This is a genomic window from Stenotrophomonas sp. TWI273 (assembly GCF_039674765.1).
GTDB lineage: Bacteria > Pseudomonadota > Gammaproteobacteria > Xanthomonadales > Xanthomonadaceae > Stenotrophomonas.
Genome location: NZ_JBDJOA010000002.1, coordinates 227,305 through 342,112, shown reverse-complemented (window position 1 = coordinate 342,112; position 114,808 = coordinate 227,305). Strand labels below are relative to the sequence as shown.

The following is a 114,808-nucleotide window of genomic DNA, read 5'->3' as shown; positions in this document are numbered from 1 at the left end:
CGCCGATGACGCGCCGGGTGAAGTTGGCGCTGCCGGCCGGCACGATCAATGCCAAGGCCGATGAGGTCGCGCAGAAGACCGAGGTCATCGCGCCCCTGCCCAATCGCGATAAACGGGCACAGGCCCGCGGTGATGCCGGCACCGGCAGCCAGCCGATGCTGATCCGCCCGAACGAACCCGCGCTGGCCGTGCCGGGCGACACCGCCGCCACCCCGGATGCCAGCGCCGACAACGCGCAGCGCACCCCGCCGCCGGTCGCCCCGGCCGCCGCACCGGGCAACCTGCTGGTGCTGCTGCTGTTCGCCGTGGCCGGTGGCCTGATCCTCAATCTGATGCCCTGCGTGCTGCCGATCCTGTCGCTGAAGGTGCTGGGCGTGGCGCAGAGCGGCGAGAGCCGTCAGCGCGCGCGCAGCCATGCGCTCTGGTACACCGCCGGCGTGCTGGTCGCCTTCGCCGCCATCGGTGCACTGGTGATCGCGCTGCGTGCGGCGGGCCAGGCCGCGGGCTGGGGCTTCCAGCTGCAGCACCCGTGGTTCATCGCCGCGTTGGTGTATCTGATGTTCGCCGTTGGCCTGAGCCTGTCGGGTGTGTTCACCCTGGGCGGCAGCATGGGCGGTGTCGGCCAGTCGCTGGCCTCGCGCAGCGGCCCGGTCGGCGATTTCTTCACCGGCGTGCTCGCCTGCGTAGTGGCCAGCCCGTGCGTGGCCCCGTTCATGGGCCCGGCCCTGGCCTACGCCTTCGCTGCCCCCGGCCTGCAGGCGATGCTGGTATTCCTGGCGCTCGGCCTGGGCCTGGCCCTGCCGTTCCTGCTGATCGGTTTCGTGCCCTCGCTGGCCCGCCGCCTGCCGCGCCCCGGCGCGTGGATGGAAACGCTCAAGCTGGTGCTGGCCTTCCCGATGTACGGCACCGCGATCTGGCTGCTGTGGGTACTGGGCAAGCAGCGCGGCGTGGACGCGATGGCGCTGGTGCTGGGTGGCCTGGTGATCCTGTCGCTGGCGCTGTGGTGGTTCGAGCGCAGCCGCTGGCGCAGTCAGCGTGTGGGCGGCCTGTTGGCCCTGCTGTTGGTCCTCGGCGCGCTGTACCCGATCTGGGGCGTGACCCGCATGGCGCCGCCGGCCAAAGCCGCGCAGGCGGCCAGCGACAACGTGGTGGAGTACTCGCCGCAGATGCTGGACCGGCTGCGCCAGGACAACCGCGTCGTGTTCGTCAACATGACGGCCGACTGGTGCGTGACCTGCAAGGCCAACGAGCGCGCCGTGCTGGGCACCAACGCGTTCCAGGACACCCTGCGCCGGACCAACGCGGTGTACATGCGCGGCGACTACACCAATGTCGACCCGCAGATCACCGCGTTCCTGGATGAGCACAAGGCCGTCGGTGTGCCGCTGTATGTGGTCTATGGCCCGGGCGCACCGCCGACAGTGCTGCCGACGGTACTGACCCAGGCGCTGGTGGAAGAAGCGCTGCTGCGGACCGCGCGATGAGCCTGCGGCCACCACGCCGGACGGTCGTGGTGGTCGTGATCGCGGCCGTGCTCGGGATCGGCGCCGGCGTCTGGTTCGCCGGGCATGACGAGCGCCCGGCCAAGGCCCCGCCACCGCCCCGGCCGGTGGTGGTCGCCGCCCAACCGGGTGATCCGATGCCGGCGATCACCCTGCCGGACCTCCAAGGGGAACCGCAGGACCTGGCCAGCTTCCACGGGCGTCCGCTGCTGATCAACGTCTGGGCCAGCTGGTGCGGCCCGTGCGTGGAGGAAATGCCCGCGCTGACCGCCTTTGCCGATGCCCAGGGCGCGACCGGCGTGCAGGTGCTCGGGCTGGCGCTGGATACGCCCGAGGGCGTGCGCGATTTCCTGACCCGCATCCCGGTCGCCTACCCGATCGTGCTCGATACCCCCGGCCCAGCCGACGCCAGCGTGCGGCTGGGCAATGCACAGGGCCTGCTGCCGTATTCAGTGATGGTGGATGCGCAGGGGCGCATCGTGAAACAGAAGCTGGGGCCGTTTGCGGCCGGTGAGATCGAGGCCTGGGCACGGCACTGACGCAGGGGGATCGGTAACGGTTTGATCGGGATGCCGCGCTGGCCCGCCTTGGGCTATTGACCGCCCCTGGCCTGCACCCAACAATGACGAGATCCATTCTCATCTACAGCCGGGCCTGCTTCGCCTTGCCGCCGGAACCGCCCGCATGTTGAAGACCGTTGTTTTCCAGCTGCACTGGCTGTTGGGCATCACTGCCGGCACCGTGCTGGCGGTGATGGGCCTGAGCGGGGCCACGCTGGCCTTTGAAGACGAGATCATGCGCGCGGCCAATCCTGCGCTTGCGCAGGTCGTGCAACGCCATGCGGCCGGCGAGCAGCCGCTGGCGCTCACCGCGCTGTTGCCGCGGTTGCAGCAGGACATGCCACAGCCGTTGCAGCGGCTGCGCGTGGATGCCACCGGGCAGCGCCTGTCGGTCGCGCGTTTCGACGGCGGCCAGGCGAACTGGCGCTACTTCGATCCGTACACGGGTACCGTGCTGACCGAGCTGAAGGGGCTGGATTTCTTCGCCTTCGTCGAAGACCTGCACCGCCACCTGGTCAGTGGCGAACGCGGCAGCCTGATCACCGGCAGCTGCGCGATCGCGCTGGTGTTCTTCTGTCTATCCGGTCTGTATCTGCGCTGGCCGCGACGCTGGTGGCACTGGCGCACCTGGCTGGCGGTGGAGTGGTCGCGCAACGGGCGCAGTTTCCTGTGGAGCCTGCACTCGGTGGTCGGCACCTGGGTGCTGCTGGTCTACCTGATGATCGCGCTGACCGGGCTGTGGTGGTCGTTCGACTGGTACCGCAAGGGCGCCACCACGCTGCTCGGCGGGGCAGACGCAGAGCAAAGCGAGCGGCGCGCCAGCCGCGGCCCGCTGGATCTGGGCAAGGTGCAGGCGACGCTGTACGGCCTGGAGGGTGTGCGCCGCGGCTACATCGATCTGCGCTTCCCGGCCACACCGGGCCGCCCGCTGACCAGCCGCGTGCAGGGCGGCGATGCCGCCCATGACCGCGCGCAGGATATCGTCCAGCTGGATCCGGCCACCGGTGCCCTGCTCGCCTACGCACCGTACCGCGCCAGGAATGCCGGCGGCAAGATCATCGTCAGTGTGTTCGCATTGCACTCGGGCAGCTTCTTCGGGCTGCCGGGGCGGGTCATCGTGATGCTGTCCAGCCTGGGCATGCTGGTGTTCTTCATCACCGGCTGGATGCTGTATCTGGACCGCCGCCGCAAGAAGCGCGAGGTGCGTGCCTCACGGTTGCCTCTCGCGGCGGCCGTCGGCACCGGGCAGCCGTGGCTGGTGGCGTTTGCCAGCCAGAGTGGTTTTGCCGAACAGCTGGCCTGGCGTACGGCGGCGCAGTTGCAGGCGGCTGGCCTGCCGGTGCACGTCCGGCCGCTCGCGCAGGTGGATACGGCGTTGCTCGCGGACACGGACAAGGCCTTGTTCGTCATCAGTACGTTCGGCGATGGCGAAGCGCCGGATGCGGCGCGTGCGTTCGAGCGACGGGTAGTGGCGCAGTCCACCTCGCTGCAGGGCCTGGCGTACGCCGTGCTCGGGCTCGGCGACCGCGAATACCCACGCTTCTGCGGTTTCTCGCGACAGGTGGACAGCTGGCTGGTGGCGCAGGGTGCGCAACGACTGTTCGCCAGCATCGAGGTGGACCGCACCGATGCCGTGCCGCTGGCGAACTGGCAGCAGCAGCTGGGTGTGCTGACCGGGGTGGAGGATCACACCCCGCTGCCGGCACCGGTTGAACTGCACCCCTGGGCGCTGGATGCGCGCGCGCAGCTCAATCCGGGCAGCGCCGCCGGGGCGATCTGGCAGGTGTCCCTGCGGCCGCCGGCGCACGCGCACTGGCAGGCCGGCGACATCCTGGAGATGGCGCCGCGCCACGCGCGTGCGCATGTGCTGTCGGTGCTGGCTCGCAACGGTCTGGATCCGCAGGCGCCGGTGACGGTCGATGGACGCATCACGGCATTGGTCGAGGCCGCTGCCGCGCGTGTGCTGCCTGAGACAGCGGAGGCAGTGGACGCCGCTGCAGCACCCGATGCTGCCCGCTGGCTGGCACGACTGCCTGCGCTGCCGCATCGCGAATACTCGATCGCCTCGGTGCCCGGCGATGGTGCCGTGCAGTTGGTGATCCGCCTGACCGATCTGCCCGACGGCCGCCACGGACTGGGCTCGGGCTGGTTGTGCGTGCATGCCAGGGAGGCAGACAACATTCATGCCCGCGTGCGTCGCAACACCGGCTTCCATCGCCATCCCGAGCACGCCCCGATGCTGCTGATCGGCAACGGCACCGGCATCGCGGGTCTGCGCAGCCTGCTGCGTGAAGCCGACGCGCAGGGCGATCGCGGGCATTGGCTGGTGTTCGGCGAGCGCACCCGCGCGCACGATTTCCTGTACCGCGAGGAGATCGAGGCGTGGCGGGCGCAGGGTCACCTCAGCCGTGTGGACCTGGCGTTCTCGCGCGATCCGGACGGCGGCGGCTATGTGCAGGACCGCCTGCGCGCCGCACCGGAGGCACTGCGGGCGTGGGTGGACCTGGGCGGCAGCCTCTACGTATGCGGCTCGTTGCACGGCATGGCCGAAGGCGTCGATGCCGTGCTGCGCGAGGTGCTCGGCAACGATGCCGTGGATGCCCTGCTCGACGACGGACGCTACCGCCGCGACGTGTACTGAGGTGCACGGCGCCGCTCAGGGAAACCAGCGGCGCAGATAGCGCGCGGTGGCGCCCTGCCTGGCGCGACTGACCTGGGCCGGCGTGCCTTCGGCGACGATCCTGCCGCCCTCCTCGCCCGCGCCCGGCCCCACATCGATCACCCAGTCCGCGTCGGCGACGACACGCAGGTCGTGCTCGACCACCACCACCGTGTTGCCGGCGTCGACCAGGCCGTGCAGCTGCGTCATCAGCTTGTCCACATCGGCCGGATGCAGGCCGGTGGTCGGCTCGTCCAGCACATACAGGCTGTTGCCGTGCTGGCTGCGCTGCAGCTCGGTGGCCAGCTTGATCCGCTGCGCCTCCCCACCGGACAATTCCGTGGCCGGCTGGCCCAGACGCAGATAGCCCAGGCCGATATCCCGCAGCAGTTGCAGCGGCCGCTGCACGGGCGGCTCGTCGGCGAAGAACGCCAACGCCTCCTCCACCGTCATCGCCAGCACCTGTGCGATGTTGCGACCGTTCCACTGCACCTCCAGGGTCTTGGCGTTGTAGCGCTGACCATGGCAGGTCGGGCACGGCGCATAGACGCTGGGCATGAACAACAACTCGACGTGGACGAAGCCCTCGCCCTCGCAGGTTTCACAGCGGCCTGCCGCGACGTTGAAGGAGAAGCGGCCGACGGTGTAGCGGCGCGCCTTGGCCGCGCGCGTGCCGGCGAACAGACGGCGCACATGATCGAACAGCCCCGTATACGTGGCCAGGTTGGAGCGCGGCGTGCGCCCGATCGGCTTCTGGTCGACGTTGACCAGGCGCTTGATCGCCTTGGCCCCGTTCAACCGGCCACGGGTCCGTTCGATGCGGCTGGGCTGCGGCAGCTCGCTGTCGAGCTCTTCGATCACCGGCTCCTGCCCCAGGTGCTCGCCGACCAGCTCGACCAGCGCCTGGCTGACCAGACTCGACTTGCCCGAGCCGGAGACACCGGTCACCGCCGTGAACGCCCCAAGCGGAAAACGTGTATCCACGCCATGCAGGTTGTTGCGGTGAACGCCCTGCAGGCCCAGCCAGCCGGACGGCGCGCGCGGCGTGCGGCGCGGGCCGGCACCGCTCTGGAACAGATACGGCGCGGTGACCGAGGCCTTGATCGTGCGCAGGCCCTCGGGTGGTCCGCTGTAGAGCACCTGGCCACCGTGCTGACCGGCACCCGGGCCGACATCCACCAGCCAGTCCGCGCGGCGCAGCATCTCCAGATCATGCTCCACCACGAACAGCGTGTTGCCGCCAGCCTTGAGCTGGGCCAGTGCGTCGTACAGGGCCTCGCCATCGGCCGGATGCAGGCCGGCGGTGGGCTCATCGAGCACGTAGACGACGCCGAACAGGCTCGAGCGGATCTGTGTCGCCAGGCGCAGGCGCTGCAGTTCGCCCGGCGACAGCGTCGGGGTCGCGCGGTCCATCGACAGATAGCCCAGCCCCAGCGACTGCAGCGTGCCGATCCGTTCGACCAGATCGTGCGCGATGCGCTGGGCCGCGATGCGCTTCTCCTCCGACAGATCCGGCGTGCGGCGCACATCGCTGCCACCCGCATGCGCGTTGCCACCGGCGGCCACCCGCTTGGCCGTGGCCTGGCGACCGGCGCTACGGCTGCGTGTGGCGGTTGCGGCCGCTACCTCGAAATGCCCCTGCGCCGCCGGACGCAACGCCTGCGCCATGGCACTGAGCGGCAGCCGCGACAACGTGCCGATATCCATGCCGGCGAACGTCACCGACAGCGCTTCGCGCTTCAACCGGCGGCCATCGCAGACCGGACACTCGGCGCCGATCATGTAGCGCGCCACGCGCTTTTTCATCATCGCGCTCTGCGTGGTGGCAAAGGTATGCAGTACGTAACGGCGTGCTCCGCTGAAGGTGCCCATGTAACTGGGCTCCTCCTTGCGACGCACGGCGGCGCGGGTTTCGGCCGGGGTGAAGCCGGCATACACCGGCACCACCGGTTGTTCGTCGGTAAACAGGATCCACTCGCGCTGCTTCTTGGGCAGATCCCGCCAGGGGATATCCACGTCGTAGCCCAGCGTGACCAGGATGTCGCGCTGGTTCTGCCCGTGCCACGCCGGCGGCCATGCGGCGATGGCGCGCTCGCGGATACTCAGCGACGGATCGGGCACCATCGATTGTTCAGTCACCTCATACACGTAGCCCAGGCCGTGGCAGTTCGGGCAGGCGCCCTGCGGCGTGTTCGGCGAGAAGTCTTCGGCGTACAGCATGGGTTGCTTGGCCGGATAGGTACCGGCGCGCGAGTACAGCATCCGAAGCAGACTCGACAGCGTGGTCACGCTGCCGACGCTGGAGCGCACACTGGCGGTGCCGCGCTGCTGCTGCAGGGCCACCGCCGGTGGCAGCCCTTCGATCGCATCCACATCCGGCACGCCGACCTGGTCGATCAGCCGCCGCGCATAGGGCGACAACGACTCCAGGTAGCGCCGCTGTGCTTCGGCATACAGCGTACCGAACGCCAGCGAGGATTTGCCCGAGCCGGAGATGCCGGAGAACACCACCAGCGCATCGCGCGGGATGTCGACATCCACGTTCTTGAGGTTGTGTTCGCGTGCGCCCCGGACGCGCACGAAGGTATCCGGGGCAGTAGAGGGCGACGGCCGGCGCGTGGAGGTCTTCATGGATGAACAATAGCGAACCACAGCGCCGGCTCACTGCCGGTGAAGACCCGTGAGTGCGGTGTTGACGCCGGCCTCAGGCCGTCGCCCGCACGCGCGCGCACGGCGGTGCAGTCATGACGAAGGCATCCACCGCCTCGCCCAGCAGGGAGGCCTGGCGATCCAGCGCGCGCGCCGAGGCCGAGGCCTCCTCCACCAGCGCCGCATTCTGCTGGGTGCTGCCATCCATCTGCAGCAACGTCTGGCTCACCTGCTCGATGCCCGCGGTCTGCTGCTGCGACGCGGCCGAAATGCTGGCCATGATCGATGTCACCCGCTGCACGCTGCCGACGATCTCGCCCATGGTCGCGCCTGCGCTGTCGACCTGCCGGGTACCCGCATCAACGCGCTCGACCGAGGCTTCGATCAGCTGCTTGATCTGGCGCGCGGCGTCGGCACTGCGTTGTGCCAGCAAACGCACTTCGTTGGCTACCACCGCGAAGCTGCGCCCCTGCTCCCCTGCCCGCGCCGCTTCCACGGCGGCGTTCAGGGCCAGGATGTTGGTCTGGAACGCGATTCCGTCGATCACCCCGGTGATCTCCCCGATCCGCCGCGAGGACAGGGCGATATCGGCCATGGTGGTCACCACCTGCGCCACCGATTCGCCGCCGCGGGCCGCAACCTCGGCCGCACGTATCGCCAGCTGGTTGGCCTGCTGCGCCGAATCCGCGTTCTGCCGCACCGTGGCCGCGAGCTCCTCCATCGAGGAAGCGGTTTCTTCCAGATGCGCCGCCTGGCGCTCGGTGCGATCGGAGAGGTCGTGGTTGCCGGCGACGATCTCGCCGGCGGCATGGTTGATCGCCACCGAGGCCTGCTGGATGCGCGCGACGATGTCGGTCAGCTGCATCACCGTGGCATTGGCATCGTCACGCAGGCGCGCGAACACACCGTGGAAATCGCCCTGCATGCGTACGCGCAGATCGCCCTGCGACAACGCCGAGAGCAGCCCCTGCAATCCGGACAGGTTGCTCTGGAAGGTATCGAGCAGGTGGTTGATGCTCAGCGCCAGCGTCTTTACGAAGCCCTGCTTGTCCTCGACCGCGATCCGCCCATGCAGTTCGCCCCGCGCGGCCGCATCGACCAGCGCGGCCACCTCGTTCTCCACGGTGGTTTCCAGCGCGCGGCTGCGCCACTCAACCGCCGCCCCCAGCAGCTGGTCGTGCTCCACGATCGGGGTGATCACCAGCTGGTAGCGGACGCCTGCGTGCTCGATCTCCCGGCTGGCACGCTGGCCGCGCTGCAGCCTCGGCAACAGGCTGGCGAAGGCCGGATGCAGGGCGGCCGCCGGTTGGCCGCTCCAGTCCGCGTGCGTGAGCTGCAGTTCGGTGAGCAGCGCCTGGTTGAGGAAGCCGATCCGCCCCTCGCCGTCGAGCACCATCACGCCGGTCTGCGCACTGTCCAACGCCTGGCGGGCGCGGGTGTTGTCGCGCGCGACGGCGCGCTCGGCCTCGATCCGCTCGCGCAGCCGTTGCTGCATGTGGCGCAGGCGCGCGGCCAGCTGGCCGATCTCATCGTGCGGATTGTGGATGGTCAGCACGGTGTCGAGCCGGTCATCGGCGATGTCCTCGGCAAAGCGCAGCGTGTCGCGGATCGGTTGACGGACCGCGCGCAGCACCAGCAGCAAGGTGGCGATCAGCACCACCGCCACCAGCAGCAGGGTAAACGCGAATACGACCCCCATGGTGCTGGCCCGCGCGGCCTGTCGCTCGCGTGCCGCGGCCAAGGCCCGCGTCTGCGCCTGTTGCAGCGCCTGCAGCCCGGGCCCGATCTGGGCCGCGGTCTCGGCCAGTGACTGCGCCTCCACATCCAGCCCGATGCGGGCGGCGGTGTAGGCCAGCAGCGCCCCTTGATACGCCTCCATCTGCCTTCGCAGCGCTTCCTGCGTTTCTGCATCCAGGCGCGCCTGCGCCAGGGACAGATCGAACGGCAGCTTCTGTTCGCTGGCACGATCGGTGTGCGCCGCATCACCGGTGAGCAGCAGCAGGCTTTCCTCGCGCCGCATCTTCTGCAGCTGGGCGATCACCACCGGGCGCGCGCTGGCCTCGACGCTGGCCTCCAGCGTGGCAGCCGCCGCCTCCAACTGCGCACGCAGGCCAGCATCGCCGCGCCCCATCTCATCCACCCGGGCATTCAATGCGCTGATGCCCTCGGCGAAGTCACCCGCGCGGGCAGCCAGCTCGCGCAGCGCGCCGGCACTTCCGGCATCGTGGGGATCGCGCTGCAGCTGGCCCAGGGTCGCCTGCAGGCGCTGCTGCGCGGCCTGCAACGCCTCGCGATCGCCGTCATCGAAGGTGCTGGCATACCGTGTCTGCAGGCGCCGCGCATCGGCGATCTCGGTCGCCAGCGTGGCCGCCAGTGCGGCCTCCTGCTGGTGCGCGGCGAAGGTTTCGGCTGCACGCTCGGTATCATGGCGCGTCCAGCCGTAGACGACGGCGACCGCAAACAGGCCCAGACCGCAGATCAGCAGGCTGGCCCTGAGTTTCTGTGCCACGCTGAGGCGGCCGAGCGCGGCCAGCCGGGTCGGCTGGGCGAGACGGAAGCGGAACCGATCGCCCAGACGGGCGACGAACAACGACAGGCGACGGGGGACGACCGACATCACGCACTCCAGGCGGAAGGACGCACCGGTATCGGCGGGACCGCGCTGAACTTGAGGGCCGATCTCACTGAGCGCCCCTGGCGTCGCCAGTGGCTCCCGTTGTAAGGGCGCCAGACGACGAAGTGATGACGGTCAGGCGACGAGCGCCGGGCGGCTCGGGGTATCCCTCGCAGGGCGGTGGCATGCGTCGTCTTGAACGGGCGGGTTGCAGCAACACCGGGATCACACCCGCTGAACGTGCGACAGTGAAAGAAGGGACAGCGCCTTCACGGCGATTGCGCTGAACTAGCGCTGGGATCGCGGCCGGGGCCGCTGCAGGGTCCGGTGCGCGCCACCGCACCTTGGGCCGATCACGACGCACCAACGCCATACCGCACGGAGAGAGACCGCCATGAATGCCGCCTTCAAGATCTTTCTGCTCGCCGGTGCACTGCTGTACGGCCTGCCGGGGCTGGTGTGGTGGGTGAACCATCGGCGCGCCAAGCGGGCGCGGCTGGCCCAGGGCGTGGTCAGCGTCGAGGCCCGCGCGCCATGAGCGGCGGCACCGGGACGAGCGCGGCAACGCACCTGACCGACGAACAGCGGCAGATCCTGCGCGATATCAACGCCACGCGTCCGGTCAGCGATGAAGCCGCCAACTGGGCGGTCAAGGCCGGCTACGCGGCCCAGGCGGAAGACGGCGACATCGATTTGACCCAGGCTGGCCGCCAGCGGGTGGATTCCAGCACGCTGTAACACGCTGGGGCCATGTGCGTTCTGCCGTGCCCACAGGTCATCGTTCCGAATGACACTTGAAGGACGCCCCGGCCCATGCGAAACCTGGCGCCCGCTCTGGTCCGATTGAAGCAGGCACCCCCGATGACACACTGCCCCACCGCTTTCGCCGCCCTGCTCGTGGCTGCCGGCATGCTCGCGCCCCTGTCAGCGTCCGCTGGCGAGGAGGCCGTGGAGGCAGCCACCCTCACGCGCACCATCACCGCGTTGGATGACCAGGTCTTCGACGCGTACAACCGCTGCGACCTGGAGACCTTTGCCCGCTACTTTTCGCCGACCGTCGAGTTCTATCACGACAGCGGCGGGGCCAGCTTCGATCGCGACACGGTGGTCTCCAACACGCGCAAGTACATTTGCCACAAGGTCCGCCGCGAACGGGTTCCAGGGACGCTCAAGGTCTACCCGATCAAGGACTTCGGCGCGATCGAGGAAGGCGAGCACCGCTTCTGCGAGGTGGCGACCGGCCACTGCGAAGGCAGTGCGAAGTTCGTGATGGTCTGGCAGCACAAGGACGGGCAATGGCAGATGACCCGGGTGCTGAGCTACGGCCATCGCGCGTTGACCGAGGCTGAAAAGGCGGCGCTGCAGACGACGGAAACCAGATAGCGCCGGGGAGGATTCGGGCCACCCTGTCACGGTGCGCGCGAAGGCATGCCGGTGCCCCGCTCCGTCCATTCCATCCGGCGGCCAGCAAGGCACACCACCCCTGCCGCGACCGCGAAGCCACCGGTGAGCCAGAGATTGGCGGTCAGACCGAGCCGATCCAGTGCTTGGCCGCCCACCCACGCCCCGGATGCGATCCCGACATTGAAGGCACCGACATAGAGTGCGGAGGCGATTTCCATCGCCCTGGGCACGGCCTTCATCATCCACGTCATCAAGCCCACCGATACCCCGCCGTAGGCCAGCCCCCACGCCAGCAGCGCCACGGCACCGCCCAGGCGCGACTCCCCGAGGGTCAGGAACAGCGAGGGCGCCAGCACCAGACCCGCCGCGATCAGCGACACCGTCAGCCTGGTACGTCGTGCTGCCGCGATGCCGGCAAGGAAGTTGCCGGCCATGCCCGCGGCGCCGTAGCCGAACAACAACAGCCCCACCCAGCGCGCGTCGAATCCCGAGACCGACATCAGCAGCGGCCGAACGAACGTAAAGGCGATGAAGTGCCCGGCGACCAGCAGGAAGGTCAGCATCAACCCAAGCTGCAGCCCGCGGTTGCCCAGTTGCTGACCGAACTGGCGCACGCTGGTCGTGCCGGACGGCGGCAGCCCGGGCATCACGGCCAGGTGCAGGGCAAGGACGGCGGCCCCCAGCAGCGCCATGCTGCCGAACGCCCAACGCCATCCCAGCAGCTCCCCGATCAGCGCGCCAAGCGGAACGCCCAGCACGGAAGCAGCCGCCACGCCGCCAAAGATGAGCGATGTGGCCAGGCCGACCGATCGCGTTGCCACCAGCCGCACCGCCAGCCCGCCGGCAATGGCCCAGATGCCGCCCATGCACAGCCCGACCAGCACGCGGGCCGCCAGCATCCAGCCCAGCGTGGGGGCGAAAGCCGTACCCAGGTTGGCGATCACCAGCAGACCCAGCAGCCCGCACAGCAGCGAGCGTCGATCCACGCTGCCGGCGCTGATCACCACCAGCGGTGCGAACAGCGCTGCCAGCAGTGCGGGCAACGAGATCATCAGGCCCGCAGTGCCGGTGGTGGTGTCCAACGCTTCGGCGATCGGGGTCAGCAGGCCGACCGGCAGCATCTCCGTGGTGACGACCGAGAAGGTGGCCAGACTGACCGCGGTGACCGCCCACCACGGGTGGCGCGGTGTGGATTGCGCCTGCATCAGCAGATCCCCAGGTGGCGTGGCTCACGCGGACGCAACACGCCGTGCGCGAACGCCGCCGCCAGCAGCACCGCTCCTCCCGCACACAAGGCAACCAGGTACCCGGCGCGTGGCCCGTGTGCATCCACCCCATAGCCGGCGATCGCCGCGCCCAGCGCCACGCCCACGTTCAGCGCCGCCAGCAGCCAGGTCATGCCCTCGGTGAGCTGGCGCGGCGGGACCTGTTGCTCGATCAACGACATCGCCACGATCATCGTCGGGGCGAAGAACACACCCGCCGCGAAGACCGTCACGGCGAGTGCGGCGATGCTTCCCACCAGCAGCAGCGGCAAGGTGGTCAATGCGGTCGCGATCCCGCCCAGCAGCAACAGGCGGCGCAGTGGCGTCTGCAGCTTGAGCGCACCGAACAGTACCCCGGACAGGCAGGAGCCGGCGGCATACGCACACAGCACGACGCTGGCGGCCGCGGGCTGCCCCACGTGCGCGGCGAAGGCGACGCTGACGATATCGACGGTGCCCACGATCACGCCCATCGCGACCATCAACACGGCCAGCCACCGCACGCCCGGCAGATGGATGACGGACGCAGCAGGTGCGGCATGGGGTAGTACGGCCTCGATCGGGGGCTCGGTTCGGCGCTGCGCGATCAACGCAAGCGCGCCGATCGGCAGCAGCACGGTAGCGGCGAGAACACCCGCCTGCGGAAACAGCGAGACCGCCAGGCCGATCGATAACGGTGGCCCGACGATGAAGGTGACCTCATCGAACACGGTTTCCAGCGCGTACGCGGTCTGCAGGCGCGACTGTCCGCGATAGATCGCGGTCCAGCGCGCGCGCACCATGGCCGACATGCTGGGCATCGCCCCGGCCAGCAGTGCCCCGAGGAACAGCACGGCCGCCGGCGCTTCCCACCACGAGGCCGCCAGCAGCATCAGCAGGCCGATCACGCTGACGCCGGTGGCCATCGGCACGACACGGCGCTGTCCATGCCGGTCCACCAGACGGGATACCTGCGGCGACAGCAACGCATAGGTCAGCACGAACGTCGCGGCTACCGCGCCGGCCAATGCATAGCTGCCGCGCACCTGGGCCAGCAGCGTGATGAGGCCGATGCCGGTCATCGGCAACGGCAGCCGCGCCAGCAGCCCCGCCAGCGCAAACCCGGTGGTACCGGGCGCAGCGAACAACTCTCGATAGGGACGGGTCACAGCGCGTTTCACTGGCTTTCCACCTTTTACATACACAACGTATGTTTAAAATCCTATATACATACGCTCCGGATGTAAACAGCGGTCCGCCCCGCAAGCAAGGAGATATCGATGGCCCGTCGCACCCGCGCCGACATGGAGCAGACCCGCGCCACGCTGCTGGCGACGGCCCGCGTGGTCTTCAGCGAGCGTGGCTACGCCGAGACCTCGATGGACGACCTCACCGCGCAGGCCGGGCTCACCCGTGGCGCGCTGTATCACCACTTCGGTGACAAGCAGGGCCTGCTCGCGGCCGTCGTCGATGAGATCGACGCTGAGATGGACGACCGCCTCAAGGCGATCTCCGACGCCGCCGAGGATCCCTGGACGGGCTTTCGTCTTCGCTGCATGGGGTATCTGGAGATGGCCCTGGAGCCGACCATCCAGCGCATCGTCCTGCGCGATGCGCGGGCGGTGCTCGGCGGCGCCTCGCCGGAATCGCAGCGCCACTGCATCGATTCCATGCAGCGCCTGCTCGCGCACCTGATCGATCAGGGCGTGGTCGCCGAGGCCCATCCGCAGGCCCTGGCCTCCCTGGTGTACGGCAGCCTGGCCGAGGCCGCGTTCTGGATCGCCGATGGCGATGATGGCGATGCGCGGCTGGCACAGAGCGTGGCGGCGCTCGACCTGCTGCTGCGTGGGCTGCGGGTCAGCACCCCGCACTGACCGCTCATCCGGTCAGGCCGCCATTGGATCCGGTCCCTGACCGCAGGTCATATATCGCTCCCTGTGGCCGCGAGGCCGACGCGTTCTTCAAAGGCGCGTCCGGCACCGACGCTTTACTCGGTCGCGCAAGGAAGGCGATCAGCGCGAACAGCGTCCAACCCAGCACGTTCAGGAGCCAGAACCTGAGGGTCACCGCATCGATGCGCTGGAGGGGAGCCGTACGCCACCCGATCCGGCTGGCACGTCCCGCTCAGCGCCGACGTGACGTCGCGCGCGGCTGCAGCGCATCCAGGGCGCCGGCATTGCGGCGCGCCCAGTCGTAGATCAGTTCGATCGGTTCGACCAGTTGCCGCCCCAGTGGGGTCAATGTGTACTCCACCGAGGGCGGCACGGTGGGGTACTCGGTGCGCAGCACGATCCCCGCATGCTCCATGTCACGCAGCGTCTGGATCAGCATCTTCTTGGAGACGGCCGGCAGGCTGCGGTGCAGCGCGTTGCTGCGGGCAATGCCGTCATGGCGCACGGCCAGGGTGTGCAGCACCATCGAGGTCCACTTGGTGCTGAACAGCTCCAGCACCCGCCGGGGGGCGCAATCCTCTCGCCAATGCGCTTCGGGAGTACCCGTTTTCATGTGTGGTTACCGTTTGGTGCCTTCTTTCGAGGCGTACCTCGATATCCTAAGGTGTGCGCCTGTAAAGCAATGAAAGAGGCGACATCGTGAAGCAGAAAGCGTTGGTGGTCGGTGCAACGGGCATCGTGGGCAGTGCACTGATACAACGACTGCTGCAGGAGGGCTGGGACGTCCATGGCCTGGCCCGTCGGCCCGATTCGCTGCCCGCCGGCGCCCACGGCGTCTGCGCCGACCTGCGCGATGCGCAGGCCACGCGCGCCGCGCTGTCCGGACTGGCCCCCACGCACGTGTTCATCACCACCTGGTCCCGGCAGGCCAACGAGGCCGAAAACATCCGGGTCAACAGCGCGATGGTGCGCCATCTGCTGGATGCACTGCAGCCAGCCGGCAGCGTGCAGCATGTGGCACTGGTCACGGGCCTGAAGCATTACCTGGGACCGTTCGAGGCGTACGCGCAGGGCAACCTGCCGCAGACGCCCTTCCGTGAAGAACAACCGCGCCTGCCCGTGGACAACTTCTACTACGCACAGGAAGACGAGGTGTTTGCCGCCGCCGCCCGCGATGGCTTCCACTGGAGCGTGCATCGCCCGCATACCGTGATCGGCGCAGCGGTGGGCAATGCCATGAACATGGGCACCACGCTGGCCGTGCATGCCACCCTGTGCCGCCACACCGGGCGCCCGTTCCAGTTCCCCGGCTCCCTCGCGCAGTGGGACGGGCTGACCGACATGACCGATGCCGGACAGCTGGCACGGCACCTGTTGTGGGCGACGCAGACCCCGGCCGCCGCCAACCAGGCCTTCAACGTGGTCAATGGCGATGTGTTCCGCTGGCGCTGGATGTGGGGCCGGATCGCCGCGTGGTTCGATATCGAGGCCGTGCCGTTCAGTGGTCAGGTCCGTCCGCTCGCCGAGCAGATGGCCGATGATGCCGCGCTGTGGTCGTCGCTGGCCGCCACCCACGGCCTGGCCGAGTCTGACATTCACCAGCTGATCTCGCCCTGGCACACCGATGCCGATCTCGGGCGCCCGCTGGAAGTGGTGACGGACATGTCCAAGAGCCGCCGGATGGGGTTCCTGGATTACCAGCCCAGTGACGATGCGTTCTTCGCGCTGTTCACGCGGCTGCGGGCGGCGCGGTTGATTCCCTGAGGCGCTGCCGCGCAGCGCTGGGAGGGTTCCACAGCGACACCCCGCAGCGATACGCTAGGGCGGCCGCCCCCCGCTGATCGCAGGTACCGCTTGAGCTCTTCACCTACCACGGGTTCCCACGGCGAACGGGATACCGAGCGCGTCAAACTGGCGCTGGCCGCCGGCGCAATCATCGGCACCTGGTTCTGGGATGTCGCCCAGGACAGCCTCACTGTCGACGATGCCCTCGCCCAAGCGCATGGCCTGGACCCCGCACTCGCGCGCAGTGAACTGCGCCTGGAGCAGGTGGTGTCCGCCGTTCACCCCGAGGACCGCCCGGGTCTGGCGGAGGCGATCGCCGACGCCGTGCGCCGTGGCGGTCGCTATGCCCACCAGTACCGCACCCGCGGCGCGGACGGTGCCTATCGCTGGATCGAGGCCATCGGCCGGGTCGATCTGGATGCCAGCGGAAACGCGGTCGGGTTTCCCGGCGTGCTGATCGACATCGATGACCGCAGGCGGGTGGAGGCCGAGCGTGACCAGGCGCAGACCCTGCTGCGTTCGTTCGTGGAGGCCGCGCCGGGTGTGGTGTACGCCAAGGACCGCCAGGGCCGGATCCTGATCGGCAACCGTGGCACCACCGATCTGATCGGTCTGCCACCCGAGGTGTATGTGGGGCGCACCGATGCCGAACTGCTCAGCGACCCGGCCCAGGCCGCCACGGTGATGGCCACCGACGAGCGGGTCATGGCCAGCGGCCAGACCGAGCAGCTCGAAGAAGACGTGAGCTTTGCCGATGGCCGGCGCGCCTGCTGGCTGTCCACCAAATCGCCGTTGCGTGATGCCGACGGTACCGTGGTGGGCTTGGTCGGCACCTCGCTGGACATCACCGACCGCAAGGCGGCCGAAGCCCGTCATGCTGAAGTGGAGGAGCGCTATCGGCTGGCCGCGCACGCCACCAACGATGCGATCTGGGACTGGCGCATCTCCGATGGTCACGTGATCTGGAACGAGGCACTGACCACGCTGTTCGGCCATGCGCTGAGCGAAACCAGCGCGCAGTGGTGGCTGGACCATATCCACCCCGACGACCGGGCGCGCGTCGATGCGGATATCCATGCCGTGATCGAGGGCGACGGTACCGCGTGGAACAACGAATACCGGTTCCGCCGCGCCGACGGCAGTTTCGCCTCCGTGCTCGACCGCGGCACCGTCCTGCGTGGTGCGGTGGGCGAGCCGCTGCGGATGATCGGCGCGATGCTGGATCTGACCGTGCGTGAAGCCGCCGAGGCCGCCCTGGCCAAAAGCGAGGAGCGCCTGCGGTTTGCCACCGAGGCAGGCGACATGGGCTTCTGGGATGTCGACCTGGTGGCGGACGCCTTGATCTGGCCGCCCCGGACCAAGGCGATGTTCGGCATCTCCGCCGATGTTCCGGTGTCGCTGCGTGATTTCAACGAAGGCATCCACCCCGACGACCGTGCAGCGACCCTCGCCGCCTTTGCCGCCGCGGCTGATCCGGCCCAGCGCGCGCTCTATGACGTGGAGTACCGCACGGTCGGCAAGGAAGACGGGATCGTGCGCTGGGTCGCGGCCAAGGGCCGGGGTCACTTCGAGGGCGACCGCTGCGTCCGCGTGGTTGGGGTAGTGATCGAGATCACCGCGCGCAAGATCGCCGATGCCCGCTTGAAGGAATTGAACGAGCAGCTGGAAAGCCGCGTGCTCGAAGAGGTCGCCGAGCGCACCCGCGTGGAAGATGCGCTTCGGCAGAGTCAGAAGATGGAGGCCGTCGGCCAGCTCACCGGCGGTATCGCCCACGACTTCAACAACATGCTGGCGACCGTGATCGGCCCGCTGGATCTGCTGGCGATGCGGCTCGGCGACAACGACCCGCGCACCAAGCGCTACATCGACATGGCCATCGATGGCGCCACCCGGGCGGCACAGCTCACCCAGCGGTTGCTGGCGTTCTCGCGCCAGCAGCCATTGCAGCCGGTGCCACTGGATGTGAACCAGCTGGTGGCGGGCATGTCCGACCTGCTGGTGCATTCGCTGGGCAGCAGCATCCGCCTGCAGACCGTACTGGCCGCCGACCTGTGGCGGACGTTCGCCGATGCCAATCAGCTGGAGAACGTGATTCTCAACCTGGCCGTCAATGCGCGCGATGCGCTGCCTGGCGGTGGGCGCCTCACGGTGGAAACCGCCAACGGCGAGATCACCGCGGGCGCTGGCTCCGCCCCGGCGGAGGTTCCCGATGGCGAATACGTTCTGATCACCGTGGCCGACAACGGCAGCGGCATGCCGCCGGAGGTGGTCGCCAAGGCATTCGATCCGTTCTTCACCACGAAAAAGGTGGGACAAGGCACGGGGCTTGGCCTGTCGCAGGTGTATGGCTTCGTCAAACAGTCGGCCGGTCACGTGAAAATCCGCTCTGCCGTCGGGCAGGGAACAACGGTGACCCTGTATCTGCCGCGCCTCATGGCCGACATCGCCGCCACGCCCTCGCCGACAACCAGCGGTACCGCTCCGCTGAGCGGGGGCCGCGAGCGGGTGCTGATCGTGGAGGACGAGCCCGGCGTCCGCCAGTTCTCCATCGATGCGTTGAGCGAGCTGGGCTACCCGGTGCTCGCCGCCGAAGGGGCCGCCACCGCGCTTGCCCTGCTCGACAGCCATCCCGATATCGCCCTGCTGTTCACCGATGTGGTGATGCCCGAGGTCAACGGGCGACAGCTGGCCGATGAGGCCCTGAAGCGGCGCCCGGATCTGAAAGTGCTGTTCACCACCGGCTACAGTCGCAATGCGCTGGAGCACGACGGCGTACTGGACCCCAGCGTCCACCTGATCGGCAAACCGTTCACGCTGGAGGAGTTGGCCCTGCGGGTGCGCGCGGTGCTTGCCGAAGTGCGCTGACGGGAGAACTCCGGGAAGCGAATCCCGGAGTCCTGGAACGTACTGCACGCCGTTGATGCGACACGGATCAGGCAGCCTGCTGGCTGCTGCCTACCTGGGTCCACCATGAAACGTTCACTGCTCTGCGCCCTCTTCTCCGCCGCGCTGCTGTTCTCCCCCACCACCGTTCTGGCACAGACCAGCGACCATGACGCCGTAGACCAGGTCATGCAGAAGATGCTGCGTGGCTTCGAGGCAGGTGACCCGGCGCTGGTATTCGAGGTGCTCAGGAAAGATGGCGTGGTGGTGGGCTACTCCCCCGCCGCTGGCCGCATGGTCACCCAGACCACAGAAGAATGGGCCAAAGGCTTCACTGGCGAGCCGGCCGCGGATGAGGCGCAGCGCAAACGCAGTTACCGGATCCTGGACGTCACCCCACACGCTGCGCAGGTGAAGCTGACGCTGGATTACCCTGGTTGGGATGGCGAAGACTACCTTGCCCTGCTGAAAATCGATGGCAAGTGGATGATCGTGAGCAAATCATGGAGCGGCCAACGCAAGTCGCCGGCGTCATGAGTCTTCATCCTTCACGCTCACGTACAGCGTAGGCACGGCCTTCATGAAATCCCCCAGTCGTCCCATCTGGATCTGCAGATCATCGGGGAGGACGTCGGCCGCAGCGTCGAGCAGTGCCTGGCAGTGCTGCTCGAACGGTGCGACCACGCGACGGCGTGGCTCGAGCATGAAGGAGTAACAGGCCTGGCTCGACCACGGCGGGGGCGCCAGCGCGTAGTGCGAGCTGCCCAAGGCAAACAGCGGCGCGTGGCGCTCGCCTGGCAGCGACAGCGTGATGTCGTTGGCGTTCACCTCGGCCCGGGTGTGGGTGCGCTGGATCGCCCACGCATCGAGTGTGTTGCGGCCCGGCACCGGGCTTACGGTGCCGTCCACGGCGCCGGCCAGCAGGGACAGTGCGGCATCCGTGCTCACGCCGTAGTGGTCCAGCATGTGCGGTTCCAGCGCCATCCACAGCTGTATCGCGCCGGCCACCGGACCATACGCGTGCAGGATGTCTGCAGGTGCCAACGCCGGCAGCAGCGTGGACTGCACCAGCTGCGCGAGTTCCTCCACGCTGCGTGTGGCGCTGGTGACGGTCAGGAACAGATACGGCGCCATCCCCGCCCGCTCGGACGCCAGCATCGGCACGGCCACCGCCCCCTCAACCGCATTGCCACGCGCGCACGAGGGCAACACTGCGGCGCCCGCAAGCGCGGCCAACAGCCGGCGCCGCCGCGCCAGAAAATGAGTGTCATCCATGCGCAGAGAATACACGGGGGTAAAAGCGACCCGCTTGACGGGCCGCGTATTTTCTCAATACTGCGCCAATGCTCAGCCAACACTTTCTCTTCTTCTTCGCGATGCTGGGCGCCTTCAATGGCATCGTCGCGGCGTCGGTATTGTGGTGGCGCGCCAAGGGCGAGCCCACGCAGCGTTGGCTGTCGCTGCTGATCCTGATGGTGGGTGTGCGAACGGGAAAATCCGTGGCCTTCCACTTCTGGCCGGATATTCCGCTGGTCGTTCTCCAGCTCGGGCTGACCGCCTGTTTCCTGATCGGCCCCTGCCTCTACTTTCTGGTGCGCTCCAGCCAACGGGAGACTGCCGGGACGGACACGAACGGCCGGTGGCACCTCGCCGCGCTGCTGGTGCTTGCCGTGGCAGTGAATGTCCTGCTGCCGTACACCCGCAATATCGAGCTGTGGCGGTACGTCATCACGCCGGGCATCAACTATGCCTGGCTGGGCTATCTGCTGCTCACCACCGTGCAGGTGTATCGCCACCGCGCCCGGCTGCTGTCCTCGCCGTCCGCCCCGCTGCTGCTCGGCGCGCTGGCGGGCATCTGGATCATCTGGATCGCGTACTACACGGCCGGTTACACGTCCTATATCGTCGGCGCGCTGTCCTTCACCTTCGTTCTGGCGGTGAGCGTTCTGGTCGGGCTCCGGCTGCGCTCGGGCCGGGCGCCGATCGAGCCCTATCAGGACCGTCGAATTCCCGCGTCCGACGCCGCCGTTCAACTCCGGGCCCTGGCCGAGCTGATGGCGCGCGAGCGGTTGCATCTGGACCCCGCCCTGACCCTGCCCCGCCTCGCCCGCCGGCTTGGCATGCCCCAGACCCGGCTGTCGCAGCTGCTCAACGACAACAACCAGACCTCGTTCAAGCAGTACCTGACCCAGCTGCGGGTGATCGAAGCCAAGGCCATCCTGCAACAGCAGCCTCCCAAGCCGCTGGATATCGTGGCGCAGGAAGCGGGCTTCCAGTCCATGTCGACCTTCTACAGCGCGTTCAAGAAGTGCGAGGGCGTCACCCCGGCGGCCTACCGCACGGCCGCCACACACTCCTAGAATCGATTCCCGCACTCCGGGAAGGCGCTGCAATACATTGATTTGAAAGCGATTGGATAGGGTGCTGGCTCCTTACTGCGAGTCAGTGCCATGCAGACGTTACGTACCATCGCCACCTTCGTATTGCTCCTGCTCAGCGTCTGGCTGGGCGGTACCTGCACCACCGACGCTGCGCCGCGGAGCACCGTCCCCGCGGCCGTGGGGCAGCCCGCTGGCGGCCAGCAGGACCGCATCCTGTTCATCCTCGCCAGCGCCACGGTGCATGGAACCTCCACGCTCCCGGCCAGCGTCAGCTTTGGCGAGGTCGTGCATGCCTGGGATGTCTTCCATGCCGCCGGCTATGCGGTGGACTTCGTATCGCCCGACGGCGGCGCCGTACCGATTCTGGATGACTACGTCAGCGACGACGTGGCGCACCGTCTGGACGATGCCCGGATCATGCGCGGGCTGCGCGGCACCGTCACCCCGGCACAGATCGATCCCACGCAGTACCGGGCGGTGTACTACGTGGGCGGCAGCAATGCCATGTACGGGGTCGCCGAGAACGTGGCGCTGCAGCGCATTGCCATGCAGGTCTACGAGGGCAACGGCGGGGTCATCTCGGCGGTCTGCCACGGGACGGCCGGCATCGTGAATCTCCAGCTTGCCGGCGGCCAGTACCTGGTCTCGGGCAAGCGCATCAGCGGCTACCCCGAAGAGCACGAACGCCAGGATGCGCCGTACTTCCACCAGTTCCCGTTCCTGATCCGCCAGACCGTCGTGTCCCGCGGCGGTGCCTTCCGGACGGTGGAAAGCGATGACCCGCATGTCGAAGTCGATGGCCGGCTGGTGACCGGGCAGAACTATGCCTCTGCCACGCCGGTGGCGCAGGCCGTGGTCGAGGCGCTTCGCGTCCACACCGTGCAGGCGTCCAACCAGGCAGCCGCTCAACCCTGATCTCCCACACACCACACCCCTGAGGAAACACCATGAAAGTATCGATTCGATCCGTTGGCCTTGCCGCCAGCCTGTTCCTGCTGCTCCCCACCTCGGCCATGGCGCAGAGCACCGATCGTGAGGCGGTGGACAAGGTCATGCAGACCTTCATGCGCGCCTACATCACTGCCGACAACACGTTGGCCAAGGACGTCTTCCGGGCAGACGGCGTGATGATCGGCTACTCCGAAGCCCGTGGCAGCGCGCTGCAGATGCGGACCGGGGAACAGTTCGCAGAAGGCTTCAACGGCACGCCGGCGGCCAACGAGGCCCAGCGCAAGCGCCGCTATGAAATCGTGGACATGGCCACCAATCTGGCCGCCGTCCGCGTGATGCTGGATTACCCCGGCTGGGACGGCGTGGACTACGTGGTCCTGCTCAAGACCGATGGCCAGTGGAAGATCATGAGCAAGTCCTGGACCGGCCAGATCAAGCCCTGAGCCGGACCTGGCGGACGTGAAACCATCGCGTCCGGGTGCAGCCCGGACGCGATGGCCGCCCCGCACCCTGCGCCGGTGTCAGTCGGCGCTCAGGTTGCTCCTGAAGAACCGCGTCAGTGTCTCGAACGGAATCAGGTCGGCGCGATCATAAAGATCCACGTGTCCAGCACCGGGAACGATATGCAGCGCTTTGGGCTGCCCGGCCAGCGCGTAGGCCTTCTGGCTGAACTCCAGCGAGTGGGCCTCGCTGCCGGCGATGAACAGCATCGGGCGTGGCGAGATCGTCTCGATGTCATTGAACGGATAGAAGTTCACGAAGCGGACTTCGCTGGTCAGCATGCGGTTCTGGGTGGTCTCCAGCGTGCGGCCCTTGGGAATGGCGATGCCACGCGGGGTACGGTAGAACGCCCAGAACTCGCGGGTCACGGGATCGGCATCGGCGGGCAGCTGGATGGGAAGATAGTCGAGGAAGATTCCCTTGCCGGTGGTGAACTCGGTGTAGCGCTGCTCGGCCGCCTTGGCCAACATCGCCTTGCGCTGTTCCAGCGACACCGACTGGCCCAGACCGTTGCGCGTCACGTCGCCCATGTCATACATGCTGACCGTGGCAATGGCCCGCAGCCGCGGATCCATCTTGGCCGCGCTGATGGCGAAACTGCCGCTGCCACAGATGCCGAGCACACCGATACGCGCGCGGTCGATGAAGTCGCGGGTCCCCAGGTAGTCCACTGCGGCACTGAAAGCTTCGCTGTACATCTCGGGCGCGACCAGATTGCGCGGCTCGCCTTCGCTCTCTCCCCAGAAGGGCAGATCGATCGCCAGGGTGACGAAGCCCTGCTCGGCCAGCTTCTGCGCATACAGCATGGAGCTCTGCTCTTTGACCGCCCCCATCGGGTGGCCGACGATCACCGCGGCCGACGCGGTGGCGTTCGATGTCGCCTTGGGCCGGACGAGATTCCCCACCACCTCCATGTGGTACTGGTTCTTGAAGGTCACCCGTTCAACGGTGACCGTGTCACTTTTGTAGAAATTGTCTGCACCGGTAGGCATCGTGGCTCCCAGGGTCGTGAAGGAACTGGCGGCCAGCGCCAGCAGCAGGGCAAGTCGTTTCATGAGAGGTACTCAGTGAGAAATGCAGGGCGTTGGTAGGCCGGACCCACGGTAGCCCTCCGCAACCACCGTGATTAGCCGGGGGAATGTGGAAGGCGTGCTGAGCTCTGCTCACAAATCGTGGTGTTACTGTGGGCATCGCGCCCGACTCCTGATGCGGAATCAGCAATGGCTGTCCTGAAAACCAACGATCTGCAGGCGTTTCTGGCCGTCGCCAGGGAGCAGAGCTTCACCAAGGCCGCGGCACGGCTCGGGGTCTCTGCGTCGGCGCTGAGCCACACCCTGAAACAGCTCGAGGCGCGCCTGGGGGTCCGGCTGCTGGCACGGACCACGCGCAATGTCGCGCCCACCGAAGCGGGCGAGCGGCTGATGCGCTCGATCGGCCCGCATTTCGACGCCATCGGCGAGAGCGTGGATGCGCTCGGCGATCTCCGTGACCGCCCCGCCGGCACTCTTCGCATCACCTGCAGCGACGATGCCATCGAGATGGTGATCCGGCCCAGGCTGGCGACCTTCCTGGCCGCGTACCCGGACATCACGCTGGAGTTCTACGTGGACTACGGATTCACCAACGTGGTCGAGGAACGCTTCGACGCGGGCATCCGCCTGGGCGAGGCGCTGAGCAACGACATGATCGCCGTCCGCATTGGTCCGGACTGGCGGCTGGTGGTAGTGGGCTCGCCTGCGTACTTCCAGCGCCATCCCAAACCCCGTACGCCGTACGAGATCACGGGGTTGCCCTGCGTCAACATCCGTCACCGGCCCGCAGGCAGCATCTATGCATGGGAGTTCGAAAAGGACGGCAAGGAATTCAGCGTCAAGGGAGAGGGGCAGCTGGTGTTCAACAGCATGTTCCATGTCATCAATGCCGCCGTGGATGGCATTGGACTGGCGTATGTGACCGAGGATCTTGCCGCGCCCTACCTCGCCAGCGGCCAGCTGGTGCAGGTACTGGACGAGTGGTGTCCGCTGTTTTCCGGCTACCACCTCTACTACCCCAACCGCCGGCAGGGATCGCCTGCGTTTGCCGCCCTCATCAACGCGCTGCGCCATCCCGCACTATGACGTGCGGGTGCGCGCGGTAAGTGCCGCCAGCAGCGAACCGGCAAGCAGCACCGCCGCGCTGACGATGAAAGTCGCGCGGTAGCCACTGCCGTCGAAAAGCAACCCGCCCACCGTGGAACCCAGCGCGATGGAGAGCTGCACGACCGCCACCATCAGCCCGCCACCGGCCTCGGCATCATCGGGCATGGACCGGGCCAGCCATGCCCACCAGGCGACCGGTGCAGCCGTCGCCACCAGGCCCCAGGCAGCGAGAAGCACGAAGGCCATGCGGCTGGAGTGACCGAAGACGGTAAGCCCCAGCGCGATGACGGCCATGACCAGCGGGATGATCATCAGCGGCAGGTAGACGCTCTTCCGGATGCATCCCCCGATGAGCACGGTGCCGATGAAGCCGGCCACCCCCAGCGCGAGCAGCAGCATCGACAGCATGCCCACGCTCACATGCGTCACCGTTTCAAGGAACGGGCGCAGGTAGGTGAACAGCATGAACTGACCGCTGAAGAACACCCCGACGGCGGCCATCCCGCGCAGCACGAGCGGGCGCCGGAGAACAGCGAAGATGCTGCCGGTCGCCTGGCGAGGCGCCGGCTTCAGGGCAGGAAGACTGATCCATTGCCACACCAGTGCGATCACGGCGATCGGCAACAGGCACAGAAAGGCGCCGCGCCAGCCGATGATGCCGCCGAGGTAGCTGCCCAGCGGGGCTGCCACGACCGTCGCCAGCGCATTGCCGCCATTGAAGACGGCGAGCGCCTTGGGCACGCTCGCGGCCGGTACCACCCGTATCGCGATCGCGGCCGACATCGACCAGAAGCCGCCGATGACCACACCGATCAGCGCGCGCCCGATCATGTAGACCGGATAGCTGGGGGCGAGGCTGACGATGACACCGGAGATGCCCATCACCACGGTGAGCAGCAGAAGCAGTGTCTTGCGGTCGAGATCACCTGCGATGCGGGCGATGAACAGGCTGGTGATGACGGCGAAGGCACCGGAGATGGCAATCCCATAGCCGGCCCACCCTTCGGTAACGCCGAGCGAGGTGGCGATGGGCGTCAACAGACTGACCGGCATGAATTCCGAGGCGACCAGGCAGAACACGCACAGGGTCATGGCGAAGATGCCGGCCCAGTGCGCCGGCGCGGCGGCAGCGTGATGCGCGTCGCTCTGCGCGGGGAGGGAGGTGGCGACAGGGGGCATGGGGAGCACTCTCTGGAACAGGAATGGCGTTGCCGCCCTGCACAGTGCGCAGGGACGAGACAGGGACGTGGCGTTGGGCAGCGCGGACGACGCGCGACAGAACCCGGACGTGTTTTCAGTGGGCGCCATGGTGGCCCACGCCGCGGGGACTGATAAGCAGCCCCCGGGTTCATGGACTACTGAGGTTTTCTCAGTAGTGCGTCATCACCACCCCATCGAAGCGCTTCGACCAGCAGCGCGAACGCCGGCGAGTTCTGGCGGCGGCTTGGGTAGTAGAGATGGAAACCGGGAAAGGGCGGGCACCAATCCTGCATCGCCCGCATCAGCCGCTTGTCCGCCAATGCATCGGCCACGATCAGGTCCGGCACGCAGGCCAGGCCGCGGCCCTCCAGTGCCGCCTGGACGATCAGGCGCACACTGCTCAACGTCAGCCGCCCCTCCACCTGCACGTTCACGCTGCGGCCGTCCTTTTCGAACTCCCACGCATACAGCCCACCCTGGGTCAGCAGTCGCATGTTGATGCAGTCATGCACGGTCAGGTCCTGGGGCGTACGCGGCACTCCGCACCGCTTGAAGTAATCCGGGGCACCGACAACGGCCATCCTGAGCGGCGGCGTGACCGGGACCGCGATCATGCCCTTGGCCACCTGCTCGCCCAGGCGTATGCCCGCATCGAACCCCTCCGCGACGATGTCGGCCAGATTGGACTGGTCGGTGATCTCCACCCGGATGTCCGCGTAGGTATCCAGCAGAGGCTGCAGCTTGGGCCAGACCACCTGTTCGCTGGCCGGATCGCTGCTGTTGATGCGCAAGGTGCCACTGGGCCGATCGCGCAGTTCACTCAGGTCGTCGATAGCGCTGTCGATGCTGGCGAAGTGCGGCCCGATCTGCGCCAGCAGCCGTTCACCGGCTTCGGTCGGTGTCACGCTGCGCGTGGTGCGGGTCAGCAAGCGGATCCCCAGCCGCTGCTCCAGCACCCGCACGGTATAGCTCAGCGCAGCCTGCGACACCCCCATCCGCGCGGCGGCGCGGGTGAAGCTGCGCTCCTGGGCCACCGCCATGAGGGCGCGCAGGTCGTTGTAGTGTTCGCGCCGCATGGCCGCCCCATTGATAAGCCGCTTTTATAACTCTATTCGTGGCCTGCAGGTTTATCCACATAAAACGGTGCGGCACCATGGGTGCGCCCCACCTTGGGCCATCCCAGCAGGAGCACGCGATGATCACCCCGCCTTTCCCCACCCTCGCTGTCGCTGCCCGATCGCATCATCGGATGCACGGCCGACACAGCCACCGCCCCACCGTGCGAGCCGCCGCTGCGGCCCGCCCACACCACGGATATCCACATGAACACCCAGTCGGCTCTCTCCGCACGCCAACAGGCCATCCTGCCAATCGCCGCTTTCACGGCGGCCGGCGATCTTCACCGCCTCGAACCGGCCCTGCGCGCCGCGCTGGATGCTGGGCTGACAATCAATGAGATCAAGGAAATCCTGGGTCAGCTCTACGCCTATGCAGGCTTTCCGCGCGCGTTGAATGCACTGGGCACCTTCATGACGGTGGTGGAGGACCGCAAGGCACAGGGCGTCCACGATGCACAGGGCAAGGCACCGGCCACACTGCCCGCGCCGGACCAGATGCTGGCCGTAGGCACCGCCAACCAGACCCGGTTGTCGGGTCAACCCGTCGCAGGCCCGTTGTTCGCGTTCTCCCCTCAAATCGACCGCTACCTCAAGGAACATCTGTTCGGCGCGATCTTTGCGCGCGACAACCTCGACTGGGGTGATCGCGAGCTCGCCACCGTGGCCGCGCTGTCGGCCATGACAGGGACCGAGTCGCAGGTGCAGGCGCACATGCGCATCAGCCGGAACGTGGCGCTCAGCGAGGCGCAGCTGCAACATGTCGTGGCGGTGCTGCGCGACGTGGTCAGTGCCGAGGCCGCCGATCGCGCGGACCAGGCGCGGCGCGGCACGCTCGCCCACTGAACCCTGCGCAGGAGGAGACCATGACCGGCTGGATAGCATTGATGCTGACGTCCCTGATACTGGGAAGCACCGACGTCGCCGCACAGCCCATCGTGCGCATGTTCGAGCTGCACACCGACCCGGGCCGACAGGAGGCGTTCGACGCGGCCGGCCGGCGCAACATGGACGCCTCCCTGCAGACCGAGCCCGGTGTTCTGGCGATGCACGCCGTCACCGATCGCCAGCGGCCGGGCGTGGCGTACGTCTTCGAAATCTACGCGGATGCGGACGCCTTGAAGACGCATCTTGCGTCCGCGCACTACGCCGATTTTCTACGCGCCACGCAGCCGCTCATCGCCGACAAGACGTTGACAGAAACAACGCCCGTGTTCCTTGCCGAAAAGTCGGACCCTCTCTCGGTCATGCAGCGCGGCGACACGCCGGAGGTCCGGATAGTCGATGTGACGGTCAAACCCGCGGATATACCGGCATTCACCCGGATCGTCACGGCGGAGATGCGCGAGTCCATGCGGATCGAACCGGGCGTCCTGGCGATGTATGCCGTTACACGGCAGGAGCATCCGGAGCAGTGGATCTTCTTTGAGATCTACGCCGATGCCGCTGCCTATGACACCCACCGGCAAACGCCCCACTTCAAGGACTATCTGCAGCGGACCGCAGAGATGCTGGTGGACAAGGGGCACAGCGAGGTGAGCACCATCGCATTGAAGAGCCGTGGCGGGATGTCGTTCGATGCGACCCGCGTGCCCTGAGAGGAGGGCTTGGTTGTCCTGCCATGCGATGAACAGGCGCCACAGGCTGCAACCGCCGTGCCGCCGACGCCAGGCGGCCAACATCCATCTGCCACAACGGTCCCGCACAATTTTCAAACAACCGCTTGAAACACGCGTAACTTCGTCGAACTGGACACGATCCACCAGTTCCGCCAGACTCCGCCCTTTCCTGTTGTTCGGCACCCATGGCGAAACTGCTGGTCCTGCATGGCCCCAACCTCAACCTGCTCGGCACGCGCGAGCCGGGGGTCTATGGGCACACCACGCTGGCGCAGATCGACCAGGCCCTGCTGGCCCAGGCGCAGGCCGCCGGCCATGCCCTGCAGAGCCTGCAGTCCAATGCCGAGCACGTGCTGGTCGATCGGGTGCAGGCCGCCCGCGATGACGGCACCGCCTTCATCCTGATCAATCCGGCCGCGTTCACTCACACGTCCGTGGCCCTGCGCGATGCGCTGGCCGCGGTGGACCTGCCCTTCATCGAGATCCACCTGTCCAATCCGCACGCGCGCGAGCCCTTCCGCCAGCACAGCTATTTCAGCGACAAGGCGGTCGGGGTGATCTGTGGGTTCGGGGCGGACAGCTATCGCTATGCGATGGATGCAGCGCTGACCCGGTTGGCGGCTGCTTCGGCGTGATGACCCTGCCGCGTGTCCTGGCCAGCGTCGCGCTGTGGGGCTGCCTGTGTGGCGCCGCCAGTGCCGCTGATCGCAGCGCGGAAGGCATCGACTGCGCGCAGCCGAGCGGCACCATGGAATCGGATCTGTGCGCCTCGGATGGGGCCAGCGAGGCCGATACCGAATTGAACGCGGTGTACGCCCAGGCGCGCCAGCAGTTGCGCCGCCAGGCGGCCGAAGGCGCCTGCACGCACTGCGCCGATGCCGAAAAGCAGCTGATCCTGGCCCAGCGCGCGTGGATGCAGCTGCGCGACCACGATTGCGACGCGGTCTACGCCTTCAACGCCGATGGCACCTCGCGCAATGGCGCGCAGATGCACTGCCTGACCACCCTCGCGCGCGACCGTACGCGGCAGCTGCGCGATTTCTACGAATTGCTTTGACCCGAGCGCGCCGCGCTTCCCACCACTGACACCACGAGCCAAAGAGGCCCCTATGGATCTCCGCAAAATCAAGAAACTGATCGACCTGCTGGAAGAGTCGAACCTCGCCGAAATCGAAATCAAGGAAGGCGAAGAGTCCGTGCGTCTGTCGCGCGCGCCCGTCTCCGGCTACGGCATGGTCCAGGCCCAGCCGCAGATGATGATGGCGCCCGCACCGGCCCAGGCCGCTGCCCCGGCGATGCCGATGCAGTCGCCGACCGAAGCCTCCACCGGTGGCACCGCCAAGGCCGGCAACGCCCTGCCGGATGGCCACGTGCTGCGCGCGCCGATGGTCGGCACCTTCTATTCGTCGTCCTCGCCGGACAAGCCGGCCTTCGTGTCGGTCGGCCAGGCCGTCAAGGCCGGTGAAACGCTGGCGATCATCGAAGCGATGAAGATGTTCAACCCGATCGAAGCCGATGTTTCCGGCACCATCGTCGCCATCCTGGGCGAAAACGGCCAGCCGGTCGAATTCGACCAGCCGCTGTTCGTGATCGGCTAAGGATTAGTCCATGCTCGACAAAGTCGTTATTGCCAACCGAGGGGAGATCGCGCTGCGCATCCTGCGCGCGTGCCATACCCTGGGCATCCGCACGGTGGCTGTGCATTCCACGGTCGACCGCAACCTCAAGCACGTGGCCATGGCCGACGAGTCGGTCTGCATCGGTCCGGCACCGTCCTCGGAGAGCTACCTCAACATCCCGGCCCTGATCGCCGCGGCGGAAGTCACCGACGCCCAGGCCATCCACCCGGGCTACGGCTTCCTGTCGGAGAACGCCGACTTCGCCGAGCGCGTGGAAGAGTCCGGTTTCATCTTCATCGGCCCCAAGGCCGACACCATCCGCCTGATGGGCGACAAGGTGGAAGCGATCCGCGCGATGAAGGCCGCCGGCGTGCCGTGCGTGCCCGGCTCGGGCGGCCCGCTGACCGACGACATCGTGGCCAACACCAAGATCGCCCGTGAGATCGGCTACCCGGTCATCATCAAGGCCTCCGGTGGCGGTGGCGGCCGTGGCATGCGCGTGGTGCATGCCGAAGCCTCGTTGAAGGCGGCGATCGAGACCACCAAGTCCGAAGCCAAGGCCGCTTTCAGCAACGATCAGGTCTACATGGAGAAGTTCCTGGAGAATCCGCGTCACGTGGAAATCCAGGTGCTTGCCGATGGCCAGGGCAATGCCATCCACCTCGGTGAGCGCGACTGCTCCATGCAGCGCCGCCACCAGAAAGTGGTGGAAGAAGCGCCGGCACCGGGCATCACCGCCGAGCTGCGCGATGAGATCGGCAAGGTGTGCGTGGAAGCCTGCATCCGCATCGGCTACCGCGGCGCGGGTACCTTCGAGTTCCTGTTCGAAGACGGCCGCTTCTACTTCATCGAAATGAACACCCGCGTGCAGGTGGAACATCCGGTGACGGAGATGGTGACCGGCATCGACCTGGTCTGCGAGCAGCTGCGCATCGCCGCCGGCCAGAAGCTGACCATCAAGCAGAGCGACGTGGTGCTGACCGGCCACGCGATCGAGTGCCGCATCAACGCCGAAGACGCTGAAACCTTCGTGCCGAGCCCGGGCCAGATCACCGCGTTCCATCCGCCGGGTGGCCCCGGTGTGCGTGTGGATACCCACATCTACAGTGGTTACCGCGTGCCGCCGAACTATGACTCGATGATCGGCAAGCTGATCGTGCACGGCCCGGATCGCGAGACCGCGATCGCGCGCATGCGCGTGGCACTGAGCGAGCTGGTCGTGGACGGCATCAAGACCAACGTCGCGCTGCAGCAGCGCATCATGCGCGACAAGGGCTTCCAGGCCGGTGGGCAGAACATCCACTACCTGGAAAAGCGCCTGGCCGAACGCAAGAACAAGTCGATCGCGTTGACCTGATCGGTTGATTCACGCGTCACGTTGGACAGCAGAAAGGCGGGGATCTCCCCGCCTTTTTGTTTGCGCGAACCGGGCTGCCGGAGGGCACAAACCCGGTAGAGCCAACCCATGGTTGGCTGACGTGCTTACGGCTTGGCGGTATCAGCCGCGGTGACCTGCGAATGCTTCACCGGCTCCACGCCCAGCGACGAGGTCGGATCCACGATCACCATCGTCTCGGTGGACCCGTCCGGCCACACCACCTGGAAGGTACTGCCGGTGGGCAGCGAAGCGAACGGCATGCCACTCTGCGCGCGATACACCGCAGCGACCTGACTGGCACCGGCACGACGCACTTCGGCATCGGCCTTGACCGAGGTCAACTGCACTTTGGACAGGCTTCGGTAACGATCGTCATAGGTGTCGATCATCACCAGACCCACTGCCCCGGCCGAGTAAGCGACAAACAACGCCACCCAGAACCAGAATTTCGCACCGTGCAGGATTCGACGGTAATTCATCGCCCATTCCTCTGCTTGACCAGCTCTTCAACCAACACGTTCATTTTCCCCGCACCTTGCCGCGATACCGCGGCGTCATACACAAAAGTGGCAAAGTCCTGCCCACCGTCCTGCGAACAGATCCCTCCGTTCGCGCAGAAATTATTCATCAGCACACTGTCGGGCCCGCACGCCATGCCCAACTCGCAGGCCGCCAGCCGCCAGGCGAGTTCGCTGAACTGATCGCCGGCCACCATGCCGCTCATCGCACTGTCGCCGCTGGCGCGCTGGCCCATGCCCGGCGCCAGTGCCATGAAGGCTTCCGGATCCCGCGACTCCATCACCCGCTCGACCAGCCCGCGACGATAGGCCGGAGCGGTTTCCAGTGGATGACCTTCGGCGAACAGCGAGGCCTCGGCCGCCAGGTTGCCGGCCTTGGCGGCCTGCAGGCGCTGGGTCAGGATCAAGGACCGGCCCAGATTGTCGCTGCTGACGAAGCCGGCGCAGCGGCGCGAAACACGCTCGCGCGCGGTCACCATCGACACGGACGCTTTCATGCCCAGCCCGGTCAACACGTCGTTGTCGAGCTGGTAGCCACCCGGGTCCATGGCGTAGGTGGCGCAGTAGTCGTACACACGGCTGACCATCCACCCGGCCTCCGCATTGCCGTTGGCGGCCTGCAGCTGCAGGCGCTGCGCATACGCAAACAGATCGGTATCGCCTTCGATATCGGCGCGAAGGTCCAACGGCAGGCCGGAGGCCACGGCCGTGCCGCGCTCGCTGCCCAGCAGGCGCCGGGCGAGCTGCCGCGCTTCGGCCGGGACCGCGCTCGGCGCGCTGGCCGCCGTCGGTTCATCGCCCGGCGAGGCCACGTGCTCGGCATGCAGCACCCGATCGCCCGCGCGATAGCCCACCACCCCGAGCAACGCCAGGGCTGGCACGACCAGCAACCAGGTTTTGAGGGTGGGCACGAGCGCCATGGGCGGGACGTCAGAGGCTGTCAGCGATAGACAGCAGAAATGTAAGTTTAGCAAGCAGCCGCAACGCTGTCTGAACCGGTCGTCCGGCCGATCTTACCGGCCGGCGAGACGACCTCCCCACGGTACGCCGGGACCCGCGGGCCGCACTGGTCTAACATGCACGGTTTTCCGCCGGTCCCTGCCCCCATGCCCTTCCTGGAACTCACCCTGCACTGCACCGAAGCCACCCAGCCGCGCTATGAGAATGCGCTGGACGACGTGGGCGCGCTGGCGGTGACCCTGCTCGATGCCGATGCCGACACCAGCAACGAGCGCGCGATCCTGGAACCGGGCGTGGGCGAGACCCCGCTGTGGAACGATCTGGTGCTGACCGCGCTGTTCCCGGGCGATACCAATGCGCTGGCCCTGCTGGCCGCGCTGGATGCCTTCGATCCCGGCCTGGACTGGGCCAATGCCAGCTTCCGCGCCGTGGCCGACGAAGACTGGGAACGCGCCTGGATCGACCAGTTCCAGCCAATGGCCTTCGGTGACCGCACCTGGATCGTGCCGTGGAACCATGAACTTCCAGAAGCTGCGCAGGCCGAGGATGCCGCCGTGGTCCGCCTGGATCCGGGCCTGGCGTTCGGTTCGGGCACCCACCCGACCACGGCCCTGTGCCTGCGTTGGCTGGACGGCCTGGCCGCCGAGGGTGCGCTGGCCGGCAACACCGTGCTCGATTTCGGCTGCGGCTCGGGCATCCTCGCCCTGGCGGCGCTGAAGCTGGGGGCCGCGCGCGCGGTCGGCGTGGACAACGACCCGCAGGCGGTGCTCGCCACCGGTGACAACGCCGAGCGCAATGGGCTGCAGGACCGTGTGCAGGTCTACCTGCCGGACGACGAGCCGCAGGCGACGTATCCCGTCGTGGTCGCCAACATCCTCGCCTCGGCGCTGGATGCACTGGCCGATGTGCTGGCCGCGCGTGTCGCCCCGGGCGGCCGCATCGCGCTGTCGGGCATCCTGCATGGGCAGGAAGGCGAACTGCTGGAGCGCTATGCCCCGGCCTTCGAACAGCTGGCGGTGGCGCAGGACGGCGACTGGATGCGCATCACCGGCGTCCGCCGTGCTTGAATAGCCCGTCTCCTGCCCGGTCCCGTGCCCATGTCCGAGCCTCCGATGCCGCCGCGCCGCCCGATCGCCACGTTCCTGCGTCCGTCGCCGGAGGCGCCGGCCGATCCGGCTGACCGCCCGGCCGCGCCGTCTGACGCAGCACCTGCGCCGTCGGCCACGCCTGTGGACGATCGCATCGCACCGCTGGCGGTCGAACAGGTGATCGATGCACAGCCGGTGCACGCGCCGGAACCCTTCACGCCGGCACCCGAAGTCGAATTCGAACGCGTGCCCGAACCCGCGCAGGTGTTCACCGGTGAAGCCGCGCCAGCGGCTGCGCCGCTCGCTACGACGGCGGCCCTGCCGCCAGCCGACGCCATCACCACACCGAGCTTCCTCCGCCTGCCCGGTGCGCGCCTGCGAACGCCGCGCTGGCAGTGGGGCATGGTCGCCGGGCTGGCCGCCCTGCTGCTGGTCCAGATCGCCGTGGCCGACCGCGCCCGGCTTGCCGCCGATGCCGGCACCCGCCCGTGGATTGCCGGGCTGTGCGGCGTGCTGCGCTGTTCATTGCCAGCCTGGCGCGAGCCGACGGCCTTCAGCATGCTCAGCCGCGATGTGCGCCCGATGCCGGGCCAGGCCGGCGCGCTGCAGGTTCAGGCCAGCATCCGCAACGACGCGCGCTGGGCCCAGGCCTGGCCGTCGCTGCGGCTGTCGCTGTCTGATGCCGATGGCCGCGTGATCGGCACCAATGTGTTCGCGCCGGCCGACTATCTGGACCGCGCCACGGACCCGGCCGCGACGCTGGAACCGGGGCAAAGCGCGCAGATCGCCTTCCGCGTGCGCGAGCCTGCGGCGTCTACCGTCGCATTCACCTTTGAGTTCCTCTGAGGCGTCGCCGGGGCCGCCGCAGCGTGGCAGGCGGCCGACGCACGCGCTAGACTGACCCCATCACCCTTCCGCCGTGGGCTGTTGTCCGCCCCGGCTCTTGCACCGGGAAACTCCTTGAACGCTGTCCTTTCTCGTCCTGACAACAGTCGTGGCGCGCCAAAGCCACCCCTGCGCGAACACGTGGCCCAGTCGGTCAGGCGCTACCTGCGGGACCTGGATGGCTGCGATGCGGACGATGTCTACGAGATCGTATTGCGCGAGATGGAAATCCCGCTGTTCGTGGAGGTGCTCAACCACTGCGAAGGCAACCAGAGCCGCGCCGCGGCGATGCTGGGCATCCACCGCGCCACCCTGCGCAAGAAGCTGAAGGAATACGGCATCACCACCTGATGCCGGTGGGCAGGCGCTTAGTGCCTGGCGGAAAGCAGGCCGGATCGAGCAGCGCTCGGTGCCGGCCTTCGTCGTTTCTGGGGCCATGCCAGCGCCACTGGCCTACAATATGCCCCCGCTCCGCTTCGATCTCCTGCCCCCATGAGTTCCGATCTGCTGCCCGTGCGCCGGGCCCTGCTGTCTGTTTCCGACAAAACCGGTCTGATCGACCTGGCCCGCGCCCTGGCGGCGCGCAACGTGGAGCTGCTTTCCACCGGCGGTACCGCCAAGGCGATCCGCGAGGCCGGCCTGGCAGTGAAGGACGTCGCCGACGTCACCGGGTTCCCGGAAATGATGGACGGCCGGGTCAAGACCCTGCACCCGATGGTGCACGGCGGCCTGCTCGGCCGCGCCGGGCTGGATGACGCGGTGATGGCCGAACACGGCATCGGCGCGATCGACCTGCTGGTGCTGAACCTGTATCCGTTCGAGTCGGTCACCGCCAAGGCGGACTGCGCGCTTGAAGACGCCGTGGAGAACATCGACATCGGTGGCCCGGCGATGCTGCGTTCGGCGGCCAAGAACTTCGCCCGCGTGGCCGTGGCGACCGACCCGTCGCAGTACGCCGAGCTGCTGGCCGAACTGGACGCCAACGACGGCAAGCTCTCGGCCGCCAAGCGCTTCGCCTTCTCGGTGGCCGCGTTCAACCGCGTGGCCCAGTACGACGCGGCGATCAGCAACTACCTTTCTGCGGTGACCACCACCGACACCGCCGTGCCGGTGCGTGCGGAGTTCCCGGCGCAGATGAATTCGAACTTCGTGAAGGTGATGGATCTGCGCTACGGCGAGAACCCGCACCAGAGCGGCGCGTTCTATCGCGACCTGTACCCGGTGCCGGGCACGCTGGCCACGTTCCAGCAGCTGCAGGGCAAGGAACTGAGCTACAACAACCTGGCCGATGCTGATGCGGCGTGGGAATGCGTGCGTCAGTTCGACGTACCGGCCTGCGTGATCGTCAAGCACGCCAACCCGTGCGGCGTGGCCGTGGGTGCCGGCAACGGCGATGCCTACGAGCTGGCCTACGCGACCGACCCGACCAGCGCCTTCGGCGGCATCATCGCCTTCAACCAGCCGCTGGACCTGGCCACCACGCAGGTGATCCTGGACCGTCAGTTCGTTGAAGTGCTGATCGCCCCGGACTACGCGCCGGCGGCACTGGAGTACGCGACCAAGAAGGCCAACGTGCGCGTGCTGCGCATTCCGCACGGACAGGGCCGCAACAACTACGACACCAAGCGGATCGGCTCGGGCCTGCTGATGCAGAGCGCCGACAACCGCGGCATGAGCCGCGACGAACTGACCGTGGTGAGCAAGCTGGCGCCGACCGACAAGCAGTTCGCAGATCTGCTGTTCGCCTGGAAGGTCGCCAAGTTCGTCAAATCCAACGCCATCGTGTACGCCAAGGACAACCGCACCATCGGTGTCGGCGCCGGCCAGATGAGCCGCGTCTACTCGGCGCGCATCGCGGGCATCAAGGCCGCCGATGCGAACCTGGTGGTGGAAGGCTCGGTGATGGCCTCCGATGCGTTCTTCCCGTTCCGCGATGGCATCGATGCCGCCGCTGCGGCCGGTATCAAGGCGGTGATCCAGCCGGGTGGCTCGATGCGCGACAACGAAGTGATCGCCGCGGCCGACGAACATGGCCTGGCGATGGTCTTCACCGGCGTGCGTCACTTCCGCCACTGATGGGGGGATCGACACGGATGTCGTCCTCGCTCCGCAATCGCCTCGCAGCGGTGGTCATCGCCACTGCTGCGGGGGTGCTGGGCTGCACGCCTGCCAGTGAACCGGGGGCGTCTTCCGAACCGGCCAAACCACACCGCGTGCTCGACACCACGGCGCAGCCGGAAGACACCGTCCGGGTCCGGGGCGATCACACCCAGCGCCTGCTGGCCTTCCTTCGCACGCGCTATGGCGACAAGGCCGTCCTGGATGCGCCGTGGAAGGATGCGTGGGAGGACACCGAGGTCGAGGCACTACGCCCGGTCACCCGCAGCGTGTGCGCGCGTGACACGGTCACGGCCGACGGTCATGAGCAGACCCTGCTGGCGGTGTGCCAGACCCTGGACGACGCAGCCACGGTCGAGCCGGGCCGGGTCGATCTGTATGTGCTGCGCGTGGGCACGGACGACGAAGAGGCCAACCGCGGCGGCATGTTCGCCCCACTGCCTGCCAAGGATCCGCTGCTGGTGATGGCCCAGCGCCTGCAGGGCCCATACGGGCGCCACGGCGCACCCGGTACGGTCCAGATCGCGCAGCTTGGCCCGCAGCGCCATGCCTTCCAGATCACCCACGAAGAACACCGGCGCGGCCATCGGCGCGTCTGGCGCAGTTACATCGCCGAACACAATCATCGTCTGCGCGATGTCGCCCGGTACCGCGATCACCTCGACAATCTTGCCCTGCACCGCTGTGACGGCCATCCGGCCGACTGCGGCGAGGGCGTGTTCTCGGTCGACTTCAGCACGACGGTGGGCGACAGCAACGCCGTGGATGGCTACTGGCCGCTGACGGTGCGTGCCAGCGGCCACGACTGCACGGGCCCGGCGACCGCGTTCTACCACCTCATCTTCGATGCCCGGCAGCGCGCGTATCCGGTGCCGGACGACCTCCAGCGCGACGGCTGCGCCGACAGCTGAGGCCGTGGGTTGCCACGGCCACCGACCGCCCGAATGCACCCGCCGCCCGCACCGCGTAAAATCACGTTCCTGCCCTCTTACGCGAGAACTGCATTGAAGATCCTGGTCATCGGCGCTGGCGGCCGCGAACACGCCCTGGCCTGGAAGCTGGCCCAGTCCGCGAAGGTCCGTGAGGTCATCGTCGCCCCCGGCAATGCAGGCACCGCCACCGAGCCCAAGTGCCGCAACGTGGACGTCAAGGTCACCGATCTGGACGGTCTGTTGGCGCTGGTCGGCACCGAAGGCATCGGCCTGACCGTGGTCGGCCCGGAAGTGCCGCTGGTGGCTGGTGTGGTCGATCGCTTCCGCGCCGCCGGGCACCGCATCTTCGGGCCCACCGCCGCCGCCGCGCAGTTGGAAGGCAGCAAGGCGTACGCGAAGGATTTCCTGGCCCGCCACGGGATCCCGACCGCGTTCTATGCCGTGCATACCGACATCGAACCGGCGCTGGCCTACCTGCGTGAGAAAGGCGCACCGATCGTGGTCAAGGCCGATGGTCTGGCCGCCGGCAAGGGCGTGATCGTGGCGATGACCCTGGCCGAGGCCGAGGACGCGGTGCGCGACATGCTCTCCGGCAATGCCTTCGGCGATGCTGGCGCACGCGTGGTGATCGAAGAATTCCTGGACGGCGAAGAAGCCAGCTTCATCTCGATGGTGGACGGTAAGACGGCGCTGCCGATGGCGACCTCGCAGGACCACAAGCGCGTGGGCGACGGTGACACCGGCCCGAACACCGGCGGCATGGGCGCGTACTCGCCGGCCCCGGTGGTGACCGATGAAGTGCATGCGCGCGTGATGCGCGAGGTGGTCAACCCGACCGTGCAGGGCATGATCGCCGACGGCATTCCGTTCACCGGCTTCCTCTATGCCGGCCTGATGATCGATGCCAGCGGCGCGCCGAAGGTGATCGAGTTCAACGTGCGCTTTGGCGACCCGGAAACCCAGCCGGTGATGCTGCGCCTGCAGTCGGACCTGGTGGATCTGGTCGAAGCGGCGATCGACGAGCGCCTGGACACCGTGGAGGCGCAGTGGGATCCGCGCCCGTCGCTGGGTGTGGTGATGGCGGCCTCGCCCTATCCGGAGACCCCGATCACCGGTGACGTGATCCACGGCCTGGACGCTGTGGCGGCGACGGCCAAGGTATTCCATGCCGGCACCACGCTGGACGCGCAGGGCCAGGTGCTCAGCGCCGGCGGCCGTGTGCTGTGCGTGGCTGCACTGGGCGGCACGGTGGGCGAGGCACAGCGCAACGCCTACGCCGGCGTCGGTGCCATCCACTGGGCCCATGAGTTCCACCGCGGCGATATCGGCTGGCGGGCGATTGCGCGCGAGCAGGGCTGACCTGGCACGGTCGCGGCCACGACCGATCGAAGCACTGCCCTGAACGCCAGAAAGCAAAAAGGCCCGGCATCAGCCGGGCCTTTTTGCGTAACCACGCCAGTCACCGCATCACGCAGTAAACAGCGCCTTCATCTTCTTCAGCGCGTTCGCCTCGACCTGGCGGATGCGTTCGGCCGACACGCCGTACTCATCGGCCAGCTCCTGCAGCGTCACCTTGCTGTCCGCGTCCAACCAGCGACGGCGGATGATGTCGCGCGACCGCGCATCCAGTTCGGCCATGCCTTCGCGCAGCAGCTGCAGCTGATTGTCTTCGCTGTCCATCCGCTCGTACGCCATCGAAGGATCTTCTTCGTTGGCGCGCAGATAGGCAGCCGGCGACGGCGGCGCATGATCGTCATCGTCATCGCTGGAGAGATCGAAACCGATATCGCGACCCGACAGGCGCGACTCCATCTCGAGCACTTCGCGCTCGGATACGTTCAAGTCCTTGGCCACCGCGCTGACTTCGGCCGCGTTCATCCAGCCCAGACGGGTCTTGGACTTGCGCAGGTTGAAGAACAGCTTGCGCTGCGCCTTGGTCGTGGCGACCTTGACGATGCGCCAGTTCTTGAGGATGAACTCGTGCATTTCCGCACGGATCCAATGCACCGCGAACGACACCAGGCGAACGCCCATGTCCGGGTCGAAGCGCTTCACCGCCTTCATCAGGCCGATGTTGCCTTCCTGGATCAGGTCGCCCAGCGCCAGGCCATAGCCGTTGTAGCCACGGGCGACGTGCACCACGAAGCGCAGGTGGGAATGGACCAGCTCGCGCGCGGCGTCCAGATCCAGCTCGTCGCGGAAGCGGCGGGCCAGATCCTGCTCGTCATCGACCGACAGCACCGGGATCTGGTGCACGGCACCGATGTAGGCGTCCAGCGAACCGAGCGCACTGGGAATCGGGAGATTGTTTGCCACAAGGGCAGTAGAGGTGTTCTGGCTCATAGCACTCATCTTAGCAGTCCCGGAATTGGACTGCTAAAGGGGAAAGAAGTTCCAGCGTTCTGTTCATGGGACGCTGGCACCGAAGACACCCCTAACGTACCGCGAAATGATGACAGTGGCGAGAGGCTGGAAACAAACCATCAAACTCCATGAAATCAACAAGATAGACGGATGAATTGGGCGCTGGCGCGTGTTTTCTGGCTGAACAGGCTGCCGGATGCGCCCATTCAGCCCGGAAAGGTTGTCGGCAGTTCAGCCAGGCATGGCCTGGCTCTACCCCTGCGCCACCGCTACGCGTGGCAGGCCCAAACCCACCGACGCCTGGTAATAGCCCGCCATGTTCAACCCGCAAGCGGCAGGTGGCGCACTCCATCATCGCGATGCTGGCCGTCCAGATGACGACCGCCAGTGATTACGCCGCCGGCTCCAGCGCGGCACGCGGCGGCAGCGACCAGTCGATGCGCGCGTTGCCGCGGCGCTGCAGGTAGTCATTGGCCATCGAAAAATGACGGCAGCCCAGGAAGCCGCGATGCGCCGACAACGGCGAAGGATGCGGTGCCTTGAGCACGCGGTGCCGGCCGGTATCGATGACCTTGCCCTTCTGCTGGGCGTAACTGCCCCACAACAGGAACACCAGGCCCTCGCGCTCGCGGTTGAGCGTGTCCACCACATGGTCGGTGAAGCCCTCCCAGCCACGCCGCTGGTGAGAGCCGGCGTTGCCCGCCTCCACGGTCAGCACCGCATTGAGCAGCAGCACCCCACGGTGCGCCCACGGCAGCAGGCAGCCGTGGTCCGGGCGCGGGATGCCCAGATCGGCTTCGATCTCCTTGTAGATGTTCAGCAGCGATGGCGGCACCGGTACGCCCGGCATGACCGAGAAACTCAGGCCGTGGGCCTGGCCATGCCCGTGATACGGATCCTGGCCGAGGATGACCACCTTGACCTGGTCGAAGGGCGTGGCGTCGAACGCGGCGAAGATCTGCGGGCCAGGGGGAAACACCTGGGCACCGGCCGCCTTGCGCTGGCGCAGGAACGCGGAGAGTTCGCGCATGTCCGGGCGCAGCAGGTAATCACCGATACGCGTCTTCCAGCTCGGTTCGAGCTGGATGCTGGGCACTACATCGTCATTCATCGCACTACAGGCTTTTCGTTGAGGCGGGACAGGCGCAGCTGGAACAGCACCTTGGTGATGAGCAGGCGCTCTTCGATCGGCTTCTGGACCAGATCGTTGGCACCGGCCTGGAGCAGGCCGGACTGGTTGTGCGGGTTGCCGTCGCCGGTCATGACCAGCACCGGCAGGCGGCGCTTGCCGTAGCCGAAGTCCACGCGCACGCGCTGCACCACATCACGGCCACTGAGCTCGCCCTTGAGCGTGACATCGGTGAGCACCAGATCGATGCGGTGGCTGCTGCGGCCGAGCGACTCGGCGGTGAGCAGCGCGAAGGCATCTTCGGCAGTGAGCACGTGCAGCACGTTCAGGCCCTGCCGTTCGAGCATGCGCTTGGTCGCCTCGGCGACGACGCGGCTGTCTTCGACATACAGGATCGTGGCGCCCGGAATGGTCTCTGGCTGCACATAGCCACGGATGAAGGTGGCCAGGGCTTCGTGACCGAGCGCCTTGTCGAAATAATCGGTGACGTACTCGGTGAAGCGGCGCTGTTCCAGATGCTGCTGCGCGTCGCCGGAGACCACGATGACCGGCACGTAGGCCTGGCCCGCCGCGTCGCGCACGATGCGCGCCAGGTCCAGCCCGTCGCCATCGCTCAGGGTGAGCGAGGTGGTGACCAGACTGACCGGCCCGGCATCCAGCGCCGCACGCGCCTCGGCGATGCTCGCACAGCCCACCACCTCCACGGCCGGCAGTTCGCGCTGCAGCACATCGGCAATCAACTTGCGGACCAGCCTGGAGCCGTCGACGACCATCACGCGCGGGGCGTCGTCGGCGAGGTGCTTGAGGGCTTGCGGACGCATGCGGGCCTCAGGTTTCGGTCGGACGGGTCTGGCGCAGGAAATGCCCCGTCACCAGCCAGGCGCCCAGCCAGCCCAGCACCACGGTGCCGAGCAGCACGAACGAGGAATGCAGCAGGTCCAGACCATGCAGCACGAAGGGGCTGCCATAACTCTGCGAGAGCGCCGCCAGCGGCGGACGCAGGGCCAGCCCGGCCGCACCGATCAGCGCGAGGGCGACCGCGCCGGCGCCCAGGCCGTACCACGCGCCCAGATACAGGAACGGGCGGCGGATGAAGCCATCGCTGGCGCCGAGCAGCTGCAGCACGCCGATCTCATCGCGGCGCGCCTGGATGTCCAGGCGTACGGTGTTACCGACCACCAGTGCGGCACCGAGGCCGAGCAGCACCGACAGCACCTGCACCAGGCGCGTACCAAAGCCCAGCCAGCCATCCAGGCGTTTGCGCCACAACGCATCGTGCTGGACCAGATCGGCCTGCGGCAGGCCTTCCAGCGACTGCGCCAGGCGCGCATCGTCGGCGCCCTCGCCCGGGGTCACGATCAGCAGGGTCGGCAGCGGATTGTCATGCAGTGCATCGATGGCCTCACCGAGCCCGGCCCTCTCGCGCAGCTCGGCCAGGCCCTGCTCCGGGGTCTGCACGGTGACGTTGGCCACGTCGGCGCGACCGCGCAGGGTCTCGGCCACCTGGCGGGCCGCATCGGCACCGGCGTCGGTCTTCAGAAAGAGGTTGATGTCGCGCGACTGCTGCACGCTGCCGGCGAAGTGCTTGAGGTTGTCCAGCGCGATCGACAGGCCCAGCGGCAGGGCCAGCGCGAGCGCCATGACCATCACCGTGAGCAGCGTCGCCCACGGCTTGCGCCACGCACGGCCGAGGCTGAAGACCACGCTGTGGCCGTGATGGTGCAGCCACACGCCCAAGCGCGAGGGCGCGGCGGTTTCCTTGGTCACCGGAGTATTCATTCGGCCAGGTCCTGCGGCGAGATGTCATCGACCAGGCGGCCGTGATCCAGGATCAGCACGCGCTTGCGCATGCGTCGCAGCAGGGCCAGATCGTGGCTGACCACCAGCACGCTGGTGCCGCGATCGGGCAACTCGGCAAACAACGCCATGATTTCCGCCGCCAACGTGGGATCGAGATTGCCGGTGGGCTCATCGGCGACCAGCAGCGTGGGCTCGCCGACAATCGCACGGGCGATACCGACGCGCTGCTGTTCACCGGCCGACAGCTGCGAGGGCAGGGCTTTTTCGCGGTGGCCCAGGCCCATGCGTTCGAGTACCGAGCGCACGCGCTTGCCGATCTCGTTGCGGCGGGTGCCGCGCAGGATCAACGGCAGGGCAACGTTCTCGGCGATGCTGCGGTCCATCAGCAGCCGATGGTCCTGGTACACCGCACCGACCTCGCGCCGATGCCGCGGAATACTTCCGCCGCGCACCTTCAGCAGGTTGCGCTCATTGAAGATCACCGCGCCGCGGCTGGGCCGCTCGTCGAGATGGATCAACTTGAGCAGGGTGCTCTTGCCCGCACCGGAATGGCCGGTGACGAACAGCATTTCCCCGGGGGCGACATCGAAGCTGACGTCCACCAGTGCCTGGTGGCCGCCCGCATATTGTTTGCTGACATTGTCAAAACGCAGGACGCTCATCCCCTGATTATGCAGGACGAGGGTGGCGGCGTGGAGGTCGGGCGTCAGACGGTAGGTGCCGACCGTTGGTCGGGGGAAGCGCCATCGCATTCGCGCTGTCGCCCCACGGTTCGCTGCGCAAACCGTGGGCCCCTCTCATCAGCACCCGATCCCCCGTCGCTTCGCGACCGCCCCCTTACCAAGGGGGCTATACCCCCCAGGCATCGCGGGTCGCGCGTCCGGTCTTACGAACCGGACAGCATCCGGCGGATCTTGCGGCCCAGGCGGGTCAGGAACGAGGCGCCCGGATCGGCGGCAGGCTTGCCGCGCATCGGCTTGGCGGTCACCTGCACCGGGGTCACCGGGCCGGTCGCTGCGGCGCCCTCGGCACCTTCGACCGGACGGCCGTGGCGACGACGACGACGCTTGCGCGGCGCACGCTCACCTTCCACGGCCGGGCTGCCTTCGGCAGCCGGCGCGGCGGTCGGGGCCAGCTGCGGGGTGGCAGCGGCATCGGCGGCCACGGCCGGCGGCTCGCCTTCCACGCGCGGCTTTCGCTCACGGCGGGGTTTGCCATCGGCACTGCGCTCGCCCGGTGCGCGGCGCTCGCCACGGCCACCGGCCGGCTTGCCGCCACGGCTGCTGCCACCGCCACGACGCTGCTCTTCGGCGGCACGCGCTTCGCGTGCTTCGCGGAAGATCTGGCCGACGCTTTCGTTCTCGTCACCCTCGGCATCACCCTCGCCTTCCGGCGACGGTGCACGCGGCGCGCGCGGGATCGGGGTCAGGATTTCGCTGGTGACCGGCTCGACCGGGATCTTCTGTTCGATGTACGCCTCGATGTCCGGCAGGCCCATCGCGTAGCGCTCGCAGGCGAAGCTGATCGCATCGCCTTCTTCGCCCAGGCGCGCGGTACGGCCGATGCGGTGCACGTAGTCTTCGGCGTCGAACGGCAGGTCGTAGTTGTAGACGTACTTGATGCCGTCGATGTGCAGGCCGCGGGCGGCGACATCGGTGGCCACCAGGATTTCCAGCTGGCCCTTCTGGAAGCGGTTGAGCAGGCTCTCGCGCTTCTTCTGCGGCACGTCGCCGGACAGCACGCCGACGCGGTAGCCGGCCTTTTCCAGCGAACGGGCCACGCGCTCGACGAACACCTTGGTGTTGACGAAGACCATGGTGCGGGCGCCTTCGCTGCGCGAGAGCAGGCCCAGCAGCAGCGGGATCTTTTCTTCGTCGGCCGGGAAGTAGATGCGCTGGCGCACGCGGGCGGCGGTGATCGACTCGCTCTCCACCACCAGCTTCTGCGGCTCGTTCATGTGCTCGTAGGCCAGCTCCAGCACGCGGTGGCTGAGCGTGGCGCTGAACAGCAGCGTCTGGCGCGTGCTGCGCTCGGGCATGCGGCGCAGCAGGAAGCGGATGTCCTTGATGAAGCCCAGGTCGAACATGCGGTCGGCTTCGTCGAGCACGCAGATTTCGCAGGCGTGCAGCGAGACCACCTTGTGCTGCTTGACGTAGTCGATCAGGCGGCCGGGGGTGGCGATGATCACGTCCACGCCCTGCTGCAGGATTTCGCGCTGCTTGTCGTAATCCACACCGCCGTAGACCAGTGCGAAGCGCAGGCCGAGGTCGGAGCCGAACTTCACGGCATCCTTGTGGATCTGGATGGCCAGCTCGCGGGTCGGGGCCAGGATCAGCGCGCGCGGGTCTTCCGGCTTGCGATCGGCCAGTGCCGGGCGGGTCAGCAGGCGGTTCACCACCGCGACCAGGAAGGCCAGGGTCTTGCCGGTGCCGGTCTGGGCCTGGCCGGCGACGTCGCCGCCGGGCAGCGCGACCGGCAGGGTCAGCGCCTGGATGGGCGTGCAACGGGTGAATCCGGCTCCTTCAAGGCCGGCCTGCAGGGCCGGATGCAGCTCGAAGGAGGAGAAGGTCAAATCGGTCAGCGGTTTGTCGCTCATGAGTCCGTCTTGGTAAGGCCAGCCGGCAGAGGTGCGGGTGGCTTGCATCATCTTGGGGGGCACCGTCGCAAACGGCCCCTGCGCCGGGATTGGCGGGGCCGGACTCGGGTCCAGGGCGCCGCGCAATGCCCCAGTTTAGCGCAATGTCGGCGGCAAACCGGGATCCCCCGTCGCTCGACCCCATGAGAATGCCCGCCCAGCGCGCCATTACAGCGCGTTGGCAGGGCTGGCGTTCGCTCTGCACCTCGTATTCACCCGCCCTGCCGCCGGTTGAACGGCGCGGCGGGCGGGGCTGGAACCGGCCTCCCGGCCCCCGCATATCAACCGGGATCGTCGCGATAACGCAGGTGGGCGATCACGGGACGCTTCTTTCCAACCAGCGTCTGTCCGGTCACGGCGATAGCGGTACACTGCGCCCCGTGAGCGTCCAGGCATCCGCCGAACGCACCGCTGGCCGCCCGCGGCCACGAGGCACCAGACGAGGGTGACGCCCGGTCGGCGTTGCCCAAATTCAACTTCCTCCGGCCCTGCCGGGTGCATTACCAGACGAGAAACCAAGATGAGCGACAAGGTTGTACATGTCGGCGACGCCGACTTTGATAGCGCAGTGCTGAATTCCAAGGAACCGGTGCTGGTCGATTTCTGGGCCGAATGGTGTGGTCCCTGCAAGATGATCGCCCCGGCGCTGGATGAACTGGCCGACGCCTACAACGGTCGCGCCAAGATCGCCAAGGTCAACGTGGATCAGAACCGCGCCCTGGCTGCCAAGTACCACGTGCGCTCGATCCCGATGCTGCTGGTGTTCAAGGACGGCGAAGTCCAGGCCCAGCAGATCGGTGCCGTCGGCAAGGCCCAGCTGGCCGGCATGCTCGACAAGGCCCTGGCCTGATCGCAGCAGGCAGCCGGCCCGTCCGGCTGCCACGCGGGCCCGTCGCCCGCATGAATGACCCTGCCCCACCCGGCTTGCGCGCCGCCGCGAGCCGGTGTTAGTGTCGGCATATCCGGCCGCATTCGCGCGCCGCATCTTCTGGACGCAGTTTCCTTCCAGATCCTTTCCCAACGTTCGCCGCCCTGCCGGGCGCTCGCACCTTCTAGCGAGGAATCCAGCACTTGTCCGATATCACTACTTCCGAACCCGGGAGCGCCGACGCGCCCGCCGAGAAGCGCGTGCGCAAGCCGCGCGTCGCCAAGGCCGCCGCCAACACCGCTGCCGACGCAGGTTCTCCCCCCTCACAACCCGCTCTGCCTCTGGCTGCCGCGTCTGACGCGCCGGCGCCGGCTGCTGCTCCTTCGGCAGCCCCGCAGGCATCGGCACCGGCAGCCCCTGCCGGTGGCGACGCATCGCCCTCGCAGGGCGGTGGTCAGCAGGACACCGGCGACGGTGGCCAGCGCAACCAGAACGGCCGCAACCAGAACCCGCAGGGCGGGCAGAACCCGTACCAGCAGGGTCAGGGCCAGAACCAGAACCAGGGCCAAGGCCAGGGTCAGGGCCAAGGCAACCGCCGCGACCGTTTCCGCAATCGCCGTGACCGCAACCGCGGTGGCGATCGCTACAACGACGACGGCATGCCGCAGGACAACGGCGAACAGCAGCCGTTCGTGCGCAGCCAGCAGGCCAACGTGCCCGAAGGCTTCCCGGTCTATTCGCTGAGTGACCTCAAGCGCATGCCGGCACAGAAGCTGCTGGAAATCGCCGAACAGCTGCATATCTCCGAAGGCGTGGCCCGTGCCCGCAAGCAGGACGTGATCTTCGCCCTGCTCAAGGTGCTGACCCGTCATGGCGACGGCGTTGCCGCCGACGGCGTGCTGGAAATCCTGCCGGACGGCTTCGGCTTCCTGCGCGCGGCCGAAGCCAGCTACCTGGCCGGCCCGGACGATACCTACATTTCGCCCAGCCAGATCCGCCGCTTCAACCTGCGCACCGGCGACCACCTGTCCGGCCGCATCCGCTTCCCGAAGGACGGCGAGCGCTACTTCGCGCTGTCGATCGTGGACACCATCAACGGTGAGCCGCTGGAAGCGTCCAAGAACAAGGTGCTGTTCGAGAACCTGACCCCGCTGTTCCCGCGCAAGCGCTTCACCCTGGAACGCGGCAACGGTTCGTCCGAAGACATCACCGGCCGCATCCTCGATCTGATGGCACCGCAGGGCAAGGGTCAGCGTTCGCTGATCGTCTCCCAGCCCAAAGCCGGCAAGACGATGATGATGCAGCAGGTGGCCACGGCGATCACCACCAATCATCCGGACGTGCACCTGATCGTGCTGCTGATCGATGAGCGCCCGGAAGAAGTGACGGAAATGCAGCGCACCGTGCGCGGCGAAGTCATCAGCTCCACCTTCGACGAACCGGCTGCGCGCCACGTGCAGGTCGCCGAAATGGTGATCGAGCGGGCCAAGCGCCTGGTCGAGCACAAGAAGGACGTGGTGATCCTGCTCGACTCGATCACCCGCCTGGCGCGTGCCTACAACAACGTGGTGCCCAGCTCCGGCAAGGTGCTCACCGGTGGTGTGGACGCCAACGCCCTGCACCGTCCGAAGCGCTTCTTCGGCGCGGCGCGTAACGTGGAGGAAGGCGGCAGCCTGACCATCATCGCTACCGCGCTGGTCGATACCGGCAGCAAGATGGACGAGGTGATCTACGAAGAGTTCAAGGGCACCGGCAACAGCGAAGTGCACCTGAGCCGTCGCATCTCCGAAAAGCGCGTGTTCCCGGCGATCGACATCAACCGCTCGGGTACCCGCCGCGAAGATCTGCTGATCGAACCGGAACTGCTGCAGAAGATCTGGATCCTGCGCAAGCTGCTGCATCCGATGGATGAAATGGCCGCAATGGAATTCCTGCTCGACAAGATGAAGAACACCAAGTCCAACGACGAGTTCTTCGGTTCGATGAAGCGCTGATCGGCGCAGCATCCGGACAGAAAGAGGCCCCGCACTGCGGGGCCTTTTTCGTTGAGAGGGTGCCCGGGTAGTGCCGGCCGCTGGCCGGCTCCACACATCCTCCGCCGAACGCCGGCCGGGCAGAGCCCGGCTCTACGGGCAGCGCACCACGCCCGGCGCCTTGTCTGCATTCACCGACACGCGCACCTGGGTAAACGCCGCCGCAAACGGCGTGTCGGCGCTCACCACGAACGGCGCTTCCACCGCGCCCAGGTCCACGCCGCGTTTGGCAAAGCACGCCAGCGGCACGGTCACGGCCTGCTTCTGGCCCGGCGCCAGCGTGGTCAGCAGCGGCGCGATATCCACGCCGCCGTCGCAGCCGGTGCCGCACTGCATGCTCACCGTCACCGGCGATGTCGGGCGCTGCACCAGCTGCAGGTCGAACTGCAGCGCGCCGTGGTTGCGCGCCAGCGCGCCCAGGTTGCGCCGCGAGGTGCTGCGCGCGATCAACTGCGCCGGTGCCAGCCACGTGACTTCCTTCGCGTCCTGCTGGGTGTTGACCTGCACGGTGCGCACCTGCACTACCGGCGCGGCGGCCGGCCAGCGCAGCGTGGCGTTGAGGTCGTTGCCCAGCGGCTGGGTCGCGCCGCCGGCCGCCACATGCAGCGCGAACGGTGGCGTGTCAGCCCGGTTGAAGATCGGCAGGGTGGTCACCTCGCCGCAGTTGTCCGGATTGGCTTCGGGAAGGCGCGTCAGCGTGCCGGGCGAGCTGTAGGCCAGGCCGTGACCCAGCGCGAACAGCGGCGGACGCTTCGGGTCCGGCCGGTCGATCGGCGCCGGGCAGGGAACGCCCGGCCACGGGAAGCTCAGGCGCCCGCGGAAATCATGCACGGGCTTGCCATCCTTGCCGGCCACCAGCACATCGGTGATGCCCTTGCCCTCGGTGCCCGGCAGCCACGCCGCCACGAAGGCCTGCGATTGGTTGAGCAGGTCGTTGGTGTACATCGGACGCCCGGAGAAGTACACGGTCACCACCGGCTTGCCACTGGCCTGGGCCGCGCGCAGCACCGCCAGATCCTGCGGATAGGCGCGGCTGTGGCTGACCGAATCAGAGGCCAGGATGTCGCCGTTGGTCTCGGCGTACGGCGTCTCGCCAATCACCGCCACCACCACATCGAACCGGGTGGGATCCAGCGCGGTGGCATCAGCGCTGTAGGCAACGTTCTGTGTGCCCAGCTCGGCACGCAACGCCCCCAGCACCGAATCAGCGTGGGGGAAATCGGCATTGCGGTTCTCGGTGCCCTGCCAGGTCAGCGACCAGCCGCCGGACTGATCGGACAGGTTGTCGGCACTCTTGCCGACCACCATGACGCGTGCATCGCGGCGCAGCGGCAGAACCTTCGCATCGTTCTTGAGCAGCACCAGCGACTCGCGCACCGCCTGGCGCGCCAGCTCACGGTGCTGCACGGCAGCGACATCACCGGCGTAGCGGCTGTCCGACGGCTTGTGATCGAACAGGCCTGCACGCAGCTTCACGCGCAGGATGCGGGTGACCGCATCATCGATGCGCGCCATCGGGATCTCCCCGCGCTCCACCTGGGCCATGGTGTTGGCGATGAAGGCCTTCCAGTCGTCGGGCACCATCACCATGTCGATGCCGGCGTTGATCGCCTGCGCGCAGCTGTCGTTGCGGCAGCCCGGCACCTGGGCGATGCCGTTCCAGTCGGACACGACGAAACCGTCGAAGCCCATCTTCTCTTTCAGCGCACCGGTCAGCAGGGCTTTGTTGCCGTGCATCTTGCCGTAGTCGACCCCGCCACTGCGGTCGTTCCAGCTGTTGAACGACGCCATCACCGTCTGCACGCCTTCGCCGAGCGCGCCGTAGTAGCCCTGCCCGTGCACGTTGATCATCGTGGCCTTGTCGACCAGCGCCTCACCCTGGTCGCGGCCGTTGTCGGTCGCGCCATCGCCGATGTAGTGCTTGGCCGTGGCGACCACGTTGCCGTCATCGCCGAAACGTCCCTGCGCGCCCTTGACGTAGGCCTGTGCGAAGGCGCGGATCACATGTGGATCGGAGGAATAGCTTTCGTAGGTACGGCCCCAGCGCGGATCGTGCGCCACCGCCAGGGTCGGCGCGAACACCCAGTCGATGCCGGTCGCGCGCACCGCGTGTGCGGTGGCCTGGCCGATCCGCTCGATCAGGGCAGCATCGCCCGCCGCGCCCAGGCCGATGTTGTGCGGGAACAGCGTGGCGCCGTAGACGTTGTTGTGACCGTGCACCGCATCGGTGCCCCAGATCACCGGGATCGGCGTGCGTGCATCGGTGGCCAGCGAGGCCGCGCGATAGGCATCGGCCAGTTGCAGCCACTGCGCCACCGTGGCGTGCTTGTCCATGCCCGGCCAGGAGCCGCCACCATTGAGAACCGAGCCGATGTAGTACTGGCGGACCTCATCGGGCGTGATCATCTTGATCTCGGGCTGGGTCATCTGGCCCACCTTCTGCGCCAGCGTCATCTCCGCCACGATTTCCCGCACCCGCGCCTCAAGCGCGGCATCCGGCGCGATCGCGCTGGCCACGTGGGGCCAGTCCTGCAGGCGTTCACCGGTGGCCGGTGCGGCACCCGCCGTCGAGGCCAGCGCGGCCAGCAGGCAGGTGGCGAGAATCGTCTTGTTGGAGCTGGTCACTGGACATCTTCCTCTGATGAAATACGCGCGAACGGGACGGGCGCGACCGCAGCCGGGCACCGCTCGCGCTGCGATGTCGATGGCCGGCGGGGTAGCGATACTGCGTCGGTCAGCGCCCCTGTCTGACAGCGCTGTCATATAAGCCCATGGCAACGCTGTCAACCGCGGTCGGGCAGGGTTGCGGCCGAAGTCCCGCTGCAGCAGGGATCGCCGGCGCAGCGTGTGTCCGCCCCTCCCGTGAACTGCTGCATCGCGGCATGGAAAAACACGAACCCGCCACGCACGTCGCCGACATGGCAACATCCGCCTGCATCGGCAACATCGATGTGACACACCCGCACTACCATCGGCAGCTGCCCGCCCGCCCCTCCAAGAGGAACCCCCGCACCATGCGTAGTCGTATCGAGGATGTCGCCGCCGTTGCGGGTGTATCGATCAAGACGGTGTCCCGCGTGCTCAACAACGAGCCCAACGTGCGCGTGGAAACCCGCGATCGCGTACTGGCCGCGGTGGCCCGCCTCGGCTACAAACCCAATCTCTCGGCGCGCAGCCTGGCCGGTCAGCGCTCGTATGCGCTGGCGCTGGTCTACAACAACCCCTCGCGCAATTACCTGATGGAAATCCAGAACGGGATGCTGGAGGCGTGCCACGCCAACCACTACAACCTGATCCTGGGCCCGGTCGGCACGGCGCGCCGCACCTTGCCCGATCTGGCCGCGCTGTTCGAGAATTCGCGCCCCGACGGGGTGGTGCTGATCCCGCCACTGACCGACGACGCAGTGGTGCTGGCCTATCTGGAAGAACACGAAATTCCGTATGCGTCCATTGCGCCGCGGCACCCCGAAGGCTGCATCGGCGTGCGCATGGACGAGACCACGGCGGTGGTCGAACTGATCGGCCACCTGGTCGCGCAGGGCCACCGCCGCATCGGCCACATCAAGGGCCCGCGCGCGCATGGCGCCTGCCAGTGGCGCCACGCCGGCTATCGCCAGGCGCTGCGCCAGTACGGGATCGAGTACGACCCGGCGCTGGTGGTCAACGGCCAGTTCTCGTTCGAATCCGGCATCGACGCGGCCAACGCCCTGTTGGATCTGGCAGAGCCACCCACGGCGATCTTCGCCGCCAACGACGACATGGCCGCCGCAGTGTTCCGCGTCGCCGGCCAACGCGGCCTGCGCATCCCCCGGGACCTGTCGGTCTGCGGCTTCGATGACACCCCGATCGCCGGGCATATCTACCCGGCGCTGACCACGGTGCGGCAGCCGACCGCCGCCATGGGGCGGCTGGCCACCGAGCAGTTGATCGATCACATCCGCTCGCCGGACGCCGGCACCATGATCACCGTCGATCACGCGGTGCTGGTGCGCGAATCCACGCACCCACCGCGTCGCCGCTGATCGCCTGCCTCAGCCGCTGTGGCGCGAACCGCGCCACGCGTAGAACGCAATGAACAGGTAGCACAGCATCGGCAGCAGGAAGGACACCTGCAGCCCATGATGGTCGGCCAGCCAACCCATCGCCAGCGGGATCACCGCCCCACCGACGATCGCCATCACCAGCAGGCTCGATGCCTGGCCGGTCAGCCTACCGAGGCGGGCAATCGCCAACGCGAAGATGGTCGGGAACATGATCGAATTGAACAGGCCGATGCTGACCACACTCCACTTGGCCAGGTTGCCGCTGCCCAGCATCGTCACCGCCAGCAGGGCCATGACGATCAACGCGAAGACCCCCAGCATGCGGCGCGGATCCAGACGGGTCAGCAATGCCGCACCGAGCAGACGCCCGACCAGCGCGCCGCCCCAATACAACGACACGTAGCGCGTGGCTTCCTGCTCGGTCAGCCCCTCACCGATACCCGGCATCGAAAGGAAGTTGACCAGCACGCTGCCGATCGAGACTTCCGCACCCACATAGAAGAAGATCGCCAGCACGCCATAGCGCAGGTGGCGGTGGCGCAGCGCATCGCGCAGGCGGCCCCTGCCGGTGGCAGCCTCGCCTTCCACGCCGGGAATGGTCGGCAGGCGGAACATCCAGATCGCCACCGCCAGCACGAACAGCGCCACTGCCAGGCCGAAGTAAGGCACCTGCACCGATTGCGCTTCAGCAGCGCGATACGCGAGCGCTTCAGCGTGCGGCAGCAGCGCCAGCTCATCGGCCGTGCGCGGCGCGGCCGAGAGGATCAGCAGGCCACCGAACAGCGGCGCGATGGTGGTGCCCAGCGCATTCATCGATTGCGCCAACGTCAGCCGGCTGGAACTGGTCTGTTCCGGCCCGAGCAGCGCAACGTAGGGATTGGCGGCCACCTGCAGCACGGTGATGCCGGTGGCCAGCACGAACAGCGCGCCGAGGAACAGGCCGTACACATGCGCCTGCGCGGCCGGCCAGAACAGCAACGCGCCCACACCGGCAATGGCCAGCCCGGCCACGATGCCGCGCTTGTAACCCACCGCCGCGACCAGGCGCCCGGCGGGGAGCGACATCAGGAAGTACGCACCGAAGAAGGTGAACTGGACCAGCATCGCCTGCACCCAGGTCAGGGCGAACGCCGCCTTGAGGTGCGGGATCAGGATGTCGTTGAGGCAGGTGAGGAAGCCCCACATGAAAAAGATGGCGGTGACCACGGCCAGTGCAACGCCATTGCTTTGCACATGTTGTCCGCGGACGGCAGCAGGAGTGTCCATTGCATGTCCTTCCAGATTGGGAGTGCCGGCCAGTCGGCGGCCAGACATGGAACCTGCTTGGACCGCGATTGTCCAGCGCTGTCAGCAATCGGATCCGAGGGTCGGCCGATGCTGCAGTGCACGCGCCCGAATGCCTTCGCGCAGTTTCGTTCTGCACTGCACAACAGATCAGCATCGCCATTCCGGCGGCCCACGTTCCCGCAGAATCGAGCTACAACGCCCGTGCTGCAGTGTTTCCGCCGCGCGCGCAGCCGTCCCGACTGCAACGCACGACACAGCTCGGCGTCGGCCGCAAGCGCATCGCCACGTGCGTTTGTTGACAACGCTGTCAACCATGGCTCCAATCCGGGCCGTGCGCACTGGACCCCGCGCCGACACAACGCAGAACCGCCACGATCGAATTCCCTGGGGAGGGATCATCATGAAGACGTACAAGGCCGTACCCCGCAAGGCGATGCTCACCTCCGCACTTCTCGCTGTCCTGGCCGGCCCGGCCTGGGCGCAGGATCCTGCGGCCCGAGAGAACACCACGACGGCCCCCGATGGCGTCGATCCCACCACGCTGGATGCGGTGCAGGTCACCGGCATCCGTGGCAGCCTCACCTCGTCGATGAACCTCAAGCGCGACAGCCAGGGGGTGGTCGACGGCATCATTGCCGAGGACATCGGCAAGTTCCCGGATACCAACCTGGCCGAATCGCTGCAGCGCATCAGCGGCGTGTCGATCGACCGCACCTCCAGCGGCGAGGGCTCCAAAGTCACCGTGCGCGGCATCGGCCCGGACTACAACCTGGTGCTCCTGAACGGCCGGCAGATGCCGGCGTCCAACCTCGGCAACGGCGGTGCTGGCCTGAACGGTTCGCGATCGTTCGACTTTGCGAATATCGCCTCCGAATCGATTTCGGCCGTCGAGGTCTACAAGACCACCCGCGCCGACAATCCGACGGGCGGCATCGGCGCCACCATCAACATAAAGACGCTGCGTCCATTGGAGGCGGCGCCGGTCGTCAGCCTGGGCCTGAAGGCGGTGCACGACACCTCCAACGACAACGTGCCGCGCACGCTGCAAGGGTCCAACATCACCGGTGAGCTATCGGGCATCTTCAGCCAGACCTACGCCGACGGACGCTTCGGTGTTGCACTCAGTGCCAGCCATCAGGAACGCGACTCGGGCTTCAACCAGGCGACCGTGGCCGAAGGCTGGGCGACCCTTCGTGGCAGCGACACCACCGACTGGCGGGCGTTGCCACAACCAGGCACGGGCTATGCCGACCGGATCACCAACCGCCCGGGCGCCGATGATATCTATGGCCGCCCGCAGAACTCGGCCTACAACGTCAATGCGGTGCAGCGGCAGCGCACCAACGGGCAGGCCACGTTCCAGTGGAAGCCGCTGGACAACGTGACCACCACGCTGGACTACACCTATGTGGAAAACAAGGTCCAGCAGCAGCGCAGCGAACTGTCGGTGTGGTTCAACTATGGCCCTGGCGACAGCACCTGGACCAACGGCCCGGTTGCCGCGCCTATCGTCTACAGCGAAGACGTGGTCAACGGCGACGTGGCCATGGGCGGCATGAAGCTGGCGACCAAGAACAACATGGAAGCGGTGGGCTTCAACGTCGAGTGGGAGGTCAACGACGCGCTGGACCTGTCCTTCGACTACAACCGCGCCAGTGCCGAATCGCAGCCCGATGGCCCCTACGGCTCGGCGGGCGTGCTGGGCGTCGCCGCTTACGTGCGTGGCAAGACCACGGTGGATTACAGCGGCGACCTCCCCATCATCAACATCGCACTGCCTCCTGGCGGCATCCAGGCGTCGGATGCCCTGGTGACCGGCTCGGTCTTCCAGAACAGCTACAACAAGTCTGAAGTGGAGCAGCTGCAGGCCAAGGGCGTGTTCCGCTTTGCCGACTACTCCGCGCTGGATTTCGGCGTGGGCCACACCAAGGTGGACAATCGCTCGGCCGCGGCCATCATGCAGCGAGACAGCTGGGGTGGCGTCGGTACGCCTGCGGACTACGATGACAGCATCTGGTACGCCGATGACATGGGCAAGTACTTCAAGGCGTTCTCCGGCCACAACGATCCGCGCCTGACGGGCCAGTTCCTGGTCTTCGATTTCGACCGCCTGCGCGATCGTGCCGCCCAGGTGGCCAATGGCGTGGAGCCTGCCTGCCCCACCTGCTATGTCGCCCCGACGGAATACTCCGAGGACATCCGTACCACGGAAACGTCCAAGAGCGCTTACCTGCAATACCGCACTACCTTTGACTGGAACATGCCGCTGCATATCGCCGCGGGTGTGCGCTACGAACAAACCGAGGTGGAATCGCAGGCGCTGGTGCGCGTACCCACCTCCATCAGCTGGAATTCGCTCAACGAATTCAACATCACCTACGCCGAGGAAGGCGCCTTCGTGGGTGGCAAGGGCAAGTACGACTACATCCTGCCCAATCTCGACCTGAAGCTGGACCTGAGCGAATCGTTGGCGCTGCGCGGCAGCTACAGCCGCAGCCTCGGCCGTCCGGGCTGGACGCAGATCGAAAGCGGGCAGCGTCTGGACAACATCGTGCGCACCCAGGGCGGCACCGGCTCGCGTGGCAACCCGGCACTGGAGCCGTTGCTCTCGGACAACGTCGATCTCTCGCTGGAGTGGTACTACGGAGAGGCCAGCTACGCCTCGGTCGGCTTCTTCCGCAAGAACATCAAGAACTTCATCAGCAATACGATCGCGCGTGAGGATGCAGGCAGTCTGCACACCCCGGTGGGCGGCGCCTACTGGAACGAGGCACTGGCATCGGGCTGCGTGGCTACCGATACGGTGTGCCTCCGCAACTACATCTTCACCAACCATGCCGGCGACCCGGGCGTGACCTCCACCGGTGTCAACTCCGCCGGTCAGCTGACCGGCAGCATCGTCGGCCAGCCGGGTGATCCGATCGCCGGGTTTGATGTCACCCTGCCGGCCAACCAGCGTTCGGACCACCTCCAGGGTTGGGAAGTGGCCGTGCAGCACCTGTTCGGCCAGTCCGGCTTTGGCGTGGCGGCGAACTACACCAAGGTGAAATCCGGCCTGACCTTCGACAACCTCAGCCTGGGCGACCAGTATCCGATGATCGGCCTCAGCGATTCTGCCAACGCGGTGCTGTTCTACGACAAGAACGCCTGGCAGGTCCGTGCGGCCTACAACTGGCGCGACAAGTTCCTCAACGGCATCGGCGGCCAGGGGCCCAACCCGAACTACACCGAAGCCTACGGCCAGCTCGATCTCAACATCAGCTACGCGGTCAGCGACCAGCTGACGCTGAGTGTGGAGGCGATCAACCTGACCGACGAGACCATGCGCACCTACGCGCGCCATTCCAACATGCTGCGCTACGCCACCCAGACCGGGCCGCGTTACATGTTCGGCGTTCGCTACAAGTTCTGAGTCGGCTGTACCGACCCGCAGCACCGGAAGGCCGCGCTCACCCCGCGGCCTTTCGCTTCCGCCACCCCCGCGCTACCGTGGGCGCCACCCGCCTCTGCCATCAGGACGCCGATGTCTGCCATGCCCGGCCCGATCGAGGAACTGCATGATCTGGATCCGGCGCAGCTGCACGCGCAGTTGCCCGGCTGGACGACACCGAAAGTGATCCGCGGGCTGGTGGCGCAGTGGCCGCTGGTCAGCGCGGCGACGCAGTCCGCACAGGCGGCGGTCGCCCATCTCAAACAGTTCGACCACGGCACGATGCCGGTCACCGCCACCACGGCGCCGCCGGAGGCCAAGGGGCGTGTGTTCTACAACGCCGACATGAGCGGCTTCAATTTCCGCCGCGAGCAGATTCCGTTGAAGGTCGTGCTCGACACCCTGCTCAAGTACGCCACCGCGCCGACGCCACCCTCGATCTACGTCGCCTCGACCACGCTGGACAGTTTCCTGCCCGGCTTCCGCCGGGCCAATGCACTTGCGCTCGGCGTGGACGATCCGCTGGCCAGTATCTGGATCGGCAACCGCTCGCGTATCGCCGCGCACCAGGACGTGCCGGACAACCTGGCCTGCGTGGCCGCCGGCCGCCGCCGGGTCACCCTGTTCCCGCCGGCGCAGGTGGGCAATCTGTATATCGGGCCACTGGACTTCACGCCGGCCGGGCAGGCCGTCAGCCTGGTCGACTTCGCCGCACCGGACCTGGCACGCTTCCCGCGCTTCAGCGAGGCGCTGGCCCACGCACAGGTGGCCGAACTCGGCCCCGGCGATGCGGTGTTCATCCCCTCGTTGTGGTGGCACCACATGGAGGGGCTGGAGGCGTTCAATGTACTGGTCAATTACTGGTGGCGGCCTGTGCCGGCGTGGCGGGATGCGCCGATGAACGCACTGATGCTATCGCTGCTGGCCATACGCGATCTGCCACCGGCACAGCGTGCGCATTGGCAGGCGATGTTCCAGCACTATGTCTTCGAGGCCGATGACCACACCGCCGCGCATATTCCCGAAACGGTGCGCGGCGTGCTCGGGCCACTCGACCAGGCCGGCGCCGATCATCTGCGCGGCGTGCTGCGCAAGCGCCTGGAGCGCTGAACGGGCCACCACGGCGGCGCCGACTTCACCCACGTGGGGGTGTAATCCGCAATAATCGCCGCCCAACGAGTTGTTGACCGCCCGGGGGCGGGGTCGTGCGCTCCTGACTGTTTCGCTGCTGCCGTTCCATCCGCATGTTCCGGTTGGTGCTGCACCCTGCCGCCCGTGAACCGCATGCGTCCGTTGTCCACCCGTCTGAACCTGGGCAAGTTGATCCTTGCCCTGGCCCTGCTCAGCGCGCTCATCGCGCTGGCCAATACCCTGCATGCCAGCTACCGCGTGCAGCGCGAGCAGCTGATCGGCAATACGCTGGAAGCCAACCGTGTGTATGCCAGCAAGCTGGCGGAGTCGACCCAGAACTTCGTTCTGTCAGCGCAGCAGCAGGTGGCCTACAGCGCCACCCTGCTCGGCCAGCGTGTGCATGATCGCAGCGAACTGGAAGCAGAAGCCGCACGCCTGCAGCTGCAGACCAACAGCTTCAACTCGGTGCTGATCGTGGATGCCGGCGGTACCGTGCTGGCGACCTCCCCACAGAGCCTGGCCCTGCAGGGCGTGCTGCTCAAGAGCGCCGGCAACCGCGATGCCCTGGAGCGCCGGGTCCCCTTCATCAGCGACCCCTACCAGGCCGCGACCGGGCGCCTGGTGGTGGCGATTTCGCATCCGATCTTCTCCGCGCAGGGGAGGTACCAGGGCTATGTCAGCGGCACGATCTACCTGCGCCAGCGCAGCATCCTGCAATCGCTGCTGGGCAAGCACTATTACCGCGATGGGTCCTACCTGTACGTCGTCGACCGCAACGGTCGCATCCTGTACCACATCGAACAGGACCGGGTCGGCCAGTTCGCGCTGGAGAACCCGGCCGTGCAGGCGGTGACCCGAGGCCACTCCGGCGCGCAGCAGGTACGCAACAGTCACGGCGTGCAGATGCTGGCCGGGTACGCGCCGGTGCCGAGCGTTGGCTGGGGCGTGGTGGCCCAGCGGCCGACCACCGCCACGCTGGCCTCACTGTCCAAGCTGATGTCGGCGGTGATCTGGAATGCGATTCCGCTGGGCATCCTGTCGCTGCTGATCACCTGGTGGTTCGCGCGGCGCATCTCGCTGCCGCTATGGCAGCTGGCGCGCAACGTGCAGAACCGCGACACCGGCATCGCGATCCGCCACGTCACCGGTATCCGGGCCTGGTACTACGAGGTCGCCCAGCTCAAAGCCGCCCTGCTGTACAGCTTCAACCTGCTGCAGGACCGCATCGGCAAGCTCAACCGCGCCAGCATGACCGATCCCCTTACCGGCCTGCAGAACCGGCGCGGCCTGCAGCAGGGGCTGGAAGACTGGCAGGCACGCGGCCAGCCATTCGGGATCATCGCGCTGGACATCGACCGCTTCAAAAGCATCAACGACCGCTTCGGTCATGCGGTCGGCGACGCCGTGATCCTGCGCATCGCGCAATTGATGCGCGATGGCTCACGCGACACCGATCTGCTCTGCCGCAACGGCGGTGAGGAGTTCCTGATCCTGTTGCCGGGCATCGATGCCCTCCATGCCGCGCAGGTGGCCGAGCGCCTGCGCATCCAGGTGGCCGCCGAAGTGTTCGAGCAGGTCGGCACGGTCACCGTGTCGCTGGGCGTGGCCCACTACCCGACCTATCACGATGATCCGCAGCAGGCGCTGCGGCTGGCCGACAAGGCCCTGTACATGGCCAAGGAACAGGGCCGCAACCGCACCGTGGTGTACCCGCAGCCTGAAGGCACGGGCACCAGTTGACACCGGGGTCGCGGGCGCAATGCGCCGCGGCCCGTGTCAGGCTCAGCTGCCCAGCGGGGTGCGCAGGCGCGGCGCGTTGGGGTCGCCGGCCAACGTAGCCGAGCCGTCGGTCAGCAGATCCGGCGAGAAGCCGGCGCTCTCCGGGCGTGTGGACCACGGGATGGCGTTGCGTGGTCCTGGAATGTAAGCGCGCCACTGCGCCAGGTCGTCAGGCATGGCGGTGTTGATCGCGAAACTGACCGGCACGCGGTAGGTGCGGAACGGCGCCTCCAGGCTGGCGTCCTCCGCGCTCAGCGGAAAGCGCCACTTGCGCGCGGCGTCCAGCGATGCCCTGCTCAGGCGACTGCGGATGCGATCCATCTGGGCTGCCGTCCCCGTGCTTCTCAGATTCACCTGCTCGGCAACCTGGTCGACCACACGCCCTTCCCGGTCAACCTTCAGGGCGAGGTACACGGTGCCCTGCCCACCCACGCGGAACACGTCGGCGGGGTAGCGCGGGGGTGGCGTACGCACCCTGGATTTGATTTCCCGTCCCGAGGCATCCTTCCGGGCGCCATCGAAATGTGCACTGATCAGCCGCACGTTGAAGGTATCGTTCGCACCCGGCTGGGCGACGACACGTACGGTCATCCGCGCATCCATCGGTACCGGGGCGCCGTCACGCACATTCGGCTCGAATTCCCAGTTCTTCACGGTGTCACGCACCAGCGTGGCCACTGCCTCCGGAAGCAGGTCCTGCTTGTCGATCTCCAGCGCAGTGATGCGGCCGTCGTCGCCAATGTCGAGGGTGCCCTCGACCCGCATCCCCATTTCCACCGGCACATCGGCCGACGGCTTGGCCGCGTGCGCTGGCGCTGCTGCCAGCACCAGTGCCACGGCGATTGCCTGGATGATGTCCATCGCGTTGTTTCTCCTTGTGCCATTCATCGTCATCGGTACCGACAGCCTACCCACTGGGGCCGGCATGCAGGGTCAGCCACCCAGCGGCGTCAACAGGGTCGGCCCCTTGCCGGCGGCATCGGCCATGAACACCCCGCCGGACGGCAGCATATCGGCCTTGCCATCGGCAGCCATGTCCATGTCCCTGCGCCACGGCGCCTGCTGGCGCGGGCCGGGAATATAGGCATCCCAGCGACCGTAGCGCTCGGCGTCGTCTCCGAAGGAGAAGCGTACCGGCACCCGGATGGTCCAGCTGGCTTCATTCCTGTACTCGCCGGTGGTCGGAATCCTGAACGTCCATTTGCGCGCAGCACCCATCGCTACCCGCGACAGCTTGTCACGCATCTTCCGCATGTTCGCCTCATTGGCGATCACACGCAGGTTGACCTGCTCGGTCGCCACGTCCAGGGCGTTGCCATCGCGCCCGACCTGGATCAGCAGGATCACGTCACCGCGTCCCCCTGCATTGAACACGTCCTCCGGATACGCCGGCCGCGACATCTTCCTGCCGGTCACGCTGCTGGTATCGGTTGGGTCGTACGTGTCGAAACTCGCCGCCAGCAGGGTGACCTGGCCCGTGCCATCCGGGTTGTTCTTTGCCCCCAGGCGGATGCTGGCCGGCGCACGCGCCTTGACGGCGCGGCCCTGGCGCCGCACCGGCTCGAAGCGCCAGGTGTGCACCGCACGTTCGACGAACCGGACGATTCCCTCGTCCACCTGGTCCGGCTTGTCGAGACGGAACGCTTCGACCTGGCCTTCGGTACCGATATCGATCTCGCCGGTAAGCACCATGCTGGCTTCGGCCTGCTCGCGCACCTCGCGCTTGGTCTGTGCGTCCGCATCGGGGACCACGACCATGCCCACGCCGCTGAAGGCCAGTGCCAGGGCAAGAATAGGGGAACAACGCATCGCACTATCTCCTTGTGGATACCTGACAGCGTAGCGCAGCGGCGTTCCTGTGGACAATCAAGCCAGCCGCAGCGCGCCGGCATACGGCGGCGTGTCCGGAAAATCACCGCTGGCAAAACCTGCCTGCAGCTGTTGCCACCACACGGGATCCAGCAGATGGCCGAAATGCTCGCGCACGGCCGCCAGCTCGGGCGCCGGCAGCCCCATGAACATCCAGAACCGCTCCGGAAACACGTCACGCGGGCCGATGTCGAACCAGGGTTCACCAGCCAGCGCTTCCTCCTCATTGCGCGGCGTCGGCCATGCACGGAAGTTGCACTCGGTGACCAGGCACAGCTCGTCGTAGTCGTAGAACACCGCGCGCCCGTGGCGGGACACACCAAAGTTCTTCGGCAACATATCGCCAGGAAAAATGTTGTTGCGCGCCATGTCGGTGATCGCCTGCGCGTAATCAAGCGCGGCGACGCGACGTGCCTCGGCGGTCTGCTCACGCAGGTACAGGTTGAGCGGACGGAAACGCCGCTGCACGTAGCACAGCGCGATCACCAGTTCGTCGCCGTCCTCGCGCACACTGCTGGCGCACTGGGTCAGCAGCTCCTCGCGCAGGGCCGAAGAGAAGCGTGACCGCGGGAAGCGCAGGTGCCGATAGGGCTGCGCGTCGAGCAGCCGGCCGACACGGTCCAGGTTGAATACCAGCGCATACTTCTCTTCGACCTGGTGCCGGCTCATGGTCTTGGGCCAGGCGAAACGGTCCCGGATCAGCTTGAACACCAGCGGATAGCTGGGCAGGGTGAACACCGCCATGACCATGCCGGGCGTGCCGTCAGCATGCACCAGCTGCTCGCCCGGCTGTTCCTGGAAGTGACGGAAAAAGGTGCGATAGCGTTCGGTCTTGCCCTGCTTGGCACGCCCGAGCACGGTGTAGATCTCATCGACCGGCTTGCCCGGCAGCAGGCTGCGCAGGAACACCACCGCATCGCCTACCGTGGCCAGATCGGCCTGGAAATAGCTGCGCGAGACGCCGAACAGATGCGCGACATCACGGCGCCGGGTCAACACCGCATCCACGCGCAGGCCGCGCTCGTCATGGACCAGCGCGATCACGCAGGGCGAGAAGCGATGCTCACCGAATACGCGCCCCACCAGATAGGCCCGACGCTCGCGATAGAACACGGTGTCGAGCAGTTCAATGCTGCGCACCGGGTAGTCGCCCCAGTGCGCCAGATCGTCCTGCAGGCGCACCGCGATCGCCGCGGCGCAGCGCAGCTGGTGCGCGTACGGCACATCGAAGCGGTAGTCCCCCAGTACGCGCATGAAGGCATCGGCCGGGCGCGTGGGCGACAAGGTGTAGCTGTGCCGCGCGACCGGATGGGTAATGGCATCGGAGGGCTCCACGTCCATCGCCATGAACTCGATCGCCCCGTCCACACCGCGGGTGGCGAACAGCCGGCGCGCCAGCGTGTTGTAGAACGTCTTGTACAGCTCGGCGTCGATCAGCCCCGCCAGCAACGCCGCATAGGCCGTGCGCACCTGCAGCCACAGCGCGCGCTCGCCGATGCGCTCACCGGCTGCACGGCGCAATGCATCCACGGTCTCGGCGATACACCGGTCGTACAGCCCGATGCGCTCCACGGCGTCCTGCCGTGCACCGGCCCAGTCGCGCCGTTCGAAGCGCAGCCGCGCACGCCGCGAGATCGCCGCGAAGCGCGCGTGGTAATCCTCGAACCCATCGCGGATCAACCGCGCAAGCGCCTCCGCTGACGCAGTCATGCGGTGCCACCGATGAGGCATGGAACGTTCTGGCAGGAACAGCGACCGTGCATGCATCCACTTCCACAGGACCTGCTGCCACCATAAGGCAGCGACTGGGCGCTTGCCCAGCGGGCGCCCACAAAAAAACCCGCGCCGAAGCGCGGGTTCTTCATCGATCACCGCTGGGGCGGGACCGCTTCGTTACAGCGCAGACAGCGCGCTGTTGAAGGTGGTGCTCGGACGCATCGCGGCGCTGGCCTTGGCCACGTCCGGACGGTAGTAACCGCCGATATCGACCGGCTTGCCCTGCACCGCGGCCAGCTCGCCGACGATGGCCTGCTCGTTGTCGGCCAGGGCCTTGGCCAGCGGAGCGAAACGGGCCTTCAGCGCGGCATCGTCGTCCTGCGCGGCCAGGGCCTGGGCCCAGTACAGCGCGATGTAGAAGTGGCTGCCGCGGTTGTCGATGCCACCGAGCTTGCGTGACGGCGACTTGTCGTTGTCCAGGAACTGGCCGTTGGCCTGGTCCAGCGTCTTGGCCAGCACGGTCGCACCGGCGTTGTCGTAACGGTTGCCCAGGTGCTCCAGCGAGGCCGCCAGCGCGAGGAACTCGCCCAGCGAATCCCAGCGCAGGTAGTCCTCTTCCACGAACTGCTGCACATGCTTGGGCGCCGAACCACCGGCACCGGTCTCGAACAGGCCGCCACCGGCCATCAGCGGCACGATGGAGAGCATCTTGGCGCTGGTGCCCAGCTCCATGATCGGGAACAGGTCGGTCAGGTAGTCGCGCAGCACGTTGCCGGTCACCGAGATGGTGTCCTCGCCCTTGCGGATGCGGTCCAGCGAGAAGGCGGTCGCTTCCACCGGGGCCAGGATGCGGATGTCCAGGCCGTTGGTGTCGTGGTCCTTCAGGTAGGTCTCGACCTTGGCGATCACCTGCGCATCGTGCGCGCGGGCGGCATCGAGCCAGAACACCGCCGGGGTGCCGCTCAGGCGGGCGCGGTTCACGGCCAGCTTCACCCAATCCTGGATCGGGGCGTCCTTGGTCTGGCACATGCGCCAGATGTCGCCGGTCTGCACGGCGTGCTCGAACACCACGGCGCCTGCCTCATCGGAGACGCGCACGGTGCCGTCGGCCGGGATCTGGAAGGTCTTGTCGTGCGAGCCGTATTCCTCGGCCTTCTGTGCCATCAGGCCGACGTTCGGCACCGAGCCCATGGTGGCCGGGTCGAACGCACCGTGGGTGCGGCAGTCGTCGATCACGGCCTGGTACACACCGGCATAGCAACGGTCGGGGATGACGGCCTTGGTGTCCTGCAGCTTGCCATCGGCATTCCACATGCCGCCGGAGTCGCGGATCATCGCCGGCATCGAGGCATCGACGATCACGTCGCTCGGCACGTGCAGGTTGGTGATGCCCTTGTCCGAATTGACCATCGCCAGGCCCGGACGCTTGCCATATTCGGCAGCCAGGTCGGCCTTGATCGCTTCCTGGGTCGCTTCGGGCAGCTGCGGCAGGCGCGCGAACAGATCGCCGATACCGTTATTCGGATCGAACCCGGCCTGCTTGAGCACCTCGGCATGCTTGGCCAGCACGTCTTTGTAGAACTCTTCGACGACCACGCCGAACATGATCGGGTCGGAGACCTTCATCATGGTGGCCTTGAGGTGCAGCGAGAACAGCACGCCCTTGGCCTTCGCATCGGCGATCTGCGCCTGCACGAACGAGGCCAGCGCATTGCGGCTCATCACGGCGGCGTCGACGATCTCACCGGCCTTGACTGCGGTCTTTTCCTTGAGCACGACGCTGCTGCCGTCGGCCTTGAACAGTTCGATCTTCAGGCTGCCGGCAGTGGCCAGCGTCGCCGACTTTTCGCTGCCGTAGAAGTCACCGCCATCCATGTGCGCGACATGCGACTTGCAGTCCTTGGACCACTTGCCCATGCGATGCGGGTGCTTGCGGGCGTAGTTCTTGACCGACAGCGGCGCGCGGCGATCGGAGTTGCCTTCGCGCAGCACCGGGTTCACCGCGCTGCCCTTGACCTTGTCGTAGCGCGCCTTGATGTCGCGCGAGACGTCGTCGGTCGGCACGTCCGGGTAGTTCGGCAGTGCGAAGCCCTGGTCCTGCAGTTCCTTGATCGCGGCCTTCAGCTGCGGCACCGAGGCGCTGATGTTGGGCAGCTTGATGATGTTCGCGTCCGGGGTGGTCGCCAGCTGGCCCAGTTCGGCCAGGTGGTCGGCTTCTTTCTGGTCGTCTTTCAGGTAATCCGGGAACAGGGCCAGGATGCGGCCGGACAACGAAATATCGCGGGTTTCCACGGCAATGCCGGCGGTGGCGGTGTAGGCCTCGACGATCGGCAGCAGCGACTGCGTGGCCAGGAACGGGGCTTCATCGGTGAGCGTGTAGAGAATCTTGGGCGTGTTCGACATGGGGGATCAGGGCTCTCTTGCAGATCTCGTGAATGATGGCCGACGGCAATGCCGGGCCGCGTGCAACCGTGTCGCGTGCAGGGCCTCGCACAGCCTGGCCCGCACTTTCCCCGGGGACCGCGCCAACCAACGGCGCGCACGGCGGGAAACCCCTGCATTGTCGCGTTTTCAGCCCCCCGGAGCAAAGCCACCCCATACGCAAACGTACTGGAACGCTGTGGTGCATCGGCGCCAGGCCGCCGCAGTTTCCGGATGCAGAACCGCTCATTCGGAAACTGCGGCGGCCTCCGGGAGACCGTCCACCCATTCCGCGAGGGGCTTTCCCCACACGCTTTGGCGAGGACACGTGAGTGTCTGGCTGCTGTGGTTGCGCTTGAAACTGCATACCCGGAAGCTGCCAACTGCCGCTGCCAGATCCTTTCGCTGTGAGGCGCCGGTCGCCGTGCCGATCAGATGCAGCGGCATGACACCCGATCGGTCGGGCTTGACGAAGATGTCGTATCGGGTCGAATCGCCCTCGGCTGTTCTGTAGCCGGAAAGCTGATAGCCAGGAAGGGTTAGTTTCAGATCGATAGAGGATCCCGGACTGGGCGCTTGCGGTGCGTCGCCTTCATAGACCAACAGCACGCTCCGTTGATCCTTCAGAACTTCATGAATCCCGAAATCCGCAGGTGATTCGTAGCTGATCGACATCCCAGTGGGGACACGCAGGCAGGCGCCATGGAGGAAGTGATCGCAACTGTAGGCCCACAGCGTTGCTTCCTGTCCATATGCGTATCCGGGTAAAAGCGCAACAACAGGCGCAAAGAAACGCCACATCCTCTTCTTGTCCATTGCCTCTCCCTTGGAATTCCGGCGCCGCGCGATACCCCCATTCTGCGACGATACGACTCGTGCAATCCACGCACAGTACGGATCGGGCGATCTCACCAGAGCGGGAAACCATGCCCTTCCTTGAGGCGCCTGCGGCCCAGCGCTAGACCCATACAGGCTGCCGCGCCTGGAATGGCATGAAGCGCACTTCTGCCCGCCACGCCGATGAAATAAAGCCATAAAAAAGACGCAGCCTCGCGGCTGCGTCCATCGTGAGCCTGTTGCCGGGAGAGAGTCGGCGTCTGGGCTTACTTGACCTCAAACTCCTGCGGCGATCCGGCCGCCTTACCATCTACCATGACTTCCGCGCGGTACTTGCCCGCCGGCCAGCCATTGGCATTCTTGAACGAGATATTGGTGGTTTCGGCACCGGTGGTATTGACCACCTGGTTCTGCTCACCGGCCACCTGACCATTCTGGAAGGTCAGCTTGGCCGCCACGTTGGCGTTGTTGGCGCTGCCATCGGTCCGGATCGAGACGATGATGTCGTCCTTCGGCGCGAACAACGCTGCCGAAGTGACCGTCTTGTCCGCCGCAGCGGTCTTGCCGACAGTGACGTTGGAGACGTTCACCCCGGCCGCAGCGGTCATCGGCTGCGGGGCGGCTTCGGTCATCGGCGCCGGTGCGGCCGGGGTGGTCGCCGCCGGCTGCGCATTGTTGTCAGCGGTGTCTTCTTTCTTCTTGCAGCCGGCCAGGGCCACGGTGGCCAGAAGCGCGGCGAGGACGGCAGTACTGATGGACGACTTCTTCATGTGAGGTTGCTCCCTTGTAGGTGATGGGCAGTACAGCGGATCAGGCTTTGGGCGGCAGTTTCAGGGTCTGGCCCGGTTGGATCTTGTCCGGGTCGTCCAGTACATCGCGGTTGGCCTCGAAGATGCGCTTCCACGCATTGGCATCGCCCAGTTCCTGCTTGGCGATCTTGGAGAGCGAATCGCCCTTCTGCACCGTGTAGGTGCCCCCGACCTTTTCCGCGGTGGTATCCACCGAGGAGGTCACGCCCGAGAAATCGACCTGATCGACTTTCTGCGCGGTGGTATCAACGCTGGCGCTGACACCGGAAAAGTCGACTTTCTTATCGGTACTCATCCATACACTCCCGTCTTGATTGACGACATGGGAGGCACGGTGTCACAGCCCTTGTTAATGGGGCATGGCGTGGGTGTGAAGACGTGCGGAACGGCTACCGGCGGCCACGTTGCCCGGGGGTAGAGCCACCCCATGGGTGGCTGCGCGTGGTGCCGGGTTCCGGGGCAGCGACCCGTGGGGTCGCTCTACTGCCGCAGGTCGCGGACGGTGCGGGCCGGCAGCTCGATGCCCGGGCTGGCCCGCCACGGGTTGATGTCCAGGCCGCCGCGGCGGGTGTAGCGCGCTTCCACTTCCAGCCACTGCGGTGCGCAGCGCTGGGTGATTTCGCTGAAGATCCGCTCCACGCACTGCTCGTGGAATTCGGCGTGTTCGCGGTAGCTGATCAGGTATTTCAGCAGGCCGTCGCGGTCGATCTTCGGGCCGTGGTAACGCACGCTGACGCTGGCCCAGTCCGGCTGGCCGGTGACCGGGCAGTTGGACTTGAGCAGGGCCGAACTCAACGTTTCGGTGACCACCTCATCGGCGTCGGCGAACAGGAATTCCGGGGCCGGCGGGCCGTAGCGTTCGATGGCGACATCGCGCTCGTCCAAGGACTCGCCCTCGGCCTCTTCCACCAGCGGCGGCACCCCGAGCACCACCGTCACCACCGCCCCGGCACACGCCGACAGATCGCGGGTGATGCACAGGCGCGCGGCCGCGTCATCATCGAAACGCGTGCTGTTGAGCGAGTTGAGATACAGCTTGAACGACTTGGATTCGATCAGGTTCGGCGAGGTGCACGGCACGCTGACCGTGGCCACGGCCACACGCGGCTTGCCGCGACCGTCCAGCCAGCTCAGCTCATAGGCCTGCCAGCGGTCATGGCCGACGAACGGCAGCGCCGCTTCGTCCAGGCCGATTTCCTCGCGGGCGCCGCGGCGCGGGATGGGGAAGAGCAGGCCGGGATCGTACTGCGACGGGTAAGCCACCTCGCGACCGAGGCTGGAGTCCTGGGGGGTATTCATGCCGCCATTTTACGCCGGTAGGCGCGCGGCGTCCGGCGGCGAAAACGAAAGGTCCCGGCCAACGGCCGGGACCTACCGTCGTTTCACCCCGCCGCAGGCACAGCCGGCGTCCCATTGAGATAATCCAGACTGACCTGCAGCAACGCGCGCAGGCCCACATCCAGCGCCTTCTCATCGAGCAGGAACTTCGGCGAGTGGTTGGCCGGCGCGGTCGCCGGATCGATCCCCTCGCTGGTGGAGCCCACGAAGAAGAACATGCCCGGCACCTGCTGGGCGTACAGCGAGAAGTCCTCGGCCCCCATCTGCAGCGGCGGCTCGTACACATTGCCCTCGCCGACCACGGCCTGCAGGCTCGGCAGCATCCGCGCGGTCAGTGCCGGATCGTTGACCGTGGCCGGGTTGCCCTCGGACTCGTAGATCTCGGTTTCCGCCTTGGCCCCGTGTGCGGCGGCGGTGTGCTCGGCCACGTTGCGCAGGTCGGCGAAGATCTGCTGGCGCATGCCCTCGTCGAAGGTGCGGATGGTGCCGACCATCTCCACTTCATCGGGAATGATGTTGTAGCGGATGCCGCCCTTGATCGCGCCGAAGGTCACCACCGCCGGCTGCTTGGAGAGGTTGGCACGGCGGCTGACGATGGTCTGCGCGGTGCCGACCAGGTCGGCGGTGGCCACGATCGGGTCCACCCCGTTCCACGGCGCCGAGCCATGGGTCTGGCGGCCGATCACCTTGATCCCGAACCGATCCGACGCTGCCATCAGCGGGCCGCCACGCACCGCGATCTGGCCGGCCGGCACGCTGGAGAACACATGCAGGCCGAACACGGCCTCGGGCTTGAAGTCCTTGAACAGCCCTTCCTTGAGCATCAGCGCCGCCCCGCCCTCTTCCGGCGGCGGCGCGCCTTCCTCGGCGGGCTGGAAGATCAGCATGACTTCGCCGGGCAGGTTCGCGCGCATCTTCACCAGCGCATCGGCCACGCCCAGCAGGGTGGCGGTGTGGGCGTCGTGACCGCAGGCGTGCATCACCCCGACGGTCTCGCCGCGGTAGGTGCTGGTGGCCTTGGAGGCGAACGGCAGGCCGGTCTGTTCGGTCACCGGCAGTGCGTCCATGTCCGCGCGCAGGGCGATCCGCGGGCCGGGCTTGCCGCCCTTGATGATGGCCACCACGCCGTGGTGGGCGATGCCGGTCTGCGGCTTCAGTCCCATCGCGCGCAGGCGCTCGGCCACCTTGGCCGAGGTGCGTTCTTCGCGGTTGGACAGCTCCGGGTGCTGGTGGAAGTCACGGCGCCAGTCGATCACCTGGGCCTTGAGGCGGGTCGCAGCGGCGGCCACTTCCGGGCGTTCGGCGGGGGCGGCGGCGGCCAGACCGGGGGCGGCCAGCAGCAGGGCGGACATCAACAGCGACAGACGGGGCATTGAAGGTCTCCACGGGTCAGAACGGCGGTCGAACCTGAATGTAGGGCATCGGCGCCGGTCGCGCTGTAACTTTCTGCCCCGGCAAACGTTCATGGATGGAACCTCACCCGTCACATCCGGTCTGATCGCCCGTCCCATCCGTCATGCATGAAAGGCCACGGGCGACGAGTATGCTTTGCGCCTAGCCAACCGGGCCCCGCCCTTCGCCAGCCCTCGGGAGTTATTGAATGTCGCGTTTCTGGAAGATCGTGCTGCTGGTGGTCGCAGTGCTGGTGATTGCCGTTGTGGGTATGCGCCTGATGGGCGGCAAGAAGGGGGATGCAGGCGGCCCGGCAGCCGAAGGGCGCCAGGGCGGTGATCCGGCCAATGCCGGCCCGGTGCCGGTCACGGTGATCGATGCGGTCCGCCAGGACGTGCCGGTCTACGCCAGCGCGCTGGGCACGGTGGCGGCGATGAACACCGTCACCGTGAGCCCGCAGGTCGGCGGCCAGCTGATCAGCCTGAACTTCAAGGAAGGCCAGGAAGTGAAGAAGGGTGACCTGCTCGCGCAGATCGATCCGCGCACCCTGCAGGCCAGCTACGACGAGGCCGCGGCGGCCAAGCGCCAGAACCAGGCCCAGCTCGCCACCGCCCGCTCCAACTACCAGCGCTCCAGTTCGGCCGAATATCGCCAGTACGTGGCCAAGACCGACCTGGATACCCAGCGCAACCAGGTGGCCCAGTTCGAAAGTGCCGTGGCCGCCAACGAGGCCAGCATGCGCGCCGCCCAGGTGCAGCTGCAGTACACCCGCGTGACCGCCCCGATCTCCGGCATCGCCGGTATCCGCGCGGTCGACGCCGGCAACATCGTCAGCGCCGGCACGGCGTTGGTGACGCTGACCCAGATTCATCCGATCCATGTCGTGTTCAACCTGCCCGAGCGCCAGCTGCCGGCCGTGCGCCAGGCCCAGGCCGCCGGCCCGGTAGACATCGCCGCACTGGACCGCAACGACGCGCACGTCCTTACCGACGGCGGAAAGCTGGATGTGGTGGACAACCAGATCAGCAGCGACAGCGGCACCTTCCGCGCGCGCGCCCTGTTCGACAACGAAGACAACTCGCTGTGGCCGGGCCAGTTCGTCAATGTCCGCATGCAGCTGCGCACCATCGCCGGCGGCGTGGTGATCCCGACCCAGGCCGTGATGCGCGGGCCGGACGGCGAATACGTCTACATCGTCAAGCCGGACAGCACCGTGGCCATGCAGACGGTGAAGAGCGGCGTGGAAGTCGGCGACAGCCAGGTGCAGATCACCGAGGGCCTGAAAGGCGGCGAGCGTGTCGTGAGCGAAGGCCAGTTCCGGCTCAAGCCGGGTGCGAAGGTGACCGCGCTCAAGCCGGGCGAAACCCCGGCCGCACCGACCGAAGCCGAACTCAAGGCCGCCCAGCAGCAGGGTGGCGGTGGACGCCGCGGTGGCGGTCCGCGCTGATCGCGCCCGCCCTACGTTCCTGACGCCGGCCCACGCGCCGGCGTTCGCCTGATCCAACGCAGCACGACGCACCAGCAAGGACCCGCCCGTGGGCTTTTCGACGATTTTCATCCGCCGCCCGATCGCCACCTCGCTGCTGATGGCGGGCCTGCTGCTGCTCGGCATCCTCGGCTACCGCCAGCTGCCGGTGTCGGCGCTGCCCGAGATCGATGCGCCCAGCCTGGTGGTGACCACCCAGTATCCCGGTGCCAATGCGGTCACTATGGCCTCGCTGGTGACCACGCCGCTGGAGCGCCAGTTCGGGCAGATTTCCGGGCTGGAGATCATGACCTCCGATTCGTCGGCAGGGCTGTCCACGATCATCCTGCAGTTCTCGATGGACCGCGACATCGACATCGCCGCACAGGATGTGCAGGCCGCGATCCGCCAGGCCACCCTGCCCTCCTCGCTGCCCTACCAGCCGGTCTACAACCGGGTGAACCCGGCCGACGCGGCGATCGTCACCCTCAAGCTCACCTCCGACACGCGCCCGCTGCGCGACGTCAACAATTACGCCGACTCCATCCTCGCCCAGCGCCTGTCGCAGGTGCAGGGCGTGGGCCTGGTCTCCATCGCCGGCAACGTGCGCCCGGCCGTGCGCATCCAGGTCAACCCGGCGCAGCTGTCCAACATGGGCTTGACCCTGGAAGAGCTGCGCAGTTCGCTCACCCAGGCCAACGTCAACGCGCCCAAGGGCTCGCTCAACGGCAAGACCCAGTCCTACTCGATCGGCACCAACGACCAGCTGACCAGTGCCGCCGAGTATCGCGACACCATCATCAGCTACAAGAACGGCCGCCCGGTGCGCCTGTCCGATGTGGCCAACGTGATCGACGGCGTGGAGAACGACCAGCTGGCCGCGTGGGCCGATGGCAAGCCGGCGGTGCTGCTGGAAGTGCGGCGCCAGCCGGGCGCGAACATCGTGCAGACCGTCGAGCGCATCCGCGCGTTGCTGCCGCAGCTGCAGAACGTGTTGCCGGCCGATGTACACCTGGACATCTTCAACGATCGCACCGAGACCATCCGCGCCTCGGTGCATGAAGTGCAGTTCACCCTGATCCTGACCATCGGCCTGGTGGTCGCGGTGATCTTCGTGTTCCTGCGCCGCCTGTGGGCGACCATCATTCCCTCGGTGGCGGTGCCGCTGTCACTGGCCGGCACCTTCGGCGTGATGGCGTTTGCCGGCATGTCGCTGGACAACCTCTCGCTGATGGCGCTGGTGGTGGCCACCGGCTTCGTGGTCGACGATGCGATCGTGATGATCGAGAACATCGTGCGTTACATCGAACAGGGCAAGAGCGGGCCGGAAGCGGCCGAGATCGGCGCGCAGCAGATCGGCTTCACCGTGCTCTCGCTGACGATTTCGCTGGTGGCGGTGTTCCTGCCGCTGCTGCTGATGCCCGGCGTCACCGGCCGCCTGTTCCACGAATTCGCCTGGGTGCTGAGCATCGCGGTGACGCTGTCGATGCTGATCTCGCTGACGCTCACCCCGATGATGTGCGCCTACCTGCTCAAGCCCGATGCGCTGCCCGAGGGCGAAGACGCGCACGAGCGCGCCGCCGCAGCGGGCAAGGCCACCGTGTGGTCGCGCACCGTGGGCTTGTATGAGCGCAGCCTGGACTGGGTGCTGGATCACCAGCCGCTGACCCTGGCCGTCGCCGCCGGCGCACTGGTGCTGACCGTGGTGCTGTACATTGTGATCCCCAAGGGCCTGCTGCCCGAGCAGGACACCGGCCTGATCACCGGTGTGGTGCAGGCCGACCAGAACATCGCCTTCCCGCAGATGGAGCAGCGCACCAAGGCCGTGGCCGAAGCGCTGCGCAGCGATCCGGCAGTGACCGGTGTCTCGGCCTTCATCGGCGCCGGGACCATGAACCCGACGCTCAACCAGGGCCAGCTGTCGATCGTGCTCAAGGAGCGCGGCGACCGCGATGGGCTCGACAAGATCCTGCCGCGCCTGCAGAAGGCCGTGGCCGGCATTCCCGGGGTGGCGCTGTACCTCAAGCCGGTGCAGGACGTCACCCTGGATACCCGCGTGGCCGCGACCGAGTACCAGTACTCGCTGTCGGACGTGGACAGCGCGCAGGTCGCGCTGCAGGCCACGCGCCTGACCGAGGCGCTGCGCCAGCGCCCGGAGCTGGCCGACGTGGACAACAACCTGTCCAACCAGGGCCGCGCGCTCGAGCTGACCATCGACCGCGACAAGGCCAGCGTGCTCGGCGTGCCGATGCAGACCATCGACGACACCCTGTACGACGCCTTTGGCCAGCGCCAGATCTCGACCATCTTCACCGAGCTCAACCAGTACCGCGTAGTGCTGGAAGTGGCCCCGGAGTTCCGCACCAGCACCGCGCTGATGAACCAGCTGGCGGTAGCCTCCAATGGCGCGGGCGCGCTGACCGGCAGCAATGCCACCAACTTCGGCCAGGTCACCTCGTCCAACTCGTCCACCGCCACCGGTATCGGCGCGCAGAACACCGGCATTCCGGTCGGCGCCGGCAACATCATTCCGCTGGCGGCGCTGGCCGAGGGCAAGGTCACCAGCACCCCGCTGGTGGTCAGCCACCAGCAGCAGCTGCCGGCGGTCACGGTGTCGTTCAACATCGCGCCGGGCTATTCCTTGTCCGATGCGGTCAAGGCGATTGAAGAGACCAAGGCCGGCCTGGACATGCCCTCGCAGGTGCATGCGCAGTTCATCGGCAAGGCCGCCGAGTTCACCGGCAGCCAGACCGATGTGGTGTGGCTGCTGCTGGCCTCGCTGGTGCTGATCTACATCGTGCTGGGCGTGCTGTATGAGAGTTACATCCATCCCTTCACCATCATCTCCACCCTGCCCCCGGCCGGCGTCGGCGCCCTGCTGGCGCTGATGGTGTGCGGGCTGCCGTTGTCGGTGGACGGCATCGTCGGCATCGTGCTGCTCATCGGCATCGTGAAGAAAAACGGCATCATGATGGTCGACTTCGCGATCGAAGCCCGGCGCACCGGCGCCAACGCGCACGAGGCGATCCGTCGCGCGTGCCTGCTGCGCTTCCGCCCGATCATGATGACCACCGCTGCCGCGATGCTGGGTGCATTGCCGCTGGCGCTGGGCACCGGCATCGGCTCGGAACTGCGCCGCCCGCTGGGTATCGCCATCGTCGGCGGCCTGCTGCTGTCGCAGCTGGTGACGCTGTACACCACGCCGGTGATCTACCTGTACATGGAGCGCTTCTCCGACCGCCTGCGCCAGCGCCGCGAACAGCGTGCGCTGCGTCATGGCCATGGCCCGGTGCAGGAGCCGCAGGCGTGATGATGAGCACCGCAGGCCGTTGCGGAGGCGTTCGATGAACATCTCCGGTCCGTTCATCCGCCGCCCGATCGGCACTGCCCTGCTGGCCATCGGCCTGTTCGTGGTCGGCGTGATCTGCTACCTGCAGCTGGGCGTGTCGGCACTGCCGAACATCCAGATCCCGGTGATCTTCGTGCACGCCAACCAGGCCGGCGCGGATGCCACGACCATGGCCTCCACGGTGACCGCGCCGCTGGAACGCCACCTCGGCCAGCTGCCGGGCATCGACCGCATGCGTTCGTCCAGCTCCGAGGGAAGTTCGCTGGTCTTCATGATCTTCCAGAGCGACCGCGACATCGATTCGGCCGCACTGGACGTACAGACCGCGATCAACTCGGCCCAGGCCGACCTGCCCGCCGGGCTGGGCACGCCGATGTTCCAGAAGGCGAACCCGAACGATGACCCGGTCATCGCGATCGCGCTGACCTCGGAAACGCAGTCGGCCGACGACCTCTACAACGTCGCCGACTCGCTGCTGGCCCAGCGCCTGCGCCAGATCACCGGCGTGTCCTCGGTGGATATTGCCGGTGCTTCGACGCCGGCCGTGCGCGTGGACGTCAACCTGCGCCTGATGAACGCCCTCGGTCTGACCGCCGATGACCTGCGCAATGCCGTGCGCGCCGCCAACGTGACCTCGCCGACCGGCTTCCTCACCGATGGCAACACCACCACCGCGATCATCGCCAACGACTCGGTGGCGCGCGCAGCCGACTTCGCCCAGCTCGTCATCAAGACCGCCGACAACGGCCGCGTGATCCGCCTGCAGGACATCGCCAACGTCTACGACGGGCAGCAGGATGCCTACCAGGCCGCGTGGTTCAACCACAAACCGGCGGTGGTGATGTACGTGTTCACCCGCGCCGGCGCCAACATCGTGGAAACCGTGGACCGGGTAAAGGCGCAGATTCCCACCCTGCGCGACTACCTGGAACCGGGCACCACGCTCACCCCCTATTTCGACCGCACCCCGACCATCCGCTCCTCGCTGCATGAAGTGCAGATCACCCTGCTGATCGCGCTGGCGATGGTGGTGCTGACCATGGCGCTGTTCCTGCGCCGGCTCGCCCCGACCCTGATCGCGGCGGTGACCGTGCCGCTGTCGCTGGCCGGTGCGGCGCTGGTGATGTACGTGCTGGGCTTCACCTTGAACAACCTGAGCCTGCTGGCGCTGGTGATCGCGATCGGCTTCGTGGTCGACGATGCGATCGTGGTGATCGAGAACATCATGCGCCACCTCGACGAGGGCATGACGCGCATGCAGGCGGCCCTCACCGGTGCGCGCGAGATCGGCTTCACCATCGTCTCGATCACCGCCTCGCTGGTGGCGGTGTTCATCCCGCTGCTGTTCGCCAAGGGCATGATGGGCGCGTTCTTCCGCGAGTTCACCGTCACCCTGGTGGCGGCGATCGTGGTGTCGATGATCATCTCGCTGACCCTCACCCCGGCGCTGTGCAGCCGCTTCCTGAGCGCGCATGCCGACGCCGGTGCACCCAGCCGCTTCGGCCGCCTGCTCGACGCCGGCCACGACCGCATGCTGCGGATCTACGTGACGCTGCTCGACTTCTCGCTGCGTCATGCACTGCTGCTGTCGCTGACCCCGCTGCTGCTGATCGGCGCGACGGTGTTCCTGTTCGGTGCGGTGAAGAAGGGCGCGTTCCCGCCCCAGGACACCGGCCTGATCTGGGGCCGCGCGAACTCCAGCGCCACGGTCTCCTTCGACGACATGGTCAACCGCCAGCGGCGCATCACCGACATGCTGATGGCCGACCCGGCGGTGAAGACCGTGGGCGTGCGCCTGGGCAGTGGCCGGCAGGGCTCCAGCGCGCAGTTCAACGTTGAACTGAAATCACGCAAGGACGGCCGCCGCGAAACCACCGCGCAGGCCCTGGCGCGCCTGAGCGCCAAGGCCGACCGCTATCCCGACCTGCAGCTGCGCCTGCGCGCGATCCAGGATCTGCCCAGCAATGACGGCGGGGGGGCCAGCCAGGGCGCGCAGTACCGCGTCTCGCTGCAGGGCAACGACCTGGCCCAGCTGCAGGAGTGGCTGCCCAAACTGCAGGCCGCGCTGAAGAAGAACCCGAAGCTGGCCGACGTCGGCACCGATGTGGACAGCGCCGGCCTGCGCCAGAACATCGTGATCGACCGCGCCAAGGCCGCGCGCCTGGGGGTGTCGGTCGGTGCCATCGACGGCGCGCTGTACGGCGCCTTCGGCCAGCGCCAGATCTCCACGATCTACTCGGACATCAACCAGTACAGCGTGGTGGTCAACGCCCTGCCCGAGCAGACCGCGACACCGGGTGCGCTGGACCAGATCTACTTGCGGGCCGGCAATGGCGAGATGGTGCCGATCACGGCGGTCGCCGAGCAGGTGCCAGGGTTGGCGCCCTCGCAGATCACCCACGAAAACCAGTACACGACGATGGACCTGAGCTACAACCTCGCCCCCGGCACCAGCATGGGCGAGGCCAAGGCCATCATCGACAGCACGGTCAATGGCATGCGCATGCCCGGCGACATCCGCCTGGCCGAGGACGCCGGGTTCGGGTTCGATTCGGACCCGATGGCGATGCTGATCCTGGTGATGGCGGCGATCATCACCGTCTACCTGGTGCTGGGCATGCTGTATGAAAGCCTGATCCACCCGGTCACCATCCTGTCCACGCTGCCGGCGGCGGGCGTGGGCGCGCTGCTGGCGCTGTATGGCACCAACACCGAGCTGTCGGTGATCTCGATGATCGCGCTGGTGCTGCTGATCGGCATCGTCAAGAAGAACGCGATCATGATGATCGACTTCGCGGTGGTAGCGCAGCGCGAGCATGGCAAGACACCGCTGGAAGCCGCACGCGAAGCCAGCATCGTGCGTTTCCGTCCGATCATGATGACCAGCATGGTGGCGATCCTGGCCGCGGTGCCCCTGGCGATCGGGCTGGGCGAAGGTTCCGAACTGCGCCGCCCGCTGGGCATCGCGATGATCGGCGGCCTGCTGTTCTCGCAGAGCCTGACCCTGCTCAGCACCCCGGCGCTGTACGTGATCTTCTCGTGCCTGCGCGAGCGCTGGGCGGCCCGGCGGGCCCGCCGTCGTGAAAAGCGTGCGTTGAAGCGCGCCGCGGCCGCACGGTGACGGCGGCACGGCTGCACTGAACGTGGTTCATGCAGCCAGGTGCCGACCGTGGGTCGGCACGCCGCCGGATTGACGCTTCCGGCCCAAAAGAGAACAATTCGCATCAGCCACGGTCCTGCACTGCCCCCCGCGATGCCCCGCTGCCGCTGACGCGGCACGCCTGACGACTCAGCCACCCCCTCTTTTCCGCCTTCTTCTGATCGCGGACGGTGTGCTGCCGCCCGCGGAGGACCCCCACAACATGCGCCAGTCTGTGTCTTCGCTCCCGGCCGTGGTGCCGGGCCGCCGTGCCCTGCGCCCGGCCCTGCTCGCCCTTTCCCTGGCCGCGGCCTGCACCGCCCACGCCCAGTCCGCCCCGGATGGCGGCGTCCGGGCGCGCTCGGCCACCGACCTGGATGCGATCAAGGTCATCGCCGAACGCACCCATACCGACACCGGCGCGCTGGGCGACCGTGCCGTGCGCGATACCCCCTTCGCGATCTCGGTGGTGGGCCGCGAGGACATCGAGAAGCGCCAGGTCGTCTCGCTTGGCGAGGCCTTCCTCACCGATCCGTCCGTGGTCACCCAGGTCAGCGCCTACGCCAGCGGCTGGAGCTCGCCGATCCGCAACCGCGGTATCGACCTCAGCTACGACAGCTACCGCGTCAACGGCCTGCAGGTTTCTTCGTGGGGCACCGAGTGGCCGCTGGAAGTGATGGAGCAGGTGGAACTGCTGAAGGGTCCCGGTGGCTTCATGTATGGCTTCGGCCAGCCCGGCGGCATCGTCAACTACGTGACCAGGAAGCCGACCGAGGTCACCACGCTGTCGGCGCAGCTCGGCTGGCGCGAGGCGGGCATCGTCAGCGGCCAGGTCGATGTGGGCGGGCGCTTCGGCAACGAAGACATGTTCGGCTACCGCTTCAATGCGTACCAGGAGAAGGGCGAGACCTTCAACGGCGGCGAGGTGAACCGCAAGGTCGGCGCGCTGTCGCTGGATGCACGCCTGAGCGATCGCCTCACCTGGACCTTCGACGGCGTGTTCCAGTCACGCGATCTCAGCAACGAATCCCCGCAGTACTACTTCATCGGCCTGACCGAGCTGCCGCGCCCGCTGGCCGGCGACATCGACAACAGCATCGACGGCAGCTACTACGACACCCGCTCCAGCCTGCTCTCCACCGCGTTGAACTGGCAGATCAACAGCGACTGGAAAGCCAGCTTGAGCTATGGCGTGACCACCTCCTGGAACGACGTCAACAAGATCTTCGCCTACATCGATGACGTCAACGGCGACTACGACATCAACACCTACGAGCTCGGTGGCAAGAGCGAGTGGAAGCTGGCCCAGGCCATCGTGCAGGGTCGCTTCCAGACCGGCCCGCTGTCGCACCAGGTCGTTGCCGGCGTCTCCCACCAGACCGGCCTGGGCTGGGACCGTCCGTACGAATGGAACACCCTCGGCCGCGGCAACATCTATCAGCGTCCGACGCTGCGCCATGATGCGGTCGGCTCGCGCGTGCTCAGCCGCGGCAGCGAGACCGTGCAGCAGGCGGTATTCGTGAGCGACATCGTCAGCTTCGCCGATGGCTGGTCGCTGCTGGCCGGCGCGCGCTACAACGACTTCGAAAACAAGGGCGCGTACCACACCTATCCGGTCACCCCGACCTACGCCCTGATGTACAAGCCGGCCGATGCCGTGACGCTGTATGCCAGCTACGTCGAATCGCTGGAAGCCGGCAGCCGCGTGGGCAGCGATTACATCAATGCCGGCGACGTGCTCGACCCCACCATCAGCACGCAGTACGAGATCGGCGCCAAGATCGAGTACCCGCGCTGGAGCGCCAATGCTGCCGCCTTCCGATTGGAGCGTGGCGCGAACATCGACCTGATTACGTCCGCCGGCAAGCTGCTGGTGCAGGACGGCATCACCCTTTACGAAGGCGTGGAAGTCAGTGGCGATGTGCGCCTGACCGATGCCTTCACCCTCGGTGGCGGCGTGACCTGGCTGGACCCGACCTACGACAAACTCTCCCCGGGCAGCGCCAGCCAGGAAGGCAACCGCACCGCCGGCGCCGCCCGCTGGCAGGGCGTGCTGCACGCCGACTACAGCATCCCGCAGATCGAGGGCCTGAGCGTGTACGCACTGGCCCGCTACTACGGTGACGTCTACTACGACGCCGACAACACGCTCAAGCTGCCCGACTACACCCTGGTCAACGCGGGCGTCGGCTACCGCATGCAGGCTGCCGGCCACCCCGTCACCTGGCGCGCCGGCGTGGAGAACCTGGCCAACAAGAAGTACTGGTCCAACGCGGGCGTCGGCCTGCCGCGCACCTTCGCGGTAAGCGTGCGGTTCGATATGTAAGCCGGATGCATGCGGGTCGTGGGGGGGGCCGGGCGGGGCCACGGGGCGGGGGGGGGGGGGCCGCCGGGGTGGGGGGGGGCGCGCCCCCGCGCCCGGCACTACCAGCGCCATTCCAACCCACGTAAAGGTGCCCCCTTCACCCCGCTCCGGCAATAATGGCCGCCTGCCTTCCGCCGAGTCGCCATGCCTTCGTTCGAAACCCGCGTCAGCCGCCTGTGGGCGCATGAGAAGGCCAGCTATGGCCTGCGGGTGTTCATCGCGTTGTCCGCGGCGATGGGGCTGTGCTGGTATCTCGACCAGCTGCCTGCGCTGCCGGGCGTATTCCTGGGCATCATCGCCAGCGCGATCGCCGAGACCGACGACAACTGGTGGGGCCGGATCAAATCGGTCGCCCTGTCACTGCTGTGCTTCGTGGCTGCCGCCGCCGCGGTCGTGGTGCTGTTCCCGCATCCGTGGTGGTTCATCACCGCGCTGGCCGCAGCGACGTTCGGGCTGACCCTGCTCGGCGCGCTCGGCGAGCGCTATGCCTCCATCGCGCAGGCCACGGTGACGCTGGCCATCTACACCATGATCGGGCTGGAGCAGCACGGCGCGGCCGATCTGTCCCAGGCGATCAACGCGGTCAGCCATCTGCTGGCCGGTGCGGTCTGGTACGCGCTGCTCTCGATCCTGTGGACCGCCCTGTTCGCCAACCGGCCCGTGCGCGAGCGGGTCGCGCGCCTGTACCTGGAACTGGGCCGCTACCTGCAGCTCAAGGCCGATCTGTTCGAACCGGTGCGCGATGCCGACGTGCAGAAGCGCCAGCTGGCCTTGGCCGAGCAGAACCGGCGCGTGGTCGAAGCGCTGAACATCGCCAAGACCGCGATCCTGGCCCGGTTTGGCCGCTCCGGTCGCCCCGGCGTGCAGTCCGGCCTGTACCTGCGCCTGTACTACATGGCGCAGGACTTCCATGAGCGTGCCAGCTCCTCGCACTACCCCTACGGCGCACTCACCGAGGCGTTCTTCCACAGCGACGTGCTGTACCGCTGCCAGCGCCTGCTCGCGCTGCAGGGTGAGGCCTGCGCCAACCTCGGCCAGGCGATCCGCCTGCGCCAGCCGTTCCAGTACGGCGAGCGCACCAAGCAGGCCACGGCCGACCTGACCGATTCGATCACCTGGCTGCGTGCCCAGCACAACCCGCAGTGGCAGCGCCTGCTGGCCTCGCTGGAACTGCTCGGCCACAACCTGCAGAGCATCGAGCGGCGCCTGTCCGAGGCCGAGAAGTCCGAGTCCACCCTGGACAACGTCGATACCCGCCTGCGCGATACCAACCCGCATACCCTGCGCGAGATGGGTGTGCGCATCCGCCAGCAGCTCACCCCCGGCTCGGTGCTGTTCCGGCACGGCCTGCGCATGGCGCTGGCGCTGATCGTCGGGTTCGCCGCGATCCGGCTGTTCAACGCACAGAACGGCTCGTGGGTGCTGCTCACCATCGTGTTCGTGTGCCGCCCGCACTTCGGCGCGACCCGCCAGCGGCTGGCACAACGGATCGCCGGCACGCTGATCGGCCTGGTGCTGACCTGGGCGCTGATGCAGCTGTTCCAGGACCTGCGCATCGAACTGCTGATCGCGCTGCTTTCGGCGCTGCTGTTCTTCTTCACCCGCAGCGATCGCTACCTGGTGGCCTCGGCGGCGATCACGGTGATGGCACTGACCTGCTTCAACCTGATCGGCGATGGCTTCCTGCTGATCTGGCCGCGCCTGGTGGATACCCTGCTGGGCTGCGCGATCGCCGCGGCGGCCGCCTTCCTGATCCTGCCCGACTGGCAGGGCCGGCGCCTGAACCTGGTGATGGCCCGTGTGCTCGACAACTGCGCCAAGTACCTGCACGCCGTACTGGGCCAGTACGGCAGCGGGATGCAGGACGATCTGGCCTATCGCATCGCACGCCGGGACATGCACAACGCCGATGCGGCGCTGTCCACGGCACTGTCGAACATGCTGCGCGAGCCCGGCCACGTGCGCCGCAACCTGGATGCCGGCTTCCGCTTCCTGGCGCTGTCCAACACCCTGCTCGGCCATCTCTCCGCACTGGGCGCCCACCGCACCCAGCTGGACAGCTACGGCCAGGATCCACTGGCGCTGTCCGGTGGGGAACGCGTCGAACAGGCGATGCAGCAGATCGCCACTGCGCTGCAGCGGCGCGAGCCGGTGGCTGAAGACGCCAACGAGGGCGATCGGGCCCTGGCCGAGCAGCTGGAGCATATCCCGGACGACATGCCCCCCAAGCTGCAGCTGATCCGCACCCAGATGGGGCTGATGCTGCGCCTGCTGCCCAAGCTGCGGGGCGCCGCCAATGAGGCCGCGCGCACGCTGCGGTAGGTATCGACCGTTGGTCGATACGGATGTTGAACGTCTCACGACCAACGGTCGTGAGCTACCGCCCCGGGGCGACGCGCGGCGCTGCCATGCTGCGCCAACAGGGAGAATGCTAGGCTGCGCCGGTTCGCAAGGAGTCTCCATGTCCGGCCATAGTCAGTTCGCTCTGCTCAGGCAACGCCGTTTCCTGCCGTTTTTCATCGTCCAGTCGCTGGGCGCGTTCAACGACAACGTCTACCGCCAGGCGATCATCGCGCTGCTGTTCTTCCTCGGCACGCCGATCGAAGAGCGCTCGCTGTATACCAACCTGGCGCCGGCGATCTTCATCCTGCCGTACTTCCTGTTCTCGGCACTGGCCGGCCAGATCGCGGAGAAGCTGGAGAAATCCCGGCTGATCGTGATCACCACGACCATGGAAATCGCGATCATGTCGCTGGCCGCACTCGGTTTCCTGACCGAGAGCATGCCCGTGCTGCTGGTGGCACTGTTCTGCACCGGCATGCAGTCCACGCTGTTCGGGCCGGTGAAGTACTCGGTGCTGCCCTCGATCCTCAAGCCCGAGGAACTGACCGGCGGCAACGGCCTGGTCGAGATGGGCACCTCGCTGTCGATCCTGACCGGCATGATCGCCGGCGGCCTGATCTTCGCCCTGTCCGGGAGCCATGGGCCGATCGTGGCGGCCACCGCGGTGATCGTGCTCGCCGTCGCGGGCAATCTGACCGCACGGATGATCCCCAAGGTCGATGCGGGCGCGCCGGACCTGAAGATCAACTGGAACCCGCTGCCCGAGTCGCTCGCGGTGCTGCGCATGGCCAAGAAGCAGAAGGCCGTGCGCAACGCGATCCTGGGCGTGTCCTGGTTCTGGTTCGTCGGCACCATGCTCACCTCGCAGCTGCCGACCTATGCCGAGGTCAACCTCGGCGGCGGCTCCCTGCTCTACATCTTCGCGCTGGCCCTGTTCTCACTTGGCACCGGCACCGGTTCGCTGCTGTGCGAGAAGCTGTCCGGGCGCACCGTGGAAATCGGGCTGGTGCCGCTGGGGGCGTTCGGCATGACCGCCTTCATGCTCGACCTGTACTTCGCCCGCGTCGGCGAAGCTGCCGTGGCCGGGCTGTCGATCTGGCAGTTCGTGCAGGCGCCGGGCAGCGCGCGCATCATCATCGATCTGATCGGCATCGGCCTGTTCACCGGCTTCTTCGTGGTGCCGTTGTTCGCGCTGATCCAGAGCCGCACGGCCAAGTCGGAAATGTCACGCGTGTTCGCTGCGCTCAACATCCAGAACTCCGGCTTCATCGTGCTCGCTGCGGGTCTTGGCCTGCTGACCCAGCGCGTGCTGGACTGGACCATCCCGCAGCTGTTCCTGGCGCTGGCGATCGCCAACGCCGTGGTGTCGATCTACATCTTCACGATCGTGCCTGAATTCCTGATGCGCTTCCTCAGCTGGGTGATGGTGCGTGCGCTGTACCGGCTGCGCCCGCACGGGATCGAGACCCACGTGCCGGACGAGGGCGCGGCGCTGATCGTGTGCAACCACGTCAGCTACATGGACGCGCTGATCCTGTCGGCGACGATCCCGCGCCCGGTGCGCTTCGTCATGTACTACAAGATCTTCAACATCCCGGTGATGCGCTGGATCTTCCGCACCGCCAAGGCGATCCCGATCGCCGGCGCACGCGAAGATCCCGCGCTGATGCAGGCCGCCTTCGATGAGGTGGACAAGGCGCTGGCCGAGGGCGAGCTGGTCTGCATCTTCCCCGAGGGCGCGTTGACCCGCGATGGGCAGATGGGCGCGTTCAAATCGGGCGTGGAGAAGATCCTGGAGCGTCGCCCGGTACCGGTGGTGCCGATGGCGCTGCGTGGGATGTGGTCGAGCATGTGGAGCCGCCGCGACACGCGCCTGGGCCGCATGCGTGTGCCTCGCCGCTTCCGCGCGCATGTGGAGGTGGTCGCCTCTGCGCCGATCGCGGGGGATGCTGCCACCGCACCGATGCTGGAAAGCCAGGTACGACAGCTGCGGGGCGATCAGGCGTGAGCCCCGCCGTGCCTGCATGTAACCGTATACATAGAGACAGGGACATCGGTTAGATTACCGCCCGGGACACCTCGTACGCACCCACCCACCCAAGCAAATGGAGTTTCGCTGATGAATGCCACCGCCCCCCTGCCGCCCGCCCCGGGCAGCATTCCGAACCACCTGATCTGGTCGATCGTCGTCACCATCCTGGCGTTCTTCGTGTGCTGCCTGTCGTGCCTGAGCTTCCCGGGCATCGTCACCGGTGTGGTCGCGATCGTGTTCGCCAGCAAGGTCAACGGCCTGCTCAACCAGGGCGACCTGGAAGGCGCGCGTCGTGCTTCCAAGAACGCCAAGATCTGGGCATGGGTCACCACCGGCTTCCTGATCGCCGGCGTGGTGCTGTTCGTGATCTCGCTGGCCTTCATGGGCGTGGACGGTTACATGGAGCAGATGCAGCAGTTCCAGCAGCAGATCGAAAGCAACAGCTGATGATCGCGCTGCACGGCAAGCGCTGGTTGCTGGCGTTGTTGCCACCGGCCGCACTGGCGGCCGGTGCGGGAGTCTGGGTGCTGCGGCACTACGACCCCAACAGCGCCAGCAGTCCGTTCCCGCCGTGCAGCTTTCTGGCGGTCACCGGGTATTACTGCATCGGCTGCGGGCTGACGCGTGCACTGCACGCGCTGGCCCACGGCGATGTGGCCACCGCGTTTTCGATGAATCCCCTGGCCATGCTGATGCTGGCCATCGCCCCGCTGGTGCTCGGCTGGGCATTGGGCTGGCGGCCACGCGCGCTGCAGCCGTTGATCACGCTGCTGATGAAGCCCGCTTTCTGGCTGATCCTGCTGCCCGCGTACTGGATCGCACGCAACCTGCCGTGGGTGCCGTTTACCTGGTTGGCACCGGGCTGACCCGGACGGCTAGGTGACCCAGCCGGCGATCACCAGCAGCGCCAGCACCGCCATCCACAGCAGCAGCATGCGCCACACCAGGCTCATCGCATCGCGCAGCTCCGGCAGGCGACGCCACACCGGCACCATCCCCGCATCACTGTAATCGTGCGCGTCCTCACGCAGCTCGGCGCTCACGCTTGCCCGCGCGACCGCACCGAGAAAGTGTGTCGAGGCCGACCACTGATTCCCGTGCGCTTCGCGCCAGGCCTTGAACGCGGTATCGAAGTTGCCGACCAGCGCCATCGACAGCGACATCAGCTGCGCCACCGGCCACTCCAGCCAGGACAGCACCACGCGCGCCCCGGCGACCGCTTCCACGCTGGCCAGCGAGCGCATCGGGCCAACCCCCAGCAAGGCGAGCAGGCGATACAGCAGCGCGCCGACCGGGCCCAGCAGCAGGAACCAGAACAGCACCGCGAACCAGCGCCGCAGCGCGTTGAGCACGGTGGCTTCGACCAGCGAGGGGACGTCTTCCTGCAGGCTGCCACCGGCGGACTGCAGCTGCGCGATCGCCAGGTGGCGGGCGTGGGCGTCATCGGCGTCGATCACCGCCTCGACATCGCGGTCCAGATCGCGCGGGCCCCAGCACATCACCAGCACCAGCACGCCCAGCAGCAGCGACGGCAGGCCGTAGACGCGGTCATCGAACAGCCACTGGAGCAGGCCCAGCACTGCCACGAACGGCAGCACCGCCAGCCAGGCGCCCTTGCGGCCGCGCCAGACCCCGTCTTCGGCGGCGTGCCGGTCCAGCCACTGCAGCCAGCGCCGGTACAGGCCGAAACGCCGCAGCGCGACGGCCACGCCCGGCGCGACATGGCCCAGGGCCAAGGCAACCAGCACGGCGACCAGGGTGGTGAACATGTAAGCCTCCGGCTCGGGACGTGGAACGCGCCGCTACTATGCCTTGCGGCCCGGCAATTCCCCGGGCCGTTGGTAATGTACCGCGCCGCGTGTTCAGCCTGCGGCAACGGCAGGCGACGGTCAGGCGATCTGCTGGCGGTACCAGTGCTCGATCAGGCTGCGCGAGATCGAGATCGGCGGCGACAGGCGGATGCCTTCGCCGTCATCCTCGACATCCCGGGCCAGGGCTGCGCCCACTTCCTCGGCGGTAAACCAGCGCGCATCTTCCAGCTCGCCGTTCACGGTAGGCACGTCGTCTTCGGCCGTGGCGGCGAAGCCCAGCATCAGTGCGCCGGGGAACGGCCATGGCTGGGTGCCCAGGTAGCGGCACTCGCGCACGCGCACCCGGCTCTCCTCGAAGACCTCACGGACCACGGTCTGCTCCAGGGACTCACCCGGCTCGACGAAGCCGGCCAACACCGAATAACGGCGCGGGGCCCAGTTCGCCTGGCGGCCGAGCAGCAGCCGGCCCTGGTTCTCCACGGCCACGATCACCGCCGGATCGACCCGGGGGTAGTGTTCGGTGGCGCACTGGCCACACCGGCCCACGAAGCCACCGCGGCTGAAGGTCACCGCGCCGCCGCACACCCCGCAGAAGCGGGTGCGCGACTGCCAGTAGGACATGCCCCGGGCGTAACAGAAGGCGGTGGAATCGGCGATGGACCAGGTCGCGGCGGACTGGCGCAGGTCGACCCGCTGCGGCGCCGTCACCGACAGCCCGGCGGCCTCCATCGAGAACCACGCCTGCTCGCCGCGCAGGCCGAGGAAGATCGCGGTGCCCGGGCCACCGCGCAGATCCGCGCCGGTCAGCGGCAGCGGCTGACCATCGTGGCCGGCCAGCGCCGTGCCGTCCTGGTCGAGCACCAATACACGCGCGTCCGGCCACAGGCGCAACAACGCATCGGCGTCATCGCGCAGGGTATCGGCGCGCTCCAGCGGCTCGCTGACGAAGGCGAAACCGGAAAGCTGCGAAGAGAATTTGGACATCGCAAGAGCCTGCCCACATTCGGCGGGACTGGCAAGCGGCAACCGACCGTCAGGCCGGTTGCGCGCACATCACATGCTGAAACTGCTGCCGCAGCCGCAGGTGGTCTTGGCGTTCGGATTTCGGATCACGAACTGCGCGCCGGTCAGGCTTTCGGTGTAATCCACCTCGGCGCCCATCAGGTACTGCAAGCTCAGCGGATCGACCAGCAGCGTGACGCCGGCGGTATCCACCGCCAGGTCGTCCTCGGCGCGGTTCTCGTCGAACTCGAAGCCGTACTGGAAGCCGGAACAGCCACCGCCTTCGATGTAGACGCGCAGGGCGAGGGCAGCGTTGCCCTCATCCTGGATCAGCTCCTTGACCTTGGCCGCAGCGGCCTCGGTGAAGTTCAGCGGACGGTCCAGGGACTGGTAGTTCGGCGCGGCGGCGGGAGCGCCGGGCAGGGAAACAAGCGTGCTCATGCCCCCAGCATGGGGGTGCATGAGCACGGTTTCAAGTTGTCACGCGGGCGCGATTCAGGCCATCGCCTCGGCCAGCTTCTTGCGGGCCGCGGTGTCCTTGCCCTTGCCCTGGTCCGCATCCCCGGACGGCGGCGGCAGGGCCATCTGCGCCGAGCTATGGATCAGGCGGCCGGTCAGCTGGGCGCCGGCGTGCATTTCCACCACCTGGTAATGGATGTTGCCCGTCACCCGGGCGCTGGGGGTCAGTTCGACCCGCTCGGTGGCGTGCACATCCCCGTCCAGGCGGCCGCTGATGACCACCACCTGGGCACGGATCTCGCCCTCGATGGCGCCATGCTCGGCCACCGTCAGGGTGGCGTTGCTGGCGCCGTCCTGGGCGATCACCTTGCCCAGGATGGTGCCTTCCACGTACAGGCCACCGCTGAATTCCACGTCCCCGCGGATCACCACCTGCGCGCCGATCAGCGCGTCCACGACCAGATGTCCGTCGCGGTTGGATTTGTTGCTGCCAAACATGGGCTTACTCCCCTTCTTTTGCCGATGCCGCCGGTGCTCCGGCCTGCTTCCAATCGAATACCTGGGTGGCGCCCCCCGCGCCCGATCCCAGCGTGACCCGCACACGTTGCGGGGTGAAGCCTGGTGGCAGCATCACGCTGCCGGTGAGCTGCTGGAAGTACCGGAAGGAATAGTCCTGGCCCGGCACCTTGGTGCGCTGGTGCAGCTCGTCCCAGCTGACCGAGGTCAGCTTGCCGTCCTTGACGCCTTCCACCGTGAAGCGCATCTGCCCCTGGCTGATCGCCCCGCGGTTCAGGTTCTGGGTCAGCACCACGGCGTACTGCCAGGTGCCGCCCGTCTCCGGCGAGAACTCCACCGAATGGGTGTTCAGGCCCTTGCGCTGGCTGGTCGCTCCGACCAGGCGCTCATAGAAGGCCACGTCGGCGCGCAGGCCGGCGATTTCTTCGTCGCGCTCGCCCAGCGAGGTCTGGACTTCGTTGTTGGCGGCGCGGCTGATGCGGTCGGACGCCTGCAGGGTCGCCTGGCGCTGCTGCAGTTCGATGAGCTGCTGCTGGAGGCGCTCATTGCGGGTCTCGGCGGCCTTGAGCTGGGTGCCGACGTCACCGCCGGGCGAGCCCAGCCAGGCGCCAAGCAGCACGGCGAGGATCAGCGACAGCAGCCAGGCCCCGCCCAGCACCAGCAGGCGCTTGCGGTCCTGCACGGGCGGCGCGCCCGGCCGGCGGATCTGGATGCGGGAAGGTGTGGGTTTATTCATGGCAGTCCTGGGCGACCGCGCCTGCCGGCGCTGTCGCAACGGCCCCTGTCTGGAACGACGGGCTAGTGTAAGTCAGGGGAAAGACCTTGTCCGCGCAGGGCCGGGATCGGGGCAGTGGCGTTCATGGACGTCATCCCCGATAGTGTGCGCCTGTGCACATTCTGCAGCCGGAGCGCGTGCCATGACCGAAGCCCACCTGTTCGTGATCGGCATCCTGCTGGCCTGGCTGGCCGGCATCCGCGTGTACCTGACCGTGTTCGGCGTCGGCCTGGCCGGCCTGCTCGGCTGGGTCGACCTGCCGCCCGCGCTGCAGGCCACGGAGTCCGGGTGGGTGCTGGGCACCTCGGCCGCGCTGGCCATCGCCGAATTCTTCGCCGACAAGATCCCCGGGGTCGACTCGGTCTGGGATCTGGTCCAGACCCTGGCCCGGGTCCCGGCCGGTGCGTTCCTGGCCGCCGCCACGCTCTCGCCCAGCGGTGAGCTCAGCGGCACCGCACTGGTGGCCGGTGCCGGCGTCGCGCTGGCCAGCCACGGGCTCAAATCCGGTACCCGCGCCCTGCTCAACACCTCACCCGAACCGGCCAGCAACTGGATCGCCTCCGCCGCCGAAGACACCGTGGTGGTCGGCGGGCTCGCGCTCGCGCTGGCGCACCCCTGGCTGGCGCTGATCCTGGTGGTGGCGTGCAGCCTGATCGGCGCGTTGATCGTGTGGATGATCTGGCGGACGCTGTGGAAGGGCATGCGTTGGTTGATGCGGCAGGCCGACAGTGGCCAGACGCAGGTCAAACCGGGAACCCTGCCACGGTGAGGCGTGCCCTGCCTTCGGGTGTTCATCGCATAATTGCGGCGCAGACTGGGAGTACTGATGGCCGTTCACGACAACGTTGTTGCACCCGCCCGCGCCGTGCGCGCTGAAACGCCGCCGGCCGACCACTGGCAGCGCTGGCAAAGCCAGGCCTCACCCGCGCCCGTGGTGCACAGCAATGTCGTCGCGCTGACGCCGGCGCCGGCCAGCTCGCCGCCCCTGCTCCCCCCGATGCACACCGAGACCGGCAGCCTGCCGCCGCCCGGCATCGACTCGCCGTACCGCGTGCTGATCGTCGAAGACGACCGCTCGCAGGCCCTGTTCGCGCAGAGCGTGCTGCACGGCGCCGGCATGGAGGCGCTGGTGCACAGCGATGCCGAGGGGGTGCAGCAGGCCATCGCCGAGCATCGCCCCGACCTGATCCTGATGGACCTGCATCTGCCGGGGCTGGATGGGATGCGGCTGACCGCCCTGATCCGCCAGCAACCCGGCCAGCAGCTGCTGCCCATCGTGTTCCTCAGTGGCGACCCGGATCCGGAGCGCCAGTTCGAAGTGCTCGACAGCGGCGCCGATGATTTCCTCAGCAAGCCGATCCGCCCGCGCCACCTGATCGCCGCCGTCTCCAACCGGATCCGCCGCGCCCGTGCGCAGGCCGCCTCACAGGCGGGCAACGGCAGCGCACCGGCGATGAACAACCCCGAGACCGGCCTGCCGACCCGCCATCATGTGATGCAACAGCTCGGCGCCTCGCTGGCGCACCGCGACCACGGCGGCCTGTTCTTCATCGAGATCGCCAGCGCGCTGGGGCTGCGCGAGCGCTACGGCTATGCCGCGTTCGAACGGCTGATGACCCAGGCGGGCCAACGGCTGGCCGATGCCGCCCAGCCCTACCTGCTGGCACGTCTGAACGACAACAGTTTCCTGGTGCTGGCCCGCGGGGCCGACGAGGCCACGCTGGATGCAATGGCGCATACCCTGCGCGAGCAGTTGTCCACGCGCGCGTTCGTGATCCGCGATGACGAATCCGTGCACCTGCGCGGCGTGGTCGGTCATGCGCAGCTCTCGCCGGGCTTCTCCGATGCGGGCAGCGCACTGGAAGCGGTCGAACGCACCACCTTGCAGGCCCGCCTGCTGACCGCGGGCGTGGCCGCGTACGTGCGCCGCGAAGATGTGGCCGCGCAGGAACACCTGGCGTTGCTTGACGGGCAGCTGGAACTGGCCTACCAGCCGATCGTCGCCGTGGCCGGTGGCAACACCGCGCAATACCAGATGCTGCTGCGGCTGCGCCAGGCCGATGGCAGCGTGCTGGCCGCCGGCCAGGTGATTCCGGCCGCCGAAGCAGCCGGGCGCATTGCCGATCTGGACCAGCAGGTGCTCGACCATGCGCTTGGGCTGCTGGATCTGTATCGCCACGCCGCGCAGCCGCTGCACCTGTTCGTCTCGCAGTCGCTGCGCACGCTGGCCCGCGATGCCTTCGGTGACTGGCTGCTGGAATCGCTGGCGAGCCGGCAGATCGACGGCAGCGCATTGGTCATCGACGTACGCCTGCCCGATGCCTTGATCCACACCGTCACCCTGCAGCAGTTCTGCACGCGCATGCATGCAGCCGGCGTGCGTTTCTGCCTGAGCCAGTTCGAGCCGGGCGATGAAGCCAATGCCTTGATGGCGCAGCTGCCGTTGGCCTATGTGCGCATGGCCGCGCGCTTCTCCAACAGCCACACCAACCAGCAGACGCGCGACGAACTGCGCGCGGCGATCGACCGGGCGCACCGCGCCGGGCTGCGCATCATCGGCCAGCAGATTGAAGACCCGCAGGCAGCGGCCGCGATGTGGATCGGCGGAGTGGATTTCATCCAGGGCAACATGGTCCAGTCCGCCGGCAGCGAACTGAACTTCGACTTCCAGAACTCGGTGCTCTGAGCATGGGACGCCACGGACGGCCAGCTCCCTCCTCCACCCCGGCCCCGCTGTGGATCAGCGCTGCGGCGGCCGCCCTGTGTGCCACTGCCGCGGTGATGGCGCGCATCGGTGCCAATGGGCCGTGGATCGACATTGCCGCCGGCACCGGCGTGGTGGCACTGATCGCCGGCATCCAGGCGGTACGCCGCTGGCGTGACGCGCAGGACCAGCTGGAGCGGCTGCAGCGGCGTAGTGAGGCGCTGGTGCTCGAGCGCGATCAGCTGCAGCAGCGCCGGCAGCAGCAGAACCAGCTTGAACAGGAACTGCTCAGCGCCAAGCAGGCCGCCGAAGCCGCGGCGCTGGCCAAGGGTGAGTTCCTGGCTACCATGAGCCACGAGATCCGAACGCCGCTCAACGGCATCCTGCCGATGCTCGATCTGATCGCGCGCGGCCAGCTCGGCAGTGACCAGCGCCAGATGCTGCAGACCGCGGCGACCAGCTCACAGCAGCTGCTGAGGATCGTCGACGACATCCTCGATTACTCCCGGCTCGAGGCCAAGGGCCTGAACCTGGAGATCACCACGTTCAACCTGCGCGAGCTGCTCGAAGGGCTGGTGCAGTTGATGCAGCGCGCCGCCGATCCGAAAGGCCTGCAGCTCTCGCTCGAACTCGACCCGGCGGTACGCCTGTCCGTCCGTGGCGACCCGGTGCGCCTGCGCCAGGTGCTGAGCAACCTGCTGGTCAATGCGATCAAGTTCACCGAGCGTGGCCAGATCCGGCTGCGCGTGCAGCGCCAGGGCGAGACCAACGCGCAGCACCAGCTGCGGTTCGAGATCGCCGACAGCGGGATCGGCATCGACGACGCCCTGCAGGCGCGCCTGTTCCAGTCCTTCAGCCAGGCCGATGCGTCCACCACGCGCCTGTACGGCGGCACCGGGCTGGGCCTGGCCATCTGCAAGCGCATCATCGACCTGATGCAGGGCCGGATCGGCGTGCACTCCACCGTGGGGCGCGGCGCTACGTTCTGGTTCGAGATTCCCCTGCTCAAGGTGATCGGCGATCTGCCAGCGGTCGGCAACACGCGGCGTGCCTTGCTGATCACCCGCGATGCGGTGCTCGCCCAGCGTATCGAGCGGGTGACCCAGCACCATGATCTGCGCCTGCACACGGTGGAGACCAGCGCCGAAGCGATCGACGCCCTGCGCGCGCCACAGCGCCCCGGTATCGACCCGGCCCTGACCTGGGTGATCGCCGACACCGACGGCCTGCGCCATGGCACCCAGGCACTGCAGAAGGCGGTGGCCGGGAACGAACGGCATCCCACTGCGCAGCTGCTGTGGCTGTACGGCGATGAGGCGCCCGCGCCCGAGTCGCTTGGCCCGGGACCCGCCCTGTCGCGGCAGGGCGCTGACAGTGAACTGCACGCGCTGCTGCGCCCGGTGGTGCCCAGTGCGCGCCCGGCTGCGCTGCTGGCCGAGGTGGAATACGCAGGCTCGCCCACGGCACTGCCGCAGTTCCCGCTGCGCGTGCTGCTGGTGGAAGACAACAGCGTCAACCTGCTGGTCGCGCAGCGGCTGCTGCAGGTGCTGGGCTGCGAGGTGGAGACCGCCACCCAGGGCGAGCAGGCCCTGGAGGCACTGCAGGCCCGGCCGTTCGATGTGGTGCTGATGGATTGCCAGATGCCGGTGCTGGATGGCTACGACGCGACCCGCCGCTGGCGCGCGCACGAGGCCACACGAGGCGCGGCGCGGCTGCCGATCGTGGCGATGACCGCCAATGCGATGGCCGGCGACCGCGAGCGCTGCCTGCAGGCCGGCATGGACGATTACCTGTCCAAACCGATCCACCGCGAAACACTCCAGGCCGTGCTGGCACGCTGGGGAAGCGTGCTGGCCGACGACCCGGCGTTGCTGCCGACCCGGCCCTTTGCAGCCACCGCAGCGGTGCCCGCACGCGACCAGACACCCGCCGCGGTGCTCGACCAGGACGTGCTCGATGAACTGCTTGAAGTGATCGGCGCGGACACCGCGCGGGTCATCGGCGTGTTCCTGGATGACACGCCACCGCTGATCCGCCAGCTGCAGGACGCCTCGGTCGCAGCGGACCTGGACCAGCTGCGCGCGTTGGCCCACAGCCTCAAATCCGCCAGTGCGAATGTGGGCGCGATGGCCCTGTCGGCAGCGGCCTGGCGGATCGAGCACGATGCCCGCGCCGGCACGCTGGAGCGCCCCGCCGTGGCGGTGGCGCTGTTGATCGCCGAGTTCGCGCGTGCACGAATCGCGCTGGGCGGCTATCACGCCCGCCTGCGCGCCCCATTGCAGGGCTGACTCAGTCTTCGATCTTGGTCAGCAGGTAGTTCGGTTCGCCGATGCGCTCGATCAGATCCAGCTGGGTTTCCAGCCAGTCGATATGCTCTTCCTCGGACTCGAGGATCTTCACGAACAGCTGGCGGCTGACGTAGTCACCGATCGAATCGGCATAGGCCACCGCTTCGCGCAGGGTCACCACGCCGTCGCGTTCCAGGCTGAGGTCGCACTGCAGGATCTCGGCCGGGTTCTCGCCGATGCGCAGCTTGCCCAGTGCCTGGAAGTTCGGCAGGCCTTCGAGGAAGAGGATGCGGTCGGACAGGATGTCCGCATGCTTCATCTCTTCGATCGATTCCTTGTACTCGTGATCGGCGAGCTCCTTCAGGCCCCAGTTCTTCAGCATCTTGGCGTGCAGGAAGTACTGGTTGATCGCGGTCAGCTCGTTGTAGAGGACCTTGTTGAGGAATTCGATGACTTTGGCGTCGCCCTTCATGAGCGTGCTCCTGCTGCGTGGAATCGCGGGCACTGTACCGCGTCGCGCGCAGGCATGAAGGAACGCGAATCGTGCTCAGTTGCGGCCCGCAACCGGGCCGGCCGATCTCAGGCGGCTTGCAGGCCCAATACCGGCAGTGGCAGGTCGTGGGTAGCGCTGAACTTGGCCAACAGATCGGCCGCCATGTCCAGGCAGGAGCCGCAGGTCGCGCCGCAGCCGGTGCGCATCGTCAGCTCGGACACGCTCACGACACCGCTCTGCGCGGCTTCGCGGATCTGATGGTCGGTAACCCCGTTGCAGATGCAGACGTACACGTGCGGACTCGGCAGGCAGGCCCGGATCGGCCTGCTGCTATTCCAATCGAAATGCGAATGGTTGTCAATTTCGAACCTGAATCATTCTCGATACGGTTCAGAGCCGCCAGCAGCGCTCAGACGGCGCCCGGCTCGCCCTTGGCCTTGCTGCGCGGCCAGTAGCCACCACCCCGCTTGGGCGTGGTGCGCTTGCGCGGCCGGTCGTGACCGGCGGCATTGCCAGGCATCCAGGCTTCCTGCGCGGACTTGGGCATGGTTTCCACCCCCGGCCCGGCCACCCCCCGTGCCAGCGGCGCCAGATGGCGCAGCGCACGCGCATAGACGCCCCGCTTGAACATCACCACATGTTCGACCGGGTACCAGAAATCGACCCAACGCCACTGGTCGAACTCGGGGCTGTCGGTATGGTCCAGGGTGACGTGGGATTCGTCCCCGGCCAGCCGGAGCAGGAACCACACCTGCTTCTGGCCGATACAGACCTGCCGTTCATTGCGGCGGATGGCCCGTGCCGGCAGCCGATAGCGAAGCCAACCCGGCGTCGCCCCGAGCACTTCAACGTGCTCCGGCAACAACCCGGTTTCTTCCTGCAACTCGCGATACATGGCTTCGACAGGCGTCTCGTCGGTGTTCATGCCGCCCTGCGGGAACTGCCAGCCATCCCGGCGCACACGTCGTGCCCAGAAAACCTGCCCATCCTGCCGCATCAGCACAATACCGACGTTCGGTCGATAGCCGTCCGGATCGATCACGATGCGGACTCCTAGAAAAATCTACTGATCGGGACTGTGCCACGCCCGCTGCCCACTCACAAGCGCGGTGAAAAAGTGTTGACAGATTCCGAATACATCTCCAGAATTACCGGCTCCCTGAGGCTATGTAGCTCAGCCGGTTAGAGCACAGCACTCATAATGCTGGGGTCGGTGGTTCGAGTCCACCCATAGCCACCAAGTTCGCTTGGTTTTTCAGGGAAAAAGTGCAATAATTGCACGCACATTTTGCCCCGTCGCCAAGCGGTAAGGCACCTGACTCTGACTCAGGCATTCGGTGGTTCGAATCCATCCGGGGCAGCCAAACAAAACAAAAGGCCTGATCGAAAGATCAGGCCTTTTGTTTTGTTTGGGCGGCTGACTGGGCGCATGGCGCCCAGTGCCCCAACCTTGCGGAGCAAGGTTGGGGCCAGCCTTCTTTGCCTCCACATCCCCGCGCCTGACGGCGCGCCCCCTTGCACTCCAAGGGGGCTGTTTCACCAGAAAGAGGGTGGACGGCCGACACCCTGCCCATGCCGGGCCACGAAAGCAGCCGACCAGCGGTCGGCACTACCGCCACCGCCGCCCCTATGAAACAGCGGCGAGCGCAGCAGTGCCGCCGGAAGCGTCGCCATCCCTCGCTGCATCCACCTGACGACCAAGCGATCTGCGGGGACGAAACCCACCCCCGGAAACGACAAAAGCCCGGCCGAAGCCGGGCTTTTGCGTACCCCCCAGCGGGATCCCGAAGGATCCCACGCCAGGCGCGATGGATCAGCGCTTGGAGAACTGGGTGGCGCGACGTGCCTTGTGCAGGCCGACCTTCTTACGCTCGACTTCACGGGCGTCACGGGTCATGAAGCCAGCCTTGCGCAGCTCGGACTTCAGGGTTTCGTCGTACTCGACCAGCGCACGGGCGATGCCCAGACGGATCGCACCGGCCTGACCGGTGGTACCACCGCCAGCGGCGGTGACCATGATGTCGAAGCTTTCGGTGTTCTTGGTCAGTTCCAGCGGCTGACGCACGATCATGCGTGCAGTCTCACGGCCAAAGAACTCGTCCAGCGGACGGCCATTGACGGTGATGTTGCCGGCGCCCTTGCGCAGGAACACGCGGGCGGTGGAGGACTTGCGGCGGCCGGTGCCGTAGTTTTGCGTGATAGCCATGATTAGATATCCAGAACCTGAGGCTGCTGAGCGGCGTGCGGGTGCTCGGAACCCGAGTACACCTTGAGCTTGCGGTACATGGCGCGGCCCAGCGGGCCCTTCGGCAGCATGCCCTTGACGGCGGTCTCGATGACACGCTCCGGGTGGCGCTCAAGCGCCTGGGCCAGAGTTTCGGTCTTCAGGTTGCCGATGTAGCCAGTGAAACGGTGATACAGCTTGTCCTGCAGCTTGTTGCCGGTGACGGCAATCTTTTCTGCATTGATGACAACCAGGTAATCACCGGTATCAACGTGAGGGGTGTAAACCGGCTTGTGCTTGCCGCGCAGACGGCGGGCCAGCTCGGTGGACAGACGGCCCAGCGTCTTGCCGGATGCGTCGACGAGATACCAGTCGCGCTGGACGGTCTCGGACTTTGCAGTGAAAGTGCTCATGAAAGAACTCTAGTAGGTCGGGCTCATTACGGCGCAGTACGGCCGGAACTCTGCCACGCGTTGTGAAGAGGCGGGAGTGTACTGGCCATCTCCGCCACATGCAAGTTGACCCCGATCCCGGCTTGGCACACCGGCCCCGGGGGGCGAGAATCGACAGTCCCCCGCCGCGACACTTCCTGCCATGACCGCGCTCCGCCAGATCACGCCGCTCGACCACCTGCTGACCGAGGCCCAGCGGGCGCTGGATACCGTGTTCGGCAATCCGCCGGCCAGCCGCCCCTACCCCGCCGAGAACACCCCGGACGTGCAGATGGCCGCGCCCGAGCGCCGCCACGCCGCCGGTCTCATGCGCATCAACCATGTCGGCGAAGTCTGCGCCCAGGGCCTGTACTTCGGCCAGGCCGCGGTCGCCCGCGAGCCGGAAACCCGCGCCCACCTGCTCGACGCCGCCCAGGAAGAAACCGACCACCTGGCCTGGTGTGCCCAGCGCCTGCGCGAACTGGACAGCCGTCCCAGCCTGTTCAATCCGATCTGGTATGCCGGCAGCTACACCATCGGCACCCTGGCGGGCCTGCGCGGGGATGGCTGGAACCTGGGCTTCGTGGTCGAAACCGAACGCCAGGTGGAAGCGCATCTGGACGAACACCTGGATACCCTGCCCCCGGCCGACCTGCGCAGCCGCGAGGTGATCAAGGTGATGAAGATCGACGAAGCCCGCCACGCCGACCATGCCGAGCATGCCGGCGCGCGCAGGCTGCCCGCCCCGATCCCGTCGGTGATGGCGCTGGCCTCCAAGGTCATGAAGACCATCGCGTACCGCCTTTAAGCCTCCACCGCGCCGCGTGCATCGGGTGAAAAGCCCCCCTGAGTCAGGGGGGCGCCGCGAAGCGGCGGGGGTATGGGTGTTCAGTGAGCCGGGGGCCCACGGTTCGCACAGCGAACCGTGGGAGCGCCAGCGCGAATGCGAGGGCGTTACCCAGAGACCAGCTTCAGGCCGATCACCCCGGCCACGATCAACGCGATGCAGGCCAGCCGCGACGGCGAGGCGCTGTCGCCGAACAGGAAGATGCCCAGCATCGCCACGCCCAATGCGCCGATCCCGGTCCAGATCGCGTACGCCGTGCCGACCGGAATGGATTTCATCGCTTGGCTCATCAGGTACAGGCTGACCAGGGCGGCCGCGACGGTGGCCAGCGTCGGAAGGGGCTTGCTGAAGCCTTCGGAGTACTTCATTCCGATGGCGAAGCCGATTTCGAACAGACCGGCGACGAGAAGATAGATCCAGGGCATGGGGGATTCCTTGGGTTAACAAAAGCAAAACGGCCCGGTGTTTTCACACCGGACCGTCGTCGGTAGCTACCGTGGAACCGGGTTTTGCGCAAACACCGGTTCCACAGGGCGGGCCGTCCCGCCTGAACGAGGTTGCCCGGGCCAGGCCCGGACAACATCGCGAAGTGCCTTACTCGGCCAGATTGCGCCCATGGAACAGCTCTTCGATCTCACGACGCAGCAGCGCCTCGATCTTCATGCGTTCCTTGAACGAGAGGTTCTTGGCCTTCTCTTCGAACAGGTACTGGTCCAGATCGAAATCCTTCAGGTGCATCTTCGTGTGGAAGATATTTTCCTGATAGACATTGACGTCGAACATCTCGTAACGCGACTTGATGTTCTTGGCCAGGAAGTTCTGGATCGAGTTGATCTTGTGATCGATGTAGTGCTTCTTGCCCTTCACGTCACGAGTGAAGCCACGCACGCGGTAATCCATGATCACGATGTCCGATTCCAGACTCTCGATCAGGTAGTTCAGCGCTTTCAACGGGGAAATCACGCCACAGGTGGCCACATCGATGTCCGCGCGGAACGTGGCGATGCCCTCCTGCGGATGGGTTTCCGGGTAGGTATGGACGGTGATGTGGCTCTTGTCCATGTGCGCGACCACAGCGTCGGAGATCAGCTCCTTGCCGGCCTGCTTCTTGTCGATCACCGGCTCTTCCGAGATCAGGATCGTCACCGAGGCACCCTGGGGGTCGTAGTCCTGGCGGGCCACGTTCAGGATGTTCGCGCCGATGATCTCGGCTACGTCGGTCAGGATCTGAGTCAGCCTATCGGCGTTGTACTCTTCATCAATATATTCGATGTAACGCTGACGCTCCTCTTCGGTGCGGGCGTAACAGACGTCATAGATGTTGAAGCTCAACGCCTTGGTGAGGTTGTTGAAACCCTGCAACCTCAGGCGAGGCAACGGCTTGACCACGGCGGTCGATCCTGTGTGTGGTGGGAAAGAAGTAATTATGGGGCAAAGTGATCGGGGGCGAAACTTGCATTGAAACGAGTACCTGTGCTCGGTTTGCCCTTAACAATTCGGATCGTTAAGCTCCCGGCACATAGCCGTGAATTCTTCATGAGCAATCGGAGCGCCTCAACGTGTCAACTGTGCGCCTTGCCACAAGTCCATTGGCCCTGGATATCGCAACAATCGATCGCTTCCTGGCCCACAGCCACCGCCGCCGTTACCCCGCCCGTACCGACGTGTTCCGTCCTGGCGATCCGGCCGGCACGCTCTACTACGTGATCAGTGGATCAGTCTCAATAATGGCTGAGGAAGATGACGATCGTGAGCTGGTGCTGGGCTACTTCGGCTCGGGAGAGTTCGTCGGTGAGATGGGGCTGTTCGTCGAATCGGACCGGCGCGAGGTGATCCTGCGCACCCGCACCCCGTGCGAACTGGCCGAGATCAGCTACGAGCGCCTCCATCAGCTGTTCCTGGGCCCGCTCTCGGCCGATGCGCCGCGCCTGCTCTACTCGATCGGCCAGCAGCTCTCCAAGCGCCTGCTCGATACCAGCAGGAAGGCCAGCCGCCTGGCGTTCCTGGATGTGACCGACCGCATCGTGCGGACCCTGCACGATCTGTCCCGCGAGCCGGAGGCGATGAGCCACCCGCAGGGCACCCAGCTGCGCGTCTCGCGCCAGGAACTGGCCCGTCTGGTCGGCTGCTCGCGTGAAATGGCCGGCCGCGTGCTGAAGAAGCTGCAGACCGACGGGCAACTGCATGCCCGCGGCAAGACCGTGGTCCTGTACGGCACCCGCTGACCCAGCGCGGTAGAGCCGACCGTTGGTCGGCTATCCGGCACGCGATTGGACACGCCACCCGGCCTCCCCCGGGCCCTGACTACCCCGGGTCGCCGGCCAGCGGTCGGCACTACCTGCCCATTTGCCGCTAGGCTGTTCGCATGGAACTTGGCAGTGAATTCTATTGGTTCATCCTGATCGGCCTCGGCGCACAGCTGGTCGACGGCGCGCTGGGCATGGCGTTCGGGCTGGTGTCTTCCTCGGTCCTGCTCAGCATGGGCCTGCCGCCCGCCGCGGTCAGCGCCAGCATCCATACCGCGGAGGTGTTCACCACCGGGGCGTCCGGGGTCTCGCACCTGGTCGCGGGCAATGTGGACCGTCGGCTGTTCCTGCGCCTGGCCCTGCCTGGCGCCGTCGGTGGGGTGGTCGGCGCCTACGTGCTGACCCAGCTGCCCGGCGACGTGATCCGCCCCTTCATCTATATGTATCTGCTGGTGCTGGCGATCTTCATCCTGCTGCGCGCGGCCGGCCGGATGCTGCCGGCCCAGGAAGTGAAGCGCGTCCCGCTGCTGGGCTTCGTCGCCGGCCTGCTGGATGCCAGTGGCGGTGGCGGCTGGGGCCCGGTGGCGACGTCCACCCTGCTCGCACGCGGTGGCAAGGCCCGCACCACCATCGGGACGGTCAATGCCGCCGAGTTCGTGGTGACCCTGGCGGTGTCGATCACCTTCCTGCTGACCATGGGCGTTCAGTACCTGAACATCGTGGCCGGCCTGTTGATCGGCGGCATGATGGCCGCGCCGGTTGCCGCGATTCTGGTCAAAAAGGTCAAGGAACGCTGGGTGCTGGTGGCCGTCGGCGTGCTGGTGCTGGGCATCAGCCTGTTCCAGATCGGCCATGCCATCGTGCAGTGGCGCGCAGGCTGAGCCGGACGCGACACCGTTTCAGGGATTTTCAGCGGTGAATCAGACCGGATCGCCGGCCCGATCCACGCAGCCCCAGTTGAGCACGGGGGTGCCCGGCGGCAGCACCTGGCGGAAATAGTCCACCCGGGACGCCTTCGGATTGACCACCACCGGCGCCGCCGCGGCCAGCAGCAGCGGCAGGTCGGCGCTGCTGTCGGAGTAGGCGACGTCGATCTCGCCGTAGCCGCGCTCGCGCAGCATCCGCATCTTTTCTTCGTTGTGGCAGTGGCGGGTGGCGATGACCGCGCCCAGGAACGGCCCGACCTCACTGCCGATCACCGGCACGCCCTGGTGCGCCACGAAGGCCAGGATCGCGCGGGCCAGTTCCGGCGGTGCACCGGTAGCGACCACGACGCGGTCGCCAGCGGCGCGGTGACGCGCGAACACCTCCAGCGCCACGGGCAGCAGGCGGCGGCGGATATCGGCTTCGTGCTTGAGGACGTAGCGATCGATCACCTTGTTGAACTCGCGCGCCCGGTGCAGGCCAAACGTGGCGATCCAGACATAGCCGGAGATGCCGCGGCGGCGGGTGGGCAGGAATGCCACCAACGGGCCGAGCAGCGGCGTGGCAACCAGGGCCGCCAGCAGCCGCAGCGGGTTGCGCTTGATCAGCCAGGCGAACAGATGGCTGCCGGAATCGCCGTCATACAGGGTGTGATCGAAATCGAAGACCACCAGCGGGGCGTCGTCGCGCGGCGTTGGGTAGATCGCTGTCATGCGCTGAAGAATAGCTGACGCAGGCCCTCGCCGGGCTCTTCCACGCGCATGAAGGCCTCACCGACCAGGAACGCGTTGACCCCGGCCTGGCGCATCACGGTGACATCGGCCGTGCCGAGGATGCCGCTTTCGGTGACCAGCAGGCGGTCGCGCGGCACGGCCTGGCGCATGTCCAGCGTGGTCTGCAGCGACACCTCGAAGGTACGCAGGTTGCGGTTGTTGATGCCGATCAGCGGCACCGGCACCTGGATGGCGCGCTCGAGCTCGTCGATGTCGTGCACTTCCACCAGCACGTCCATGCCCAGCTGCATGGCCAGGTCGGACAGCTCGGCCAGCTGGCGGTCGTCCAGGGCGGTCACGATCAGCAGGATGCAGTCCGCGCCGAGCACACGCGCTTCATACACCTGGTAGGCATCGATCACGAAGTCCTTGCGCAGCACCGGCAGCGTGCAGGCGTCGCGGGCCTGCTGCAGGTAGGCATCACTGCCCTGGAAGAAATCCACGTCGGTCAGCACCGACAGGCAGCTGGCCCCGCCAAATTCGTAGCTCACCGCGATATCAGCCGGATGGAAGTCCGGGCGGATAACGCCCTTGGAGGGGCTGGCCTTCTTGATTTCGGCGATCACGGCTGGGTTGCCGGCGGTGATCGAGGCGCGCAGCGCATCCGCGAAGCCACGCACGGGCGGAGCCTGCTCCACGCGCGCGATCAGTGCTTCAAGCGGCACCTGGGCCCGGCGTGCGGCGACTTCTTCGGCCTTGCGGGCCAGGATGGTATCGAGGATGTCGCTCATGTCATTGGGGTCCTGGAGGCCGGCCATTATCGACCAGCCCCGCTGAATTCGGAAAACGCGGGCTCAGACGGCCCCGCGGATGCGGCGGGTGGCGGCGACGTACTGCTCCATCCGCGAGCGCGCACTGCCATCGGCCAGCACCGCACGGGCACGGGCCAGACCATCGGCGATGCTGTCGGCGACACCGGCCACGTACAGCGCGGCGCCGGCATTGAGCGCCACGATGTCGAGCGCCGGGCCGGGCTGGTTGTCGAGCACGCCACGCAGCATCGCGATGGATTCTTCCGGACCGCCGACCTTGAGGTTGCGGCTGGCCGACATCGCGATACCGAAATCTTCCGGATGGATCTCGTACTCGCGCACCTTGCCGTCGCGCAGTTCGCCCACCAGTGTCCCGGCGCCGAGCGAGATCTCATCCATGTTGTCGCGGCCCCACACCACCAGCGCGCGCTCGGCCCCGAGTTCGCGCAGCACGCGCGCCTGGATGCCGACCAGATCCGAATGGAACACGCCCATCAATACGTTGGTCGCACCGACCGGATTGGTCAGCGGGCCGAGGATGTTGAAGATCGTGCGCACGCCCATCTCGCGCCGCACCGGTGCGACGACCTTCATCGCCGGGTGGTGCATCGGCGCGAACATGAAGCCGATGCCGGTCTCGGTGATCGCGCGCGCGACCTCCTCCGGCTGCAGATCGATGATCGCGCCCAGCGCCTCGACTGCATCGGCACTGCCGGACTTGGAGGAAACACTGCGGTTGCCATGCTTGGCCACCTTGGCCCCGGCCGCGGACACCACGAACATCGCGCACGTGGAGATGTTGAAGGTGTGCGAACCATCGCCACCGGTGCCGACGATATCCACCAGATGCGTCTTGTCCTCCACCGGTACCGCGAGGGCGAGCTCGCGCATCACGGTGGCGGCACCGGCGATCTCGCCGATGGTTTCCTTCTTGACCCGCAGGCCGGTCAGAATCGCGGCGGTCATCACCGGCGACACGTCACCGCGCATGATCTGCCGCATCAGGTCGACCATTTCGTCGAAGAAGATTTCGCGGTGCTCGATGGTGCGCTGCAGGGCTTCCTGGGGGGAGAAGGTCATGCGGGGTCCTTTGTGGTGCAGGTGCGGCGCGCTCAGCGCTGCAGGAAATTCTTCAGCAGGGCGTGGCCATGCTCGGTGAGGATCGACTCGGGGTGGAACTGCACGCCCTCGACCGGATGTTCGCGATGGCGCAGGCCCATGATCTCTTCGATCGAGCCGTCCTCGTTCTCGGTCCAGGCGGTCATTTCCAGGCAGGCCGGCAGCGTGGTCTTGTCGACCACCAGCGAGTGGTAGCGCGTGGCCTGGTAGCGGTCCGGCAGGCCGGCGAACACGCCCTTGCCTTCATGCCGGATCGGCGAGGTCTTGCCGTGCATGATGTTGGTGGCGCGGATCACATCGCCGCCATACACCTGGCCGATGCTCTGGTGGCCCAGGCACACGCCGAGGATCGGCGTGGTCGGACCGAGCCGGCGGATCAGCTCCAGCGACACGCCCGCTTCGTTCGGCGTGCACGGGCCGGGCGAAATCACGATGCGCTCGGGCGCGAGCGCGGCGATTTCATCGACGCTCAACGCGTCGTTGCGCACCACCTTGACCTCGGCGCCCAGCGTCTGCAGGTACTGCACGAGGTTGTAGGTGAAGCTGTCGTAGTTGTCGAGCATCAACAACATGGTCAGGGTCCGTCTTGAATGGGGAAGTGGCGTGCACGCAACCGTGCACGTGTCAGGCCGTTCGGCAGCAGTGCGTTACAGGCCCTTGGCCGCCTGCGCGACCGCACGGAACAGCGCGCGGCCCTTGTTCATCGTCTCGTCCCATTCCTTGCCGGGGTCGGAGTCGTAAACGATGCCGGCGCCCGCCTGCACGTGCAGGCGGCCGTCCTTGATCACCGCGGTGCGGATCGCGATGGCGGTATCGGCATCGCCATGCCAGCCGATGTAGCCGATGCTGCCGGCGTAGACGTTGCGCTTGATCGGCTCCAGCTCGCGGATCACTTCCAGCGCACGTATCTTCGGCGCACCGCTGACGGTGCCGGCCGGGAACGTCGCACGCAGCACGTCGGCATAGCTCAGGCCCGGCTGCAGCTGCCCGGTGACCTCGCTGACAATGTGCATGACGTGGCTGTAGCGCTCGATCACGAACTGCTCGCCCACTTCCACCGTGCCGGCCTTGGACACGCGGCCGGCATCATTGCGGCCGAGATCGATCAGCATCAGATGCTCGGCACGTTCCTTGGGATCGGCCAGCAGTTCCACTTCGAGTGCGTTGTCTTCCTCCACCGTCGCGCCGCGCGGGCGGGTGCCGGCGATCGGACGCACGGTGACTTCCCCGTCCTGCAGCCGCACCAGGATTTCCGGCGAGGAGCCGACCACCTGCACGTCGCCGGTATCGAGGAAATACATGTACGGCGAGGGATTGAGCGCACGCAGCGCGCGGTACACATCCACCGGGCGCGCCTTGAACGGCACGCTCAGGCGCTGGCTCAGCACCACCTGGAAGATGTCGCCGGCGCGGATGTATTCCTTGGACTTGTCGACCGCGGCAATGAAGCCTTCGCGGGTGAAGCCGGAGACGAAATCGTTCTCGTCCAGCACATCGCGCGTGATCGGCGCGGGGTAGCCGGCGCCGGGGGCGCGCAATGTGGCGACCAGCGCATCCAGCTTGGCCTGGGCGTGGTCCCACGCCCCGGGCTGCCCCGGGTCGGCGTGCACGATCAGGTACAGGCGGCCCTTGAGATTGTCGAACACCGCCAGCTCTTCGGAGTGCAGCAGCAGGATGTCCGGCGTGCCCAACTCATCGCGGCCACGCGGCGGGGCCAGGCGCGGTTCGATATAACCGATGCACTCAAAGCCAAACCAGCCGACCAGGCCGCCGGTGAAACCCGGCAGACCGGCCAGTTTCGGCACCGAGTGGGCGCTGCGCAGCGCCTCGACCTCGGTGAACGGGTCCGCGACCTCGCGGGTTTCCACCACGGTGCCGGACTCGCTGATGGTCAGGGTATGGCCGTGGAAGGCATATACCCGGCGTGCCGGCAGGCCGATGATGGAATAGCGCCCGAAGCGTTCGCCGCCCTCGACCGATTCAAACAGATAGGTATGCGGGCCGTCGGCGAGCTTCAGATAGACCGACAGCGGCGTGTCCAGGTCGGACAGCACTTCACGGACGACGGGGATGCGGGTGTGGCCTTCAGCGGCCTGCTGCTGGAACTGCTCGAGCGTAATCAAGACGACTTTCCTTCCGGGAAACGGCGGTGGCGGGACGGACGACGGCAACAGGCCACCATCGCCACCAACGGCGAGCGGAAGAAAGGGTATGCGGGGTCGTCAGAATGGACACCCGGCGACTGTACCGCAGCCCGGCGCGGGGGGGAACCCCGTCACGCGCCGCAGGCAGGCACGCCAGCCCCCGACGCGGCGCCCGCACTGGCGCCTCCAGCGTCAGTACAGGGGCATCGGCCGCTCGGCGGCCAACATACCGTTCAGGGTATCCAGCATCCTGACGAGGTCCACCTGCCGATGCAGACGGGTCTTCTCGAAAATGCTCTGCAGGCGGGTCCGCGCGCTTCCGACACCGATGCCGCAGATCGTGGCGGCGGCCGACAGCTCGCCTTGGTGATGCAGCGCCACGGCCAGGGTGGCTTCGGCCGGGGTCAGGCCGAAAAGCTCGCGCAGGGTGGTGGACAGCCCGGCAGACGAACGCCGCACGAGCGTGTTGACCGTCATGACAAAGCGGGCGGTACCGGTGCCGGGGATGTACTTTCCGTAAGGCCTGAGCGACGCGAAGCCTGCCAGTAGCCCATCGACATCATGCAGGGCGACGATATCCTCCCCGGGGTCCTGCGCCGGACCGCCCCGCAGCGCCAGGCGCCGGACCAGGGCATTCCAGCCTGCACGCGAGGCCGGATGTACCGGCTCCAATGCCGCCTTGCGGCGCACACGCAGGACACGACCCAGCAGCATCTCCTCCCCCCCGGCATTCACCGACACCGGCCGCAGGTTCTCATCGAGAAGCAACAGGGCCAACGTCCCTGCCTGGCGCCACGCGTCCTGCAGTGACTGGCGCAACTCGAAGGCGTTGACGAAGTGCGGTGCCAACGCTTCGCAGAGTGCCACCTCTCGTGCATCGAAATCGCCCCGCCGCTCGGTTCCCACGAAGGTCAACATGGTGACCTGATCCGGCTTGCGCGAGGCACATAGCGCCACCGAGCGCAGCGTGTCGATCTGGCGCAGGAAATCCAGGTAATACCGCGTTCCGCGCATCTCCTCCAGCGTGGCCACCCGGTCGCTGACGATGACACTGCCAGCCCGCATCGTAGGCGCGGCCCGGTTGAACCAGAGGTTGTCCACCGAATACAGCGTGTCTTCGTTGAAGCGCTCCACCGTACGCGGGTCCGCCATCGCACCGGCCGCAACGAGCGCCACGTGACGCCCACCCTGCACGTCCCGCAGGGTCACGCTGCCCGAGTGGCAACCAACCGCGCGCCCGAGCCGTTCAACGAATGACTGCATCCGCTCGGGATCGGTGACCCCGGCGTACAGCTCCTCCATAAGCTCCGCTTTCACAACCACCTCCTGTGTTGTTCGTCAAGTCATGTTCACGACCTGCGTCGCTGCGCCTCTGGACGCAGATTTGCCGCCATCCCATCACCACGTCAAGGACGCCATGGCCCTCTCCGCACTGCAATCACTTTCCACCGCACTCACCCTGTCCCTGCTGCTTGTCGCCTGCAACGGCAAAGACGATGCAGCACCCCCGAGCGCCGATAACGACAGCAACACCCCTGCGGCCGAGGGTGAGGCAAGCGCAGATAAAACGGCACGCACCCCGCTTCCCCAAGCCGACCTGGCCAAGCCGCTGACTGAGTATCGCAAGTTGGATAGCGGCCAACAGGTGATGTTTCTTTATGCCGCCACGTCCAAGCTGCCGACGGATTTCGACACGATGGCCAGCCTCGCCTCGCAGGAATACCGCGGCACGGCCGATACCTTCCGCCGCAAGGACCTGATGGTGGCGCTTCGCCCGCAGCTCGAACAGGGCATCGCAGACGCGGGCCGCTCGCCGTATTTCTGGAGCGAACTGGAGGATGCCGACCTGCAGGCCTATGACTTCGAGCGGAAGGGCTTCCCGGTCGGCGAATTCAACGGCGGCAAGTATCGCTACTTCATGGACATTCCGGAGTACACCTACACCTGGGCCAACCCTGCGCAGGTTCAGCTCGCCCCGGTCGCTGACGAAGCGGTTGCCCGCGAGCTTGAAGGGCTTCGTAGCCGATGGAACAGCAAACCCCGGCTGCGGACCTACTTCTTCGTCCAGTCTGCGGATCTGAACCAGCGACGCCTCAATGCGTACGTCACGCACGTCCAGCTTCTGGACCGCAGCGGACGCGTCCTGGCGTCCTACTCGCCCGATCCGGCGGTGGCAGCGCAGCCAGCGGAAGAGGATCCGTGCGTTTCGCCGGAGGACTGCGCACGGCGTGCTTTGGGCAGCTGATCGTTTCGGAATCCACAGGGGAATCATCCATGAATCAACTCAATGAAAGCGACGTCCAGAACGCGCTGCAGCAGCGCCTCGTGCGCGAGGAAGCCGGGCGGCGCGCAACCGAAGGCCTGATGCGCACGGCCAGGACGCTGCGATGGATCGGCTGGGTCTGCGCTCTGGTGCCGATCATCGGCATCGTCGGGGTGGTGCTGTTCCTGCTCAGCACGATCCTGTGTTTCGCCTATGCGCAAAGCAAGGGGAACCCCGATGGCATCAAGCAGTTGTTGATCACCTTGGCCAGCCTGTTCGCTGCGGGCATCGTCTGGGTGCTGGTCAATCTCACCGTGCTCGGCCTGTTTGGCGCAGCCATGTCCATGCATTGAGGATCTGCACATGAACGGAATCACCTTGAAGCAGTCGCTGCTGTCGGCCGCTGCCGCGGCAGCATTGCTGGCCGGTCAGGCCGTGCCTGCCCACGCACAATCCGCCGACGCGCTCCGTCGTGAGAACGCACAGCTGCGTGCCCAGCTGGAAGCGTTGAACCAACGCTGCGGCGTGCCGGCGCCCGACGACACCGGCGCACTGGAGCGATTTGGCGATATCGAAGCGCGTCTGGATTCGATCCGGGCGGGACAGCGCACGCGCGGCTCGGTAGAGATCACGGTGACGATGACACTGCGCAATGTGTCGTCGCAGCCGATGGTGTTGAATTATGAGTACGACACCTTCAACGCGACCGACAGCCACGGCTATACCTACCGCTTCTTCGGCGGGCAGGACAAAGACACGATCAAGGGCATCCCGATCGCCACCACGAACCGGGTCGACCCGACCTTCACCCTGCTGCCAGGCCGATCCAGCACGGTCACCTTCCTCGTGCAGCGCGCCATGAACGAGGGGCAGACCCCGGGCAGCCGCTTCGATATCAGTGCCAGCTTCGGCCAGTACGAAAACCTGGGCCAGGGACGACTGCGACGGCTGCAGACATTCCCCGTTTCCTTCAAGGATCGCTCAGTCACGTCGGGCGGCGTCGCCACTGGTATCGGCGGGCGCGCGGATCAGACGGTTGAAAACGCGGCCGGCAGGTTGTTGGATCGCCTGTTGAAGTGAGCCGGGCACGGCAGGCGCCACCACGCGCCAGCCGTATGCAGGACGGCCCCGCAGCCGCGCCGGAACTCAGGCCCTGGACAGCAGCGGACTGTCCAGCGCCACATGCAGGTTCACCCGCCCCGGCACGCAGTCGATGCGGAAATGGCGGGCCTGGACCGGCTCGCCATCCAGATTGAGCGTCAGCGGCACCTCGGCCTCGATCTCCACCCACGGCGCCTGCACACGTTCGGCCACCTGCTCCAGCGCGCCGCGCTTGCCGCCCTTGACCAACGCGGCAAAGGTCGAGGCGACCTCCCCGCTCAGCTCGGGGATCACCGTGATATCGAGCAGACCGTCATCAATCAGAGCCTCCGGGCACAGTACCTGCCCGCCGCCGGCCTGGCGGCCGTTGCCGATGCCCAGCGCGATGAAACCACCGGCCCACTCGAACCCCGGCGCCCGGACCCGCGCCTGGATCGGATCGATCCGGCCCAGCCGCGATACCCCGGTGACCAGGTAGGCCAGGCCGCCGAGCACTTTCTTCAAGCCCTCATCGGTCTCCACCGTGACCTCGGTGCCGAAGCCGCCACTGGCCACGTTCGCGCACCACCACACTTTGCCATCGGCATCGATGCGCAGCAGATCGACCGGGCGCGCGGGCGCGTGCGTCATCAGCTCCAGCGCCGCCAGCGGTTCATCGGGAATCTCCGCCGCGGTGGCGAAATCGTTGGCCGTGCCCAGCGGCAGCAGCCCCAGCGACGGCAATGCATCGGCGGCCTCTTCCCGGTGCGCCAGTGTCTCGGCCACCTCACTGAGGGTGCCATCACCGCCGGCCGCAATGATTGTATCGACCCCATGCGCGATCGCCTCGGCCACATAGCGCTCGGCGTCGCCCGATTCCCAGGTCACCCGTACCTCCAGCTGCACGCCGCGCTCACGCAGCGCCGCGACCGCCTCGCGCACATCCTCATTGCCGGTGGCCTTGCCGTTGAGGATCAAACGCCAATGGGGACGGCTCATGCGGTACTTCCAGGGAGTGGGGAAGCGAAGGCTAGCAGCGGACGGCGTGGCCGCCGGTGAACGTCATCAAAGCGTCACCGATCCCCCGGAGAATGGGAGGCCATAGCAAGGAAGATGGATGGAGGCAGGATCAGCCTCCCGCTATTCCCAGGGCCGCATCAGCAATGGTGCGGTCTTTTTTTTGACCCGCCAGAAGCGCAGCCGACCAACGGCCGGCACTACCGGGCTGGGTTGGCTGCGGCAGCCAACCAACGGTCGGCTCTACGGGTGCTCAGCCTTCGGCGAAGGTCCGCAACGCCTCGCCTTCCATCCGGTACACCGTCCACTCGCTTTGCGGCTTCGCACCGGCGGCCTGGTAGAACTGGATCGCCGGTGCATTCCAGTCCAGCACCGACCACTCGAACCGGCCGCAGCCTTCGGCCACCGCGATCCGTGCGATGTGCTGCAGCAGCGCCTTGCCGGCACCGCTGCCGCGGCGCTCCGGGCTGACGTACAGATCTTCCAGGTAGATCCCGTTGCGGCCCAGCCACGTCGAGTAGTTGTAGAAATACACCGCATACCCGATCGCCACGCCATCGGCTTCGCAGATCAGCGCATGCGCCTTCGCCGCCGGTCCGAACAGGCTCGCCCGGATGCCCGCTTCGTCGGTCTGCACCGACGACTCGGCCTTCTCGTAGATCGCCAACTCGCGGATGAAACGCAGGATCAGCGCCGCATCCTCGGCGGTGGCCACGCGGATGGTCACGGCAGCCACCGGTTCCATGGCTCAGCCCCGCGCCGCGGCGACGTTGCCGCGCATCTGCGCGATGATGTCCTGGTAGCTGGTCTTCGCATTGAAGATCGCCGAGCCGGCCACGAAGGCATCGGCACCGGCGGCGGCGATCGCCCCGATGTTGTCGGCCTTCACCCCACCGTCGATCTCCAGGCGGATGTCCTTGCCACTGGCATCGATCTTCTTGCGGATCGCGCGCACCTTGTCCAGCGCCGACGGAATGAACGCCTGGCCGCCGAAACCCGGATTGACCGACATCACCAGCACCAGGTCCAGGTCATCGAGCACCCAGTCCAGGATGTCCACCGGCGTGGCCGGATTGAGCACCACGCCCGGCTTGCAGCCCAGCGAACGGATCAGCTGGATCGTGCGGTGCACGTGGCGGCTCGCCTCCGGATGGAAGCTGATGTAGGTCGCGCCGGCCTCGGCGAAATCCGGAATGATCCGGTCCACCGGCTCCACCATCAGATGCACGTCGATCGGTGCGGTCACACCGTGCTTGCGCAGCGCCTGGCAGACCAGCGGGCCGATGGTCAGATTCGGCACGTAATGGTTGTCCATCACATCGAAATGCACCCAGTCGGCGCCGGCCGCGAGCACGTTGTCCACTTCCTCACCCAGGCGGGCGAAATCGGCGGACAGGATGGAGGGGGCAATGATGCAGTTGGACATGGCCGGGGCCTTCGGGAGGTGGAAAGGGGGCGCCGCGCGGACTCAGCGCTTGCGCAGGGTCTTGATGCGGTCGTAGGCGGCATTGAGCTGGCGCGACTTGCGCTCGGCCTGCTGGCGCAGCTCCGGCGCCGCGCCGACCACCTTGTCCGGGTGGTACTGGGACATCAGCCGGCGGTAGGCCAGGTCGATCTCGGCATCGGTCGCCTCGGAGGTCAGCCCCAGCTCGCGGTAGGGGTTTTCCCTGTTCAGCCGGAACCAGTCGGCATCGAAGGCATGCCCCAGCAACAGCCCGACCACGGCACCGAACAGCGGATTGGGCCTGAACAACAAGGCGCCGGCGATGAATCCGAGCAGTTTTCCGTACCAGCGCATGGTGGTCTGGGCAGCCAAGGCGACAAAGGATCCTCATTTTACGTCACAGCGGGCCCAACCCGCTTTACACTAGGCCGCCCGCTGTCTGTGCGGGCCCTCCGGGTCCCCTGGACAGCTGTCATGACGAAGCCTCAGGAGTGCCCGTGCCGACCACGTTGTTGCAATCCGATCTCCCCGGCCTGCCCTTGCGCCATCGCGGCAAGGTGCGTGATGTTTTCGACATTCCGCGCGACCGGCTCCCCGCCGGCACTCCGCCGGGGGACTACCTGCTGATGGTCGCAACCGACCGTCTGTCAGCCTTCGACGTGGTGCTCCCCGATCCGATCCCCGGCAAGGGCGAGATGCTCTGCCAGGTCTCCAACTTCTGGTTCGCCAAGACCGCGCACCTGATGCCCAACCACCTGACCGGCATCGATGTCGCCAGTGTGCTGCCCGAGGGTGTCGATCCGGCCCTGTACGCCAAGCGCGCCGTGGTCACCCGCAAGCTCAAGCCGGTTCCGGTCGAGGCGATCGCCCGCGGCTACCTGATCGGCAGCGGCTGGAAGGACTACCAGCGCACCGGCAAGATCAGCGGCATCGAGCTGCCCGACGGCCTGCGCCAGGCCGAACAGCTGCCCGAACCGATCTTCACCCCCTCGACCAAGGCCGCCGTCGGCGACCACGACGAGAACATCGATTTCGATGCGATGGTGAAGGCGGTCGGTGCGGACCTGGCCGAGCGCGTGCGCGACGCCACCCTGCGCATCTATGCCTTCGCCGCCGATTACGCCCGCGAGCGCGGCATCATTCTGGCCGACACCAAGTTCGAGTTCGGTACCGATGCCGATGGCCGTCTGTACATCATGGACGAGATGCTGACCCCGGATTCCTCGCGCTACTGGCCGGCTGACGAGTACGAGGTGGGCACCAGCCCGCCGAGCTACGACAAGCAGTTCGTCCGCGATTACCTGGAAACGCTGGACTGGGGCAAGAC

100 protein-coding genes and 2 tRNA genes (2 of these 102 running past the window's edge) are annotated in these 114,808 nt (G+C 67.0%); 52 read left to right on the top strand and 50 right to left on the bottom strand.

Annotated features, from left to right (window positions below):
• The 3 genes from ABE571_RS03930 to ABE571_RS03920 all read left to right on the top strand — a co-directional run.
• A protein-coding gene (locus ABE571_RS03930) for a protein-disulfide reductase DsbD domain-containing protein (protein ID WP_346493221.1) crosses the window boundary here: on the top strand, positions 1-1,484 show its 3' portion. Its footprint begins 880 nt before the window's first position; 1,484 of the gene's 2,364 nt are visible here — the last part of the coding sequence; its start codon lies beyond the left edge, outside the window; its stop codon occupies positions 1,482-1,484.
• Positions 1,481-2,041, top strand: a complete 561-nt coding sequence (locus ABE571_RS03925; RefSeq protein ID WP_346493220.1) for a TlpA disulfide reductase family protein — start codon at positions 1,481-1,483, stop codon at positions 2,039-2,041. The genes ABE571_RS03930 and ABE571_RS03925 overlap by 4 nt, the downstream gene beginning before the upstream one ends.
• A 145-nt stretch (positions 2,042-2,186) precedes the next feature.
• The gene (locus tag ABE571_RS03920) at positions 2,187-4,703 is read left to right on the top strand and encodes a sulfite reductase flavoprotein subunit alpha (protein WP_346493219.1); all 2,517 of its coding nucleotides are present in this window, start codon (positions 2,187-2,189) and stop codon (positions 4,701-4,703) included.
• Positions 4,704-4,718: 15 nt separating this feature from the next.
• Here ABE571_RS03920 and ABE571_RS03915 read toward each other — a convergent pair whose 3' ends face one another.
• Entirely contained in the window at positions 4,719-7,352 is a 2,634-nt protein-coding gene (locus ABE571_RS03915) for an excinuclease ABC subunit UvrA (protein ID WP_346493218.1), read from the bottom strand.
• 73 nt (positions 7,353-7,425) lie between these two features.
• Positions 7,426-9,987 carry a methyl-accepting chemotaxis protein gene (locus tag ABE571_RS03910; protein ID WP_346493217.1) on the bottom strand — a complete coding sequence of 854 codons (2,562 nt, stop codon included), beginning with the start codon at positions 9,985-9,987 and terminating at the stop codon, positions 7,426-7,428.
• Between the two features lie 391 nt (positions 9,988-10,378).
• Between ABE571_RS03910 and ABE571_RS03905 the strand changes: the two genes are divergently transcribed.
• The 3 genes from ABE571_RS03905 to ABE571_RS03895 all read left to right on the top strand — a co-directional run bounded on the left by ABE571_RS03905 (position 10,379) and on the right by ABE571_RS03895 (position 11,367).
• Positions 10,379-10,522: a hypothetical protein gene (locus tag ABE571_RS03905; protein ID WP_179459899.1), complete on the top strand. Its 144-nt coding sequence runs from the start codon at positions 10,379-10,381 to the stop codon at positions 10,520-10,522.
• Positions 10,519-10,722, top strand: coding sequence for a hypothetical protein (locus tag ABE571_RS03900; RefSeq protein WP_313209021.1), 204 nt, complete (start codon positions 10,519-10,521; stop codon positions 10,720-10,722). The genes ABE571_RS03905 and ABE571_RS03900 overlap by 4 nt, the downstream gene beginning before the upstream one ends.
• Before the next feature lie 123 nt (positions 10,723-10,845).
• Positions 10,846-11,367: a nuclear transport factor 2 family protein gene (locus ABE571_RS03895; protein WP_346493216.1), complete on the top strand. Its 522-nt coding sequence runs from the start codon at positions 10,846-10,848 to the stop codon at positions 11,365-11,367.
• A 26-nt stretch (positions 11,368-11,393) separates the two neighbouring features.
• Here the strand turns inward: ABE571_RS03895 and ABE571_RS03890 are convergent, their stop codons facing one another.
• On the bottom strand, positions 11,394-12,593 hold the full coding sequence (locus ABE571_RS03890) for an MFS transporter (RefSeq protein WP_346493215.1): 1,200 nt from the start codon (positions 12,591-12,593) through the stop codon (positions 11,394-11,396).
• A complete protein-coding gene (locus ABE571_RS03885) occupies positions 12,593-13,801 on the bottom strand; it encodes an MFS transporter (protein ID WP_346493297.1) in 1,209 nt (402 codons plus the stop codon). Before ABE571_RS03885 ends, ABE571_RS03890 begins: the two co-directional genes overlap by 1 nt.
• A gap of 111 nt (positions 13,802-13,912) precedes the next feature.
• On the opposite strand from ABE571_RS03885, the gene ABE571_RS03880 reads away from it, so the two are divergent.
• A complete protein-coding gene (locus tag ABE571_RS03880) occupies positions 13,913-14,506 on the top strand; it encodes a TetR family transcriptional regulator (protein WP_346493214.1) in 594 nt (197 codons plus the stop codon).
• A 250-nt stretch (positions 14,507-14,756) separates the two neighbouring features.
• Here ABE571_RS03880 and ABE571_RS03875 read toward each other — a convergent pair whose 3' ends face one another.
• Positions 14,757-15,137, bottom strand: coding sequence for a helix-turn-helix domain-containing protein (locus ABE571_RS03875; protein WP_313212937.1), 381 nt, complete (start codon positions 15,135-15,137; stop codon positions 14,757-14,759).
• An 83-nt stretch (positions 15,138-15,220) separates the two neighbouring features.
• Here ABE571_RS03875 and ABE571_RS03870 point away from each other — a divergent pair, with 83 nt between their 5' ends.
• From ABE571_RS03870 to ABE571_RS03860, 3 genes are all read left to right on the top strand, one after another.
• Positions 15,221-16,288 (top strand): SDR family oxidoreductase, encoded by a 1,068-nt coding sequence (locus tag ABE571_RS03870; protein ID WP_313212949.1) that lies wholly within the window; start codon positions 15,221-15,223, stop codon positions 16,286-16,288.
• A 90-nt stretch (positions 16,289-16,378) separates the two neighbouring features.
• Positions 16,379-19,174 carry a PAS domain-containing protein gene (locus ABE571_RS03865; RefSeq protein ID WP_346493213.1) on the top strand — a complete coding sequence of 932 codons (2,796 nt, stop codon included), beginning with the start codon at positions 16,379-16,381 and terminating at the stop codon, positions 19,172-19,174.
• A gap of 105 nt (positions 19,175-19,279) precedes the next feature.
• A complete protein-coding gene (locus tag ABE571_RS03860; protein ID WP_313219468.1) occupies positions 19,280-19,729 on the top strand; it encodes a nuclear transport factor 2 family protein in 450 nt (149 codons plus the stop codon).
• On the opposite strand, the gene ABE571_RS03855 is transcribed toward ABE571_RS03860, so the two are convergent.
• Positions 19,724-20,467, bottom strand: a complete 744-nt coding sequence (locus ABE571_RS03855) for a hypothetical protein (protein ID WP_346493212.1) — start codon at positions 20,465-20,467, stop codon at positions 19,724-19,726. The two genes, ABE571_RS03860 and ABE571_RS03855, sit on opposite strands and share 6 nt — an antisense overlap.
• 68 nt (positions 20,468-20,535) lie before the next feature.
• Between ABE571_RS03855 and ABE571_RS03850 the strand changes: the two genes are divergently transcribed.
• The 3 genes from ABE571_RS03850 (at position 20,536) to ABE571_RS03840 (ending at position 22,967) form a co-directional block, all read left to right on the top strand.
• Positions 20,536-21,552 carry a helix-turn-helix domain-containing protein gene (locus ABE571_RS03850; protein ID WP_346493211.1) on the top strand — a complete coding sequence of 339 codons (1,017 nt, stop codon included), beginning with the start codon at positions 20,536-20,538 and terminating at the stop codon, positions 21,550-21,552.
• Positions 21,553-21,642: 90 nt separating this feature from the next.
• Positions 21,643-22,488 carry a type 1 glutamine amidotransferase domain-containing protein gene (locus ABE571_RS03845; RefSeq protein WP_346493210.1) on the top strand — a complete coding sequence of 282 codons (846 nt, stop codon included), beginning with the start codon at positions 21,643-21,645 and terminating at the stop codon, positions 22,486-22,488.
• Between the two features lie 32 nt (positions 22,489-22,520).
• Positions 22,521-22,967 (top strand): nuclear transport factor 2 family protein, encoded by a 447-nt coding sequence (locus ABE571_RS03840; RefSeq protein ID WP_121040371.1) that lies wholly within the window; start codon positions 22,521-22,523, stop codon positions 22,965-22,967.
• Between the two features lie 78 nt (positions 22,968-23,045).
• On the opposite strand, the gene ABE571_RS03835 is transcribed toward ABE571_RS03840, so the two are convergent.
• A complete protein-coding gene (locus ABE571_RS03835) occupies positions 23,046-24,080 on the bottom strand; it encodes an alpha/beta hydrolase (RefSeq protein ID WP_346493209.1) in 1,035 nt (344 codons plus the stop codon).
• 165 nt (positions 24,081-24,245) lie between these two features.
• On the opposite strand from ABE571_RS03835, the gene ABE571_RS03830 reads away from it, so the two are divergent.
• On the top strand, positions 24,246-25,142 hold the full coding sequence (locus ABE571_RS03830; RefSeq protein ID WP_123730014.1) for a LysR family transcriptional regulator: 897 nt from the start codon (positions 24,246-24,248) through the stop codon (positions 25,140-25,142).
• Here ABE571_RS03830 and ABE571_RS03825 read toward each other — a convergent pair.
• On the bottom strand, positions 25,137-26,255 hold the full coding sequence (locus ABE571_RS03825) for an MFS transporter (RefSeq protein WP_346493208.1): 1,119 nt from the start codon (positions 26,253-26,255) through the stop codon (positions 25,137-25,139). The two genes, ABE571_RS03830 and ABE571_RS03825, sit on opposite strands and share 6 nt — an antisense overlap.
• Before the next feature lie 263 nt (positions 26,256-26,518).
• A complete protein-coding gene (locus ABE571_RS03820; protein WP_313211309.1) occupies positions 26,519-27,439 on the bottom strand; it encodes a LysR family transcriptional regulator in 921 nt (306 codons plus the stop codon).
• Positions 27,440-27,685: 246 nt separating this feature from the next.
• Here ABE571_RS03820 and ABE571_RS03815 point away from each other — a divergent pair, with 246 nt between their 5' ends.
• From ABE571_RS03815 to accC, 6 genes are all read left to right on the top strand, one after another.
• Positions 27,686-28,324 carry a carboxymuconolactone decarboxylase family protein gene (locus ABE571_RS03815; RefSeq protein WP_313219462.1) on the top strand — a complete coding sequence of 213 codons (639 nt, stop codon included), beginning with the start codon at positions 27,686-27,688 and terminating at the stop codon, positions 28,322-28,324.
• A gap of 20 nt (positions 28,325-28,344) precedes the next feature.
• Positions 28,345-29,076 (top strand): antibiotic biosynthesis monooxygenase, encoded by a 732-nt coding sequence (locus ABE571_RS03810; RefSeq protein ID WP_346482941.1) that lies wholly within the window; start codon positions 28,345-28,347, stop codon positions 29,074-29,076.
• A gap of 206 nt (positions 29,077-29,282) precedes the next feature.
• Positions 29,283-29,732: a type II 3-dehydroquinate dehydratase gene (gene aroQ / locus ABE571_RS03805; RefSeq protein ID WP_313219460.1), complete on the top strand. Its 450-nt coding sequence runs from the start codon at positions 29,283-29,285 to the stop codon at positions 29,730-29,732.
• Positions 29,732-30,154, top strand: coding sequence for a lysozyme inhibitor LprI family protein (locus tag ABE571_RS03800; RefSeq protein ID WP_346462970.1), 423 nt, complete (start codon positions 29,732-29,734; stop codon positions 30,152-30,154). The genes aroQ and ABE571_RS03800 overlap by 1 nt, the downstream gene beginning before the upstream one ends.
• A gap of 52 nt (positions 30,155-30,206) precedes the next feature.
• A complete protein-coding gene (gene accB, locus ABE571_RS03795) occupies positions 30,207-30,695 on the top strand; it encodes an acetyl-CoA carboxylase biotin carboxyl carrier protein (protein WP_121040377.1) in 489 nt (162 codons plus the stop codon).
• Between the two features lie 10 nt (positions 30,696-30,705).
• Entirely contained in the window at positions 30,706-32,073 is a 1,368-nt protein-coding gene (gene accC / locus ABE571_RS03790) for an acetyl-CoA carboxylase biotin carboxylase subunit (protein ID WP_313211321.1), read from the top strand.
• Between the two features lie 125 nt (positions 32,074-32,198).
• Here the strand turns inward: accC and ABE571_RS03785 are convergent, their stop codons facing one another.
• Together ABE571_RS03785 and ABE571_RS03780 are read right to left on the bottom strand one after the other, a co-directional pair.
• Positions 32,199-32,573 carry a hypothetical protein gene (locus tag ABE571_RS03785; protein ID WP_313211322.1) on the bottom strand — a complete coding sequence of 125 codons (375 nt, stop codon included), beginning with the start codon at positions 32,571-32,573 and terminating at the stop codon, positions 32,199-32,201.
• On the bottom strand, positions 32,570-33,532 hold the full coding sequence (locus tag ABE571_RS03780; protein WP_313219459.1) for a hypothetical protein: 963 nt from the start codon (positions 33,530-33,532) through the stop codon (positions 32,570-32,572). The genes ABE571_RS03785 and ABE571_RS03780 overlap by 4 nt, the downstream gene beginning before the upstream one ends.
• 186 nt (positions 33,533-33,718) lie before the next feature.
• Between ABE571_RS03780 and prmA the strand changes: the two genes are divergently transcribed.
• From prmA to purD, 6 genes are all read left to right on the top strand, one after another.
• The gene (gene prmA / locus ABE571_RS03775) at positions 33,719-34,639 is read left to right on the top strand and encodes a 50S ribosomal protein L11 methyltransferase (RefSeq protein ID WP_313219458.1); all 921 of its coding nucleotides are present in this window, start codon (positions 33,719-33,721) and stop codon (positions 34,637-34,639) included.
• Between the two features lie 30 nt (positions 34,640-34,669).
• On the top strand, positions 34,670-35,506 hold the full coding sequence (locus ABE571_RS03770) for a DUF3426 domain-containing protein (RefSeq protein ID WP_346493207.1): 837 nt from the start codon (positions 34,670-34,672) through the stop codon (positions 35,504-35,506).
• 114 nt (positions 35,507-35,620) lie between these two features.
• On the top strand, positions 35,621-35,896 hold the full coding sequence (gene fis, locus ABE571_RS03765; protein WP_123730002.1) for a DNA-binding transcriptional regulator Fis: 276 nt from the start codon (positions 35,621-35,623) through the stop codon (positions 35,894-35,896).
• A gap of 141 nt (positions 35,897-36,037) precedes the next feature.
• Entirely contained in the window at positions 36,038-37,621 is a 1,584-nt protein-coding gene (gene purH, locus ABE571_RS03760) for a bifunctional phosphoribosylaminoimidazolecarboxamide formyltransferase/IMP cyclohydrolase (protein ID WP_313211326.1), read from the top strand.
• Positions 37,622-37,638: 17 nt separating this feature from the next.
• Complete coding sequence (locus tag ABE571_RS03755) at positions 37,639-38,574, top strand: hypothetical protein (RefSeq protein ID WP_346493206.1); 936 nt, start codon at positions 37,639-37,641, stop codon at positions 38,572-38,574.
• A 93-nt stretch (positions 38,575-38,667) separates the two neighbouring features.
• The gene (gene purD, locus ABE571_RS03750; protein ID WP_313219454.1) at positions 38,668-39,954 is read left to right on the top strand and encodes a phosphoribosylamine--glycine ligase; all 1,287 of its coding nucleotides are present in this window, start codon (positions 38,668-38,670) and stop codon (positions 39,952-39,954) included.
• A 108-nt stretch (positions 39,955-40,062) separates the two neighbouring features.
• Here the strand turns inward: purD and rpoH are convergent, their stop codons facing one another.
• The 6 genes from rpoH to rhlB all read right to left on the bottom strand — a co-directional run bounded on the left by rpoH (position 40,063) and on the right by rhlB (position 46,484).
• Positions 40,063-40,938: an RNA polymerase sigma factor RpoH gene (gene rpoH / locus ABE571_RS03745; RefSeq protein ID WP_019183519.1), complete on the bottom strand. Its 876-nt coding sequence runs from the start codon at positions 40,936-40,938 to the stop codon at positions 40,063-40,065.
• A gap of 412 nt (positions 40,939-41,350) precedes the next feature.
• On the bottom strand, positions 41,351-42,070 hold the full coding sequence (ung, locus tag ABE571_RS03740) for a uracil-DNA glycosylase (RefSeq protein WP_284128706.1): 720 nt from the start codon (positions 42,068-42,070) through the stop codon (positions 41,351-41,353).
• The gene (locus ABE571_RS03735; protein WP_313211329.1) at positions 42,067-42,909 is read right to left on the bottom strand and encodes a response regulator; all 843 of its coding nucleotides are present in this window, start codon (positions 42,907-42,909) and stop codon (positions 42,067-42,069) included. Before ABE571_RS03735 ends, ung begins: the two co-directional genes overlap by 4 nt.
• Before the next feature lie 7 nt (positions 42,910-42,916).
• Entirely contained in the window at positions 42,917-43,867 is a 951-nt protein-coding gene (gene ftsX / locus ABE571_RS03730; RefSeq protein ID WP_346493205.1) for a permease-like cell division protein FtsX, read from the bottom strand.
• A complete protein-coding gene (ftsE, locus tag ABE571_RS03725; RefSeq protein WP_121040406.1) occupies positions 43,864-44,550 on the bottom strand; it encodes a cell division ATP-binding protein FtsE in 687 nt (228 codons plus the stop codon). Before ftsE ends, ftsX begins: the two co-directional genes overlap by 4 nt.
• 224 nt (positions 44,551-44,774) lie before the next feature.
• Positions 44,775-46,484 carry an ATP-dependent RNA helicase RhlB gene (gene rhlB / locus ABE571_RS03720; protein WP_346493204.1) on the bottom strand — a complete coding sequence of 570 codons (1,710 nt, stop codon included), beginning with the start codon at positions 46,482-46,484 and terminating at the stop codon, positions 44,775-44,777.
• A 559-nt stretch (positions 46,485-47,043) separates the two neighbouring features.
• On the opposite strand from rhlB, the gene trxA reads away from it, so the two are divergent.
• Positions 47,044-47,373 (top strand): thioredoxin TrxA, encoded by a 330-nt coding sequence (gene trxA / locus ABE571_RS03715; RefSeq protein WP_019183509.1) that lies wholly within the window; start codon positions 47,044-47,046, stop codon positions 47,371-47,373.
• Between the two features lie 221 nt (positions 47,374-47,594).
• Complete coding sequence (gene rho, locus ABE571_RS03710; protein ID WP_346493203.1) at positions 47,595-49,385, top strand: transcription termination factor Rho; 1,791 nt, start codon at positions 47,595-47,597, stop codon at positions 49,383-49,385.
• A 132-nt stretch (positions 49,386-49,517) separates the two neighbouring features.
• Here the strand turns inward: rho and ABE571_RS03705 are convergent, their stop codons facing one another.
• Positions 49,518-52,049 (bottom strand): glycoside hydrolase family 3 N-terminal domain-containing protein, encoded by a 2,532-nt coding sequence (locus tag ABE571_RS03705; RefSeq protein WP_346493202.1) that lies wholly within the window; start codon positions 52,047-52,049, stop codon positions 49,518-49,520.
• Between the two features lie 389 nt (positions 52,050-52,438).
• On the opposite strand from ABE571_RS03705, the gene ABE571_RS03700 reads away from it, so the two are divergent.
• On the top strand, positions 52,439-53,446 hold the full coding sequence (locus ABE571_RS03700) for a LacI family DNA-binding transcriptional regulator (protein WP_313219451.1): 1,008 nt from the start codon (positions 52,439-52,441) through the stop codon (positions 53,444-53,446).
• 9 nt (positions 53,447-53,455) lie between these two features.
• Here the strand turns inward: ABE571_RS03700 and ABE571_RS03695 are convergent, their stop codons facing one another.
• On the bottom strand, positions 53,456-54,733 hold the full coding sequence (locus tag ABE571_RS03695) for a sugar MFS transporter (RefSeq protein WP_346493201.1): 1,278 nt from the start codon (positions 54,731-54,733) through the stop codon (positions 53,456-53,458).
• 421 nt (positions 54,734-55,154) lie between these two features.
• Between ABE571_RS03695 and ABE571_RS03690 the strand changes: the two genes are divergently transcribed.
• The 3 genes from ABE571_RS03690 (at position 55,155) to ABE571_RS03680 (ending at position 61,055) form a co-directional block, all read left to right on the top strand.
• Positions 55,155-58,166, top strand: a complete 3,012-nt coding sequence (locus ABE571_RS03690; RefSeq protein WP_313211336.1) for a TonB-dependent receptor — start codon at positions 55,155-55,157, stop codon at positions 58,164-58,166.
• A gap of 111 nt (positions 58,167-58,277) precedes the next feature.
• Positions 58,278-59,294 (top strand): cupin-like domain-containing protein, encoded by a 1,017-nt coding sequence (locus tag ABE571_RS03685; RefSeq protein ID WP_313211337.1) that lies wholly within the window; start codon positions 58,278-58,280, stop codon positions 59,292-59,294.
• Between the two features lie 174 nt (positions 59,295-59,468).
• On the top strand, positions 59,469-61,055 hold the full coding sequence (locus ABE571_RS03680; protein WP_313211338.1) for a sensor domain-containing diguanylate cyclase: 1,587 nt from the start codon (positions 59,469-59,471) through the stop codon (positions 61,053-61,055).
• Between the two features lie 42 nt (positions 61,056-61,097).
• On the opposite strand, the gene ABE571_RS03675 is transcribed toward ABE571_RS03680, so the two are convergent.
• The 9 genes from ABE571_RS03675 to ABE571_RS03635 all read right to left on the bottom strand — a co-directional run bounded on the left by ABE571_RS03675 (position 61,098) and on the right by ABE571_RS03635 (position 71,457).
• Complete coding sequence (locus tag ABE571_RS03675; RefSeq protein ID WP_346493200.1) at positions 61,098-61,955, bottom strand: protein tonB; 858 nt, start codon at positions 61,953-61,955, stop codon at positions 61,098-61,100.
• Between the two features lie 72 nt (positions 61,956-62,027).
• Entirely contained in the window at positions 62,028-62,903 is an 876-nt protein-coding gene (locus tag ABE571_RS03670; protein WP_313211340.1) for an energy transducer TonB, read from the bottom strand.
• Between the two features lie 57 nt (positions 62,904-62,960).
• Positions 62,961-64,673: a bifunctional isocitrate dehydrogenase kinase/phosphatase gene (aceK, locus tag ABE571_RS03665; RefSeq protein ID WP_346493199.1), complete on the bottom strand. Its 1,713-nt coding sequence runs from the start codon at positions 64,671-64,673 to the stop codon at positions 62,961-62,963.
• Positions 64,674-64,856: 183 nt separating this feature from the next.
• Positions 64,857-67,082: an NADP-dependent isocitrate dehydrogenase gene (locus tag ABE571_RS03660; RefSeq protein ID WP_346465879.1), complete on the bottom strand. Its 2,226-nt coding sequence runs from the start codon at positions 67,080-67,082 to the stop codon at positions 64,857-64,859.
• Positions 67,083-67,346: 264 nt separating this feature from the next.
• The gene (locus ABE571_RS03655; protein ID WP_346482947.1) at positions 67,347-67,916 is read right to left on the bottom strand and encodes a hypothetical protein; all 570 of its coding nucleotides are present in this window, start codon (positions 67,914-67,916) and stop codon (positions 67,347-67,349) included.
• Between the two features lie 287 nt (positions 67,917-68,203).
• The gene (locus ABE571_RS03650; protein ID WP_346493198.1) at positions 68,204-68,707 is read right to left on the bottom strand and encodes a hypothetical protein; all 504 of its coding nucleotides are present in this window, start codon (positions 68,705-68,707) and stop codon (positions 68,204-68,206) included.
• 40 nt (positions 68,708-68,747) lie between these two features.
• A complete protein-coding gene (locus ABE571_RS03645) occupies positions 68,748-69,041 on the bottom strand; it encodes a LysM peptidoglycan-binding domain-containing protein (protein WP_121040566.1) in 294 nt (97 codons plus the stop codon).
• 185 nt (positions 69,042-69,226) lie between these two features.
• Positions 69,227-70,045, bottom strand: a complete 819-nt coding sequence (gene queF / locus ABE571_RS03640) for an NADPH-dependent 7-cyano-7-deazaguanine reductase QueF (RefSeq protein WP_346482948.1) — start codon at positions 70,043-70,045, stop codon at positions 69,227-69,229.
• 83 nt (positions 70,046-70,128) lie between these two features.
• Positions 70,129-71,457, bottom strand: a complete 1,329-nt coding sequence (locus tag ABE571_RS03635; RefSeq protein WP_259258863.1) for a M20 family metallopeptidase — start codon at positions 71,455-71,457, stop codon at positions 70,129-70,131.
• A 227-nt stretch (positions 71,458-71,684) separates the two neighbouring features.
• On the opposite strand from ABE571_RS03635, the gene ABE571_RS03630 reads away from it, so the two are divergent.
• The 8 genes from ABE571_RS03630 to ABE571_RS03595 all read left to right on the top strand — a co-directional run bounded on the left by ABE571_RS03630 (position 71,685) and on the right by ABE571_RS03595 (position 87,035).
• Positions 71,685-72,923 carry an efflux RND transporter periplasmic adaptor subunit gene (locus tag ABE571_RS03630; protein WP_346493197.1) on the top strand — a complete coding sequence of 413 codons (1,239 nt, stop codon included), beginning with the start codon at positions 71,685-71,687 and terminating at the stop codon, positions 72,921-72,923.
• An 88-nt stretch (positions 72,924-73,011) separates the two neighbouring features.
• Positions 73,012-76,251: an efflux RND transporter permease subunit gene (locus ABE571_RS03625; RefSeq protein ID WP_346482950.1), complete on the top strand. Its 3,240-nt coding sequence runs from the start codon at positions 73,012-73,014 to the stop codon at positions 76,249-76,251.
• A gap of 34 nt (positions 76,252-76,285) precedes the next feature.
• Complete coding sequence (locus tag ABE571_RS03620) at positions 76,286-79,411, top strand: efflux RND transporter permease subunit (protein ID WP_346493196.1); 3,126 nt, start codon at positions 76,286-76,288, stop codon at positions 79,409-79,411.
• A gap of 241 nt (positions 79,412-79,652) precedes the next feature.
• Complete coding sequence (locus ABE571_RS03615) at positions 79,653-81,755, top strand: TonB-dependent receptor (RefSeq protein WP_346493195.1); 2,103 nt, start codon at positions 79,653-79,655, stop codon at positions 81,753-81,755.
• 183 nt (positions 81,756-81,938) lie between these two features.
• Positions 81,939-84,116 (top strand): YccS family putative transporter, encoded by a 2,178-nt coding sequence (yccS, locus tag ABE571_RS03610; RefSeq protein ID WP_346493194.1) that lies wholly within the window; start codon positions 81,939-81,941, stop codon positions 84,114-84,116.
• A gap of 139 nt (positions 84,117-84,255) precedes the next feature.
• Complete coding sequence (locus ABE571_RS03605) at positions 84,256-86,145, top strand: MFS transporter (protein WP_313219441.1); 1,890 nt, start codon at positions 84,256-84,258, stop codon at positions 86,143-86,145.
• A 111-nt stretch (positions 86,146-86,256) separates the two neighbouring features.
• Positions 86,257-86,616 carry a CD225/dispanin family protein gene (locus tag ABE571_RS03600; protein ID WP_123729974.1) on the top strand — a complete coding sequence of 120 codons (360 nt, stop codon included), beginning with the start codon at positions 86,257-86,259 and terminating at the stop codon, positions 86,614-86,616.
• Positions 86,616-87,035: a DUF2752 domain-containing protein gene (locus ABE571_RS03595; protein WP_313211072.1), complete on the top strand. Its 420-nt coding sequence runs from the start codon at positions 86,616-86,618 to the stop codon at positions 87,033-87,035. The genes ABE571_RS03600 and ABE571_RS03595 overlap by 1 nt, the downstream gene beginning before the upstream one ends.
• A 9-nt stretch (positions 87,036-87,044) precedes the next feature.
• On the opposite strand, the gene ampE is transcribed toward ABE571_RS03595, so the two are convergent.
• The 5 genes from ampE to ABE571_RS03570 form a co-directional block, all read right to left on the bottom strand.
• Complete coding sequence (ampE, locus tag ABE571_RS03590; RefSeq protein WP_313211071.1) at positions 87,045-87,938, bottom strand: regulatory signaling modulator protein AmpE; 894 nt, start codon at positions 87,936-87,938, stop codon at positions 87,045-87,047.
• 120 nt (positions 87,939-88,058) lie between these two features.
• Positions 88,059-88,964: an NAD(+) diphosphatase gene (nudC, locus tag ABE571_RS03585; protein ID WP_346493193.1), complete on the bottom strand. Its 906-nt coding sequence runs from the start codon at positions 88,962-88,964 to the stop codon at positions 88,059-88,061.
• Between the two features lie 69 nt (positions 88,965-89,033).
• Positions 89,034-89,423 (bottom strand): iron-sulfur cluster insertion protein ErpA, encoded by a 390-nt coding sequence (gene erpA, locus ABE571_RS03580; protein WP_019185327.1) that lies wholly within the window; start codon positions 89,421-89,423, stop codon positions 89,034-89,036.
• 54 nt (positions 89,424-89,477) lie between these two features.
• On the bottom strand, positions 89,478-89,939 hold the full coding sequence (locus tag ABE571_RS03575; RefSeq protein ID WP_313211070.1) for a polymer-forming cytoskeletal protein: 462 nt from the start codon (positions 89,937-89,939) through the stop codon (positions 89,478-89,480).
• Between the two features lie 4 nt (positions 89,940-89,943).
• The gene (locus tag ABE571_RS03570) at positions 89,944-90,693 is read right to left on the bottom strand and encodes a DUF6776 family protein (protein ID WP_121040594.1); all 750 of its coding nucleotides are present in this window, start codon (positions 90,691-90,693) and stop codon (positions 89,944-89,946) included.
• Between the two features lie 181 nt (positions 90,694-90,874).
• Here ABE571_RS03570 and ABE571_RS03565 point away from each other — a divergent pair, with 181 nt between their 5' ends.
• The 3 genes from ABE571_RS03565 to ABE571_RS03555 are packed head-to-tail and all read left to right on the top strand — an operon-like array spanning position 90,875 to position 95,724.
• A complete protein-coding gene (locus tag ABE571_RS03565) occupies positions 90,875-91,501 on the top strand; it encodes a DUF4126 domain-containing protein (RefSeq protein WP_346493192.1) in 627 nt (208 codons plus the stop codon).
• Between the two features lie 57 nt (positions 91,502-91,558).
• Positions 91,559-93,418, top strand: a complete 1,860-nt coding sequence (locus ABE571_RS03560; protein ID WP_346493191.1) for an EAL domain-containing protein — start codon at positions 91,559-91,561, stop codon at positions 93,416-93,418.
• A gap of 2 nt (positions 93,419-93,420) precedes the next feature.
• Positions 93,421-95,724 (top strand): ATP-binding protein, encoded by a 2,304-nt coding sequence (locus tag ABE571_RS03555; RefSeq protein ID WP_313211068.1) that lies wholly within the window; start codon positions 93,421-93,423, stop codon positions 95,722-95,724.
• Between the two features lies 1 nt (position 95,725).
• Here the strand turns inward: ABE571_RS03555 and bfr are convergent, their stop codons facing one another.
• From bfr to ABE571_RS03540, 3 genes are all read right to left on the bottom strand, one after another.
• Entirely contained in the window at positions 95,726-96,196 is a 471-nt protein-coding gene (bfr, locus tag ABE571_RS03550) for a bacterioferritin (protein ID WP_019185321.1), read from the bottom strand.
• A 107-nt stretch (positions 96,197-96,303) separates the two neighbouring features.
• On the bottom strand, positions 96,304-96,510 hold the full coding sequence (locus tag ABE571_RS03545; RefSeq protein WP_088433582.1) for a (2Fe-2S)-binding protein: 207 nt from the start codon (positions 96,508-96,510) through the stop codon (positions 96,304-96,306).
• Between the two features lie 116 nt (positions 96,511-96,626).
• The gene (locus ABE571_RS03540) at positions 96,627-97,259 is read right to left on the bottom strand and encodes an RNA pyrophosphohydrolase (protein WP_313211067.1); all 633 of its coding nucleotides are present in this window, start codon (positions 97,257-97,259) and stop codon (positions 96,627-96,629) included.
• A 121-nt stretch (positions 97,260-97,380) separates the two neighbouring features.
• Between ABE571_RS03540 and ABE571_RS03535 the strand changes: the two genes are divergently transcribed.
• Positions 97,381-97,457: transfer RNA gene (locus ABE571_RS03535), tRNA-Met, on the top strand.
• 49 nt (positions 97,458-97,506) lie between these two features.
• Positions 97,507-97,581 (top strand) — tRNA-Gln (locus tag ABE571_RS03530).
• 449 nt (positions 97,582-98,030) lie between these two features.
• Here ABE571_RS03530 and rpsI read toward each other — a convergent pair.
• Together rpsI and rplM are read right to left on the bottom strand one after the other, a co-directional pair.
• Positions 98,031-98,423 (bottom strand): 30S ribosomal protein S9, encoded by a 393-nt coding sequence (gene rpsI / locus ABE571_RS03525; protein ID WP_017354549.1) that lies wholly within the window; start codon positions 98,421-98,423, stop codon positions 98,031-98,033.
• Between the two features lie 2 nt (positions 98,424-98,425).
• Positions 98,426-98,854, bottom strand: a complete 429-nt coding sequence (rplM, locus tag ABE571_RS03520) for a 50S ribosomal protein L13 (protein ID WP_017354548.1) — start codon at positions 98,852-98,854, stop codon at positions 98,426-98,428.
• 181 nt (positions 98,855-99,035) lie between these two features.
• Here rplM and coq7 point away from each other — a divergent pair, with 181 nt between their 5' ends.
• Positions 99,036-99,680 (top strand): 2-polyprenyl-3-methyl-6-methoxy-1,4-benzoquinone monooxygenase, encoded by a 645-nt coding sequence (coq7, locus tag ABE571_RS03515; protein ID WP_346493190.1) that lies wholly within the window; start codon positions 99,036-99,038, stop codon positions 99,678-99,680.
• Between the two features lie 146 nt (positions 99,681-99,826).
• Here coq7 and sugE read toward each other — a convergent pair whose 3' ends face one another.
• Positions 99,827-100,144, bottom strand: coding sequence for a quaternary ammonium compound efflux SMR transporter SugE (sugE, locus tag ABE571_RS03510; RefSeq protein ID WP_070472306.1), 318 nt, complete (start codon positions 100,142-100,144; stop codon positions 99,827-99,829).
• A 169-nt stretch (positions 100,145-100,313) separates the two neighbouring features.
• Entirely contained in the window at positions 100,314-101,108 is a 795-nt protein-coding gene (speD, locus tag ABE571_RS03505) for an adenosylmethionine decarboxylase (protein WP_019185315.1), read from the bottom strand.
• A 170-nt stretch (positions 101,109-101,278) separates the two neighbouring features.
• Here speD and crp point away from each other — a divergent pair, with 170 nt between their 5' ends.
• Together crp and ABE571_RS03495 are read left to right on the top strand one after the other, a co-directional pair.
• Positions 101,279-101,944: a cAMP-activated global transcriptional regulator CRP gene (crp, locus tag ABE571_RS03500; protein WP_088433580.1), complete on the top strand. Its 666-nt coding sequence runs from the start codon at positions 101,279-101,281 to the stop codon at positions 101,942-101,944.
• Between the two features lie 140 nt (positions 101,945-102,084).
• The gene (locus ABE571_RS03495; protein ID WP_313219437.1) at positions 102,085-102,846 is read left to right on the top strand and encodes a sulfite exporter TauE/SafE family protein; all 762 of its coding nucleotides are present in this window, start codon (positions 102,085-102,087) and stop codon (positions 102,844-102,846) included.
• Between the two features lie 39 nt (positions 102,847-102,885).
• On the opposite strand, the gene ABE571_RS03490 is transcribed toward ABE571_RS03495, so the two are convergent.
• The 6 genes from ABE571_RS03490 to ABE571_RS03465 all read right to left on the bottom strand — a co-directional run bounded on the left by ABE571_RS03490 (position 102,886) and on the right by ABE571_RS03465 (position 108,979).
• Positions 102,886-103,602, bottom strand: coding sequence for a haloacid dehalogenase-like hydrolase (locus tag ABE571_RS03490; protein WP_121040613.1), 717 nt, complete (start codon positions 103,600-103,602; stop codon positions 102,886-102,888).
• Positions 103,599-104,393: an indole-3-glycerol phosphate synthase TrpC gene (trpC, locus tag ABE571_RS03485; protein ID WP_346493189.1), complete on the bottom strand. Its 795-nt coding sequence runs from the start codon at positions 104,391-104,393 to the stop codon at positions 103,599-103,601. Before trpC ends, ABE571_RS03490 begins: the two co-directional genes overlap by 4 nt.
• 63 nt (positions 104,394-104,456) lie before the next feature.
• The gene (gene trpD, locus ABE571_RS03480) at positions 104,457-105,494 is read right to left on the bottom strand and encodes an anthranilate phosphoribosyltransferase (protein WP_313219435.1); all 1,038 of its coding nucleotides are present in this window, start codon (positions 105,492-105,494) and stop codon (positions 104,457-104,459) included.
• Between the two features lie 32 nt (positions 105,495-105,526).
• Positions 105,527-106,105, bottom strand: coding sequence for an aminodeoxychorismate/anthranilate synthase component II (locus ABE571_RS03475; RefSeq protein WP_070472319.1), 579 nt, complete (start codon positions 106,103-106,105; stop codon positions 105,527-105,529).
• 75 nt (positions 106,106-106,180) lie between these two features.
• The gene (gene trpE, locus ABE571_RS03470; protein WP_313211061.1) at positions 106,181-107,656 is read right to left on the bottom strand and encodes an anthranilate synthase component I; all 1,476 of its coding nucleotides are present in this window, start codon (positions 107,654-107,656) and stop codon (positions 106,181-106,183) included.
• Between the two features lie 213 nt (positions 107,657-107,869).
• Positions 107,870-108,979 (bottom strand): hypothetical protein, encoded by a 1,110-nt coding sequence (locus ABE571_RS03465; protein WP_346493188.1) that lies wholly within the window; start codon positions 108,977-108,979, stop codon positions 107,870-107,872.
• A gap of 115 nt (positions 108,980-109,094) precedes the next feature.
• Between ABE571_RS03465 and ABE571_RS03460 the strand changes: the two genes are divergently transcribed.
• Genes ABE571_RS03460 through ABE571_RS03450 form a run of 3 tightly spaced genes read left to right on the top strand, consistent with a single transcriptional unit; the run spans position 109,095 to position 111,020 of the window.
• On the top strand, positions 109,095-109,922 hold the full coding sequence (locus ABE571_RS03460; protein WP_346493187.1) for a DUF4852 domain-containing protein: 828 nt from the start codon (positions 109,095-109,097) through the stop codon (positions 109,920-109,922).
• Positions 109,877-110,293, top strand: a complete 417-nt coding sequence (locus tag ABE571_RS03455) for a hypothetical protein (protein ID WP_313211058.1) — start codon at positions 109,877-109,879, stop codon at positions 110,291-110,293. The genes ABE571_RS03460 and ABE571_RS03455 overlap by 46 nt, the downstream gene beginning before the upstream one ends.
• Before the next feature lie 10 nt (positions 110,294-110,303).
• The gene (locus ABE571_RS03450) at positions 110,304-111,020 is read left to right on the top strand and encodes a hypothetical protein (protein ID WP_346493186.1); all 717 of its coding nucleotides are present in this window, start codon (positions 110,304-110,306) and stop codon (positions 111,018-111,020) included.
• Between the two features lie 66 nt (positions 111,021-111,086).
• On the opposite strand, the gene yegS is transcribed toward ABE571_RS03450, so the two are convergent.
• The 4 genes from yegS to ABE571_RS03430 all read right to left on the bottom strand — a co-directional run bounded on the left by yegS (position 111,087) and on the right by ABE571_RS03430 (position 113,835).
• A complete protein-coding gene (gene yegS, locus ABE571_RS03445) occupies positions 111,087-112,019 on the bottom strand; it encodes a lipid kinase YegS (RefSeq protein WP_346493185.1) in 933 nt (310 codons plus the stop codon).
• Between the two features lie 271 nt (positions 112,020-112,290).
• Positions 112,291-112,773 (bottom strand): GNAT family N-acetyltransferase, encoded by a 483-nt coding sequence (locus tag ABE571_RS03440; RefSeq protein WP_313211079.1) that lies wholly within the window; start codon positions 112,771-112,773, stop codon positions 112,291-112,293.
• A gap of 12 nt (positions 112,774-112,785) precedes the next feature.
• A complete protein-coding gene (gene rpe / locus ABE571_RS03435; protein WP_070426117.1) occupies positions 112,786-113,463 on the bottom strand; it encodes a ribulose-phosphate 3-epimerase in 678 nt (225 codons plus the stop codon).
• A gap of 42 nt (positions 113,464-113,505) precedes the next feature.
• Positions 113,506-113,835, bottom strand: a complete 330-nt coding sequence (locus ABE571_RS03430; RefSeq protein ID WP_123730837.1) for a DnaJ domain-containing protein — start codon at positions 113,833-113,835, stop codon at positions 113,506-113,508.
• A gap of 143 nt (positions 113,836-113,978) precedes the next feature.
• Between ABE571_RS03430 and ABE571_RS03425 the strand changes: the two genes are divergently transcribed.
• Positions 113,979-114,808: the 5' portion of a phosphoribosylaminoimidazolesuccinocarboxamide synthase gene (locus tag ABE571_RS03425; protein WP_019185298.1), read on the top strand. The gene runs 97 nt beyond the window's last position; 830 of the gene's 927 nt are visible here — the first part of the coding sequence; its start codon is at positions 113,979-113,981; the stop codon falls past the right edge of the window.

What these genes read in the sequence shown, in the direction of transcription:
- ABE571_RS03840 (WP_121040371.1), top strand. Translation starts at nt 22,521, where the DNA reads ATGAAAGTATCGATTCGATCCGTTGGCCTTGCCGCCAGCCTGTTCCTG.
- ampE (WP_313211071.1), bottom strand. Translation starts at nt 87,938, where the DNA reads ATGTTCACCACCCTGGTCGCCGTGCTGGTTGCCTTGGCCCTGGGCCAT.
- ABE571_RS03820 (WP_313211309.1), bottom strand. Translation starts at nt 27,439, where the DNA reads ATGCGGCGCGAACACTACAACGACCTGCGCGCCCTCATGGCGGTGGCC.
- coq7 (WP_346493190.1), top strand. Translation starts at nt 99,036, where the DNA reads ATGACCGCGCTCCGCCAGATCACGCCGCTCGACCACCTGCTGACCGAG.
- ABE571_RS03555 (WP_313211068.1), top strand. Translation starts at nt 93,421, where the DNA reads ATGGGACGCCACGGACGGCCAGCTCCCTCCTCCACCCCGGCCCCGCTG.
- ABE571_RS03920 (WP_346493219.1), top strand. Translation starts at nt 2,187, where the DNA reads ATGTTGAAGACCGTTGTTTTCCAGCTGCACTGGCTGTTGGGCATCACT.
- rpsI (WP_017354549.1), bottom strand. Translation starts at nt 98,423, where the DNA reads ATGGCTATCACGCAAAACTACGGCACCGGCCGCCGCAAGTCCTCCACC.
- ABE571_RS03655 (WP_346482947.1), bottom strand. Translation starts at nt 67,916, where the DNA reads ATGGACAAGAAGAGGATGTGGCGTTTCTTTGCGCCTGTTGTTGCGCTT.
- aceK (WP_346493199.1), bottom strand. Translation starts at nt 64,673, where the DNA reads ATGACTGCGTCAGCGGAGGCGCTTGCGCGGTTGATCCGCGATGGGTTC.
- sugE (WP_070472306.1), bottom strand. Translation starts at nt 100,144, where the DNA reads ATGCCCTGGATCTATCTTCTCGTCGCCGGTCTGTTCGAAATCGGCTTC.
- ung (WP_284128706.1), bottom strand. Translation starts at nt 42,070, where the DNA reads ATGAATGACGATGTAGTGCCCAGCATCCAGCTCGAACCGAGCTGGAAG.
- ABE571_RS03785 (WP_313211322.1), bottom strand. Translation starts at nt 32,573, where the DNA reads ATGAATTACCGTCGAATCCTGCACGGTGCGAAATTCTGGTTCTGGGTG.
- ABE571_RS03450 (WP_346493186.1), top strand. Translation starts at nt 110,304, where the DNA reads ATGAACGGAATCACCTTGAAGCAGTCGCTGCTGTCGGCCGCTGCCGCG.
- accB (WP_121040377.1), top strand. Translation starts at nt 30,207, where the DNA reads ATGGATCTCCGCAAAATCAAGAAACTGATCGACCTGCTGGAAGAGTCG.
- ABE571_RS03695 (WP_346493201.1), bottom strand. Translation starts at nt 54,733, where the DNA reads ATGGACACTCCTGCTGCCGTCCGCGGACAACATGTGCAAAGCAATGGC.
- ABE571_RS03645 (WP_121040566.1), bottom strand. Translation starts at nt 69,041, where the DNA reads ATGAGTACCGATAAGAAAGTCGACTTTTCCGGTGTCAGCGCCAGCGTT.
- prmA (WP_313219458.1), top strand. Translation starts at nt 33,719, where the DNA reads ATGCCCTTCCTGGAACTCACCCTGCACTGCACCGAAGCCACCCAGCCG.
- ABE571_RS03600 (WP_123729974.1), top strand. Translation starts at nt 86,257, where the DNA reads ATGAATGCCACCGCCCCCCTGCCGCCCGCCCCGGGCAGCATTCCGAAC.
- yccS (WP_346493194.1), top strand. Translation starts at nt 81,939, where the DNA reads ATGCCTTCGTTCGAAACCCGCGTCAGCCGCCTGTGGGCGCATGAGAAG.
- ABE571_RS03915 (WP_346493218.1), bottom strand. Translation starts at nt 7,352, where the DNA reads ATGAAGACCTCCACGCGCCGGCCGTCGCCCTCTACTGCCCCGGATACC.
- ABE571_RS03910 (WP_346493217.1), bottom strand. Translation starts at nt 9,987, where the DNA reads ATGTCGGTCGTCCCCCGTCGCCTGTCGTTGTTCGTCGCCCGTCTGGGC.
- ABE571_RS03490 (WP_121040613.1), bottom strand. Translation starts at nt 103,602, where the DNA reads ATGACAGCGATCTACCCAACGCCGCGCGACGACGCCCCGCTGGTGGTC.
- ABE571_RS03680 (WP_313211338.1), top strand. Translation starts at nt 59,469, where the DNA reads ATGCGTCCGTTGTCCACCCGTCTGAACCTGGGCAAGTTGATCCTTGCC.
- ABE571_RS03810 (WP_346482941.1), top strand. Translation starts at nt 28,345, where the DNA reads ATGACCGGCTGGATAGCATTGATGCTGACGTCCCTGATACTGGGAAGC.
- ABE571_RS03465 (WP_346493188.1), bottom strand. Translation starts at nt 108,979, where the DNA reads ATGGAGGAGCTGTACGCCGGGGTCACCGATCCCGAGCGGATGCAGTCA.
- ABE571_RS03835 (WP_346493209.1), bottom strand. Translation starts at nt 24,080, where the DNA reads ATGAAACGACTTGCCCTGCTGCTGGCGCTGGCCGCCAGTTCCTTCACG.
- ABE571_RS03890 (WP_346493215.1), bottom strand. Translation starts at nt 12,593, where the DNA reads ATGCAGGCGCAATCCACACCGCGCCACCCGTGGTGGGCGGTCACCGCG.
- rhlB (WP_346493204.1), bottom strand. Translation starts at nt 46,484, where the DNA reads ATGAGCGACAAACCGCTGACCGATTTGACCTTCTCCTCCTTCGAGCTG.
- ABE571_RS03595 (WP_313211072.1), top strand. Translation starts at nt 86,616, where the DNA reads ATGATCGCGCTGCACGGCAAGCGCTGGTTGCTGGCGTTGTTGCCACCG.
- queF (WP_346482948.1), bottom strand. Translation starts at nt 70,045, where the DNA reads ATGAATACCCCCCAGGACTCCAGCCTCGGTCGCGAGGTGGCTTACCCG.
- yegS (WP_346493185.1), bottom strand. Translation starts at nt 112,019, where the DNA reads ATGAGCCGTCCCCATTGGCGTTTGATCCTCAACGGCAAGGCCACCGGC.
- trpD (WP_313219435.1), bottom strand. Translation starts at nt 105,494, where the DNA reads ATGACCTTCTCCCCCCAGGAAGCCCTGCAGCGCACCATCGAGCACCGC.
- ABE571_RS03850 (WP_346493211.1), top strand. Translation starts at nt 20,536, where the DNA reads ATGCTCAGCCAACACTTTCTCTTCTTCTTCGCGATGCTGGGCGCCTTC.
- ABE571_RS03460 (WP_346493187.1), top strand. Translation starts at nt 109,095, where the DNA reads ATGGCCCTCTCCGCACTGCAATCACTTTCCACCGCACTCACCCTGTCC.
- ABE571_RS03780 (WP_313219459.1), bottom strand. Translation starts at nt 33,532, where the DNA reads ATGGCGCTCGTGCCCACCCTCAAAACCTGGTTGCTGGTCGTGCCAGCC.
- ABE571_RS03605 (WP_313219441.1), top strand. Translation starts at nt 84,256, where the DNA reads ATGTCCGGCCATAGTCAGTTCGCTCTGCTCAGGCAACGCCGTTTCCTG.
- ABE571_RS03495 (WP_313219437.1), top strand. Translation starts at nt 102,085, where the DNA reads ATGGAACTTGGCAGTGAATTCTATTGGTTCATCCTGATCGGCCTCGGC.
- purH (WP_313211326.1), top strand. Translation starts at nt 36,038, where the DNA reads ATGAGTTCCGATCTGCTGCCCGTGCGCCGGGCCCTGCTGTCTGTTTCC.
- ABE571_RS03630 (WP_346493197.1), top strand. Translation starts at nt 71,685, where the DNA reads ATGTCGCGTTTCTGGAAGATCGTGCTGCTGGTGGTCGCAGTGCTGGTG.
- ABE571_RS03905 (WP_179459899.1), top strand. Translation starts at nt 10,379, where the DNA reads ATGAATGCCGCCTTCAAGATCTTTCTGCTCGCCGGTGCACTGCTGTAC.
- ABE571_RS03635 (WP_259258863.1), bottom strand. Translation starts at nt 71,457, where the DNA reads ATGCCCCGTCTGTCGCTGTTGATGTCCGCCCTGCTGCTGGCCGCCCCC.
- ABE571_RS03675 (WP_346493200.1), bottom strand. Translation starts at nt 61,955, where the DNA reads ATGGACATCATCCAGGCAATCGCCGTGGCACTGGTGCTGGCAGCAGCG.
- ABE571_RS03735 (WP_313211329.1), bottom strand. Translation starts at nt 42,909, where the DNA reads ATGCGTCCGCAAGCCCTCAAGCACCTCGCCGACGACGCCCCGCGCGTG.
- ftsX (WP_346493205.1), bottom strand. Translation starts at nt 43,867, where the DNA reads ATGAATACTCCGGTGACCAAGGAAACCGCCGCGCCCTCGCGCTTGGGC.
- rpoH (WP_019183519.1), bottom strand. Translation starts at nt 40,938, where the DNA reads ATGAGCCAGAACACCTCTACTGCCCTTGTGGCAAACAATCTCCCGATT.
- ABE571_RS03685 (WP_313211337.1), top strand. Translation starts at nt 58,278, where the DNA reads ATGTCTGCCATGCCCGGCCCGATCGAGGAACTGCATGATCTGGATCCG.
- ftsE (WP_121040406.1), bottom strand. Translation starts at nt 44,550, where the DNA reads ATGAGCGTCCTGCGTTTTGACAATGTCAGCAAACAATATGCGGGCGGC.
- ABE571_RS03855 (WP_346493212.1), bottom strand. Translation starts at nt 20,467, where the DNA reads ATGGATGACACTCATTTTCTGGCGCGGCGGCGCCGGCTGTTGGCCGCG.
- erpA (WP_019185327.1), bottom strand. Translation starts at nt 89,423, where the DNA reads ATGAGCACGCTTGTTTCCCTGCCCGGCGCTCCCGCCGCCGCGCCGAAC.
- ABE571_RS03570 (WP_121040594.1), bottom strand. Translation starts at nt 90,693, where the DNA reads ATGAATAAACCCACACCTTCCCGCATCCAGATCCGCCGGCCGGGCGCG.
- ABE571_RS03845 (WP_346493210.1), top strand. Translation starts at nt 21,643, where the DNA reads ATGCAGACGTTACGTACCATCGCCACCTTCGTATTGCTCCTGCTCAGC.
- ABE571_RS03880 (WP_346493214.1), top strand. Translation starts at nt 13,913, where the DNA reads ATGGCCCGTCGCACCCGCGCCGACATGGAGCAGACCCGCGCCACGCTG.
- ABE571_RS03895 (WP_346493216.1), top strand. Translation starts at nt 10,846, where the DNA reads ATGACACACTGCCCCACCGCTTTCGCCGCCCTGCTCGTGGCTGCCGGC.
- ABE571_RS03860 (WP_313219468.1), top strand. Translation starts at nt 19,280, where the DNA reads ATGAAACGTTCACTGCTCTGCGCCCTCTTCTCCGCCGCGCTGCTGTTC.
- bfr (WP_019185321.1), bottom strand. Translation starts at nt 96,196, where the DNA reads ATGAAGGGCGACGCCAAAGTCATCGAATTCCTCAACAAGGTCCTCTAC.
- ABE571_RS03925 (WP_346493220.1), top strand. Translation starts at nt 1,481, where the DNA reads ATGAGCCTGCGGCCACCACGCCGGACGGTCGTGGTGGTCGTGATCGCG.
- aroQ (WP_313219460.1), top strand. Translation starts at nt 29,283, where the DNA reads ATGGCGAAACTGCTGGTCCTGCATGGCCCCAACCTCAACCTGCTCGGC.
- ABE571_RS03825 (WP_346493208.1), bottom strand. Translation starts at nt 26,255, where the DNA reads ATGACCCTGTGCGTGTTCTGCCTGGTCGCCTCGGAATTCATGCCGGTC.
- ABE571_RS03800 (WP_346462970.1), top strand. Translation starts at nt 29,732, where the DNA reads ATGACCCTGCCGCGTGTCCTGGCCAGCGTCGCGCTGTGGGGCTGCCTG.
- ABE571_RS03560 (WP_346493191.1), top strand. Translation starts at nt 91,559, where the DNA reads ATGGCCGTTCACGACAACGTTGTTGCACCCGCCCGCGCCGTGCGCGCT.
- nudC (WP_346493193.1), bottom strand. Translation starts at nt 88,964, where the DNA reads ATGTCCAAATTCTCTTCGCAGCTTTCCGGTTTCGCCTTCGTCAGCGAG.
- ABE571_RS03875 (WP_313212937.1), bottom strand. Translation starts at nt 15,137, where the DNA reads ATGAAAACGGGTACTCCCGAAGCGCATTGGCGAGAGGATTGCGCCCCC.
- ABE571_RS03620 (WP_346493196.1), top strand. Translation starts at nt 76,286, where the DNA reads ATGAACATCTCCGGTCCGTTCATCCGCCGCCCGATCGGCACTGCCCTG.
- ABE571_RS03430 (WP_123730837.1), bottom strand. Translation starts at nt 113,835, where the DNA reads ATGCGCTGGTACGGAAAACTGCTCGGATTCATCGCCGGCGCCTTGTTG.
- ABE571_RS03615 (WP_346493195.1), top strand. Translation starts at nt 79,653, where the DNA reads ATGCGCCAGTCTGTGTCTTCGCTCCCGGCCGTGGTGCCGGGCCGCCGT.
- ABE571_RS03475 (WP_070472319.1), bottom strand. Translation starts at nt 106,105, where the DNA reads ATGTTGTTGATGCTCGACAACTACGACAGCTTCACCTACAACCTCGTG.
- ABE571_RS03650 (WP_346493198.1), bottom strand. Translation starts at nt 68,707, where the DNA reads ATGAAGAAGTCGTCCATCAGTACTGCCGTCCTCGCCGCGCTTCTGGCC.
- trxA (WP_019183509.1), top strand. Translation starts at nt 47,044, where the DNA reads ATGAGCGACAAGGTTGTACATGTCGGCGACGCCGACTTTGATAGCGCA.
- rplM (WP_017354548.1), bottom strand. Translation starts at nt 98,854, where the DNA reads ATGAGCACTTTCACTGCAAAGTCCGAGACCGTCCAGCGCGACTGGTAT.
- ABE571_RS03575 (WP_313211070.1), bottom strand. Translation starts at nt 89,939, where the DNA reads ATGTTTGGCAGCAACAAATCCAACCGCGACGGACATCTGGTCGTGGAC.
- ABE571_RS03830 (WP_123730014.1), top strand. Translation starts at nt 24,246, where the DNA reads ATGGCTGTCCTGAAAACCAACGATCTGCAGGCGTTTCTGGCCGTCGCC.
- ABE571_RS03660 (WP_346465879.1), bottom strand. Translation starts at nt 67,082, where the DNA reads ATGTCGAACACGCCCAAGATTCTCTACACGCTCACCGATGAAGCCCCG.
- ABE571_RS03815 (WP_313219462.1), top strand. Translation starts at nt 27,686, where the DNA reads ATGAACACCCAGTCGGCTCTCTCCGCACGCCAACAGGCCATCCTGCCA.
- ABE571_RS03565 (WP_346493192.1), top strand. Translation starts at nt 90,875, where the DNA reads ATGACCGAAGCCCACCTGTTCGTGATCGGCATCCTGCTGGCCTGGCTG.
- ABE571_RS03900 (WP_313209021.1), top strand. Translation starts at nt 10,519, where the DNA reads ATGAGCGGCGGCACCGGGACGAGCGCGGCAACGCACCTGACCGACGAA.
- ABE571_RS03755 (WP_346493206.1), top strand. Translation starts at nt 37,639, where the DNA reads ATGTCGTCCTCGCTCCGCAATCGCCTCGCAGCGGTGGTCATCGCCACT.
- accC (WP_313211321.1), top strand. Translation starts at nt 30,706, where the DNA reads ATGCTCGACAAAGTCGTTATTGCCAACCGAGGGGAGATCGCGCTGCGC.
- ABE571_RS03670 (WP_313211340.1), bottom strand. Translation starts at nt 62,903, where the DNA reads ATGCGTTGTTCCCCTATTCTTGCCCTGGCACTGGCCTTCAGCGGCGTG.
- trpC (WP_346493189.1), bottom strand. Translation starts at nt 104,393, where the DNA reads ATGAGCGACATCCTCGATACCATCCTGGCCCGCAAGGCCGAAGAAGTC.
- ABE571_RS03690 (WP_313211336.1), top strand. Translation starts at nt 55,155, where the DNA reads ATGAAGACGTACAAGGCCGTACCCCGCAAGGCGATGCTCACCTCCGCA.
- ABE571_RS03770 (WP_346493207.1), top strand. Translation starts at nt 34,670, where the DNA reads ATGTCCGAGCCTCCGATGCCGCCGCGCCGCCCGATCGCCACGTTCCTG.
- ABE571_RS03700 (WP_313219451.1), top strand. Translation starts at nt 52,439, where the DNA reads ATGCGTAGTCGTATCGAGGATGTCGCCGCCGTTGCGGGTGTATCGATC.
- rpe (WP_070426117.1), bottom strand. Translation starts at nt 113,463, where the DNA reads ATGTCCAACTGCATCATTGCCCCCTCCATCCTGTCCGCCGATTTCGCC.